Below are 115,343 nucleotides of genomic sequence, written 5' to 3'. Positions count from 1 at the left end.
GTAGATGATCTTGGCGGCGCCGCCGACCATGATCGTGATTTTCTCCGCATGAGCGGCGGTCGAAGCAGCGGCGAGGGCAAACGCAACACTGGACACGGCGGCAATCTGGCGCAAGGTACGCATGAGGCAGTCTCCTGGGTTTAGTCGCCGCCCGATGTTGCGCGCGGCGCTTTTTGGATGAATGACGGCGATTATAGAAATTGAAAACCTTCTGCGAGCTTTCGGCGCTGTAGGGAAACCATGAGTGTTAACCCCGAAGTGCCGCGAGGCGTGCGTCGCGCGCTGCGCGGCACATCGGCTCGCAATACGCGCAAAGCCCTTTTTTTGCGGCACAATCGACGCCCTGACTTTTGCCGTTCCCGCCATGAAGCTGCTGCTCATCGAAGACAATCCCACGCTCGCGCACTGGCTCGCGAAGATGCTCGAGCAGGAGGCATTCGCGCTCGACGCCGTGCAGGACGGCGACGCAGCGGACCGTTTGCTGCAGTCGAATCACTACGACGTCATTCTGCTCGACCTGAATCTGCCGAAGCTGTCGGGCAAGAACGTGCTGCGCCGGCTGCGTCAACGAGGAGATGCCACGCCGGTTCTGATTCTGACGGCGAGCGGTTCCATCGACGAAAAAGTGGAATTGCTCGGCGCCGGTGCGGACGACTACCTCGTGAAGCCATTCGAAGTGCGCGAGCTGATCGCGCGAATCAAGGTGGCGATCCGGCGGCAGTCGCCCTCAAAGGCAAGCGAAGTGGTGTGCGGCGATCTCGCGTTCGACATCGACACACGCCAGTTCACGCTGAAGGGTGCGCCGCTTAATGTGACGCCGCGCGAGCGCTCGGTGCTCGAAACGCTCATCTTGAGGCTCGGCAAAACGGTGACCAAGCCCGCGCTTGTCGACGCAATTTTCACGCTCGCCGATGAGCCGAGCGAAGACGCGGTGGAGATCTACATCTCGCGATTGCGCAAGAAGCTCGACGGCAGTTCGGCGGCTATCGTCACGCTGCGCGGACTCGGTTATCTGCTGCGCAAGAAAGAAGATGACCAATAGTTTGCGGGTCCGCTTGTTATGGTGGTTGCTGGTGCCGCTTGCACTGTACGTGTTCGTGACCGGCAAGGCGGCCTACGACAATGCGCGGCAAACCGCCGATCTCGTGCAGGACAATCAGCTCATTTCTTCCGCGCGAATGATCGCGGGCGAAGTGGAATGGGTAGACGGCTTTTTGCGCGTGGATGTACCGCCCGCGGCGCTCGAAATTTTTGCGTCGCCCTATCGCGATCAGGTGTTCTACAGCGTCAATGTCGACGGCCGGCATTTGCTTGCGGGCACGCCGGACTTTCCGCTGCGCCCCACGCAAGCGGCCGATACGCCCGACCACTACGACACCACGCTCTACGGCCAGGACGTGCGTGCTGTGGGAATCGTGCGGCTCATGTACGACAACGGCGCGACACGCCGCGTACGCGTCACCGTCGGCAAGACCGTGCGTTCGCGCGACGCGATGGCCGAGCAGTTATGGCAACCGCAACTCGTGCGGCAGATCGAAATGATCGCGCTGGCCGTTGCGCTCGTGTGCATCGGCTTGACGTTCGAATTGCGTCCGCTGATGAAGGTGAAAGAAGAGGTTGCCGATCGCGACCCGATGCAACTCGAACCGATTCGCGTAGACCGTTTGCACACTGAATTGCGGCCCATTGTCGAGGCGATCAACCAATGCATTGCGCGCCTCGGCGTGCAGGTTGCCGCGCAACGCCGTTTTATCGCCGACGCCGCACATCAGTTGCGCACGCCGCTTACGTTGCTCGGCACGCAATTGCAGTTTGCGCGGCAACAGGGCGGCGTCAATCCCGCGCTCGACGAAGCGCTCGCCGCCATGCATCGCAGTAACCGGTCGATGGTCGGGCTCACCAACAAGTTGCTGTTGCTTGCGCAAGCAGAGGCGGCGGACAACAGCCAGGTCGTTGTCGAGACAGTCGACCTCGTGCCGTTAGCCCTTGAAGTAGTCGAAGATCTCGCGCTGCTCGCGCAAGGCCGCGAGATCGACCTGGGCGCCGAGCTTTGCGATAGCGCGCCAGTTGCAGGACATCGCGGCCTGTTGCAAGCGCTGATTGCGAACCTCGTGGAGAACGCGATTCGCTATACGGGCAGCGGCGGGCATGTCACGGTGTCAGTGAAAGCCGATGCCGATAGCGTCACCGTTAGCGTGCTCGACGACGGTCCGGGCATTCCCGCCGAGTCCCGTAGCCGCATATTCGAACCGTTCTTTCGCGCGTCGACGGATACGGAGGGCACCGGTCTCGGACTCGCCATCGTGCGCGAAATAGCGGACGCACATGCGGGCAATATCACGCTCGACACGGGCGAGGGCGGCAAGGGTGTGCATATGCGCGTGTCTTTTCCGCGTGCGGCGGCGGCAGTGCATTCACGCGCCGCCTGATAATGCGTTACGTATCGCAGCCGTCAGCGTATTCGGCATTGCACTCAGGCAAGCGCTCATTCACCTGATCGAGCACGCCCGACTTCTTCCACGCCATATACCGGAGGTAACACGTTTGCTGTGGCGGAAACGTTGCGGGCAGCCGGTGCCATTTTTCATTTCTCTGCTGCAACCAGAGTATTGCATTGAGAATCTCGCGGTCGCTTCGGCGCGGGCGCCCGCGAGTGGCAACCGGCTCCGGAAATAGACTCTGGACTCGCGCCCAGTTGGCGTCGGAGAGGGGAATTTCTAGCATCGGCCAGCTTGATTGACTGTGTGCAGGACGCAGTCGTTGAGTTGCGTGGCTGACGATGCTAGTAAAAGTTCTGTGTCCGGTCAAATTGCCTCCTGCGTCTTCTATCGGAACGCGCGCGTTATCTTTGCAAAGAGGCCGTTTCTCGCGATCCATTCGGCGTATGCACGATAGTCGGGGTCGTTCATCAGATGCTTTTCTTCTGTTTTCGCCCGCACGAAATAGAGAAGATTGACTGCAACGAGTGCTGCGCAATGCATGAGTGCGACTTGCCAACCCAAAGGCTCGATGAACGGCACGCTCACCATCCAGTACGACAGGTTCTTGGCAATATAGGCAGGATGCTTCGTCAAGCGATAAGGTCCGGAGGTGATGATTCCCCGGTTGGTCAGATTGGAGAAGCGCAAGCCAAAAGACATCGTGGCACAGGCATAGCACAGCAATAGCGCAACTATCACGGAACCCCAGACTATCCGTAATACCGGCATCGAAATAAGCCAGTTGTCCCAGAACATCGAGCCTTCGTAGCGAATGTACTGACTGGAAATGAGCGACCAGAACGGCTGATAGCAGATGAGCGCAACGAGCCAGCCGAGCGTGGTCGGCTCCGCGCTGCGCACATGACTGTCCAGAATGCGAAGCGTGCACAGATAGCCGACGGTGCCGAACATCAGATCCATTGCAAACGAGAGGTCGTACATGAAGCGAAACGTTGCAAGAGAGAACGGCGCGTTCAATGCGGCGGAAAGCGAAGCGTTGAGTTGGGCTGCGTTGGTCGAGAGATAGACGGTCATCAGCGGCAGGAAGAACGCTTTCACCAACCAGCCGGCCAGCATTTCGCGTAGGGGCCGCCAGTTCGACGGACGTTCGCCGCGTAACAGCAGACGCGCGAGCAGCAGATAGGCGTCGTCGGTTTCGCGCTGGTGCGTGTCCATCCACGCAAAGTAAAACGGCGCGGCGACTGCCACATAAGGTGCGAGCGTTCCGACCAGTGACCAGAACGGGTGATAGAACGAACCGTGGTATTCGGGCAATAGCCAGTAAAGCGCGCCGATGCCTGCATAGATACAGGCCAGGGATGCAAGACGCATTGCGACACGCGCGATGCTGAGCGACCGTAGCGCGCGACGCGCAAGCCCCGCGCTCGGACGCAAATAGACTCGCGCGACAAGCAGCTCGTAGGCGCCCACGGTAGCGATGATCGCGAGGCAGGCCACGGTGCTGCGCGTGGCGCCGTCCAGCGCGGTGCTATCGCGCACGAGCCACAGCGTCAGCACGCCCGCGAGCATGCCCAATAAGCCGACGGAAAACGGCGTTGCCGAACGCGGAGCCGGATCGTCGGCACGCGCAAAGGTCTCGATGCTGGAGGTCATGTCATCCTCGTCGTCATGACATAAGCGGCGGCCGGGCGTTATTTTGTTTTGGGTCCCGGCCGCTTCGGGCTACTGGTTATTTCTTCGCAGGGGCGACGCCGCCGAGCAATCCGCCGACGAGGTTTGTCACCGGCGCAAGCGGGTTGGTGTTTGACGACGTGCCGCTCGAACCGCCTGTCAATCCGGTGATGAGGCCGGTGACCGGATTCGCGGCCGTGCCGGCTTGCGAACCGCCGGCCGCACCCGTCGCGCCTGCTGCACCGGTTGCGCCGGTCGCGCCGGCCGCGCCGACTGCCGATGTCAGCGATCCCAGAAGCGTCGTGACGGGGGCAAGCGGGCCGCTTGCGCTGCTGCCCGTGCTACCCGTCCCACCACCCGCGCCGCCGAGCGAGCCCGCAGTGCCGAGAAGCGCGGTCACGGGCGCGAGCAGACCCGCAGCGCTGCCCGGCGTGTTCGCGCCTGCATTGCCGCCGAGCGAGCCGAGGTTGCCGATCAGGCCAGTCAACGGCGGGATGGATACGCTGCCGCTTGCGGTCGCGCCGCCTAGCGGGCCGAGCACGCCGGTCAGTGGCGCAAGCGGATTTGTCGTCGCTCCCGTGAGCAGTCCGCCCGTGGTCGTGACTGTCTTGCCCAATTGACTCACGACTCCGCCAATGTCTTTGCCCACCTGATCGCCGGTCGCGGCCGACACGCTGAGTCCCGCGGAGTTGAGTCCATTGCCGACCGTGTTCAGCAGCGCGTTGAGCGGCGAGCCGAGGCCGGTTGCATTGCCGACGGTCTGCGTCGTGTTCGACACGGCGACCGTTATCGGATTGATGACCGAGCTGAGTTGAGTCTCGACCTGTTGCACGGGCGCGCCGGCCAGCGTGGTGCCGAGCCCCGAGCCGACTGCATTCAGGCCGCTTCCGACGCCGCCGACGACGCTGCCGAGCGTCGACGTCAGCGGCGAAGCCGGCGCGAGCGGTCCGCTGCCGAGGCTCGTGACCGCGTTGCCAAGCGACGTCACCGCGGCGGCCGCGTTGGACACGACGCCTGACGTCGAACCGAGTGTCGGGTTGAGCGGATTGGCCGAGCTGCCCAACGTGCCGAGGCCGGCGGCGCTGCCGTCCCCGAGAGCTTTGACGGCATTGCCAAGATCGGTCACGGCGTTGCCGAGGCCCGCGGTGGTCGCGTTGTTGACGCCGGGCACGGATGTGCCGGTGACTTTGCCGCCGGTATCGGCGACGGTTGTGCCGACAGCGGTAATGAGGTTGCTGGCGTTGATGACGACCTGGCCTATCGGCGTCGAGGAGGTGCCGGAAGTTCCTGAAGTGCCGGAAGTGCCTGAAGTGCCAGTGCCTGAGGTTGTGCCGGACGAAGTGCCGGAAGTGCCCGAAGTACCGGAAGTACCCGAAGTACCTGAGGTGCCAGACGTGCCCGAAGTACCCGAAGTACCCGAAGTACCCGAAGTACCCGAAGTACCCGAAGTACCTGAAGTACCCGAAGTACCCGAAGTACCCGAAGTACCCGAAGTACCCGAAGTGCCGGAAGTCCCCGAAGTACCGGAAGTCCCCGAAGTGCCGGAAGTACCCGAACTACCCGAAGTACCCGAAGTGCCCGAAGTACCCGAAGTGCCCGAAGTGCCCGAACTCCCTGAAGTACCCGAACTACCCGAACTACCCGAACTACCCGAACTACCCGAACTACCCGACGTGCCCGAACTTCCAGATGTCCCCGACCCGCCCGAACTCCCCGAAGTCCCACCCAGTCCTCCGCCGCCGAGTCCACTGGTGTTGGGCGTAAGCGGACTCTTGGTCGGCGTATTAAGCGTCGAACCGCAGCCGTAGAGCGCGAGTAATGTCGATGCCGCGACGGCGATAGCAGTGCGGCTGGCAAATTTGATCATGATGTCCCCGTTGAACGACTATTGACGGGGACATATCTGCAAGCTCCGCGCCATAGGCTGAGCCTGGCGCGAAACCGCACAAACGAGGCATCAAAACAATGTTTCGGCGCCACGCATAGAATTAAATGCCAAAAACGGTCTAAAAACCAAAGACGCACGCGCCGATGTTCCCGCGCACGCTACGTAACGCCCAGCTCCGTCGTAACGGCGCGCGCACCCACTTACAGCGCTAAGCGCGCGAGCCCACAGCCGAACCGCGAAGCCCAACGCTACCTCAAAACGCAGCCGTATAAATCGCCAGCGCATCTTCTTCAGCGACCGGCCGCGGATTATTCACGAGCAGGCGCGTTTGCAACATGGCGTCGCTGGCCATCCGCGGAAGGCCTTCGCGCTCGATGCCGACATCGCGCAATCGGGCCGGAATCGCCGTGGCGGCGATCATCTGCTCGAGCTTTCCGATCAGCGCATTCGTCTTGCTTTCAGCGCTGCCCGTTACGCCCGGCACAACGACATCCGCGAGTTCCGCATAAAGCGTCGCCGCCGATTCAGCGTTGAAGCGCAAAACGTGCGGCAACACCAACGCGTTGGAAAGTCCGTGCGGCACGTGATAAATGCCGCCGATCGGATACGCGAGCGCATGCACGGCGGCCACCGGCGAGTTCGCAAACGCCTGTCCGGCGAAGGTCGCGCCGAGCAGCATCGCCTCGCGCGCGCCGCGATTGCTGCCGTCTTCGCAGGCGGGCAGCAGGTTGCGCGACAGCAGGTCCAGCGCTTTGATCGCGAGCATGTCCGAGATGGGGTTCTTCAAATGCGCGGACGTGTAGGCTTCGATCGCGTGAACCATCGCGTCGATGCCCGTCGCGGCCGTTGCCGCCACCGGAAGCCCGAGCGTGAGTTCGGCGTCGAGAATGGCGAGGTCCGCGATCAACTGCGGGGCAACCACGCCCATCTTCTTCGCCTCGCCGATGGTCACGATCGACACAGCCGTGACTTCCGAGCCGGTCCCCGCGGTCGTCGGCATCTGCACGAGCGGCAAGCGCGACACCGTGACCTTGTTCACGCCATACATGTCGCTGAGCGGCTGCTCCTGCTGTGGCGCGAGCACGGCGATGAGCTTGGCGACGTCCATCGACGAGCCGCCGCCCAGCCCCAGCACGATCTCGGCACCGGCGCTGCGCGCCCGCGCTGTCGCTTCGAGCACGATATGTTCGGGCGGATCGGCGATGACGTCGTCGATCACGGTCGCATTCCAGCCATGCGCCGCGAGGTCCGCGAGTGCGGGCTTCAGCAGGCCGCTCTTGTGCAGAAAGCCGTCGGTCACCACGCACACAGTGTGAAGCGTGGGAAATTGCGCGCGCAACAAAGCGCCCAGCCGTCGCGCCGCGCCGAATTCGACGACGAGCGTCGGCACCGTTTGAAAACGGAATGCGTTCGTCATGCTGCGTCTCCCGGCACCATGTGGCTGGACACCTCGCGCCGCTCGAGCAACGGAATGATCGTGCCGAAGCCAAGACGCTGAAAATGTTCAGTCTCGCGATGCTCGGCGAGTCCGTTCGCGTCGCTGTACTGTTCGAGGATCACAAAATGATCGGGCTCGAGCGGCGAGCGGAAAAATTCGTAGTAGAGATTCTTCGGCTCGGCGCGGGTCGCCTCGGCGAGTTCGGCGAGATGCTTGACGATCGCGTCGCCGTGGCCGGGCTTGGCGAAGAAATGCGCGATTACCTGCAGGTAGGCATTAGCCATGACTTACTCCAGCAAGAACGTAGTGGGTCTTTTTGTGGGCAGCGCGCGGCATCCGCTCGCCACGGTAGTTTGGGCAGGCGGCGAAAGCGCCGCGCAGTTCTCAGTTGTACCAGATTCGAATCCGCCGCTAGGCAGCTCGGCCGCGAAGTCGACGCTGTTCGGCATTCTCTTCAGCCGAGGGTGTTGGAGTTTAAGTTTATTTCACATGTTTATTGAGAATGATTCGCGTTTGCGTTAGATTGTCATCGTATCGTCGGCACGGTTGCTCGTATGCGGCTCTGGATGCAGCCGGCGCGCCGCTTCTGCAAGAGGATCTCGTATGACCACGCTTTCGATGCCGCGGCCCTCGCTCGCGGATCTCTCCATCGAGCCGGGGCTGCCGGCCGTCGTTTCGCCGCGCGCGGGCGCCGCCACTATGTCGCTGCACGAGGCGGCGCCGCTGCTGCATGCAATCGTCGATGAGCAGCTCGAGCGCGCGGGCGGCGTTCTCTTCACCGGCTTCCGGGTCGAATCGATCGACGCGTTTCAGGCTTTCGCGGCGTCGTTCGGGCATCCGCTGATCGGCTATGAATTTGCGTCGACGCCGCGCAGCCAGGTTGAGGGGGCGGTGTACACGTCGACGGAATATCCGCCGCATCGTTCGATTCCTTTGCATAACGAACAATCGTACACGTGCGAATGGCCGTTGCGCATCTGGTTTCACTGCGCGCTTGCCGCCCGTTCCGGCGGCGCGACGCCGATCGCGGATAGCCGCGCGATCTACCGCGCACTCGATCCGGCGCTCGTCGCGCGCTTTGCGAGCCGCGAACTGCTTTACGTGCGCAACTTCGGACAAGGACTCGACTTGCCGTGGCAGCAAGCGTTCGGCTCGGACGATCCGCGCGTGGTGGAGCGCGTGTGCCGCGTTCGCGGCATCGAATGCGAATGGCGCAACAGCGAAGACGGCGAACTGCTTCTGCGCACGCGCGAGCGCTGCCAGGCGGTCGCGCGGCATCCGCGCACGGGCGAGCGCGTCTGGTTCAATCAGGCAAACCTGTTCCACCTTTCGTCGCTCGATGAAGACATGCAGGAGGTGCTGATCGATTCCGTCGGCATCGAAAACGTGCCGCGCAATGTCTATTACGGCGACGGCGCGCCGCTCGAAGCGGACGCCCTCGCGCAGATTCGCGGCGTGCTGGACGAACAGCGCATCGTGTTTCCGTGGCGGACCGGCGACGTGCTGATGCTCGACAACATGCTGACGGCGCACGCGCGCGATCCGTTCGAAGGACCGCGCAAGGTGGTGGTCGCGATGGCGCAGAGCTACCGCGAGCGCGATGCGGTCGAAGGTGCGATTGAAGGTGCGGTCGGACATTCCGCCGACTGTTAAGCGGCCGATTACATCATCGAGGCGCGGTGGGCGGCGATAGTTGAGAGCGATTCTCATTGATCGCGAGCTTGTGGGTGCTGAGTCATCTATAAGACATATGTCTTTCGGCCTAGGGCAAATCGTTGAAACCCTTATCTGGCGGGCATCCGGCTAGTTTGACCCGGTTCTTCGGCCTGTTTGTTTAGCAGCGGACGGACGAAAACACGCATATACTCACGGTCGGGCCGTAAAAAGTAGTGCCGCGGGTCGCGCTGCGTTTTGCTGCTTCGTCGCAACTCGCTGGCTCAGCGCTTCCCACGCTCTGTCTCTCACTTCACCTAGCAAAGCATCAAACATGTCCACACCGCCGAAGATCATCTACACCCTCACCGACGAAGCGCCTGCTCTGGCGACTTATTCGCTGCTGCCGATCGTCAAGGCGTTCACGCGCTCGTCCGACGTGATCGTTGAAACGCGCGATATTTCGCTTGCTGGCCGGATCATCGCTGCATTTCCGGACTACCTGACCGCGGAACAAAAGGGTTCCGACGATCTGGCGGAGCTGGGTGGACTCACCACGCGTCCTGAAGCGAACATCGTCAAGCTGCCGAACATCAGCGCTTCGGTGCCGCAACTGAAGGCCGCGATCACCGAATTGCGCGATCAGGGCTACAAGCTGCCGCCGTATCCGGACGTCGCCACGACGGACACTGAAAAAGACGTCAAGGCGCGCTACGACAAGATCAAGGGCAGCGCGGTGAACCCGGTGCTGCGCGAGGGCAACTCGGACCGCCGCGCGCCGCTGTCGGTCAAGAACTACGCACGCAAGCATCCGCACAAGATGGGCGTGTGGTCCGCGGACTCCAAGTCGCATGTGGCGCACATGAGCGGCGGCGACTTCTACGGCAGCGAAAAGTCGGCGCTGATCGCAGCGGCCGGCACGGTGAAGATCGAACTGACGGCCGCCGACGGCACGAAGACGGTCCTGAAGGAAAAAACGCCGGTGCAGGCGGGCGAGATCATCGACGCTTCGGTGCTCAGCAAGAACGCGCTGCGCAGCTTCATCGAGGCGGAAATCAACGACGCCAAGGCGAAGGGCGTGCTGTTCTCCGTCCACCTGAAGGCCACCATGATGAAGGTGTCCGATCCGATCATCTTCGGTCAGGTCGTGTCGGTGTTCTATAAAGACGTGCTGGCCAAGCATGCCGACGCGCTGGCGCAAGCCGGCTTCAACCCGAACAACGGTATCGGCGACCTGTACGCGCGCCTGAAGGATCTGCCGGCTGAAACCGCCGCGCAGATCGAAGCCGACATCAAGGCTCAGTACGAACAGCGTCCGCAACTGGCCATGGTCAATTCGGACAAGGGCATCACGAGCCTGCACGTGCCGAGCGACGTGATCGTCGACGCATCCATGCCCGCCATGATTCGCGAGTCGGGCAAGATGTGGGGCGCCGACGGCGCGCTGCACGACGCCAAGGCGGTGATTCCGGACCGCTGCTATGCGGGCGTGTATCAGGCAGTGATCGAAGACTGCAAGAAGAACGGCGCATTCGATCCGGTCACGATGGGCACAGTGCCGAACGTCGGCCTGATGGCGCAAGCCGCCGAAGAATACGGCTCGCACGACAAGACGTTCCAGATTCCGGCGAACGGCGTGGTCCGCGTGACCGACGCCAGCGGCGCGGTGCTGATCGAGCAGGCGGTGGAAGCCGGCGACATCTGGCGTATGTGCCAGACCAAGGACGCCCCGGTGCAGGACTGGGTCAAGCTCGCCGTGAACCGCGCGCGCGCTACCAGCACGCCGGCTGTGTTCTGGCTCGACGCGGCTCGTGCTCACGACGCGCAGATCATCAAGAAGGTCGAGCAGTATCTGAAAGACCACGACACGAACGGTCTCGACATTCGCATCATGACGCCGGTCGACGCGACGAAGTTCTCGCTGGAACGCATCCGCGCGGGCAAGGACACGATCTCGGTCACCGGCAACGTGCTGCGCGACTACCTGACCGACCTGTTCCCGATCATGGAACTGGGCACGAGCGCGAAGATGCTGTCCATCGTCCCGCTGATGGCTGGCGGCGGCATGTTCGAAACGGGCGCGGGCGGTTCGGCGCCAAAGCACGTTCAGCAACTGGTCGAAGAAGGCTTCCTGCGTTGGGACTCGCTGGGTGAATTCCTGGCGCTGGCCGCGTCGCTCGAACATCTGAGCAACGCGTATCACAACCCGAAGGCGCAGGTTCTGGCCAAGACGCTGGATCAGGCAACCGGCAAGTTCCTCGATAACGACAAGTCGCCAGCGCGCAAGGTTGGCGGTCTCGACAATCGCGGCAGCCACTTCTACCTCGCGATGTACTGGGCCGAAGCATTGGCCGCGCAAACCGAAGACGCCGCGTTGCAGGCTCAGTTCGCCGGCGTGGCGAAGGCAATGGCCGACAACGAAGCGAAGATTCTCGACGAACTGCGTGCAGCGCAAGGCAAGCCGGTAGACATTGGCGGTTACTACCGTCCGAACGTCGAACTGACGAGCAAGGCCATGCGCCCGAGCGCGACGCTGAACCAGATCGTCGACTCGATCGCGTGATGTGTTGGGCGATGTGCTGACGGGTGTGCGGAATGACGCGCGCGCCAAAGCACGGGTGCACGCACCTACGCACGCCCAAAAGTAAGCGGTAAGCAAGACGATGGCGCTCTCGAGCGCCATCGTCGTTTCTGGCTCCACCAAGCGGACGCGCGTCATGCGGTCCCTCAAACGTGAACGATTTCCCAGTCGCTCAGTTTCTCGGGAATTTCCAGCGTCGACGTATCGACTTCCGACAGATGCGGGCAGGTCAAGCCGCGCGCGAGATCGTCGGCCGCCTGTTGCGGGCTCGAGAACTCGCCGAGCTTGTCGTTGCCGTAGGTTGCTTCCCAACCGTCGTGGCCGGGCAGAATATAGAACGCTCCCTGAGCCGATCCAAAGCGAAAGCCTTTCATTTTTCGTCTCCCAATTGCCAATAAAAAACCGTGGTGCGTTGGCGGCTTCATGGGTGGGAGTGCGAGGGGTCGTCAGACAGCGTTTCGTCCCATCCAACTCACTGCACCGCATGAACCGCGTGCTCTTGTAAAAGAGTCTACGTCAGCAGTCGGGGCCGCAAGCCGGAGTTAGATGGTTGGTTCGAAGTAAAAAGTCGCCTTAGAAACAGTGACTTACGCGCTTCGTTTTGCAATGTGCAACGCGGGGCGGCATTGCGAAATGACGGATTTGTGCCACGCACCACGGTTTTTTACGAAGCAAGGGCGCGTGTCACATCGTGAAATTTGGGGCCTGCGCGGTACGGACAGGTATGTGTCGTGAACGCGACCTCCGTCAAAACCTCACAAGAACACGCGCGCAACGAACCCGAGCATCACTTCATTAAACAGCGCGGGCCGTTGCAGCGGCGCGAAGTGACTCACGCCTCGCAGCACGCGCAATTGCGCGCCGGGAATGCTGCGCGCGAGATATTGGGCGTGCTCCGGCTTGATGAACTCGTCGTGTTCGCTCTGCACGATAAGCACCGGCACGCGGATACGAGCGAGATCAGGCGCGGCGTAGTTCGGCTCGGTCCTCATCATTTCGCTGACGGCCGCGACGAACGCATCGAAGTTGTCGGGCGTAGCGGATAGCCGCGCATAGTCCTGGCGATGACGGCTAAAACACCGATCGATCACCGGCGTCGCCACAAATTCCTTCGTGCCGCTCGGGTCCATATTGCAGCCGAAGAAGAACACGCCCGCGACGCGCTCGGGCGCCGCCATGCCCAGCACCATCGCCACGCAAGCGCCGTCGCTCCAGCCGGCGATTGCCGCTCGCTCGACCGACAGCGCGTCCATGACCGCGAGCACGTCGGAAGCCATCAGCTCATATTTGTAGGGCCGCGCATCGCGCGTGCTGCGTCCGTGACCGCGGCTGTCGATCACGATCACACGGTGGCCTGCATCGAGCAGGGCCGGCACCTGATAACCCCAGTTGCCGCTATGGCCCAGGCCGCCATGCAGCAGAATCGCCGGCGCGCCTTTGCCATGAGCCGCATACCAGATGCGCGCGCCCTCGTGCTCGATCCAGCCCGAGTCGTTCGACGCCGGCAGCGGCGGCGCGCCGTGCGCTTCGAAATGTTCGAGGGCGTCGTCGTGTGGATCGGCAGAAGAGGTCATCGCGGCTGTCTCCGGTTTTTTGCACTGGGTTGGCGGCTGGATACGCCAGCGTGCCAGCATCGCGGCACGCAAAGCAACAAGCCTACGAGATTTAGCTAGCCGGATCGCGCTTCACTCCGCATCAAGCTTCGCAATCAGCATCGCAACGAAGGCTTCCGTCACAGGCGGCAACGTTCGGCCACGCTTCTTGATGAGCGCAATGGGCCGCGTGAACGCGGGATCGTCGACGGGACGCGCCACCAGCTCCGGCTCGGCTCGCACTTCACGCGCCGACGCCGGCAGTATCGTCACGCCGAGCCCCGCGCGAACCATCGCGACCGCGCTCATCATGTAAGTCGGCTCGCAGGCAATGTCCGGCACGCAACGCGCATTGGCAAACGCGCTATCGACAACCGCGCGCACGCTCGTGCCTTGCGCGGTCAGCACGAGCGGCGTCGCGGCAAGGTCGGCGAGCGTGATCTTGCGCCGCTGTTTAGCGAGCGCGTGCCGCTTCGGGCAAACAACCACGAGCCTGTCGATGCCCGCATGCAGCACTTCGAGATTCGCGTCGTCGAGTTCGCCGCCCGTCAGCCCAATGTCAGCCTCCTCATTGCGCACCAGCGTATTGACCATGCTCGCGACGACATCGCGCACCTGAAACCTCACGCGCGGCACGGCTTCCTTCAGCGCCTGCACCAGCTCGGGCAGCGAGCTCGCCGCGAACGTCGGCAGGCACGCGATACGCACGGTGCCGCTCGCGCCATCGCCGAGCGCTCGTGCGTCGATCAGCACATGCTCCATGTCGTGCAGCGACTTCTGCAGAAGCGGCAGCACGTCCCGGCCGGTCGGCGTCAGCGCCACCTTGCGGCTGTTGCGGTCGAAAAGCCGCAAGCCCAGCGTTTCCTCGAGCCGCCGGATTTGCACCGTCAGCGCCGGCTGCGAAAGATGCAGGCGCGTGGCCGCCTGCGTGAAGCTGCCCGTTTGCGCGACGGCGATAAAAGCGCGAATGTCCCGGAGGTTCAGATCCATATCAACCCGTAATTGCTGCGATCAATTCATTTCAATTGATTTATCGATGCGTGGAAATTACGCTGGATCGCAGTAAAAAACAACATCGGAGACAAGCACATGCTGCCATTCCTGGGACTGGCCACCATCGTCGTGCTGCTCGGCGCCATTCTGTCGAAACGCATGTCGCCGCTGGTGGCGCTCATCATCGTGCCGATCGCCGCGTCGCTGATCGGCGGATTCGGTTTTCAAACGAGCAAGTTCGTGATCGACGGACTGAAGGGCCTTGCGCCCGTCGTCGGCATGTTCGTGTTCGCGATTCTCTATTTCGGCACCATCACCGACGCGGGCACGCTCGACCCGATCATCGACCGCATTCTGCGCGCGGTCGGCACGCGGCCGACGCGCATTGTGATGGGCACGACGCTGCTCGCGCTGCTGATTCATCTCGACGGCTCCGGCGCGGTCTGTTTTCTCGTCACCATTCCGGCGATGCTCCCGCTTTACGATCGTCTGAAAATGGACCGGCGCGTGCTGGCCGCGGCGGTGTCGATGGCCGCGGGCATCAACTTTCTGCCGTGGACCGGCCCGATGATCCGCGCGTCCGCTTCATTGCATCTGCCCATCTCATCGCTGTTCAATCCGCTGATTCCGGTGCAGGCGATCGGCCTCGTGTTCGTATTCGGCGTCGCATTCTGGCTCGGACGCCGCGAGGAAAAGCGGCTTGGTCTTACCGCCGCAAGCGGTTCAGTGCCGATGCCAAAGCGCGAATTGACAGCCGACGAGCAGGCCTTGCGTCGTCCGAAAAACTTTTGGTTCAACATTGTGTTGACGCTCATCGTGTTGGGCACGATGGTCGTGATGGGCGAAAAAATTCCGCCCGCGATCATGTTCATGGTCGGCCTGTGCGTCGCGTTGATGGTCAACTACCCGAACGTCGACATGCAGCGCAAACGGATCGACGCGCACGCGCGCGCCGCGTTGATGATGGCCGGCATTCTGCTCGCGGCCGGTGTCTTCACCGGCGTCATGCAGGGCAGCGGCATGTTGAAGGCAATGGCGCAAGCCGCGGTCGGCTTCGTTCCGCCCGCGATGGCAAGCCACATCCCGGTCGCGCTCGGCATTCTGTCGATGCCGCTGAGCATGCTGTTCGATCCCGACTCGTTTTACTTCGGGGTCCTGCCGGTCATCGCCGAGGTGGCGGGGCAGCTCGGCGTGCCCGCCGTTCAGGTCGGCCAGGCCGCGCTGCTCGGACAGATGACGACGGGCTTTCCGGTGAGCCCGTTGACGCCCGCGACGTTTCTGGTCGTCGGCTTGTGCGGCATCGATCTCGCCGACCATCAGCGGTTCACGTTCCCCTTGTTGTTCGGCGCGAGCATCGTGATGACGATTGCGTGCGTTGCGCTGGGGATATTCTCATTGTGAGCTTGACGCAAACAGGTGTGAGCAGCATGACAGTCACTCAGCATGAACGCGTTGTCCGGATCGGCGCGGGCGCCGGTTATTCGGGCGATCGCATCGAGCCCGCAGTCGAACTCGCGGAGCATGGCGCGCTCGATTACCTCGTGTTCGAATGTCTCGCCGAACGGACCATCGCTATCGCGCAACAGGCGCGCAGCAAAGATCCCGAACTCGGCTACGACCCATTGCTCGAAACGCGCATGCACGCGGTGTTGCCCGCGGCGTCGCGCAATGGCGTGCGCATCGTCTCGAACATGGGCGCGGCCAATCCGCTCGCGGCGGCGCGCAAGACGGCCGAAATCGCGCGCTCGCTCGGCCTCGGCGGCATCCGTATTGCAGCGATCACGGGCGACGATGTGCTCGACGCCGTGCGCAGCGGCGACTACCGCTTCGAGGAATCCGGCGAGCGCGTCGCGGACTACGACACGCGGCTTGTCTCGGCGAACGCCTATCTCGGCGCCGGCGCGATCGTCGACGCGCTGGCGGCGGGCGCGCAGATCGTTCTGACCGGACGCGTGGCCGATCCATCGCTATTCGTCGCGCCGCTGATCCACGAATTCGGCTGGCGCATGGACGACTGGCCGACGCTCGGGCAGGCGACGGTGATCGGCCATCTGCTCGAATGCGCGGGCCAGGTCACCGGCGGCTACTTCGCTGACCCAGGTTTCAAGGACGTGCCCGCGCTCGCGAGACTCGGCTTTCCCATCGCCGAAGTCGGGCCGGACGGCGCCGTGGTCATCACGAAGCTCGCGCAAGCGGGCGGACGCGTGACCGAGGCGACTTGCAAGGAGCAGTTGCTATACGAGATTCACGATCCGCGGCGTTATCTGCAACCGGACGTGGTCGCGGACTTTTCGGCCGTGCATATCGAACAGGAAGGCCCAGACCGCGTGCGCGTGAGCGGCGGCAACGGCGCGCCGCGCACCGATACGTTGAAAGTGTCGGTGGCTTATTTCGACGGTTTCATCGGCGAGGGGCAGATTTCGTATGCGGGTCCGGGTGCGCTCGCGCGTGCTCGCCTCGCGCTCGACATCGTGCGCGAGCGGCTTGCGTTGACCGGCGTTCAGACGCATGAATTGCGCTTCGATCTGATCGGCGTGAATGCGTTGCACGGTGAAACGCTCGCGGCCGGTTCCGGCGAGCCGTACGAAGTGCGGGCGCGCGTGACCGGACGCACTGCATCGCTCGCGCAGGCCGTGCGAATCGGCAATGAAGTCGAAACGCTGTACACGAATGGTCCGGCCGGCGGCGGCGGCGTGACGAAGTCGGCGCGCGAAGTGGTTGCGGTTCAGTCGGTGCTGTTGCCCCGCGAGCAGGTGAAGCCGGCGTTCACGATGGTGGAGGCGTGAGATGAAACTACGTGAGCTTGCTCATTCCCGAACCGGCGATAAGGGCAACACGCTGAACATTTCGGTCATCTGTTACGACGCACGGCACTACGAGCATTTGCGCGCCGTGCTGACGCCGGAGCGCGTGAAAGCTCATCTCGGCGACGTCGTGCGTGGCAATGTGATGCGCTATGAACTGCCCGCCATTGCCGCATTCAATTTTGTGCTCGGCGATGCGCTCGGCGGCGGCGTGACGCGTTCGCTGGCGCTCGACGCGCACGGCAAATCGCTGAGTTCCGCGTTGATGGGGCTGGAGGTGGAGGCGCCGGTTGGGGGGTGAAATCACGGCAAGTTTGTGCAGCAGCTTGCTGCACAAACTTAACTTGCCGTAAGTCGAAACGGTCGGCCCTCGCCGCGTCACCGCCCCCTACTCTCTGCCTCACTCGACTCATGCGCGCGGCGCAGCCGTTCGCGGCTGTTGCTCAGATGCATGCGCATGGCGGCGCGCGCGTCGTCGGGGTCCTGACGTTCGATCGCGCGATAAATCAGTTGATGCTCGTTGAGCACGTTGCGCAGCGTTTCGATCTGATCGAGCTTCGCGATCTCCGCTGACCCGAGGCGCGTGCGCGGACTGACTCCGCTTCCTAACTGGCTCAACACGTCGAAAAAATAACGATTGCCGCTTGCGCGCGCAATCTGCAAATGAAACTCGACGTCATGCGCGAGCGTATCGGTGCTGCCGCGCTCGAGTTCCGACTCGAAGCGCAGAAGCGCCGCGCGCATCTGCTTCAGGCTCTGCTCCGTGCGCCGCGCTGCGGCGAGCGCGGCCGACGCCGCTTCCACATCGATACGGAATTCGATGATCGCCATCACGTCGAGCATGCTCGACAGATCGGCGGCGGGCAGTTCCATGGTTTTCTCGGCGGCGGGCGCGAGCACAAACGTGCCGATGCCGTGGCGCGTTTCGACCACCCGTGCCGCCTGCAGGCGCGAGATCGCTTCGCGGACGACGGAGCGGCTCACCGACAACTGCTTCATCATCGCGACTTCTGTGGGTATGCGGTCGCCGGGTCTCAGGACGCCGCGACGGATTTCATCGGAAAGGGTGGCCACCACTTTCTCAGTCAGGCTGCTCATTTCTGTGTTGTGGCTGGTTGATCATCGGCTGAAAACGCGCGCCTCGCGTGCGCGCGCGACGTCTGGTGACGTCTGGACATTAGCCATCATAGCGTCTGTCGCGAAAATCCATGACGCGTTGGATGAAGCGCGCGAATTGACCGGGCAATTCTCGACGGGCTGGTAGTCAACGAGACATCAGACGTCTTATTTTGCCAAAGGGCCGCCATTTCCGCTGGGACAAGGCCCCAGCCGACGCTGCAACCAAGCGCACTCACGGCGAAACGCAGGGTAAACACCACATTGGAAACCCACTCGGAACGGCTGTAGACTGTCATCAGACAACATATCTCGTGCGGCCTGACTGGGCCTCGGCAGACCCGTCAAACCGCACGCGACGTCAGACCACGGCCGCCCGACGGCCGACACCGGAGACCCCCTTGAACTCTGCTCTCACCACGGCACTCGATCCTCTCGCGTCCGCCGTCTCGAAGGTCAAGCGGCACGTGTTGCCGCTTTTCCTGATCATGTTCATCGCGAACTATATCGACCGCGTGAACATCGGCTTCGTCAACGCTCACATGAAGACCGACCTCGGCATCGGCGCGGCGGCATACGGCCTCGGCAGCGGCCTTTTCTTCATCGGCTATGCGCTGTTCGAAGTGCCGTCAAACGTGTTGATGCAGAAGTACGGCGCGCGCGCGTGGCTCACTCGCATCATGGGCACGTGGGGCGTCGTCGCGGCGTGCATGGCCTTCGTCTCCAACGAAACCTCGTTCTATGTCTTGCGCTTCCTGCTCGGCGTGGCCGAGGCAGGTTTCTTCCCCGGCGTGGTGTTCTATTTCACGCAGTGGCTGCCGCAGAAAGAGCGCGGCAAGGCCGTGGCGATTTTCCTGTCCGGCTCGGCGATCGCGTCGGTGGTGTCCGGTCCGATCACCGGCAGCCTTCTGTCGATTCGCGGACTCGGCCTGCACGGCTGGCAGTGGATGTTCCTGATCGAAGGCGGCTTCTCGATCGCGCTGTGCGCGGTGAGCTGGATCTTCCTGAAGTCGCGCATTCGCGACGCGTCGTGGCTCACGGCCGACGAGCAACGCGTGCTCGAAGGCGCGATCGCCGCTGAACAGGCCGAGCGCGTCGCGCACGGCGGCGCGCATCTGCCGGCCGTCAAGCTGTTGAAGGACCCGCAGATCGTTCTGTTCTGCCTGCTGTACTTCGCGATCCAGTTGACGATTTACGCGGCCACGTTCTGGCTGCCGACCATCATCCGCAAGATCGGCGGTCTGTCCGATTTCGAAGTCGGCATGCTCAACGCGATTCCCTGGCTCATCGCGATGGTCGCGATGTACTGCTTCGCGTTGCTCTCGGCGAAGTGGCGTTTCCAGCAGGCGTGGCTGGCCGTCGCGCTCGTGATCGCTGCGTGCGGCCTGTTCGCGTCGACGTCGGGCAATCCGGTTCTGTCGTTCGTCGCAATCTGCTTTTCGGCGATCGGCTTCAAGGCGGCCGCCTCGCTGTTCTGGCCGATTCCGCAAGGCTATCTGGATGCACGCGTCGCCGCGGCGGTGATCGCGTTGATCAATTCCATCGGCAATCTGGGCGGCTTCTTCGCGCCCGCCACCTTCGGCTATTTGCAGCAGCACACCGGTTCGATTACCGGCGGTCTTTATGGCCTCGGCGTGGCGTCGCTGATCGCAGCCGCGGCGGCGTTCCTCGCGCGCAACCGGCGCGGCGACGGCAACGCCCTGCGCGATCCGCTGCAAGGCAACGCACACTGACCGCTCGTCACCGTCAGGCCCATTCACTTACCAGGTCCAGTTGATATGTCCACGAAACCTTCGAATTCAAACGATACGCCCACCGTCACCGAACTTCGCGTCGTGCCCGTTGCGGGCCGCGACAGCATGCTGATGAATCTGAGCGGCGCGCACGGTCCGTTCTTCACGCGCAACGTCGTGATTCTGCGCGACAGCGCCGGTCGTGTCGGCGTGGGTGAAGTGCCGGGCGGCGAGAATATCCGCAAGACGATCGACGATGCGCGTCCGTTCGTCGTCGGCCAGTCGATCGGTAATTTGCAAGCTATCCTGAACAAAGTGCGCACGCAGTTCGCCGACCGCGATGCCGGCGGCCGCGGCTTGCAGACGTTCGATCTGCGCACGACGATTCACGCCGTGACCGCGCTCGAAGCAGCGTTGCTCGATCTGCTCGGTCAGCATCTCGGCGTGCCGGTCGCGGCGCTGCTCGGCGAAGGCCAGCAACGCGACGAAGTGGAAATGCTCGGCTATCTGTTCTATATCGGCGATCGCAAGAAGACGGACCTGCCGTACGCAAGCGGCGCCGACGGCCGCGACGACTGGGAGCGCCTGCGCACTGAAGAAGCGCTGACGCCGGAAGCGGTGGTGCGCCTCGCCGAAGCCGCGCAAGCGCGCTATGGCTTTAACGACTTTAAGTTGAAAGGCGGCGTGTTGTCGGGCGACGCCGAAATCGAAGCGGTGACCGCGCTCGCCGAACGCTTCCCGAACGCGCGCGTCACGTTGGACCCGAACGGCGCGTGGTCGCTCGCCGAAGCCGTGCGCCTGTGCCGCGACAAACACGACGTGCTCGCGTATGCAGAAGACCCATGCGGCGCGGAGAACGGCTATTCCGGCCGCGAAGTGATGGCCGAATTCCGCCGCGCGACGGGCTTGCCGACGGCGACCAACATGATCGCAACCGACTGGCGCCAGATGGGTCACGCGATCCAGTTGCAGTCCGTGGACATTCCGCTTGCCGATCCGCACTTCTGGACCATGCAAGGCTCGGTGCGCGTCGCGCAGATGTGCAACGACTGGGGCCTCACGTGGGGCTCGCATTCGAACAACCACTTCGACATCTCGCTTGCGATGTTCACGCAGGTCGCGGCCGCCGCGCCCGGCAAGATCACCGCGATCGACACGCACTGGATCTGGCAAGACGGCCAGCGTTTGACGCGCGAGCCGTTGCAGATTGTCGGCGGCAAGGTGAAGGTGCCGCAGAAGCCGGGCCTCGGCGTCGAAGTGGATATGGACGAGCTCGAGAAAGCGCACGCGCTTTATCAGCAGCACGGCCTGGGCGCGCGTGATGACGGCGTTGCGATGCAGTACCTGATTCCTAATTGGACATTCGACAACAAGCGTCCGTGCCTCGTGCGCTGATGCGTGCTTGCGCGCCACGCGAACCACGTGAACTACGCGAACGAGCGGCGCGCTCATTCCACTATTGACGATCTTCACGCAACCCAATCATGACTTCACCGCAAGAACTCAAAGCGATCGTATCCGAAGGCCTGTTGTCTTTTCCGGTCACTGACTTCGACGCGCAAGGCGACTTCCGCGCCGACACGTACGCCGAGCGGCTCGAATGGCTCGCGCCGTATGGCGCGACCGCGCTGTTTGCGGCGGGCGGCACGGGCGAATTCTTTTCGCTCACCAAGACCGACTACACGAACGTGATCCGCACGGCGACCGAGACCTGCAAAGGCAAGGTGCCGATTCTCGCGGGCGCAGGCGGCCCGACGCGCGTGGCGATCGAATATGCGAAGGAAGCGGAACGCCTCGGCGCGAGCGGCGTGCTGCTGATGCCGCACTATCTGACCGAGGCTTCGCAGGAAGGCATTGCCGCGCACGTCGAGCAGGTGTGCAACGCGGTGAAGAACATGGGCGTGATCGTGTACAACCGCGCGAATTCGAAGCTGAACGCGGACATGCTTGAACGGCTCGCGGATCGCTGCCCGAACCTGATCGGCTTCAAGGACGGCGTCGGCGAGATCGAAGCGATGGTGACGATTCGCCGTCGCCTTGGCGACCGTTTCTCGTATCTCGGCGGCCTGCCGACCGCGGAAGTTTATGCCGCTGCGTATAAGGCGCTCGGCGTGCCGGTGTATTCGTCGGCGGTGTTCAACTTCATTCCGAAGACCGCGATGCAGTTCTATCGCGCGATTGCCGCGGACGATCACGCGACCACGTCACGTCTGATCGACGAATTCTTCCTGCCGTATCTGGCGATTCGCAATCGTCGCGCGGGTTATGCGGTGAGTATCGTGAAGGCGGGCGCGAAACTCGTCGGGCGCGACGCCGGTCCGGTGCGCGCTCCGCTGACCGATCTCACCGAAGAAGAACTCGCGCAGCTCGACGCGCTGATCAGGAAGCTCGGCCCACAGTAACAAGGCCGACCACGTGTTCCGCTAGCTCGAGGCACAAAGCTCGAGGCACAAAGCGCGATGCTTATGCTTCGAGCTAACGTTCAACCGCGGCGGAACACGACATGCGAAATCCGCTGCACGAGCAACGCGGCGGCAAGCGCCGCGACGGCCGTCAGCCATACGCCGATGTGAATCGACTGCACGAGCGCATCGCGCGCCGTGTCGATCAATGCGAGCGTGTTGAGTCCCGACGGCTTCATGTCCGCGATCAGCTTCAGGCGCGAAGCGTCGTCGATCAAAATACGCAGATCGACGAAACGCGGCCGCCATTGCGAAGCCGCCGGCTCGCCGAGCACGCTCATCGTGCGCGTGACCACATCGCGATAGTGATGCTGCACGACAGTCGCCACGATGCTCGTGCCCAACATGCCGCCGACCATTCGCGTGGACTGCAACAGCGCAGTCGTGATGCCGAAGCGCTCGCGGCCCGCAATCTCCTGGCCGAACACATTCAGATTGTTGAGGATGAAGCCGAGGCCGACGCCGACCGCGGCCATCGGCAATTCAAGCCATAGATGCGGCGTATCCGCGTTCGCGAACGCAATGCCGACGGACGCGAACAACAGCAGCCCGAAGCCAATGGAAAGGATGCGCGTCGGCTTCTTCATGTGAATGACGATGCGTGTATTCAGCACGCTGCCAAGCGCGATACACGCGGCAATCGGCGTGGCGAGCAACCCGGCCTGTTGCGGCGAAAGACCAAACCCGCCCTGCAGCAGCAGCGGCGCAAAAAAGATCAGCGAGAACATCACGAAGCCCGACAGCATGCCGAGCGTGAACAGCGTGACGAGCTGCGAGTCCTTGAAGAGATCGAGCGGAATGATGGGATGCGTGGCGCGCTTCTCGCACACGAACAACGCGATCGCGCCGACGACCACGCAGACGGCGAGCGTCACGTTGCCGGCGGTCAGGCCGTCTTTCGGCACGGCTTCGATAAACGCCTGAAGGCCGCCCAACACAGCCGCCACCAGTCCGGCGCCGAGCCAGTCGATCTTGACTTCGCCTTCATGCGGACGCTGAAAGCTCGGCAGATGCGCCCAGATGAAGTACAGCGCCGCGGCGCCCACGGGCAGATTGATCAGGAACGTGGAGCGCCAGCCGAGATGCTCGCTCATCCAGCCGCCAAGCGACGGCCCGGCGGCGGTGCCGATGCCGTAGGCCGCGGCCATCACCACTTGCCAGCGCACGCGGGCGCGCGGATCGGGGAACAGATCGGGTATCGACGCGAACGCCGTGCCGACCATCATCCCGCCGCCCACGCCTTGCAGGCCGCGCGCGATCACGAGAAACAGCATGTCGTTCGCGACGCCGCACAGCACCGACGCCACCGTGAACGTGATGACCGCGGCGATCACGAAGCGCTTGCGGCCGAAGTAATCGCCGAGACGCCCGAACACGGGCACCGTCACGACCGACGCCAGCAGATACGCGCTCGCAATCCACGCGTAGTACTCGAAGCCGTGCAGTTCCGCGACGATCGACGGCAGCGCGGTACTGACGACCGTTTGATCGAGCGCGACCAGCATGTTGACGAGACCGATGCCGAGCATCGCGAAGAGGGCGTTCCGGAAGGGCAGCGCGGCAGCAGCGGCAGTGGTAGTCACGGATCTGGGCAGGAGAACGATTGACGATGGAGCGCGGGACGGCGCGAGATCGAGACAACCGTGAGCCGAGTTGTCTGACCACTTCGTCATTATACGGGTTAGCCCTTAATTGAAACTATTGGTGGTGGGTTTTTGTGCGGATGAAAGCGTGCGAGCGCATCAAACCAGCAGCGCGCTCGCACCCGGTTCATCGATCAGGCAAAGGCTTTAGTGATTGGCCCACCATTCGGTCGCTTTCTGCTTGTCCCACGCGGGGAGAACTTCGCGCTCGATCGAAGCGTTCGTCAGCGCCGGGAAATCCTTTTTGAATTCCGCCACGTCCTGATCGAACTCGTCGCTGACGCGAATATCCCAGGTGCCGCCGCTAAAGCCGGTTGCTGCCTGATCGATTAGCGGAATAACCGGTCCCGCGCGCAACTCACCGTCCTTGCGTTCGACCACGGTGGCATCGACGTGGCCAAGGTACACGATCGAATTCGGTTTGATTTCCACGGTTTCGTGAAGCGGCGTAAAGAACATGCCGTGAAATGGGAATATGCCGCTTTGTCCGGTGATGCCGCGCATCACATATTTTCCGGGCGCGAGCGGAATTCGGACGAAATAGTGATTACCGTTGTCGCTCGTCGTGGTCGCCTGATCGTCGAACTTGAAATTGAGGCGGTCGGCGCGGCTATCCGCGGCGCCGCGCTCCATGTGCACGACGATGGGACTCGGCTGATAGCTCGTGTGATAAGCGTTTTTAAGCGTCACCGTCATCAACGCGTAGGAGTTTTTGCTCGTATCGACGGAGTTCGTGGCCGTGGTCGGCGACATTGGCGCAACAGTTGCACAACCCGTAGTCAGCAAAGTGCCGGCAATAGCGAAACTGGCGAAGAGTTTTTTCATTTCGAGTAGGGACTATTTTTTAATGTTCTTATCCGGTAAAGAAACTGCCGGATGAGCGAACTGTTGACGTTTCCATATGCGACGCGAATATCGAATAACCGCCGCATGCCATGTAAACGACAGCGCTTGATGGAACTTAAGGGTTTGCTTCATGCGAAAACGTCGAGCGGCTTGCGTCGCGTCCGCAGCAATGCGCGCTTTCAACTGAGGGCGCGCACCGAAAGGGTTTGTCTCTACACATGCCGCCCTTATCGCTGCCGATAAACAGGTCGAGTGGTCGTGTGATGCGGCATGGCGGCCGGAATCATCGGCGGTTCGTGCAGCCGGTCATCGACCTTCCTGAACCGGACGAAACAGGGACGTGAGCATGCACCGATTGAATTTCAAGCAGAAGCTCTGGTTGCCGCTCGTCGTCAGCCTGCTCGCGCTGCTCGCCGTGTCGGTGTCGGCGGCGTGGTTGTCGCGCGAGACGCGCATCGAAGAGCGCAAGCACGACCTCGTGAACGTGGGCCACGTCGGGCTCAGCATCGTGAAGGAGTACGCGTCGCTCGCGCAAAGCGGGGCGCTGAGCGAGGCCGACGCGCGCAAGCAGGCGCTCGAGCGTCTGCGCAACGTGCGTTACGGCGAGGACGGCTACTTCCTCGTGCTCGATTCGAAGCCGCGCATGATCATGCACGCGATGAAACCCGCGACGAACGGCAAGGACCTTGCAGGCGTCGAGGATGCCGACGGCCGTCATCACTACGTGACCTTCGCCTCGGTGGCGCAGGCGCCGGAGGGCGGCTTCGTCGATTATGTGTTTCCGCATCCGGGCAATCCGCCGTCCGCCGCGGTCGGCAAGATCGGTTACGTCGTGCGTTACGCGCCGTGGGACTGGATCATCGCGACCGGCGCTTATGTCGACGATATCGACGCCGCGTTCATGCAGTCGCTCTATGTGCTTGGCGGCATGTTCGCCTCGGTGGCGCTGCTGCTGTCCGCGCTCGTCGCGTTCACGAATCGCAGCATTCAACGCACGATTGGCGGCGACCCGGCCTACGTCGCGCATGTCGCCGGTGAGATCGCCCAAGGCAATCTCGTCATTCCGATCGACATTCGCACCGGCGACGATTCGAGCCTTTTGCACACCATGCGGCAGATGCGCGATGCGCTTGCCAACACCATCGTGCAGATCAGCGGCGCGGCCGACAAGGTCGCGACGGGCGCGCGCGAAATTGCCGCCGGTAATACGGATCTGTCCGCGCGGACGGAGAGCCAGGCCGCTTCGCTCGAAGAGACCGCGGCCAGCATGGAGCAGATGACCGCGATGGTCCGGCAGACGTCGGAGAACGCGCAGACGGCGAGCGAACTGACGGCGAGCGCCGAGCAGATCGTCACGCATGGCGGACAGATGGCGGCCGAAGCGGTGTCGACGATGCAGGAAATATCGACGGAATCGCACAAGATGGTGGAGATCATCTCGGTGATCGAAGGCATTGCCTTTCAGACCAATATTCTCGCGCTGAACGCAGCCGTCGAAGCGGCTCGCGCGGGCGACGAAGGGCGCGGCTTCGCGGTGGTGGCGGGCGAGGTGCGCACGCTGGCGCAGCGCAGCGCAGCCGCCGCGAAGGAAATCCGCACGCTGATCAGCCGCGCGGTGGGGCGCGTGGAGAACGGCGTCGAACTGGTCGACAAAACCGGCACCACGATTCAGGCGGCGAGCGAGGCGATTGGAAGGCTCTCGGGCGTGATGCGCGACATCGCCGCGGCTGCGTCGGAGCAGAGCGCAGGCATCGATCAGGTCGGCGACGCGGTCTCGCAGATGGACAGCGTGACGCAACAGAACGCCGCGCTCGTCGAGCAGGCCGCTGCGGTCGCGCAGACGTTGACCGAGCAGGCGAGGCTGCTGGAAGCGTCGATTCATACGTTCCAGGTTCAGTCTGATGGGCGTGGGGAGGCGGCGGGTTTGGCGGCGGGGCGGGCGGGGAAAAGCAAGTGGGCGGGTGCGCGACTTCGGGCTTTGTGATTGGGGAAGGTGGTGTTGCGAATTGGGTTAGGGCGATCGGACGAAGCGAGCGGTATTGTCCCATCTACAGCAACCGGGCATATTGACGCGTGTGAAGCCAATCCTTCCCGGAGCAACCCCGCATGCCACAACCCACCCGCATCGCAGCCCTCGCACTGCTCTCATGTATTGCGTTGACCGCGGGCAGCCGAGCGCAAGCCGACTCGTCGTGCGATAAAGCATGCCGCGCGCGCGGCCAACTGCTCGATCATCGGGTCACCTCGCGGTTGAATGCTGCAGCGTTGTCGAAGCTGCTTTCGTCAAGTCCCTCCGGACAGCAACTCATGCAAATGGCGGGCGCGCCTGCTTGCGGCGTGCAGATCGTCTATTACCGTTATCGCACCATCGGTGCCGCCGGCGAACCGGCCACAGCGAGCGGCGCACTGATGATCCCGCACGGCGAGTCCGCGACGTGCAGCGGGCCGCGTCCCATGATGTTGTATGCGCACGGCACCACCGCGTATCGCAAGTACAACCTCGCCGACGTGACGCAAAGCGACCCGGAGAACGGCGGCGCGGGCGAAGGCCTCAGCGTCGCCGCGATGTACGCGGCTCACGGCTACATCGTCGCGGCGAGCAACTATGCGGGCTATGCCGGTTCCGATCTTCCGTACCATCCTTATCTGAACGCCGACCAGCAGTCCGCCGATATGATCGACTCGCTGCGGGCGGCGCGCGTCGTGCTCAACGACGAAGGCAAACGGGCAGCAATTCGCGAGAACGGCAAGCTGTTCATCACCGGCTATTCGCAAGGCGGTTTCGTTGCGCTCGCAACGCATCGCGCGCTGCAGGCAGCGGGCGTCAGCGTGACAGCCTCCGCGCCAGGTTCGGGCCCGTATGCGCTTGCCGCTACTGCCGACGCCATCAGCGCGGGCCAGGTCAGTCTCGGCTCGACGCTCTTCACGACATTGGTCGTGACCGGTTATCAGCATGCCTATAAGAACCTGTACCGCAAGCCGGACGACTTCTTCGAAGCCGCCTACGCACCCGACATCGAACAACTGCTGCCGAGCGCGCAATCGCTCGATACCATTTTCTCGCAGCGAAAGTTGCCGCCGTCGCATCTTTTCAGCAGCACGCCACCTGCCGCGCAGTTTCAGTCGATGACGCCGCCCGCATCGTCGGCACTCACGCCACCTCCGTTGACACGGCTATTCGCAGCCGGTTTCGGCGACGCCAATCTCGTGCGCAACAGCTATCGCCGCGCGCTTCTCGAAGACGCCGAGGCGAATCCTGATGGCGCGTTCCCCAACGCAACGCCGAACCTTGAGCCCGCGGCAAATCCGCTGCATCCGCTGCGACAGGCGTTCAAGCGTAATGATTTGCGCAACTGGGTGCCAAAGGCGCCAGTGCTACTGTGCGGAGGCGGCGCCGATCCGATGGTGTACTTCTTCAACGCACGCATCGAGCAGGCGTATTGGCTCAACGCGAAAGTGCCGGCGGGACTCACTTCGGTGCTGGATGTCGACTCGCCCGTCACCGGAGCCGACGATTCGTTCGCGGCGCTCAAGCGCGGTTTTGCGAACGCGAAGGCCGACGTTTCGAAACAAGCGGTGGCCGCAGGCGCAACGGACGGCGGCGCGTCAGCGGTATTGCGTTCTTATCATGGAGAACTGGTTGCGGGCTCTTGCATGCTCGCGGCACGGGCGTTCTTCTCGAACTTCTGAACGTGCCTGTTTCTAGCTTCTGCCACGCATTCCGCCGATGCCGTCAATTGCCGAACAACGAACTCTGCATGCCGCGAGGCGCCGCAGCGCGTGAGCATTTTGCGGCGGCTTTGGTAGTCGCTGCAGTGACTTGCGTTTGCACATCGGCGCCGGCTTCAAGCGACGTTTGCCCTGCTTCCAGCGCGAGTAACAGCATCTTGTTCGCCAACCCACCCGCAAAGCCCGTGAGGTCGCCGGATGCGCCTATCACGCGGTGGCACGGCGCCACAATCGAAACAGGATTCCGACCGTTGGCGGCACCCACTGCACGCACGGCGTTGACATTGCCGATCTGCGCGGCGATCTGCGCATAAGTACGTGTCTGGCCAAATGGGATCGTCAACAACGCGGCCCACACTTTCTTCTGAAACTCGGTGCCCTGAAAGTCGAGTGCGAGATCGAACGCGTCTCTGTTGCCCGCGAAGTACTCGTGCAACTGACGCTCGGTTTCGAGCAGGATCGGTCGATCGTCGGCGAGCACCAACTCACCGAGCCGCACGCGGTTCGGCTTGTCGTTCTCCCACAGAATGGCGGTCAACCGATCGCCGCGGGCGACGAGCTTCAATTGGCCGACCGGAGAATCCATCAGCTTGTAGGCGTAAGTCACTTGTCTGCTCCTGCGTATTTTCGTCGTCAAGTATGAAGGATTTGTGCAGCAGAGGGTGAGCGATCGCCATCACGCAGCAAGCCGCGCCGCACGTCACCCAGTAAAATCGACCCTACCAGCACGACGGACCGCAGCCACCGGATATTTCTACCACTGTGACCACGACACTTGAACAACTGAGAGCGGGCCAACTCGCGGGCACACGCCGCTTGAAACTCGCGTGCGGGCTCAGCGAATTTCCACGCGAGATTCTCGATCTCGCCGACACCCTCGAAGTTCTCGATCTTTCCGGCAACGCGCTCACCACCTTGCCCGACGATTTCGCGCGGCTACGCGAACTGCGCATTCTGTTTGCATCGAATAACCCGTTCACCGAGTTGCCGCCGGTGCTCGGACAATGCCCGCAATTGAGCATGATCGGCTTCAAGGCGAATCGCATTCGCACCGTCGCGGGGACTGCGTTGCCGCCGCGTCTGCGCTGGCTGATTCTCACCGACAACGAGGTCGACGCGCTGCCGCCAGAAATCGGTCACTGCACGCATTTGCAGAAATTGATGCTGGCAGGTAATCGTCTGCGCTTTCTTCCCGAACAACTGGCCGCGTGTTCGCGGCTCGAGTTGCTGCGGCTTGCCGCCAATCGACTCGATGAATTGCCGGCATGGTTATTTCATATGCCGCGGCTCGCATGGCTCGCTTATGCGGGCAACCCATTTGGCGAAGCGCTCGAAGCGGCGGCGATGGACGATACGCCCATCGCCGAAATTGGCTGGAACGATCTGCGTTTGCATGAGCAATTGGGCGAGGGCGCTTCGGGCGTGATCTATCGCGCGGAACTGCGCACGCACGAGAACACCGCGCGGCGCGTCGCGGTCAAGCTGTTCAAGGGCGCCGTTACGAGCGATGGTTTGCCCGACTGCGAAATGGCCGCTTGCATTCGATCCGGCGATCATCCCAACCTGATCGCAGTAGCCGGAAAAGTGAAGGACCATCCGGACAACGCGCACGGACTCGTGATGGAACTGATCGACCCGCAATACCGCAATCTGGCGGGGCCGCCGAGCTTCGAATCGTGCACGCGCGACATCTACGCGGCCGACGTGCGTTTCAACGCAGCCGACGTGGTCGACATGGCGCACGGCATTGCATCGGCGGCCAGTCATTTGCACCGGCGAGGCGTCATGCACGGCGACCTGTACGCGCATAACATTCTACATGACGGCCAGGCACGTGTATTGTTAGGAGACTTCGGCGCGGCTTCTTTCTATTCGACGGAGAACCGCGAAGCAGGCGTGGCGCTGGAGCGTCTCGAAGTGAGAGCATATGGTTGCCTGCTCGAGGAATTGATGACCCGTTGCGACTGGAGCGATTCGCGTGTGCAAGCAGATGTCGCCGTCAAGCTCGCGAGCTTGCGCGACAGTTGCCTGAGCGAAGACGTCGACAAGCGGCCACCATTCGAGCAGATCGCATCCGAGCTGCTCGTGCTGAAAGCTCGTTGATGTCGAACAGGCAAGCCGCTTGCGGTCCTATCGGTCCGCGTTCATCCGTTGGCGTTCATGCAATTGACGGGCGCCGCCACGAAGGAGAGAAACGATGACGCAGAGAATGCGCCGCCGCGTGCTGATCGCCGGTGCGCTGGCTGCGGCCGGTCTCACGCGTGCGGCCGGCGCGGCAACCGTGGAAGGCGGCATGCCGAAGATCGCGCTCGTGCTGAAGTCGCTCAGCGATCCCTTCACCGCCGCGATGGCGAACGCGGCCAAAAATTATCAACAGCACTACGCGTCGCAATTCGCGTTGACGGTGCGCGGAACAGCGACGGAGCCCGATACGGCGGGGCAGATCCGCATTGTCGAAGACCTGATCCGCGCGAAGATGAACGCGATCGTGATTGCGCCGTCGGGCTCGAAAGGATTGACGTCGGTGGTCGCGCGCGCGATCAAGGCGGGCATCATCGTGGTCAGCATCGACAATCCGCTCGACGACGCCTTGCAGGACGCAGCGAAAATCTCCGTGCCGTTTGTCGGCCCCGATAATCGCAAGGGCGCGATGCTGGTGGCCAACTATCTCGTCGAGCGGCTGAAGCCCGGCGATCAGGTCGCGATCATCGAAGGCATCGCAGCGGATCGCAACGCGCAGCAACGCACGGCCGGCTACAAGGAAGCGATGAACGCGGCGGGCATGCAGCTCGTCGCGACCGAGGCCGGCGACTGGGAATATGGCAAAGGCCGCGACATTGCGTCGAAAATACTCGGCCAGCATCCGCAGATTCGCGGCTTGCTATGTGCGAACGACAACATGGCAATGGGCGCGGCGGACGCCGTTCGCGACGCGGGCCGAACGGGCGGCGTGTACATCACCGGCTATAACGCGATTGAAGCGATCAAGCCGTTGATCGCGGACGGCCACGTACTCGCCACCGTCAATCAGTTCGCCGACCGGCAAGCGGTGTTCGGCATGGACGTCGCGCTAAAGGCGGTGACGGAGCAGAGAAAGCAGGGCGAATTATCGCGAACGATAGAGACGCCACTGCAACTCGTCACCGCCGCGAAGCGGTAGTTCGGCAGCCGCCTTTATACGCCTTCGAGACGGAAGAACGACACCGACTGATTCAATTGCCGGCCCTGATCTTCGAGCGATTTTGATGCAGCCGCGGCTTCTTCCACCAGCGCGGCGTTCTGTTGCGTGACCTCGTCCATCTGCGTGATCGCCTGATTGACCTGTTCGATACCGCGGCTCTGTTCCGCAGAGGCCGCCGCGATTTCGCCCATGATGTCGGTCACGCGAGCGACTGCCTGAGTGACTTCGGCCATCGTCATGCCGGCCTTGTCCGCGAGCGACGAACCGTCGCGGATCTTCTGCACGGATGTGCTGATCAGATCTTTGATCTCCTTTGCCGCGCTCGACGAACGCTGCGCAAGATTGCGCACTTCGCTTGCCACCACGGCGAAGCCGCGGCCCTGCTCGCCGGCACGCGCCGCTTCGACAGCGGCATTGAGCGCGAGAATATTCGTCTGAAACGCAATGCCTTCGATCATGCCGGTGATCTCCGCGATGCGCGTTGAGTTTTCGCTGATCTCGCCCATCGTGCCGACCATTTCACCGACGACGCCATTGCCCTTCGACGCCACGTCGGACGCATTGGCCGACAAGGTACTCGCCTGCTGCGCGTTTTCCGCGTTCTGCTTCACCGTGGTCGTCAGTTCTTCCATGCTCGATGCGGTCTCCTGGAGGGACGACGCCTGCTGTTCCGTGCGCGACGACAGATCGACGTTGCCCGACGCGATCTGGCTGGAACCGGTCGCGATGCTGTCAGCGGCATGGCGAACGTTGCCGATCAGACGAACGAGGCTCGACTGCATTTCGCCCATCGATGCAAGCACGCTCCCTGCCGGCGCATTGCTGGCGCCAGGCACCGCGCGCAGATCGCCTTCCGCGACGCGCCGCGTGACTTCGGCGAGCGCGACCGGTTCGGCGCCAAGCGCACGCATCAAACCGCGCGTGATGACGATGCCGGCGCCGATTGCAAGCGCCATCGCGGCAACGCAGAAGGCAATCAGCAGATTGCGCTCATGCGCCAGGCGCTCGGCCGACTCCTTCGCCATTTCTACGGCGCGTTCATGCGTGGCGTCCAGGTACGCGTTCGCCGCTTTCGTCAATGCGGTCAACAGCGGACGGCATTTGCTGGCGATGTCGGCGATGGCGGCATCGCGCTGTCCGCTCGCCGCGAGCCGGTCGATCTCGAGCGCGACGGGCCGATAAAGCTGTTCGATACGCGATATTTCCGCGGCGAGCGTGCGCGCGTTTTCGCTGATGTCTTTCGCGCTGGCCACCATCGCGTTGAATTTGTCGAGGCGGCTCTCGACGCGCTTCTCCGCGTCGAGCACCGCGGCCTTCTCGACCTCGATATCCGCCGGCGATGAAACAAGCACGAGATTACGCACTGCAATCGCGCGGTCGCTGACCGCGTTTCGCACCGACTCGGCCATCTGCGCACGCGCATTGATGCCGCTGATGAACCCGGCGAAGCGCTCGTTCGCGTCGTTAAGCGCGATCAGCGATATGCCGGAGACGATCATCACGACGACCGCAAGCGAACCGAACGCGGCAGTCAGCTTCGCCTTTTCCGACAGATTATGAAAGTTCATGATTCGGGACTCCAGTCGCCCACATGTTTGGCCGAAAACTATTTGAAGACTTCGGATGCCCGGACAATCCGGGGTCAGCAGCAGACGGTTGGAAATCGGTTTTCGCTGGCGCCACACGCAATAACGGCGCGCTTCTTCTTGACCGTAGGGCGGTTACTCCCAGGTAAGAGGCCGCAAAGGTTTGCGGATGATTGATATTCACTATGAAGCAATCGCTCAATGTTGCGAGCGTCGTGGCGACGCTCGAGTTGAGGCAATATGACGGCCATTGCGGCTTCATGTTGGACTGGTAAATTGCGAGTGTCATCACAAACCGCAAGCGGAAAGCAAGGTCTGAAAGACTTATGAAATCTGAACTTCTGCTGCAAACTTATGGCTCGGATTCGTCCGGCATTGTGTGCGGCTTCGTCTTTTCGCCCACGCAACCGGGCCGGCCCATTTCCGCCGACGAAGCGCTCGAATGGCTGCGCGCGCAGCAAAACGGCGCTTCGCATGCGGACGAATTTCTGTGGCTGCATTTCAATCTCGCGCACAGCGCGGCCGAGCGTTGGATGCACGCGCAACTCGATCTGCCCGAGACGTTTTTCGACGCGTTGCGTGAAGGCTCGCATTCCACGCGTATCGAGCAGGCCGACGGCGCATTGCGCGCCGTGGTTAACGACGTGATGTTCAACCTCGAGTTCACGCCGTCCGAGATTGCGACACTGTGGATCTACGCACATCAGCGGATCATCGTGACGGCGCGGCTCAAGCCGCTGCGTTCGGTGGACCGCTTGCGCGCGTCGGTGAAAGAGGGCGAAATTTTCCGCTCGCCGGTCGAACTGCTGGTTCATCTGATGCGCGATCAGGCGGATCTGCTCGTGCAGATCGTTCGACGCACGAGCGCCGATATCGACCGTATCGAAGACCGTTTTCTCTCGCAGCGGCCCACGCAAAACCGGCTCGATCTGGGCGCCATGCGACGCATGCTGACGCGCTTGCAACGGATGCTCGCGCCGGAGCCGGGCGCGATCTTCCGCCTGCTCGCGAGACCGCCGCGCTGGCTTCATCCGGAAGACGTACAGGATTTGCGCGAGTCGACGGAAGAGTTCTCCGTGGTGCTCTCCGACATGGCCGGGCTGATCGAACGCGTCAGGCTATTGCAGGAAGAGATTATTTCGCGGCTCGAAGAACAGAATAACCGCACGCTGTTTACGCTAACGCTGGTCACGGTTCTCGCGATGCCGATCAATATCGTCGCGGGCTTCTTCGGTATGAACGTGGGCGGCATTCCGTTTGCCGAGAACCATCACGGCTTCTGGGTGTTGGTCGTGCTCGTCGCCTGCTTCACGGGACTGGCGGCATGGTGGGCGTTTCGTCGAAGGAAGGAACGATAGCCGCATAGACAGACCCGCGCCGTTCAATGCGGTTGCTCGATCATCAGATAGCGGATCACCAGCGCGGGATCGGCGATGTCGAGTATGAGGCGGCGCATGATGCGCTTGCGCATGTGATTTTCGTCGAGCATCCACGGCCCGCCGGCATCGCTCAGATAGCGCGAGAGCGCCGCGCGCGTGTCGGTGTTCGAGGGCAGGTTCAGGCGAGCGGCAAGCAGGCCCGCCACCACGTCGTCCAGTTCGAGCGCCAGTGGACGCGAGTCGATAGTGAGCGTCAGTTCCATACGTATTCGATCGTTTCGAATCCCACGCAAACCGGCTGCGGCTCATGCAAAAAGCGGCTCCGCCAGCCGCGAACGGACAGCGGAGCCGAACTGGAGCCGTGCCGGACGTGAGCCCGGCAATGGCAGCCGAACCTTCTCCTTTGTACTCTGCTCAGTACTTTGCTTGGTACTCTGCCTAGTACTCGAGTTCGGGCGCGTTCGCCGCGGCGGGCTTCTCTTCCTTCGGTGCTTCGGCGACGGTTGCATCCGTCGTGAGAATGAGGCCGGCGACCGACGCCGCGTTTTGCAGCGCCGTGCGCGTCACCTTCGTCGGATCGACGACACCTGCTTCCACGAGGTCGCCGTACTGACCCGTGGCCGCGTCGTAACCGAAATTGCCCTTGCCTTCGAGCACCTTCGCGATGACCACCGACGGCTCGTCGCCCGCGTTCGAAGCGATTACGCGCAGCGGCGCTTCGAGCGCGCGCAGCACGATGCGAATACCGGCATCCTGATCGGCGTTGGCGCCCTTCAGGTCCGCGATGGCCGCACGCGCACGCAACAGCGCCACGCCGCCGCCCGGCACGATGCCTTCTTCCACGGCCGCGCGCGTCGCGTGCAACGCATCGTCGACGCGGTCTTTCTTTTCCTTCATCTCGACTTCGGTCGCCGCGCCCACCTTGATGACCGCGACGCCGCCCGCGAGCTTCGCCACGCGTTCCTGCAGTTTCTCGCGGTCGTAGTCGCTGGTGGTCCCGGCGATCTGCGCGCGAATCGCCTTCACGCGCGCCTCGATTTGCTGCTGGTCACCGGCGCCGTCGATGATGATCGTGTCGTCCTTGCGCACTTCCACACGCTTTGCGCTGCCGAGATCTTCGAGCGTCGCTTTCTCGAGCTGCTTGCCGGTTTCTTCGGAGATGACGGTGGCGCCCGTGAGCACCGCGATGTCCTCGAGCATCGCCTTGCGGCGGTCGCCGAATCCCGGCGCCTTGACGGCCGCGACCTTCAGCACGCCGCGCATCGAATTGACGACGAGCGTGGCGAGCGCCTCGCCTTCGACGTCTTCCGCGATGATGAAAAGCGGCTTGCTTGCCTTCGCGGAGGCTTCGAGTATCGGCAGCAAATCGCGGATCGCCGAGATCTTCTTGTCGTACACGAGGATCAGCGGATCGTCGAGATACGCGGCCTGCCTGTCCGGATTGTTGATGAAGTACGGACTCAGATAGCCGCGATCGAACTGCATGCCCTCGACCACGTCGAGTTCATTGTCGAGCGACTTGCCGTCTTCGACCGTGATCACGCCTTCCTTGCCGACCTTGTCCATTGCATCGGCGATGATCTTGCCGATCGCTTCGTCGGCGTTCGCGGAGATCGACGCCACCTGCGCGATTTCCTTGCTCGTCGAAATACGCTTGGACGTCTTCAGCAATTCGTCCAGCACGGCCGCGACCGCCTTGTCGATGCCGCGCTTCAGGTCCATTGGATTCATGCCCGCGGCGACGTGCTTCATGCCTTCCTGCACGATGGATTGCGCGAGCACGGTCGCGGTCGTGGTGCCGTCGCCGGCCACGTCGGCGGTTTTAGACGCGACCTGCTTCACGACTTGCGCGCCCATGTTCTCGAAGCGGTCCTTCAGTTCGATTTCTTTCGCCACCGACACGCCGTCTTTCGTGATGACCGGCGCGCCGAAGCTGCGCTCGATCACGACGTTGCGGCCTTTGGGGCCGAGCGTCACTTTCACCGCATCGGCCAGCACGTTCACGCCCTTGACGATCCGGTTACGGGCGCTGTCGTGAAACCTGACATCTTTCGCACTCATCTTGTTGCTCCGGGAAAAGTCTTTGAACGTTTATCACGCGGCTTTGCGCTGCGCGGCCGCGTCGGCTTCGAATACGCCAATCACGTCTTCTTCGCGCATCACGAGCAGTTCCTCGCCGTCGATCTTGACGGTCTGGCCTGCATATTTGCCGAAGAGTATGTGGTCGCCGACCTTGAGTTCGAGAGGACGCCGGGTGCCGTCCTTCAGCAGACGCCCGTCACCGACCGCGATCACCTCGCCCTGTTCGGGCTTTTCGGCGGCGGAGTCCGGGATGACGATGCCGGATGCCGTCGTGCGTTGCCGCTCGATTCGCTTGACGACAACCCGGTCGTAGAGGGGACGAATTTTCATTTCCATCTCCTGTGCGATAACAGATCACCAAAAAGGAATCCGGCTGCGCGCGAACAGCGAGATGGATGACGCCCGCGTTGGGGCGCAGCCGTTGCCAGTGTCCTGGCGGAAAGCGAAATAGGGGTTCGTTGCGGGACTTCAAGAGCGTGTCGAGCAGGCTCTTTGTAACAAAATTTTTCAGCGCGACTCACGCGTTTTCGCGCCGGGTCTTTCTTAGGCGACTCTGCAAAAACCGTACTTGAAATTCGTTCGGCGCCGACCTATTTTATTGTCGGCTCAGCAGTCGCGTTGCACGCGCTGCGTGTTTCGATTTGTTTGTCAGTGGATGAATGTCCTTGGCGGGCGAACTGGAGCGCGTGGTCCGGTTCGCCCCAGGGCGAAGGAGCAACACCATGAGCGATCTCTTCTCAAGCGCCGGATTGACCGGCGATATCGAACGCCTGCAACGGCAGGTCGCGAGTCTCTTCGACGGCTTTCCCACGAGCATTCGCGCCGCGGGTTCAGGCACGTTTCCGGGGATCAATATCGGCAGCACGGACGAGTCCATCGAGATCGTCGCGTTCGCGCCGGGCATCGACCCGGCGAAACTCGATGTATCGATCGACAAGCGTCTGCTGACGATCAGCGGCGAGCGCGAATTCCCGCAGAGGGAAGCCGCCGGCGACGACATGCGCACTTATGCGCAGGAGCGTTTTGCCGGCCGGTTCCGGCGCGCGATCGAATTGCCGCAGCATGCGGACCCGGACAAGGCCAGCGCACGTTATGTCGACGGCTGTCTGGTCGTGAGCGTGGCGAAGCGCGAGTCGTCGAAGCCGCGCGCCATTGCCGTTCAATGATGTTTTGGGTGAGAACCGAATCGTGAAGATTGTGAAGTAAGGAGGCAATCATGAGCGACACAACCGAACTTGCGAGAAAAGATGAAGCCACGAGCGAAACGGCGAGCGAAACCGCGGTGACGCGCCGCGACGACGAGCGCGCGCAAAGCCGCGTCACGCTGACGCCGCCCGTCGACGTGTCCGAGGACAGTCAGGGCATTACGCTGTGGGCCGATTTGCCGGGTGTGACGAAGGAGCGGTTGAGTGTGAAAGTCCACGATGGCAATCTGTATATCGAGGCCGAGGCGATGGTGCCGACGCCGGCCGGGCTGCGTCTGCAGCACGCGGAAATTCGCGAACCGCGTTTTGCGCGGGCGTTTTCGCTCGGCGCCGACTTCGACACGTCGAAGATCGATGCGAATCTGAAGGACGGCGTGTTGAAGTTGACGATTCCGCGTCACGACGAAGCGCGTCCGCGCCGCATCGAAGTGCGGACGAACTGACCCGGCGCATTCGCAACGACGACAGGAGAAACGGGTGGCGGCGTTATGTCGCCACTTCCGCCACTTCCGCCATGTTTGCGATGGCATGGCGTCGGCGCTATGGTGAATATGCGGTTCTCGTACCAGACGTAAAGGAGGATGCGATGAACACCGATCCGAAAAAGTGGAACCCTTTCAAGTTTCTTCGCGGCTCGGCGCGCAAGCAGCAAGCGGACAGTGCGCCGGATACGCCGGCGAGCGAGCAGTGGCGTGCCGCGTGGCCCGATATTTCGCGGCTTTTTCCGCGCGATCCGTGGCGTGCGGTCGAGGAGTTTTTCCACGATCCGTTCGCGGGCCGCGGCGCGCTCGAACGATGGTTCGGCGACTTTAGTTCGTCGCGTTTCCAGCCGCGCATCGACGTGGTCGACGAAGGCAAGGTGTTGCGCGTGACCGCCGAGTTGCCGGGCATGGCGCGCGAGGATCTGACCGTGAGTGTCGAAGATGGCGCGCTCGTGTTGCGCGGCGAGAAAAAGCAGGACGTACACAGCGAGGAAGACGGTTGTTACCGGCTCGAGCGTGCATACGGCGCTTTCGTGCGCACGATCCCGATGCCGGAGGAGGCGGATCCGGACCGCGCGCTGGCCAAATTCGACAAAGGCGTGCTAACTTTAACTGTGCCGAAGCAGGAGCGGCCGCGAACCGCTAGCCGGACAATCGAGATTGGCTAGCGCGGGCGGCATCGGCTATCGGCTATCGGCTATCGGCTGTCTGTTCGCCTTGGCCTGAAAAACGCTCGCGGCGAACGGGCGTGTTGAGAGTGGGTCGTTAGCTCAGCTGGTAGAGCAGCGGACTTTTAATCCGTTGGTCGGCGGTTCGAATCCGCCACGGCCTACCAATCTTTTTGCATGGCGTCCAAAGAAGCCGCACCCCGCACCTTACTCCGAGCAACTAGCAACACGATTACGTCCGGTCGCCTTCGCGTTATAGAGCGCCTCATCGGCGGCCTTGATGACCGTTGTCACATCGGCGTCGTGGTCGGGCGACCAGCTTGCGGACCCGATACTCGCGGTCACGCGTCCATATTCGCTGCCTGCATGCTCGATCGCGAGTTCGTTGATCGCGGACCGGATTTTCTCCGCGATAACGGACGCCCCTTGCGGCGGAGTATCCGGCAGAACGACAATGAACTCCTCACCGCCATAGCGGGCCGCAGTGTCGGCCGGTCGCCGGATGTTATCGCCGATGCAGCGCGCGACCGCGGCCAGCGCATCGTCGCCGGCCTGATGGCCGTACGTGTCGTTGTAGGCCTTGAAGCGGTCGATGTCCACAAAGAGCAGCGAGAACACGCTGTGCGTGCGCCTCGCGCGGCGCCACTCCTGTTCGAGAATCTCCCCAAGCGTGCGCCGGTTATGCAAACCGGTGAGACTGTCCGTTCGCGCGAGCAATTGCAGTTCCGATTCGGCGCGCAGCCGACGCTGCAGTTGCGTGCCCAACACGAACGACAGCGCGACGAATCCCACAGCGAATGCGCTCATCAGCGAGCCGATTGTGAGCGCCCGCCGATGCCAGGCCGCGTAGATGTCCGGCTCCGCTTCGGCCACCATGATGATCAACGGCAGGTGCGGGAAGTTGCGGAAGTAGTAGAGCCGACGCACGCCGTCAATCGACGACGTGTCGGAAAAGCTGCCCTCCTCGGCGGTCATGAACTGCCTGAAAGTGCTGGCCTTGCTGATGTCGCGTCCGATCACCTTCGGATCGTAAGGGTGCCGCATGATCATCAGGCCATTGCGGGCGATCAGCGAAATGGCGCCGTGCTGTCCGAGCGACAATCCGCCGAACAGGTCGTGGAAATATTGGAGGTTGATCGCCATCAGCGCGATGCCGGCGAACGAACCATCCGGGTTCGATATGCGGCGGCTCAACGCGATGCTGGGCGCACCATTGCGCAGACGCGAATGAAACGGTGCGCTGACATACAGGCCGGCGTTGGGGTTGTCGCGCTGCACGACGAAGTAATCGCGGTCGGCAAAGTTGCCGGTGCGCGGCGCGTCGTTCCCCGCGTCGATGATGATCTTGCCCGACGCATCGAACACGAGCATCGAGCCGAGATTTTTTGCGGCGGTGGCGCCGTCGAACAGGATCTGGTTTCGCAGACGGGGCGGCAAGGCCATCACGTCCCGGTTGCCGAGTCCGTCAACCACCGACTGAAGCGAAAGCCCGTACAACTCGAAATTGCGCTCGATGTCACGCTCCGCGATCAGTGCGACGTTGCGCGATGTCTCGCGCGCCCGATCGAGCGCGTCCTGCCGGCTCTGGTACAGCGAAGCGGCGCATAGCGACACCATCACGATGGCGATGAAGAAGCCGCCATAAAAAACGGCACGCGGTCCCAGGTGCCATGCAGCGATGTTTTTGTTGTTGCGCAGCGACAGCATGTTCACCTCGTTATTGTGGGGCTCTGGCGCTGACCCGGGAGACGAAAAAAGAGTGGACCGGTGAATGCCGAACATCGATGCGATTTCCTTGATGCCGGGTTTGCCCTGGTCGGTGAGCCGATCGATCGGCTCGGGCCGCGCAGGGAGAGCGCCGGTTTTTACATGTGGGTTCCCCCGCATTCTAGCGGAGCGGTGTGCGACACCCATGCAATGCCGATATCGCCGAAAAAACGCGCCCGGCTAGTTAGCCGTTAAAGTCGGCCGTTGGAATGTCGTTAATGCGGGCATGGATTCCGAACTCCCCTTCATAACCGATGACCTGCTGCACGAACTGTGCGTAGCGATGGCCGCTTTCGACGCGATCGGAAGAGCGAACCCCGCTGACGACGCGGTGCGGCAGTGTGCGGAGCTTCGCGAGGAGGCCGCGATGCTTCTCGCGGCGTTCGGTGACAGGAGTCTTTAGCCGTGGCCCGCGTTGGGTCAACGGTGTGGTGTAGGCAGGAACCCTTGCCATGTGGAATACCGCAGCCGCGCCTCGGTCATTGAAGCGCGGTTGCGTTGTCGAAACATTGAGCGACTTGGAACGTAACGAACCGCTATCGGGAGAACTCGTCCTTAAGCGCCGCATAGATCCTGCGATACCGCGCAAGCCGCTCTTCGATTAAGCCTCGTTGCGCCGCGTCAGGCGCGCATACCTCGATCGTCGCCGGCGACGTACACACCTGCGCGACGCTCTCCTTCGTCACGGCCAGACGCGCAAGCCGCGCGGCGCCCAACGCTCCGCCGACATCGCCGCCCTGGTGACGGCGCATGGCAACGCCCGTAGCGGTTGCACAAAGCTGGGCCCAGAAGCGGCTACGCGAGCCGCCGCCGATGAACGACGCGGTGTCCAGCGTGGTCCCCGCGCCCTGTAGCGCCGCATAACCGTCGGCCATCGCGAAGGCCACGCCTTCCATCACGCTGTACGCGAGGTCGGCGTTCGTGTGAGCGCCGGTGAGTCCCCAGAACACGCCCTTCGCGTTCGCGTCGTTGTGAGGCGTGCGCTCGCCGCTCAGATACGGCAGGAACAGCGGTGCGCTGCGTACATCGGCGGTTTCGGCCGAGGCCGCAAGCTCGGCGACGTCGGTCTTCAGCACGCCGGACAACCATGAGAGACTCGAAGCCGCCGACAAGATCACGCTCATCTGATGCCAGCGGTCCGGCAAGCAATGGCAGAACGCGTGTACCGCCTGCGTGGGATTCGGCGCAAAGCGGTCGGTGCCTGCAAACAGCACGCCCGATGTACCCAACGACAAAAACGCGCTACCGGCTTCGGCGACGCCCATGCCGATTGCACTCGCCGCGTTGTCGCCCGCACCGCCGCACAGCAGCACCGGGTTCGCAATGCCCCATTCGCGCCGCAACGTATCGTTCAACTGTGCCGCTGCGTCGCTGCCCTCGACGAGCCTCGGCATGTGCTCGCGCGAAAGCCCGGTGGCGTGAAGCATTCTGTCCGACCAGTCGCGCTTCGCCACGTCGAGCCATAGCGTGCCCGACGCATCCGACATGTCCGAGACGAATTCTCCCGTGAGCCGCCACGCGAGATAGTCTTTCGGCAACAGCACCTTGTGCGCTGCGCGGAACACGGCCGGCTCGTACTTGGACAGCCACAGAAGCTTCGGCGCGGTGAAGCCCGGCATGGCGAGGTTGCCGGTGATCGAACGCGATTCGGGCACCAGCGCTTCGAGTTCGACGCATTCGGCAGCCGCGCGCGTGTCGTTCCAGAGAATCGCTGGACGCAGCACCTGGCCCGCGCGATCGAGCAGCGTCGCGCCATGCATCTGGCCCGACAAGCCAATGCCGCGCAGCGCCGCAAAGCCTGCCGGATTCGACGCACGCACTTGCGCGATGGCATCGAGCGTGGCATGCCACCACGACTGCGGGCTCTGTTCGGACCAGTGAGGATGGAGTTTTTCGACTTCGAGCCGTGCGCTGCCGGTGGCAAGCGTTTGCGATTCGTCGTCGGTGAGCAGTACCTTGACCTCGGATGTCCCAAGGTCGATTCCAAGGAAAGTCAAGAGTGTCGTCCCGGTTGTGGCGGCCGTCGTGTGTTGCCGAGGCAAGACGTCAGGCCGCGATCATGTGTTCGTTGATGTGTTCGTTTACGTGTTCGTTCAGTTGATGCAGCGCGCGAAACTTCGACGGCGGCATCCCCTTCGTCGAAAGAAACTGGCGATTGAAATTCGACAGGTTGTTAAAGCCGACGCGATAGCAGATGTCCGTCACGCTAAGCGTCGAACACATCAGCAGTTCGCACGCCTCGTTGATGCGCAAACGGTTCAGGTACTGCACGAACGTACATCCCGTATGACGGCGGAAAAAGCGAGTGAATGTGCTCACGCTCATGCCGGCGAGTTCCGCAACATCGGCCTCGCGCAAAGTGCCCGGAAGATTCTGCTGAATGTACGACAGCACCTGGTTGATCGTGGACTGCATGTAGCGATGCGCGTTGACGTCGTAGGCGGGCCCTGCGAGCAGGGCCCGCTCGTTGCACGACGACAACCTGTCGAAGATCGACATCAATAGTTCGACGCGGCGGCAGCCGTGCGACGCGGCGAGTTCCATCATCATCGGCGCGATGGCGAGACCCACGGCATCGGGAAACTGGATGCCGCGCGCGGCGTCGTCGACGAGACTGACAATGGAGTGCAATTCATTGAACGCGGCCGCCATGCGTTCGATCGCATCGCGCGAAAACTGCAGCACCACGTCACGCGAGGGCACCGTTTCGCGTTCGCCGATTTCGCTAATCCAGTTGTGCGGCAGATTCGGCCCGGTGATCACAAGATTGCCTGGCGCAAAGTCGCCGATAAAGTCGCCAACAAAGAACTTGCCCGACGACGCGCGTATGACGTGAATCTCGTACTCCGGATGAAAGTGCCACTTCGCCACCGTGTGCGGATAGTCATGCACCCAGGCGCGGAACGACTCGTCGCGCCGCGTGTGCACCAGTTCGAGGTCCGGATTCATCGCGCTTCTCCTTGGCGGCTGTCTCGGGGCCGCGTCTTATTGCGTCAATGTACAGCCGCTCCTTGCACGCCCGTGGTCCGACGCAGCGGATCAACCGGCGATGTCGCTCTCATGTGAGCAACGGGCAAGGACACATTCTGCTCCGTCTGCGCGTCGAAAACGTGCAGGTCGGCTAGTTTGAACTGGAACGTTACCACGCTATCCAGCGCCGGCAATTCACTTGCGGGCACAAGAGCCGCGAGGCGTTCGCCGGCGAATTCGAGCGTGACGAGCGCCTCCGCGCCCAGCAGTTCGATCAGTTCCACTTTGCCGCGCAGCTTGAGCATCGCGATGTCGTCGTTCGCGGAGGCGACCTTCAGGTAGTTCGGCCTGATCGCGAGCTTGACCGCCTGGCCCGACTGCAACTTCGCAAAGCGCGGCCCGGCGAGCGCCCAGCGCTGACCTTGCACCTGAACGAAACAGGTGTCGCCGGTGCGTTCAATGGTCCCGGACATGAAGTTCATCGCGGGTGTGCCGATGAAGCCCGCGGCGAACAGCGTATGCGGAAAGTGGTAGAGATCGGACGGTGTGCCGGCCTGCTCGATACGTCCGCCTCGCATCAGGATCACGCGGTCGGCGAGCGTCATGGCTTCGAGCTGGTCGTGCGTCACATACACCGTTGTGGTCTTCAGCCGCTGATGCAAGCGCTTGATGTCGCCACGCAACTGCGCACGCAGTTTCGCGTCGAGATTGGACAGCGGCTCGTCGAATAAAAACACTTCAGGCGTCTTGATCATGGCCCGCGCGATGGCGGCGCGCTGCTGCTGACCACCCGACATCGCGCGTGGCTTGCGATCGAGCAAGGCGTCGAGATTCAGCATCGCGGCGACTTCGCGCACGCGGCGGTCGATCTCCGCAGCCGGAACTTTCAACCGCCGCAAGCCGAACGCGACGTTCTCGTACACGGTCATGTGCGGATACAGCGCGTAGTTCTGGAACACCATTGCGACGTTGCGCTCGCGCGCCGGCAGATCGTTCACGACCTTGTCGCCGATCGCCAGGTCGCCGCCGCTGATGCCTTCGAGACCCGCGATCATGCGCAGCATCGTGGACTTGCCGCAACCGGATGGCCCGAGCAGCACGACGAACTCGCCGTCGTCGATTTCCATGTCGAGCGGATGCAGCACCGGCGGTCCGCCGTCATAACGCTTGGTAAGGCCCTTGCAAACGATCTTCGCCATGACTCAGTCCATCTCTATCTGGATCTTCACATCGTGCGGGCGCGCTGCCGCCGCTTCCTCGAATGCCTTCAGGCCGTCGGCGAAAGCGAACTTGCGCGAGATGAACGGCTTCACGTCGATCATGCCCGAGCTGATCAATGCGAGAGCGCGCGGAAACACATTCGCATAACGGAACACCGATTCGAGGCGCGCTTCTTTCGCCTGCATCGCGACGACATCCAGCGGCACGCGATCCACCGGCATGCCGACGAGCACCGCACAGCCGCCAGGGCACAGCAGATCGAACAGGTCGTCGTAGACGCGCGCGTTGCCGCTCGCTTCGAATACCACGTCGGCGCCCCAGTTTGTGGTGACTTCGCGAACCACATCGGAGAGCCGCTGCTCGCGTACATCGACGGTCGTCACTGCGGGATTGCCGGCGAACAGCGCGAGCTTTTCCTTGATGACGTCGGCGAGAATCACGCGCGACGCGCCGCCTGCGAGCGCGGCGAGCGCGGTCATCGCGCCGATCGTCCCCGCGCCGATGACCACGGCGACATCGCCCGGTTTCATCGAAGCCTTCTTCGCGGCCTGTAAGCCGATCGAGAGCGGCTCGACAATCGCGCCTTCCGCGAACGACACATTGTCTGGAAGCCGGAACGTAAAAGCGGCGGGATGCACGACATACGGCGTCAGGCAGCCATGAATGGGCGGCGTGGCCCAGAAGCGCACGGCGGGGTCCAGGTTGTACAGGCCGCGCATGGTGGCGGGCGAATCGAATTGCGGAACGCCCGGTTCCATGCAGACGCGGTCGCCGACATGCAGATGCGTCACCTCGCTTCCGGTTTCGACTACCGTGCCGGATGCTTCGTGGCCGAGCACCATCGGCGCTTCGACCTTGAACGGACCGATACGTCCGTGCGTGTAGTAATGCACGTCGCTTCCGCACACGCCCACCGTATGAATCTTGATCTGGACATCGCGCGGACCGACTTCGAGCGGCAGGTCGATATCGCGCAGCGCGAGTTGCCGTGCTTCTTCGAGTACGAGGGCTTTCAAAAGAGTCTCCTTACTTGCCTTTGAGCATTGAGTTCAACAGCCGGCCGAGTACGCCGACAAAAATAATCGGAGGCAGCGCGAGCAGCACCGTCGACGCGTTGATCACGCCCCACGGCACTTCCTGTCCGAGCGATGTGAACGCGGATGCGACGACCGGCAGCGTCGCGCTTCTCGATGACGTGAGGGCAAGCGCGATCATCAGTTCGTTCCACACCAGCACGAAGCTGAACACGATGCCGCCCATCAACGTGGTCGCGCTGATCGGCAAGGCGATCCGCCAGAACACCGCGTAGGGGCCGTAGCCGTCGAGCGTGGCGGCCTCTTCCACTTCGCGCGGCAGACGCTGGAAGACGGGAATGGACAGCCATGTGATGGTCGATAGCGTGACGAGCAGATACGTGACCACCATCGACAACTTCGTGTCGTACAGACCGAGGTCGACCCAGATAGCGATCAGCGGAATTGCGACGGCCACAGGCGGCAGGAATCGCAGCGACAGCAGAAAGAACTGGATGTCGCGCTTTCCCGGTACGTGATAGCGAGCGATGACATACGCAGCCGGTACGCCGAGCAGCGCGCCGAGCATGACCGCAAAGCCGACGATAGACAGGCTATTGCCGAGCCCGATCAGCACCTCGGGACTCGACACGACTTGCCGGTAGTTCTCGAGCGTCGGCGAGAAGATAAAGCGCGGCGTCGGCGTGACGATATCGAGCAGGCTCTTCAACGAATTGAGGAAAGCCCACAACACCGGAAAGACGGCAACGAGCGCGAGCGCCACGCCGAACGACCACGCCGCGCTGCGCGAAATCAGTCTTCCCATTTGTTCACCCGCTTCCAGATGAAAGTGAAGATGAGCGTGGTCGCGACCATCATCAGGACGGCCATACTCGATGCATACGAGACCTTGCCCGACAAGCCGATGCCTTGCGAATACGCATACATGTCCAGCGTTTCCGTGGTGATGCCGGGGCCGCCCTTGGTCATCACATAGACGAGATCGAACGAGCGCAGCGATTCGACCATCTTGATGAACACGAGGCTCATGATCGGCACCTTCAGCATCGGCAACGCGATGTACGCATAGACCTGCCAGGTGCGCGCATAGTCGAGCCGCGCAGCTTCTAGCGGCTCGGGCGGCAGCGTCTCAAGCAGTTTCAATACGACCACCGCGAAGAACAGTCCCCATTGCCAGATATCGACTAGCGCCACCGCATACAACGCAAGATGCGGATCGGACAGAAACGCGGTGTTCTCGACGCCCAGCAAGCCGAGAAACCAGCTAAGAATGCCGGTCAGCGGCGAATACATGAACTTCCAGATGAAGGCCGCCGACACGCGCGGCAGCAGCACCGGCACGATCAGCAATAACGAAATCACGGCGCGCATGCGGCCATGCACCTGCTCGAACAGATAGATGGCGATCACCACGCCCACCACGACCGCGCCGAGCACGGTGACGATTTCCCAGATCGCCGACACTTCGATGGCGTTGACAAAGCGCCTGTCCGAAAACAGGCGCGCGAAATTGCGCAGCCACACATAGTCGCTATCGGCGTAGCGCAGCACGCGGTTCTTCAACGCGAGATTGATGGCCGCGATGGTAGGAACGAGACCGAGGACCGCCATCACGGCAAGAGGCGGTCCAAGGAACACGAACGGAAGGCTGGTTTTGCCCCGATTGAACATTCACGTCTCCAACAGCGTGGCGTCGGCGTTACTTCTTCGCGCCGTGTTGCATCGCGTCCTCGGCATACTGAACGGCGTCGTTGAGGCTTGCCTGAGCGTCCGGTTGCGTGCCCGTGAATACTTCTTCGAGCGCGATGCCCAGGTTGTCGCCGATGTCCGGCCATTGCGGACTCGACCAGATGGTGACCTTCGTCACCGGATTCGTGTCGTTCAGTCCGGCGAGGATCTGCGGCTTCACATGCTTCTGGAAGTAATCGCTTTTGATCGTGCTCGTGCGGTTGTAGTCGCTAAAGACGTTCTCGCGCAGGCGCGCCTGCTCCTGGTCCTTGCCCGTCGCCCACGCAATGAACTTGCCGGCCGCCTGGCGCGTGCATTCGTCTTTTGCGCCGACAGAAGAAATCGCGAGACCGTGGCCATAGGCAGCGGAGGGCAACGGTGCGGGCGGCCTGACGTAGCCGACTTTATCCGCGACACTGGATTTCGTGGGGTCTTCCATCCAGTCGGCGAACGGCGTCGATTCGATCATGAAGGCGACCTTGCCGGAACGGAACGCTTCGAGCGCATTGCTCCAGTCGTAGGTCGCCGCGCCCGGAGGCGCATATTTGAAGAGGTCGCGATAGAGCAGCGTGGCTTTCACCGCGGCCGGCGAATTGAAGTCCGGCGCCTGGTTCTTGCCGGTCCATGTGCCGCCCTCGGCGAGCATGAAGGGCGCCCAGCGCCACACGTTCATGCCCGAGCCGCGTTGCCCGCGCGCGACCCAGCCGTACATGTTAGGCGGTGCATTGAGCTTCTTGATGGCCGCGACGAGTTCGTCGAGCGTCTTCGGCACGGGTATATGCGCTTTCTCGAGAATGTCGCGCCGGTAAAACAGAAAGTCGCCGCCGCCGATGAGCGGGGCGAAATACGCGACGTTCTTATAGCTTGCCACCGCGCGGCGGCCGGGCAGAAAGTCGTCGTAGTCGGCGTCTTTCGGGTAGTACTTGAGAAGCGGCACGACCCAGCCCGCCGATGCGAACTCGGCGACGTTCGCTTCATCAATGTAGTAGATCTGATAGGAACCGGCACCCGTCGACGCGTCGAGCCGCGATTTCGAACGACGGTCGTTCTCGCCAAAGTAATTGATCTCAATCCGGGTGCCGCTGCGCTTCTGATAATCGGGCAGCGACTTTTCCATGACCGTGAGGCCCAGGCTCTTTTGCGCGAGCACCTTGAGCACGGGAACGTTGCAGGTCTGGGCCGCCGCCAGCAGGGGAAAGCCTGCGCCCAGCACGGTGCAGGCCGTCAACAATCGAATCGGTTTCATGCTCGTCTCCGCATTTTGGAATGTTCTTGTCATCGCCATACGGGCGCTGCGGTTGGCAGCAGAGCAGACGTACGGTGACGAGAACTGTAGTAGTCGCGGTCGAGTGCGGGCCACTGCAAAAGGTCGAAGGCGCTGATACTTTTTGCTCGCGCGTTGGATGCGGCGCACAAAATGTGTCAGTGATGGCGGCGCGCGCGTGCCAGTATCTGGGCGATACGTTCCGATACGTCGCCGACACACGCCAGATACATTCCGCGCTTCTAATGTCTATACGGCGCAAGCGTAGCCAGTTGCAGTGATCGTTCTAAAAAACCAAAACGTTGTTCTCTCCAACCTCAAAAGGATCAATCATGAAACTTCGACATCTCGTTGTGAGCAGCGGCCTCGCGTTAGCTGCAGCAGCATTCGCATACACGCCGGCATTCGCCGCGGACGCCGTAGCAGCGGCATCGGGCAGCAGCGTGTCCGCCAGCAGCGTGTCACCCAGCAACCCGGCGCCGAGCAAGAAATCAGTTCGGGCAGCTAATCGTACATTTTCGAAGACGGTCCAGAAAGCCCTGTTCCGGACCAAGGGTCTTGAAGACACAACCATCGCCGTGTTCGGCAATGCAAAGACGGGTCACGTGACGCTGGCCGGACAGATCGAGAGCGACGATCAGGAAGGTCTGGCAGTGGACGCCGCGAAGAAAGTACAAGGCGTGACCTCGGTCAGCAGCAAACTGACGCTGCGCGAGCAAGGCGGAGGCTGAACGAACACAGCCTTTGGATTCAGCGTATGGCTTTCCGGCGCGCCGGCCGTTTCACCGGCGCGAACATCGGCATGCGTTCCTCGATCCATTTCAATAGTTCCAGCGGCCCGGCGGCAAGCGGCCGGTCCGCTTTGACCAGCACTCTCGCTTGCGCGCTCTCGAACAGCGGATGAGCGATCGCAACCGTGGTGAGTTCCTCACTTCCGAGTTCGCGGTACGCGGCAAATTCTCCGACCAGCGTCATGAAGTTTTCCGCGGTGACGAAGCGCTTTAGCGCGCTCAACGAGTTCGTGACGAGCGTGGGGCGGATCGACACGTTCGCGGCCACCTGCGCCATCGAAACGACATGGCCGATGCCGAACGTGGACGGCATCAGCGCAAGCGGATACGCCTGCAGGTCATCGAGACTCGCTGGGCCGCCCCGTTTCGCTAGTGGATGATCCTTTCTCAGCAACAGCACGACCGGCTGCGCCGAACTCGCGCGATACGCGATGCGCGCGTGCGGCGGCGGGTTATAGGCGAGCCCGATATGAGCGCGATTCTCCGCGACCTCGTCGAGCAGCGCGTCCACCGCCAGCATCGTCATGCTGACTTCGAGACCGGGATAGCGCGTGCAGAACGGCGCCAGCACATCGTCCACAAAGATATCGACAAAGCCTTCGCTGACGGCCAGTTGAATTTGCCCGGTGCGCAGACCTTTTAGCGCGTGCAACTGGTCTTCGAGCTTCTCCTGTTGCGAGCGATAGCCGCGCCAGAATTCGAGCAGATGCATCGCGGCTTCGGTCGGCTTGACGCCGCGCGCCTGTCGCTCGAACAGCACGGCGCCAAGTTCGTCTTCGAGCAATTTGATCTGCCGCGTAATGACCGACGGCGACGTGTTGATGTGCTCGGCCGCGCCGCGAACGGTGCCATGAGTCAGCACTTCATGGAAATAGCGCAGACGCTGCTGGTTGATTTCTCGCATTTCACCGCTCCTAACGCCGCATTGGCGTTTTCATGGCGATCGCCGTTGCGTTGCTTAAAAGGCAACGATACGTGAACTTAGTTGCTCTTGCTAGCCGACTTTTGCGCTGCCACCATCGACTCAACCCCTGCGACGGGTCCAGTGAGACATTCGGAGACAACCATGTCAGCAATTCATCCATCGGCCGCCGGCGATCCCGCCGCCGCGCTGTACAGCAAGCTCAACTGGCGGCTTCTGCCGTTTCTGGTGACCTGCTACATGTTTGCGTATCTGGATCGCGTGAACGTCGGCTTCGCGAAATTGCAGATGCAGACCGACCTCGGTTTCTCCGACGCCGCGTACGGCGTGGGCGCGGGCATCTTCTTCATCGGCTACGTGCTGTTCGAATTGCCGAGCAACCTGATGCTGCCGAAGGTCGGCGCGCGCAAGACCTTCAGCCGCATTCTGGTGCTGTGGGGCATCACATCCGCGTGCATGCTGTTCGTGCGCAGCGTGCCGGCGTTTTACGCGATGCGCTTTCTGCTCGGCGTATTCGAAGCGGGCTTTGCGCCGGGCATGATCTATTACCTGTCGTGCTGGTATGGACCGGCGCGCATGGCGCGAGCCATTGCGCTCGTGTTCGTCGCGGGACCGCTGGGCGGCATTGTCGGCGGCCCGGTGTCGGCGTGGCTGATGACGAATCTCGCCGGCGTCGGCGGCCTCGCGGGCTGGCAGTGGATGTTTCTCGTCGAAGGCTTGCCGTGCATCGTGCTCGGCCTGCTGACGCTGCGCGTGATCTCCGATCGGCCCGCCGAAGCACGCTGGCTCAACGACCGTGAAAGAGCCTTGCTCGACGGCGAAACCGCGCCGACCCAGCATCGCGCGGATTCGTTCAAGGCGGTGCTGAAAAGCCCGCGCGTGTATGTGCTTGCGCTGGCTTACTTCAGCGTCATTTTTCCGATCTACGCGATCAGCTTCTGGCTGCCGACACTGCTCAAGGAACAGGGCGTGAAAGACACGCTGAGGCTAGGCTGGTACACGGCAATTCCTTATGTGGCCGCGGCCGTCTGCATGTATCTCGCCGGCCGCAGTTCCGACCGGCTCGGCGAGCGACGCTATCACTTCGCGATTCCAGCACTGGGCGCCGCGGTCTTCCTGATCGCAGCGATCCTTGCCGACGGCAATCTGTCGCTTACGCTTGTCGCGCTGACGCTCGGCACCGCTTGCCTGTGGATGGCCTACACGGTGTTCTGGGCGATCCCGTCGCAACTCGTCGAAGGAACGGCCGCGGCGGGCGGGATCGCGCTCATCAATACGGTCGGATTGTCGGGCGGTTTCTGGGGCCCGGCAGTTGTCGGCTGGACGAAGGCGGGGACCGGCAGCATGCATGCGGGACTCTTCGTCATGGCTTGCGCGGCCGCGCTGGCCGCCGTTCTCATCCTCAAGGGCAAGCTGACGCTCAAGCAGGAATAGCGGCTTCGAAGCTGCGTTCGCTCAGATCGCTCACGGCATGACAAATAGGCATCCGAAATAACTCGTGGATGCGCCCGAGTGCGTTCGCGCACGAGTCAAACATAGCAAGGTGACTTCAATGAAAATCCTGATCGCCGGTTTCCAGCACGAAACCAATACCTTTGCGCCGACCAAGGCGTCGTACGAGAGTTTCGTTCAAGGCGAGGGATTCCCGCCGATGGTGCGCGGCGCCAGCGTGCTCAATCTGCGCGACGTCAACGTGCCGATCGGCGGTTTCATCAAGGTCATGGAAGCGAATGGCCGCGAGTTGAAGCCGGTGATCTGGGCCGGCGCGAGCGCGTCGGCGCATGTCACCACCGACGCCTTCGAGCGCATCGGCGGCGAGATTATCGCGGCGGTCGAACAAGGCGGCTTCGATGCGATCTATCTCGACCTGCACGGCGCGATGGTGACCGAGCAACACGACGATGGCGAGGGCGAGTTGCTCGAGCGCGTGCGGCGGATCGTCGGCGAGCGGATGCCGGTGGTCGTGTCGCTCGATCTGCATGCGAACGTCACCGCGCGCATGTTCGCGCACGCGAGCGCGCTCGTCGCGTATCGCACGTATCCGCACGTCGACATGGCGGAAACCGGCGAGCGCGCCGCGCGCATTCTCGAAGACCTGATGCGCGAGCGGCGGCCGTTGCATCGCGCGGTGCGCCGCGTTCCTTTCCTGATTCCGGTGAACGGCATGTGCACGCTCGTCGAGCCCGCGAACGACATGTATCGCATGCTCGCCGACCTGGAAAAACGGCCGGTAGTCTCGGTGTCGTTCGCGCCGGGTTTCCCGGCGGCGGATTTTCCCGAGTGCGGCCCGACGATCTGGGCCTATTCGTTCGACGAAGAAGCAGCCGCGCAAGCCGCCGATGCCTTGTTCGCGAAGATCGTCGGCGAGGAAGCGCGCTGGGACGTGCCCTTTCTCTCGCCCGACGAAGCCGCGCTCGAGGCGATCCGCCTGAGCGCGTCCGCAACGCGCCCGGTCATCATCGCGGATACACAGGACAACCCCGGCGTGGGCGGCGATTCGAACACCATGGGCATGGTGCGCGCGCTGTTGCGCCACGGTGCGACCGAGGCGGCCGTGGGCGTGATCTGGGACGCGCAGGCCGCAGAGGCGGCGCATCGTGCGGGCGTCGGGGCGAGGATCGCGTTGCGGCTCGGCGGCGGTTCCGGTGTGGAAGGCGACTCGCCGCTCGAAGCCGAATTCGAAGTCGAGCACTTGTCGGACGGGCGCTTCCGCTTCGACGGCCCGATGCTGAACGGCATGGAAGGGGAATTGGGACCGGTTGCCTGCTTGCGGATAGAAGGCGTGCGCATTGCCGTGAGCTCGGTGAAGATGCAGATCTTCGATCGCAATCTGTTCCGCGTGGCGGGCATCGAGCCGGAGCGAATGAAGATTCTCGTCAACAAGAGTTCGGTGCATTTTCGCGCGGATTTCGAAGCGATCGCCGAGGCGATTCTCGTCGCCAAAGCGCCTGGCCCGATGGCCGCCGATCCGGCCGATCTGCCGTGGGAACATCTCGCCCCGGACATGCGCGTGCGGCCGCTCGGACCGTCGTTTAGCGAATTGAATACGGTAGCCGGCTGATTCGATTCGCAGAGGTTTTTGTATCGCAGTGTATCCACGCCGTGTCGAGATAAACGCCGTTGCATTAAACGGCTTTGCGAAAACATTGCAGATACGTCGGCGGGGTTAAATGTCTACACGCAAGGTTGATTCGCAACACTGCGCCGGATTCGGGTGACACGCTAGTTCGTAGCTTCCTGCTGCCGCGTGTTTCAACCGAACCTCGACCTTTATATGCCGTCTTTATCTGGAGAAAGCTCATGAAACTCGTTCAATCCCTTCTCGTTGCAGCACTCGTTGCCGTTCCTGCCGTCTCGTTCGCTCAATCGACTCACGCATTGACGCGTGCCGATGTGCGCGCGGAACTCGTCCAGTTGCAGAAGGCCGGCTACAACCCGGCCAGCGACAACACGCAATATCCGAGCAACATCGAAGCGGCCGAAGCCCGCATTGCCGCCCAGAACGGCTCGGCATCCGCTGCATATGGCGGCGTCGAGCAAAGCCGTTCGGCGGCGGGTTCGCACTCGTCGGTGAACCACGTGTCGACTTCGCAGCAAGACGTGGTCGGTCTCGGCCCGATCTACGCGCATTCGTGATTCACGCGACGGCGCGCTTAACCGGGCGTAAAGCGCGCGTCGTCAACTCTCTCGTCGGAAGAAAAACAAATGACAAGACTTCTCAAGAAATTCGCCGGTGCCGCGCTGTTGCTCGGCGGCCTGTTTGCGCTGCAGGCTTCGCACGCCGCGCCGCCGCAGGATCTGAAGGGCAAGAACGTCGTGCTCGTGCACGGTGCGTTCGCCGACGGTTCCAGTTGGGACAAAGTGATTCCGCTACTCGAAGCGCGAGGGGCGCACGTGGTCGCCGTGCAAAATCCGCTGAGCTCGCTGGCCGACGACGTCGCTGCGACCAAACGCGTGATCGAGCAGCAGGACGGACCTGTGGTGCTGGTCGGCCATTCGTGGGCAGGCGTGGTAATCAGTGAAGCAGGCAACGAAGAGAAGGTCAAAAACCTCGTCTATGTCGCCGCGTTTGCGCCGGACAGCGGTCAGTCCATCGACGACATCACCAAAGGAAAGCCGGCGCCCGTGTGGGCCGGCGAGTTGCAGAAAGACTCGGCCGGCTATCTGACTCTGTCGACGAAAGCCGTACTCGAGGATTTCGCGCAGGACGTGCCTTTGCCGCAACGCCGTGTGATCGCGGCGACGCAAGGTCCGTGGGCCTCGGCCTGTATCGGCGAGAAGGTCACGAAAGCGGCGTGGCACGACAAGCCGTCGTATTTCGTCGTGACCGGGCAGGACCGCATGATTGACCCGCATCTGCAACAGGCGATGGCGAAGAACATCGGCGCGCACGTCACGATGGCTAATGCAAGCCACGTCGTAATGGTCAGTCAGCCGAAGTTGGTCGCCGACACGATCATCGCGGCAGCGAAAGCGGCGCAATAGCAGCAGGCGGGCTTGCAGGCCGTGCACATACAAACGTCAGCTTAATGAGTTGTTCGGGCGCCCGCGTGTCGGGGCGCCCGAACAACTCGTTGTCGTTACCGACGATGACCCCTTCCGTGCGGGCCGCCGCCAGCGGCCTCGCGCGCTCGGACACGGCTAACCGAAAGTACACCACCGCATGACGAGGGCAAACCTTAGTAGGGGGTAGACGACCCCATGTCTGATGGTGCGAACCCCGCCCCGCATGATCTTATTCTGCCAAGCCGTCCGACGTGGCGGTGCCAGGAGAACGAAGATGACCTTCATCCATTGGACCGTGTCGCGTGAAGTCTCGCCCAACTCCCTGCTGAAAATCCGAACTCGCGCGGCAAGACGTTTATTGCTCTGGACGGCTCGCGTGCTCGCCGTATTCATAGCGATAAGCATGCCCGCGGCCCATGCAGCGATGCTCTACGCACAGCCGTACCGCGCCGGCGGCTATCTGCTGCCGCTTCTCTGGCTGCTCGCAACGGGCTTCGCGCTGCTCGCGGCGGCTTTGGCGGTGCATGCTTACGAGCAACGTTCGAGCATCGCGCGGCTTGCCGCCGCGATCGAGCAACGCAGCAGCACGGGCACCTTGCCACAAAGTTTGCCGGAGTTCGGGCCGTCCACGGTCGCGCGGCTCGCGCGTGCGATCAACGGTGCGCAGCGCTGCGAGGCCGAGCGCGTCGCCGAACTGCTCGACGTGCTGGCGGCCTATGCACACGATCTGCGCACGCCGCTGACCCGCATGGCCCTGCGCTGCGAGCGAGTCGACGAAGGAGAATTGCGCAGCGCAATGGAGCGCGACATCGCGGAGATGAACGAGCTGGTCGAAGCGAGTCTCGCCTGCGCGCGGATGCAATGCTGCGCCGGCGCGCCGCTGCGGCGCTTCGATGCGGACGGACTGCTCGGCGCGCTCGTCGATAACTACAAGGACATGGGCCGCTCGGTCGAACTCGAAGGCGAGGTCGGCCACCCGGTCGTGACGTGTCCGCACGCGCTGCGCCGGGTGCTCGTCAATCTGATCGACAACGGATTGCGCTATGGCAACGACGTGCGCCTGTGCGTGCGCGTCGATGCTCGTCGCGTGGTGGTCGCGGTCGTCGATTCGGGGCCGGGCATTGTGCCGGCCGAAATGGAAGCGGTATTCGCGCCCTGGTATCGTGCGCCGCAGACGGCAGCGCGTGCGCCGGGATCGGGCCTGGGACTCGCAATCGCTCGGCGCCTGACACTCGCGATGCAGGGCGAACTGCAACTGGAAAATCGCCATAGCGGCGGACTCGAAGCGAGATTGACGCTGCCTCTCGCGGCGTGAACTCGCACCGTTCCTTGGTGGCATGCAAACGTCACGGCGACCGCGCAATGTGCGCGCAATGCAGTCGCCGTGACTCACGCGCCGCCTAACGCAGACTGCGGAACGCCGCGCGAACTTCGGTCGCGAAGAGTTGCGGCTGTTCCCACGCGGCGAAGTGGCCTCCTTTATCGACTTCGTTGAAATAGATCAGATTGTGATAGGCGCGCTCGGTCCAGCTACGCGGCGCCTGATAGATCTCTCCAGGAAAGACCGTCACTGCCGCAGGCAACGAGATATCGACCGCGTTGAAGTTGTTCGAATGATCTTCCCAGTAGATTTGTGCAGCGGACGTGGCGCTGTCCGTCAGCCAGTAGAGCGAGATGTCGTCGAGAATTTCGTCGCGTGTGAGCGAGCGTTCCGGCACGCCGCCGCTATACGTCCATTGCGAAATCTTGTCGTACATCCATGCGGCCTGGCCGACAGGCGAATCCGCGAGTGCGTAGCCGACGGTCTGCGGCCGCGTCACCATCATCTGCGCATAGCCGCAATTGTCGCGATAGAAAACATTCAGCGAGTCATACGCCGCTTTCTCTTTCGGCGACAGATTGGCCGGCGCGGGTTCGCCCAGCGTGAGCAGCGTCGCGATGTCCGGCGGCACGGTCGCCGGCATGTTGACGTGAATACCGATCAGCCCTTTGACCTTCTGCATCGCCATGCGGTGCGAGATCACCGATCCGCAATCGCCGCCTTGCGAAACGAAGCGCGTGTAGCCGAGCCGCGCCATCAGTTCACCCCATGCACGCGCAATGTGATCCGATCCCCAGCCGGTCTTCTTCGGTTGTTCGGAGAAGCCAAAACCGGGCAGCGAAGGAACGACGACGTGAAACGCGTCGTCAGCGCTGCCGCCATACGCGGTCGGATCGGTGAGCGGCCCGATGGCCTTGATCAGCTCGAAGATCGAGCCAGGCCAGCCGTGCGTCATGATGAGCGGCAACGCATTTTTGTGGCGCGAACGTACGTGGACGAACTGGATATCGAGCCCGTCGATTTCAGTCATGAACATCGGCAGCGCGTTCAGTTTCGCTTCGCCTTTGCGCCAGTCGTAATCGGTGCCCCAGTACTTCGCGAGCGTCTGCATTCTGGCGAGCCGCACGCCTTGCGATTCATCGGCGACGGTTTCTTTGCCAGGCCAGCGCGTGGCCGCGATGCGCCGGCGCAGATCGACGAGGTCGGCTTCCGGCACGTTGACTTTGAACGGACGGATCTTGCTGTCGCCCGCGGCGGCGAACACCGAGCCGGGAATCAGCCCCATCGCGCCGACTGCAACGGAGGCGGCCAGCACGTGACGTCGAGCGGGAGAAAACGGTGTTGAAGACATATTTTTATTTCCTGACGCTATGAGAAACCGGCGCGCTCATCGCGGCGAGCCGGCAAGTTATCGATCAGTCGACTCGCATTCAATGATGTGCATACGGCGCGATGGAGATGTCCGATGCGTCCGATGCGTGCGTCAGCGAACGCGAGCCGGCCTGCGAAGTGGTGTCGTGCATGCCGCCGTACGATTGCGCGTCGATGTCCGTGCTCGCCATCAGAGCGGTTTGTTCGGCGCGCACGGTCTCGGCGCTCTGGCCGCGTTGCGACGACGGTGCGCCGATCAGCGGGTCGTAGTGGGGCGCGGGGCCGTAGCCGCTGCTGGCGAAAACGGGCGCGGCGATCGCGGCGCTGGTGGAAAGAACTGCGGCGATGACGAGACGCTTGATCATGATGAAACCTCCAAGATTGAATGGAAAAACTTAGCTACCCTGATAGATCTTGCTGAGTGCCGCGAGCTGGCCGTCCTTCTGGGCGCGCACCAGTTCCTGACGAACTTCGGCGCGCGTCTTCGCTGTCGTTGCGGGCCGAACCGGCGCCCACTGAGTTGCTTGCTGCGCGTCGTAGCTGTCGGCGTTTGTGGTGGCGGAATTGACCGCCGGATTCGCTGCATAAGCGGAAACAGTCATTGCCGAAGCGGCAAGAGCAGTAAAAGCGGTAAAGGCCAAAGCGATGATCGAGACTTTCATGTCGTTCTCCTGGAACAGTTCAAATGGAAAGCATCCGTACGGGCATCTGCGAGCCGCTATCGGCAGTGAGGCTTGCCGTGCTGCGTCGATCAGAGTCCGTCGTTGGAATGCATTAGAACCGGGAGAGGTATCTGGCTTGTGTCGTGGGAAGGGGCTATTGCAAGGCTGTGTATCGCTTTGGACTTCATACACATTGGGAAACAAATTTCTGCTTTCGCTTCTATTCAGCTTTTGCCGGATCGAATGCCATGTCCGTTTTGTATCCCAATGTATCTACACAACCGGGCGACACATAACGTTGCACTCGCGTGCGTCGTGGACATACGGCGGATACTTTGAAGGCGTCTAATACTTCCACGCCGGCCGGACTGGCAACGCGCAGGCTCTCGCAAGTTTTCATTCAAAAAAGGAAATAGCCATGACTGAACAGATTAATAACCGGCGTCGTCGTCTGCTCGGTACGACCGTCGCGGGCATCAGCCTGATGGAACTTGGTTTGAGCGGACTCGCGCATGCGCAGTCCACTGGCGCGAAGGCGGGCGCGGGCGCGACCTCCTTCGAGAACCTTCGGCAGATCAACGCGGGCACGCTGAACATCGGTTATGCAGAAGCGGGTCCGCAAAACGGCCCCGTCGTGATCCTGTTGCACGGCTGGCCATACGACATTTATAGCTACGTCGAAGTCGCGCCGCTGCTGGCCGCCGCCGGCTATCGGGTGATCGTGCCGTATCTGCGCGGCTACGGCTCGACGCGCATTCTCTCGGCAGATACGCCGCGTAACGGGCAGCAGGCCGTCATCGCTCTCGACATCATCAATCTGATGGACGCGCTGAAGATCGACAAGGCCATTTTCGGCGGCTTCGATTGGGGCGCGCGCACGGTGAACATCATTGCGGCGCTGTGGCCGGAACGCTGCAAGGCGATGGTGTCGGTGAGCGGTTATCTGATCGGCAGCCAGGAAGCCAACAAGGCGCCGTTGCCGCCGAAAGCGGAACTCGCGTGGTGGTATCAGTTCTACTTCGCGACCGAGCGCGGCGCGGCGGGCTACGACGCAAACCGTCACGACTTCAACAAGCTGATCTGGCATACCGCGTCGCCCAAATGGAATTTCGACGATGCGACGTTCGAGCGCTCGGCGGCTTCGTTCGTCAATCCGGATCACGTCGCGATCGTGATTCACAACTACCGCTGGCGTCTCGGACTCGCGCAGGGCGAACCGCAATACGACGATCTGGAGAAACGTCTCGCGAAGGGGCCGACTATCTCCGTGCCGACCATCACGATGGAAGGCGACGCCAACGGCGCACCGCATCCCGAGCCGTCGGCCTACGCAAAGAAGTTCACCGGCAAGTACGCGCATCGCAATGTCGGCGGCGGCACTGGGCATAACCTGCCGCAGGAAGCGCCGAAAGCCTTCGCCGACGCCGTCATCGACGTCGCCCGTTTTTAAGCGGACGAAGCGGACGAAGCGGAGACAGGCACATGACGATGCAGATGCGAAAAGTACGGACCGCATACGTTGCGCTGAGCGCGGCGCTCTTGCTCGGCGCAGTCGCGGAACACGCGCTGGCGGGGCCCGCGAAGTCGGCGCCGTCGCCGATCTACGGGGTGACGATTCCCGACGGCTACCGCAAGTGGCAGATGATCGCGCCGGCCGAAGAGGCCGCGCCGCTCGACGAGCTGCGCGTCGTGCTCGGCAACCCCGCGGCGATCAAGGCGATCGAGAACTCGACGTTGCCTTATCCGGACGGCACGATCCTCGTCAAGCTCGCATACAAGCGCAAGCAGTCGCCCGAGTTCGCGACCGCGACGATTCCCGGACCGCCCACCACGGTCCAGGTGATGGTGAAGGACTCGCGCCGTTATGCATCGACGGGCGGTTGGGGTTTCGGGCGCTTCGTCAACGGCCAGCCGGTCGATGCCGCACAACACCAGACCTGCTTCGCGTGTCACGCGGCGAAGGTCAAGGATCGCGACTACGTGTTCACGCGATTCGCGCCGTAAGCGCGGCGGCTCTCCCCACACTTCCGACCCAACGCCCGCTGTCTTTTTTAGCAACACATCGGCGATGGATTGCTTCAACGTGCAACAGCCCTTATCACGTTGACCCAGCGCGCGGATCGGTCCTGCTTTCCTCCTCTCCTTAGCCCCGCGCGTGTTGCGCCGGAACCATGCCGCAATGGCATGCGACTTGCCTCGAACGGTTCGCAGCCAGACTGCGTTCCCCAGACGATGGCGTCGCCGTCCGGCTTCCCGTCGATAACTCAACAGCAAGCATGTGATGTGTGACCGGAGCAGCGCTTTACTCAAGCTCGGGTCGACACCAGGAGACAAGGATGAAAGCACGTTCGATTCGGACGATGCGGCGAGGAGCGCTTGCGATAAGCGTCGCCGCGGCCGTCGGTTTGTCATGCGCAACGGCGGCGGTGGCCGACGATTATCCCGCCGTCACCTACGAACGGCTGACCGCCGCGCAAAGCGATCCCGGCTGGCTCACGTACTACCGCACCTACAACGGCCAGGCGCACTCGCCGCTCAAGCAGATCGACACGTCGAATGTGAAGCAGTTGAAGCAGGTCTGGAGCTACAAGTTTCCGGCCGAACTGCAACAGGGTTTCGAAGCGACGCCGATCGTCAACGGCCGTTATCTCTTCGTGACCACGCCGAAAGACAACGTCTATGCGTTCGACGCGGCAAGCGGCAAGCAACTGTGGAAGTTCGAGCCGAAGCTCAGCGCCGAATCGTTCAAGACCGCCTGCTGCGACGTGATCAATCGCGGCGTCGCGCTTTACGGCAAGAACGTGTATGTGGCGATGCTCAACGGCGAGGTCGTCGCGCTCGATGCGCAAACGGGATCGCCGACGTGGCGCAAGGCGATGTTCGAGCCCGGAGTCGGCTACGCGTTTTCGCTTGCGCCACTCGCGCTCGACGGCGCGCTGGTGGTCGGCAGCGCGGGCGGCGAATATGGCGCGCGCGGCTTTATCGCGGCGTTGAATCCCGACAACGGCAACGTGCTGTGGAAGCGCTTCACGGTGCCCGCAGCCGGCGAGAAGGGTGGGAACACATGGCCCGACGGCATGCAGGAGCATGGCGGCGCGCCGGCCTGGCTGACGGGCACGTATGACGCGGCATCGAAAACGCTGTACTGGGGCGTCGGCAATCCCGGACCTTGGCTCGCGGATCTGCGGCCGGGCGACAACCTGTATTCGGATTCGCTGCTCGCGCTCGATCCGAAGACCGGCGATCTCAAATGGCATTACCAGTACACGAAACACGATACCTGGGACTATGACGGCGTCAACACGCCGGTGCTTGCCAATATCAAGTATCAGGACAAGGACTACGACGCGATCATCCATGCCGACCGCAATGGCTACTTTCACGCAATCGACCGGTCGACGGGCAAGCTGATCTACGCGAAGCCCTTCGTCAAGGCCACCTCCGTGACCGGCTATACAGCGGACGGCGCGCCGATTCAGGACCCGGCGAAATATCCGAAGACCGGCACGACGATCGAAACGTGCCCGAGCTTTCTCGGCGGCAAGAACTGGTGGTCGGTTTCGTACGATCCGGACAAGCACATCGCGATCGTTCCCGCGCTGCATGCGTGCATGTCGCTGTCCGGCAAGTCGGTCACGTACATGGAAGGACTGCCGTACCTCGGCGAAGGCTTCGAGATCAAGCCGGAGCCTGGCAGCAAGGGCTACGGCGAACTGCAGGCTATCGACGTCGGCACCGGCAAGAAGCTGTGGAGTTTCTGGAGCAAGCTGCCGTGGAACGGCGGCGTCGCGACGACCGCGGGTGGTCTCGCGTTTAGCGGTTCGCTCGACGGCCATCTGTACGCATTCGACACGGCGACCGGAAAAGTGCTCTGGAAAAGCCCGAAACTGGCGAGCGGCATCGTGGCGCAGCCGTCGGTATTCGAAGTCGACGGCAAGGAGTACGTGGCGATTCTCGCCGGCTACGGCGGGGCCAATCCGATCTGGGGCGGACCGATGGCGAAGGCCGCGGAGAAGGTCCCGCGCGGCGGCACGCTCTACGTGTTCGCACTCAATCGCGGCTGATGCCCACGCGGCGCCGGCGCCGGTCCTGCCCGATGCACATTCGCTCGAGCAACCAGGCTGCGGCGGCGCCGCTTCTTTCCGGAAGCAAGACCATGAAGACTCGACTCAACTCTTTTGCTCTCGCCGGCGCATTGCTCGCGAGCGGCGCGCTGATGCCCGGCCACGCGAGCGCGGGCGTGCGCGTCTGCACGTTTCCAGGCAGTCCGTCGACGGCACTCGACGAGGCCGTGACGCGCGAAGCGTTTCGTACCGCGGGCATCGCCTTTACGCTCACGCCAGGCGGCTTCGCGAGCAGCGACGACGACGGCGTGTCGCTGAAGGAACTCGACAAGGCGCTCGCGCGCAAGTGCGATGCGATCGCCGGCTTTCCGCGCTCGAATATCGCGGACGGCTCCGGCAGCAAGCTCGTTTTCTCGCGTGCCTATCTGCGCTCGGGCTACGTGAGCGTGACGATGCAGGAATCCGCGGCGCATGCGGGCGGCGCGGAAATCGTCGCGGCCACTTATGCGAGCCCCGCGCAGTTGATCGCCGTGCAACAGCCCAATGTGAAGCTCGATCTGCAGAACACGGCCGAGCTTACCGTCGATGCCGTCGCAAGCGGACATGCGCAGCGCGCGATCGTCTGGTATCCGGCTGTCGTCGCTTATACGAACACGCATCCTGGGCGGAGCTTTCATATCGCGCAAGCCGCTTCGGCGTATGCGGACTGGCACCTGGTATTTGCGTTCGGCAAAAACGGTGCGGCGTTGCAGCCGCGTATCGACGCCGCGTTGCGCAAGATGGAGTCCGACGGCAGGCTCGCCGCGCTGACGCGCGGCTGGACGTTGCCGCGCATGACGCAGGCGAGTGCGCCCGACGCAGCGGCGTTTCTCTATCGCGACGGTCCTCGGCGTGCCGACGTTAAATCGCCGATCATGCGAGCCGGCGGCCGTGAGATCGAGCGCGGCCATTTCATCAAGGTCGATGCAGCCGTGCCCGCGGACGCGCCGGCTTTCGATCGCGCGCAGGTCGCGCATGGCAAGACGCTGTACTCGAGCGCGTGCGCGAAGTGCCACGGTCCCGAGCTGCAAGGGTTGAACGCGCCGGCGTTGCGCGGCCCGTCGTTCGCGCCGACCTCGAATGCGAAGCTGACCATCGGCGGTGTGTATGGATACATGGCGAACAACATGCCGGCGGACCGTCCGGGCAAGATGAAGCCGCAGGATTACGCGGACATCATGGCGTTTCTGCTGTATTCGAACGGCTACAGCGCTGGAAAGACGAAGTTGACGGATGAGAGCGCGAGGGCTTCGTCGAAACCGTTGAACGCGGGTAGCTCGCTCAGTGCGGGCACTTCGCAATAGCGTCGTGAAGCGCTGAAAAGCCAACGCGCAAGCGCAAACTTCGGCAACGAAAGAAAGCGCCCGGCGGTTCTTCCGAGCAACGGAGAAACGCCGGGCGCTTCATGCGTGTGCGTCAATAACGCCATTCGGCACGCAACCGCAAATCACTCCACCCAGCCGCGCTGCCGCGCATGTTCGATGAAACGGTAAACGTCCGTGGCGAGATCCGACGCGTTGAACATAGCCTCGAGCTCGCCGATGATGTCATCGAGTTCGCGCTTGCCGTCGCAGCGGCTCAAAATTTCGCCTGCGCTCGGATTCAATCTGATGACGCCTTGCGGCGAGAGCAGCACATAGCCGTCTTCGGCGACTTCCCGTTGCAGGCGAAAGTGCGGGCGCAAATTCGGCCTCGGACCGATGCAGCGTTCAGTATCCGGAGCGGTCATACGAGGCACGCCTTTTTGTCCGTTGTGACAGGCCGCCGCGCGCGACACGTTCGGTGACGCGCGCGGCGGCGCTTCATGCTTGCTTCAGCGTGTGGCGATATACATCGTGACTTCGAAACCGAAACGCAGATCGGTGTAGGCGGGGGTAGTCCACTGCATGGCTGTCTCCTTGGATAGGACGTTTGATTAAAAACCGCATCGGTGAAGCGGTCCCGTGCTCAAACGCAAGGTCCATGCCGAACTTATCCATGTGTGCTTGCAGCCCACGTAAAGCGCGAGCAAGCCGCCGATGCCCGAGCGCTGTTCAATTCCGGCACACTCGTGTTGCACAACAGAGCAGTGCAATGCGCGCGATTCACGCGGCGTCTTCGCTATTGTTCGCGCCGTGCGCCGGCAGCTTGCGATAGATCGTATTGCGCGAGATGCCGAGCGTGCGAGCCGCCGCCGACACGTTGCCGCCATGCTGCGCGAGCGCATTCGCGATCACGCTCGCGGCGACGTCATGCAGCCGCCCGCTGGGCAGCGGCAACGCATCCGCTGCATGCGTGGACGATGGCCGCGCGGCGCGCAGATCGTCGAAGAAGTCGTCAGGCAGATGCTCGCGGCGAATCTCGCCGTCGGCATCCACCATCACGGCCGCGGTGCGCAGCAGATTGCCAAGCTGGCGAAAGTTGCCGGGCCACGCGCATTGCTCGAAGAGCGTCATCACGTCGCCGGCGATGCTGAGCGGCTGGTCGCCGGCGTTCTCGGCCGACGCGCAATCGAGCATCTTCTTGATCACCGCCGACAAATCGGTGCGTTCGCGCAGCGGCGGCAATTTGACGACCAGTCCATTGAGCCGGTAGTACAGATCCTCGCGAAAGCGGCTCTGCGCGATCATTTCGCGCAGATCGCGATGGGTCGCGCAAATGATCGCGACATCGACGGGAATCGACTTGGCGGAGCCGAGCGGGTTCACGAGACGCTCCTGCAGCACGCGCAACAGGCGCACTTGCAACGGGTACGGCATGTCGCCGATTTCATCGAGAAAAAGCGTGCCGCCGTTGGCTTGCAGCAGTTTGCCGACGGCGCCTTTGCGGCGCGCGCCGGTGAACGCGCCTTCTTCATAGCCGAACAGTTCCGACTCGATCAACGTTTCGGGGATCGACGCGCAGTTCACCGCGACGAAAGGCGCCGCGCGCCGGGGCGAATCGTTGTGGATGGCCTGCGCGAGCAGTTCCTTGCCGGTGCCCGTCTCGCCGGTGATCAGGATCGGGATGTTCTTGCCGATCACCTTGCGCACCTTCGTGATGACCGCCGCGATCCGCGGATCGCCGGTGTCGAGCTGGCTCAGCGTCGATAGCGGATTCGCGGGCGGCGCGCATGGCTCGTTGCGCTTGCCCGCCGCCGCTTCGCTCGACGTATGAAAGCGAGCGGGCTCGTCGGCGAGCGTCGTGCGGCGGAATTGAACGTTGGCGCAGACCACCGCGCCGTTGCTCAGGTTCAGCGACAGATGCCGGTCGCGATGCATGCGCAGACGGTCGATCAACTGCGCGCTCGTGAGCCCGAACAGCGACGACAGCGTATGCGCGCGCAACCCTGCAAGCGGCAGCCCGAGCTGGAATTGCGCGCTGCGATTCGCGGACAGAAAGCGGCCGTCGCAGGTGAACGCGGCGATGCCTTCCATCAACGTACCGAGGAACTCGGGGCGGCCATGAAAGGCGATCTGCAAGGTCTCACGGAACGTGTTGGCGAACAGATGATTCTCGATCATCTGCACGGACATTTTCGCGAGCGCCATGGTGTGCTGGTGATAGCTGCGATGATCGCCCGTGACGTCGAGCACGCCGATGAGATCGCCATACGGATCGAGAATCGGCACGCTCGAACAGGTCAGAAACCGGTTCGCCGCGAGATAGTGCTGCTCGCCGTGCACGACAGTCGCGCTGCGTTCAGCCAGCGCCGTGCCGATTGCATTCGTGCCTTGCCGGCTCTCCGCCCAGTTCGCGCCCGGCCGCAGCGCGACTTTCTCGGCGCGCCGCAAAAAGTCGTCGTCGCCGATGGAATGAAGGATCAGACCTTCGGCGTCGGTCAGCACGATCATGCTCTGGGTGTTCACAATCTGCTCATGCAGCGTTTCCATCACCGGCGTGGCGTGCGCGCAGAGGATGCGGTTCTGCTCGAGCTTCATTGCGAGTTCGCCGGCGGGCAGCACGTCGTAATCGGGGCGCATGGACTCGCTTAGACCGAATACCTCCGAGCGTTCATGGGACTTCTGAATCGACGGCGTAAGCCAGCAAGCCTCGCGCGTGGCGATTGGGGTTGCGGCGTGATACATGTCATCGCGCATTGTCTCCTCCTGGTCGGGCCCCGGTCGTTCTGCCGGGGTCGTGCAGGTGCGACAGAATGCAAATACTGCGCCAGGCGCTTGCGATATGCGGATTCGCTTGCTCTACAGACTTGCTTCTCCAACCTCGTTTCGCGACGAACGCGCACGCCACTTCGCTGGCGTCATGCCGACCTGCCGTTTGAAAACGCGCTGAAATGCGGCTTCCGATTGATACCCCACCGCCTCACCGATCTCGGCGACAGACATGCCCGTTTGCGCCAGCTTGCGTCCGGCGATCGCCATGCGGATGTCCGTGAGCACGTCGCTCGCCGAGCGGCCGATCGCTTCGTCGAAATGACGGGCGAACGTAGCGCGCGACATGTGACAGAGTTCGGCGAGCGTCGGCAGCGTCCACGGCTTCCCCGGTTCGTCGAACATGGCCGCAAGAGCCGGTTGCAGGCGCTGACGCTGCGCAAGCGCAAGCAGGCCGCGCGGCGCTTCGTCGGTAGTGGACGCGCAGCGCAGGGTCAGCGCAAACAAAGCGCCCGAAAGCTGATTCACGACCGTCGCGCTGCCCGGCTGCTGCTCGAACGCTTCCTCACGCATTAATTCGATGACGCGCGCAAGCCGGCTTGCTGCGAACGCGGCGTCGCGCGCCGCTCCGTCGCCCGTGTCCGCGTTCACGCTGCTCACCAGCAAACGGCCCGGCAGATGATCGCGCATCAGTTGCTGCGGCACGGCCGGCAGCACGAAGCGCCCGCACAGCACATCGGCGCCTTCGCGTACTTTGCCGTTCGTGACGATGGTCAATCCGTCCTTCTGCTGCTCGCGCGCCGGTCGCGGCGGACTGCCGCTGCCGTCGTGCAACGTATGAGCGCTGCCCGACGGAAACAGCACGATGTCGCCGGCTTTCATGCGCAGCGCCGGTTCGCCTTTCGTTCCCGCAGCGCTTTCGATCACAGCCTCGCCGCGCAACAGCACGTGATACGGAAACTCCCACTCGTTCGATTCGGGATGATCGAGGCGCCACGGCGAGCCGAAGTGGCACCGTACGTCGAGCCGTCCGGTCACCGGCATCAGCGAGAGCAATCGGTCGAGCAGTTCCATATGAGACGTTTGAGCATGAAGTTGCGAAAGTATGGCATTAAAGAACTCGCCGCGCATCCCTACACTGACTCCCATGCCATACGACATGGCTAAGCAGTTTCAACCGCCAACCTGAAGGAAGGAGTCAATCATGTCCCGTCTGACCACCATTCGCCCCGAAGAAGCAACTGGCGCAGCCGCCGAAGTGTTCGCGAAGATCAAGAAGGCTGTCGGCAAGGTGCCCAACGCGTACGCGACCATCGGCACGCACAGCCCCGAAGCGCTCAGCGCGGCGCTCGCATTCGATGCAGCCGTGGATGCCGGCACGCTCGGCAAGGCGGACATCGAAGTCATCAAGCTGGCCGTCAGCGAGCACGTGGGCTGTGACTACTGTGTGGCCGCGCATACGTTGAAGGGCAAGCTGGCCGGTCTGTCGAGCGACGACATGAAGCAGGTACGTGCCGGCGTTGCAACCGGCGACGCGAAGCGCGACGCGCTGGTGACGTTTGTGCAAACGCTGGTCGGTACGCGCGGCACGGTGCCCGAGGCGGCTCTCGATGCAGTGCGCGCGGCCGGTTACACGGACCGCCAGATCATCGAAATCAACCTGGCCATCGCGTCGATCACGTTCACGAATCTCGTGAATCGCGTGAACGACACGACGATCGACTTCCCCGCAGTCAAGTAACCCGCAACTGCGGCACTCAAATTTCGACAGGAGAGACTGTCATGCGCACCATTCATACAGACGTCGCCGTAATCGGCGCAGGCACGGCCGGGCTGTCGGCTTACCGCAGCGCGAAAGCCGAAGGCCGCAAGGCCGTGATCATCGAAGGCGGTGAATACGGCACGACGTGTGCGCGAGTGGGGTGCATGCCGTCGAAGCTGCTGATCGCGGCGGCGGAAGCCGCGCACGCCGCGAGCCACGCGGAACCGTTTGGCGTTCGTGTCGATGGAGTGCGGATAGACGGCGAGGCGGTCATGCAGCGCGTGCGCAGCGAGCGTGACCGCTTTGTCGGCTTCGTCGTGGACGGCGTGCACGCGTTGCCGGAAGCGGACCGGCTGATCGGCCACGTGCGCTTCATCGACGACCGGCTGTTGCAGGTCGGCAGCGATACGCTCGTGCATGCGGCGAGCGTGGTGATCGCGACGGGTTCGACGCCTGTCGTCCCCGAGATTCTTCGTGGCGTCGGCGAGCGCGTTATCGTGAACGACGATGTGTTTGCATGGCAGACGCTGCCGCGCAGCGTGGCCGTGGTGGGCCCGGGCGTGATCGGTCTGGAACTCGGTCAGGCGCTGGCTCGCCTCGGTGTGAAGGTGAGCGTGTTTGGCGCGCGCGGCGGCGTGGGTCCGCTGACGGACCCCGTGATCGGGGCGGAAGCGCGCGCGACGTTTGCCGCAGCGTTCCACTTCGAGCCGCAGGGTACGCTCGAAGCCGCGACGGCAGTCGAAGGCGGCGTGCGGATTCGCTATGCGCGCGCCGACGGAAGCTATGTCGAGGACACGTATGAGTACGTGCTCGCAGCGACCGGCCGACGCCCGAACGTTGCGCAACTCGGCCTCGAAAACACATCGCTCGAACTGGATGCGCACGGCGTGCCGCGCTTCGACCGCGACACGCTGCAAGTGGGCGCCCATCCGGTCTTCATTGCGGGCGACGCGAACGGGATTCTGCCGCTCCTGCACGAAGCCGCCGACGAAGGCCGCGCCGCCGGACGCAATGCCGCGCTTTATCCCGATGTCGTGCCGCTGGTGAGGCGCGCGCCGCTCGCCATCGTTTTCTCCGATCCGCAGATCGCGATGGTCGGGGCACGGCATCGCGATCTCGCGCCGGATAGTTTCGTGGCGGGCGAAGTCAGCTTCGAAGACCAGGGGCGCAGCCGCGTCATGCTGAAGAATCACGGACGGGCGAGGGTGTACATCGATCGCGCGACGCGGCGCTTTGTCGGCGCGGAATGGTTCGGCCCGGCCGCGGAACACATCGGTCATCTGCTCGCGTGGAGCTTGCAGATGAAGGTCACGGTCGACGATATGCTCAGGATGCCTTTCTATCATCCGGTCGTCGAGGAAGGGTTGAGGACGGCGTTGCGGGATGCGGCGGCGCGGTTGTAGGAGACTGCCCTCAGTCGATATGTGTGGCCGACATCCATCCGTTGGCCGTGCTTACCGCCGCTATCTGCTTCGCGATCGAATCGCCGAGCTTTTTCGCGTCGCCGCTCATGCCGCCCTGTTTCGCCTCGGACGCGCCATGCAGCGCCGTGCCTGTCGCCGCTGCGGTTGCAACATGCGCAGCAGCGGCGCCGACGCCAGCGGTTTCCGCGATGCCGGGCATGTGACCGCTATCGGCGTTGGCGGAAAAGCTTTGCAGTTCGATCGGCGTGCCGGCGGCCGGCTTGTACAGGATCTGGATCGACGCGCTCACTTCGCTCTTGCCGGCGCCAAGCCCGATCAGCACGCGACGGCGGCGCTTGCCTTCGTCGATTGTCTGGAAGCTGCCTTCAACGACGAGCGCGTTTTCGTTCATCGGTGCAGGACCGTCGACGCGGACCGCGCGCAGTCCGAGCGTTTGCAGTTCGCGCACGATTTCGTCGGCGACCTGTTCACGAGTATCGCTCGCGGTCTGAAGCTGCTTTTGCTCCGACGATTCGCCCGTCATCGCCGCTCCGAGTTTCTGCGCGATGCCGCCGCTGTCCGATTTCACCTGGTCGGGCGTGGCGCCGAACGAATACACGTAGATGACGTCGGCGCGAACATGCGGGACGGCGCTGGTCTGCGTCGTGGCGGCGATGCCCGAAGCGCAGCCGGTCAGAAGCAGCGCCCCTGCGACGAGTGCGGAGCCTGCTACACGTTTAGCGTTGCCAACGAATGATTTGAGTGAGGTATGCATATCGATCCTGTCGTGGCACCGTGGCGCCGGTAATGTCGGGAGGTGTGCCGCAGCACGTAGACGTGAGTATGGGAGGAAGCGGCTCCGCACACCATTCAGCAATTGTGTCGCGCGATGTCGCCAGGACCGTTCGCCAGGATCGTTCGCGCGGGGCCGGAGTAGGCCCGCCTTGCTTATGAAGAATGCCGGTTCAGCGGCAACGTGACGAGCGCCTCGAGACCGCCGCCTTCACGCGCACGAAACTGCAGCGAGCCGCCATGCAGACGCGCGATGCGCTCGACGATCGCAAGCCCGAGACCTGTGCCGCCCGAATGCGTCCGTGCGTTCGTACCGCGGCTGAACGGCGTCTTGAGTTTTTCCATTTCTGCGGCGTCGATTCCGCTGCCGCGATCGCAGACGGCGACACACGCAGCATCGCCTTCGGTCCATGTGCGCACGGCGAGGCCCGTACGTCCATACGCAATCGCGTTGTGCATCAGATTCATCAAAAGCCGCATGAGGCTCACGGGCCGGTACGCGAACCCGGGGACTTCGCCGAGCAACAGTTCGAACTCGTGTCCGAGCCCCGCAAAATCCGCGGCGAGCTGACCGATGAGCGCGTTGAGATCGCCCTGCCGCGGCGGCTCGCGCTCGCCGCTGCCGGCGTAGTCCATGAACTGCTGGAGAATCGTGTCGATGTGGTCGAGATAGCTTTCCGCCGATGCGACGAAGGTGTCGTCTGTGCCGCGCGGAATCGCCATCGCCATCGCGAGACGCAGCTTGGTGAGCGGCGTGCGGATGTCGTGCGATACGCCCGCGAGCATCAGCGCGCGCGTTGCTTCGGCCTGCTGCAATGCCTCGGTCATCTGGTTGAACGCGCCGCTGACCTGGGCGATTTCCGTCGGACCGTCGGTTGGCAGCACGACGGGCGCTTCGCCCGCGCTCACGTGCCGCGCGGCGCGAGCGAGATCTTTGAGCGGCCGGTTGATGTGCAACTGGATCAGATAACCCGTCAGCGCGGCCAGCAACGCGAGGCCCACGGAAAGTATCAGCGTCGTGGTGATGCCGCTCGCCTGCGCGTCTTCTGTCATCGGCAGCGCGATCCAGCTTGGCGCGCCGGCGACGTGCACGCGAATCCAGAGCCGCTCGCCGCCGTCGCCGTTGCCAGTTTGCCAGCGCACCGGCATGTCCGGCGGTAGATGATGCTGCAGCGCGCGAAGGAAGACATCGAGTTGCCATGTGCCGAACAGGCGCGGCAGGCTGCGCTGCGCTTTGACGCCATCGGGTTCGGGCGCCGCTGTCTGCGCATCGAGGCGCGCGGCCGCGGCGCGGCCCTGGTCGGGCGGCATCGCGGCGAGCACGCCATCGAGCGTCTTGACGTAATCGGCGAAGATGATCGCGGCGCGGTCGATGCGCGGACGCTGCACGAAATGCAGCAGCACCGCGAACGAGCATGCCTGCGTCAGTGCAACGAGTGCTACCAGCAGAACGATATTGCGCGTCAGCAGCGAACGCGGCAGCCATCTGCCGCGCCGCTTTGAACGCGTTGCGATGCTCACGAGTCGATGCCTGCAACGAGCATGTAGCCGACACCCCACACGGTCTTGATGAAGCGCGGTTTCGACGGATCGTCTTCGACGATCTGACGCAGCCGCAAAATCTGCACGTCGATGCTGCGATCGAGCGCGTCGTGGTCGCGGCCGCGCGCCCGCGCAAGCAGATTCTCGCGGCTCACCGGCCGGTTCGGCGACGACCCGAGCGCGTGCAGCAGCAACATCTGCGCGGAGTGCACGTCGACCGGCTCGCCACGATGCAGCAGCGTTTGCTTGCCGACATCGAACTCGTATTCGCCGAAGCGCAGCGTTTGTGAAGTCACGGTCGGTACGCCCGCGGCCATTTTCTGGCGACGCAGCAGAGCGCGGATTCGCGCGACCAGTTCATCGGGGAGAAACGGTTTCGCGAGGTAGTCGTCGGCGCCGGTTTCGAGGCCGACCACGCGGTCGACGGGATCGCCTTTCGCGGTCAGCATGAGGATGGGCAGCGTCTGTCCTTCGGCGCGCAGCCGCCGGCATATCGTCAGCCCGTCTTCCGGTTCCATCATCAGGTCGAGCACGAGCAGGTCGTACGGTTCGCGCTGCAGGTAGCGGTCGAGCTGCTTGCCGTCGGCGACGACGCGCACATGGAACCCGTGCCCGGTCAGAAACCGTTGCAGCATGTTGCGCAACTCGGCTTCGTCGTCCAGCACGATGATCCTGTTCGCCTGATCCATGACGCGTCTCCCAGCCTCGTTGCCTTTCAGCGTGCCATTGCTTTCTGCTGCATGAGCGCCTCGATTTGCGGCAGCGTGACATAACCGGCGTGCTGCGTGTCGATTTCGTCGAAGTGTTTCGCGACCATCGGCATGCCGGCTGTCGCCTGCTCGCGCGTCAGCTTGCCGTCGCCCGTCGTGTTCGCTCGGGCAAAGCGGGCCTGCAATTGCTGCATCGCACGTTCGCCGCGCGGGGCATCGGCGGGTGGCAGTGCGCTTTGAGCCGAAGCCACTGCAGAAACAATACACAAGAGAAGCACTGCGATCATCTTTTTCATCATCTACTCCGTGGTTTCGCCGACGCTCGTGGCCGGCGGGGTTGATTCATTGATCTCACGTTTGCTGTTATGCCCAGTGCGCCGGCACCCAGAAGCGCCCGACCCAGTGGCCCGGCACCAGCACCGCGGGATGCGGCGCGGGCGCGACATACACAGGACGCGGCGCGACATACAGCGTGTGGGCCTGCGGCGCGATGAATACGACGTGCGGCGGGGGCGGCGCGACATAGACGACTTTGGGCGGCGGGGGCGCAACGTAGACAACCTTCGGTGCGGGCGGCGCGACGTAGACAGTCTTCGGTGCAGGCGGCGGCACGTAGGCGACCGGCGGCGGGGGCACATAAGCGGGCGCAGGCGCGACGACAACAGGCGCAGGCGCAGCAACCACCGGTACCGGCGCGACGACAACCGGAGCCGGCGCCACCACGACCGGCGGAGGCGCGACGACAACCGGTACGCTGCCCACGGCAACCGTCGCGCCGACAGTCGTAACCGTGCCGCCCGTAGTCACCGTGCCGCCGTGCACGACCGTCGTGCCGCCGCCCGTCGTCACCACGCCGGGCGCCACGCGTGTCGCGCTGCCTGAATGGTTGACGGTTCCACCATCGGAGCCCGTCACCGTCCCCGAACGATTGCAGGTTGAACCGGCGCAGTCCGTCGATGCCGTGTGACTGGTCGTATTGCCGTTCGCGCCGGTAACCGTGCCCGACGACGAATACTGACCCGGCGCGTTGCGTGTCACGCTGCCCGAAGTCGTGGCGCTGTGGCCGTCCGAGCCGTTCAGCGCGCCGGTGTGGTCGCATGTGCCGCCTGCGCAGCTCGTGTCGCCCGAGTGCTGCACCTGACGTCCGTTGGGGCCCGTCGCCGTTCCCGAATTCGAGAACTGGCCGGGTGCGGTGCGGTTGACCGTGCCGGTGTTGGTGGCGATGCCGCCATAAGGATTCTCGACGCCGCCGGCGTGCGTGCAACTGCCGCCTGTGCAGGAGCCGTAGTGTGCGCCGTTGTAAGTGCCGTGCGGCGTGTAGGCGGTGCCATGACCCGACCATCCGGCGAAGGCGGGCGTGCTGATGGTGCTGACCGCGATGAGCATGGCAGCGCTGGCTGCGGCGATGTAACGGAGTTTCATGAGGTGTCCTTCCCGGTTCGGTTAGTCACGCACTGCGGCGTGGCAGCGGAACGAACTATAAGAGGACCTCGCGAAATAATCGCCCGGTAAAAGATGTCGCGGTGTTACACCCCTGCGGCGGGCCGCCGGCAGCCGGGCCGCACGGCCCGATTCGCCGTCGCGGCCGCGATTTCGTGACATCTGGCGACATGGTTTACGCGTGGTCTTTGGCCGGGCAGCCCACTACATTAGCTTCACCCGACGCGATAGCGGCTTTGCCCGCAGACGACGCGTCCCACCTCAACCGTTATCTGCCCATCATGTCGACTACTGGAAAAATCGCGCTTTTCGTTACCGTGTTCATCATTGGCGTCTCGCTGATCGAGGCATGCGTGCTCACCCGCGCACAGAGAAACAGCGCCTCGCCCTTCGACTGGTATGAAGTATGGATTTCGCTCGCCGATGTGGCCGGCCGCAAGCTGCTCGCGCTGCTGCCGCTTTCGCTCGCGACGCCGATATTCGCCCTTGCCTGGGATCACCGCCTCTTTACGGTCACGCTCAACAGCGCGCTGATGCTGTTCGTGCTCTTTATCGGACAGGAGTTCTGCTACTACTGGTATCACCGCGCGTCGCACCGCATCCGCTTTTTCTGGGCGACGCACGCGGTTCACCACTCGCCGAACCAGTTGACGCTTTCGTCCGCCTATCGCCTCGGCTTGACCGGCAAACTGACCGGCTCGGCGATCTTCTTCACGCCGCTCGTCTGGCTCGGCGTACGCCCCGAAATCGTGCTCGCGACGCTGAGCTTCAATCTGCTCTACCAGTTCTGGCTGCATAACACGTGGACGCCGAAACTCGGCTGGCTCGAACACGTGTTCAATACGCCGTCGGCGCATCGCGTGCATCACGCATCGAACGTCGATTATCTCGATGCAAACTTTGGCGGCGTGCTCGTCATATTCGATCGGCTGTTCGGCACCTATGTCGAAGAACGCGCCGATGAACCGTGCCGCTACGGTCTCACGACACCGACGCGCTCGCGCAATCCGCTCGTCGTCGAATTCGAGCACTGGGTGAGTCTTGCACGCGATGTTGCGTCGGCGGGCAGCGTCTGGGCCGCGATTTGCTACGTGATTCTGCCGCCCGGCTGGCGCGCTGACGGCGCCGGCGAAACGACAGAAGCACTGCGTCGGCAGAGTCTGGCCGCAGCGCGTACCGTTCCGGCGAGTACGACACAGGGACGATGAGCAATGGTGTCCGGCGCGCCGATGTGCCGTTTCCCCACGTGGCCATTTATACCGACGGCCAATTCCGTTACCGGTAACGGAAATCGAATTGCACGCGCCGAAGGCAGTCGTTATACTGCCTCGGCGATCCGGTGGCCTGGCCACCGTGATTGGCCTGACCGCAGAACGGGTTCGAAGCAGACTGTCCGAAATGTATAGCGGCCGCGCACAAGCGGCCGTGTTCGCAAGAGGCGTGCTGTAGACAAAGTCGAGTCGCGCCTCCGACAAGCAGAATGAAAGGAGACGACAAGATGTTCCGTAAAGGAATGCAGGTCAAGATCGCCGCGGCCGTGGTTGCGTGCGTGTTGGGAGGCGCCGCGCAGGCGCAGGTCGCAACCGGCGATACGTCGCAGAAAAAAATCGCGCTGTCGAACAGCTTCGCGGGCAACGCGTGGCGGCAGTCGATGCTCAAAAGCTGGAACGCCGTCTCGCAGCAGGCGGTCGCCGACAAGAAAGTCGCCGCCGCGCCGGCCTTCACCACCGCCGAAAACCAGGTGACAGAGCAGGCGCAGCAAATCCAGAACCTCATCTTGCAGGGCTATAACGCGATCGTGATCGACGCCGTGTCGCCCACTGCGCTCAACGGCACGATCAAGAAGGCGTGCGCGGCAGGCGTCGTCGTCGTTTCGTTCGACGGCGTCGTCGACGAGCCTTGCGCGTATCGCGTGAACTTCGATTTCAAGGGCTGGGCCGAGCAGGGCGTCGACTATCTGGCGACGCGGCTCAACGGCAAGGGCAACATTCTCGAAGTGCGCGGCGTGGCCGGTATTTCGGTCGATAACCTCATGCACGAAGGCGTGCTCGAAGGGCTCAAGAAGCATCCGGGCATGAAGCTCGTCGGATCGGTCAACGGCGACTGGACGCAGTCCGTCGCGCAGAAAGCCGTCGCGGGCATTCTTCCGACGCTGCCGCAAGTGGACGGCGTCGCGACCGAGGGCGAGATGTCGTTCGGCATCGCGCAGGCGTTCAAGGCGGCCAACCGGCCCGCGCCTCCGATGATTATCGGCAGCACGTATCCCGAGCTTCAATGGTGGAGCGAACAGGCGAAGGCCGGCTATCAGTCGCGCTCGCTGTCCAATCCGCCGGGCGCGGTGAGCTTTGCATTCTGGGTCGCGCAGCAAGTGCTCGCTGGCAAGAAGATCCCGAAGGAAGTGACGATCAACGTGCCGCTGCTCGCCATCTCGCAACAGGAGTTGCCCGCGAAGCTCGCCGCGATTCCGCCTGGCGGCATCGCCGATGTGACCTATACGTTGCCGCAAACCGTGGCCTTGCTCGACAAGAAGTAAGCGCAGAAGACGCCACCCACGGAGACAGGTGAATGGGCGCAACATCCAGCCAGGAGGACAGCCGCGCGCTGATCCGCTTCGAAGGCATCGGCAAGACGTTCGGGCGGGTCCGCGCTCTCACGGACATCGACTTCGCGTTCCTGCCCGGTGAATGTGTCGGCATTGCCGGCCACAACGGCGCGGGCAAATCGACGCTGATGTCGGTGCTCGCGGGCGTGTACGCGCCGACGCAAGGCCGCATCGAAGTGGACGGCCACGACGCGCCGCATTACGACGCGAATGCCGCCAGAAATGCGGGCGTGCGCTGCGTGTTTCAGGAACTCTCGTTGTGCGCGAATCTGACCGTGGCCGAGAACATGACCGTCGTGCATCCGCATTTGCATGGACGCGGCTGGCGACGCAAGGCCACCGCGCTGATGCGCGAGAGGCTCGATGAAATCTTTCCTGACCACGGCCTGAAGGGCGGCGAACTCGTCTCCGATCTCACGCTCACGCAGCAGCAGATGGTGGAGATCGCGCGCGCTTTCACGGTCACTGATACGCCCGTGCGTCTCGTGATTCTCGACGAGCCGACTTCCTCGCTCGACGCTCATACCGCCGAGCAGTTGCTCGCCTTCGTGCGGCGCGCGGCTGCCGAGCGCGGCATTACGTGTCTGCTCATCACGCACATGCTCGGCGAAATAGAGCGCGTGGCGGACCGCGTGATGGTGATGCGCGACGGCGGCATCGTCGGCGTGCTGCCGCGCGCGCAGTCGAGCCGCGCGTCGATCATTCAGGCGATGGGCCAGCATCTCGAAGCCGACAAGTCGCCGGCCGCGGCGCGCGCGCGTAATGCGCGCAGCGATCAAGCGCATTTTCGCTGGAATGTCGGCGTGAAGAAGCACACCGCAATCGAAGCGTCGCGCGGCGAGATCGTCGGCTTCGCGGGACTCGCGGGCCAAGGTCAGACCGAAGCGCTGCTATCCATCTACGATGCCGCGACACGTCACGGCGCGGCCCGCACGAAGGTCGCATTCGTCGCGGGCGATCGCGGACGTGACGGCGTATTTCCCGTCTGGTCGATCGCGCAGAATCTCGATCTGCGCTGGCTGCTCGGCGGCGCAAAACGCAAGCGCGGTCTCGTCGATTTCGCCGCGGCGCGCGAACTCGTCGAAGCGTGGCGCGCGAAGATCGGCATACGCGGCGCGTCGATGAACGCGGGCATTCTTTCGCTCTCGGGCGGCAATCAGCAAAAGGTTCTGTTCGCGCGCGCGCTTGCGTGCGACGCCGAACTCATTCTGATGGACGATCCCACGCGCGGCGTCGATGTCGGCACCAAGCGCGACATCTATCAACTCGTACACGAAGAAGCCGCGAAGGGCCGCACCTTCATCTGGTACACGACGGAAAACGAAGAACTCTCGCACTGCGATCGCACTTACGTGTTCCGCTCCGCCGCCGTTACGCGCGTGCTTCACGCCGACGAATGCACGGAAGAGGCGCTGCTCGCGGCGAGCTTCGAGGATCAGGCAGCATGACATTCGCTAATACGCAGGCGCGTTTGCGCGCGATGCTTCCCGCCATTTCGCTGGTCGCGGTGCTGGTGCCGATCGCCATCATGCAGCCGACCGTGATGAGCTACTTCGGCTCCAGCCTGCTGCTGAATCTCGCCGTGCCGATCGTGCTCGCGACGCTCGCGCAGCTCGCGATCATCACCGTCAACGATCTGGATCTGTCGATTGGCCCGTTCGTGAGTCTTGTCGCGTGCATCGGCGCGACGCTGCTGGTGAAGCAACCGTGGCTCGGCGCGCTGGCTTTAGCCGGTTGCGTGCTCGCGTATGCGGCCGTCGGCGCGCTGATCGAGTTGCGGCAGATTCCGTCCATCGTCGTAACGCTTGGTCTTTCGTTCGTATGGAGCGGGCTCGCCATCGTGCTGCTGCCGTCGCCTGGCGGCACGAGTCCCGAGTGGCTCGGCACGGCAATGGGCTACCAGACGCCGCTGATCGCCGCGCCGATCGTGTGGTCGGTGCTGATCGCGATCGTCGGACACCTGCTGCTGATGCGCTCGTCGGCGGGCGTGCGGGTTCGCGGCGCGGGCGGCAATCCGCGCGCGATGCGCCGCTTCGGCTGGTCGCTCGTGCGCAGTAAGGCGACGCTCTACGGCGTGGCGGGCGTGTTCGGGGTGCTGTCGGGGCTCTCGCTGCTCGGCCTGACGACTTCCGCCGACGCCAATCTCGCGCTGCGCTATACGTTGCTGTCGATTGCGGCGGTGATACTCGGCGGCGGTGAATTCATCGGCGGCCGTGTGTCGGTAGTCGGCGCGGTGCTCGGTGCGATCACGCTGACGCTTGCCGCGTCGTTCCTCGCTTTCCTCAACATCTCGGCGGATTGGCAGGTCGGCATGCAGGGAGCGATTCTGATCGTCGTGTTGTCGTTGCGCGTGCTGCTGCAACGCGGAGAACGCCGGTGAAAACGCAAATTTCCAGCGAGCCGATCGCTTCTCAGGACAGCGCCTGGGCGCGGCTCAAAAGTATTCAGGCGCCGTGGGCCTGGTCGTTCGTCGGCACGGTGCTGGTGTGGTTCGGCATTGTCGGCGTGTTCGGCTTCGGCATCGCAAGTAATGTCGCGCAGACGGCGCTGACCTACGGCGTCTTCATGGTGCTCGTCGGTCTCGGGCAGATGCTCGTCATCACATCGGGCGTCGGCAACATCGACCTGTCGGTGCCGTCGACCATCGCGCTTGCCGGCGTGATCGGCATGCATGTGATGCGCAGCTCGAACGGATACATCGCGTTGGGCGTGGCCGCGGTGCTGGGCGTGGGCGTCGTTGTCGGCGTCGCCAACTACATGCTGATTCGCCTTTTGCGCATCCCGCCGATCATCGCGACGCTGTCGTCGAGCTTCATCATTCAGTCGATTGCGATCACGCAAGGCCGCCAGTTGCCGCCGCCACCGCCCGCGCTCGGCGCTTTCGCGACGGGCCGCGTTTTGCAGATTCCGTATATCGCGCTGCTCGCGCTCGCGTTGTCGATTGCGCTCGCGGTGCTGCTGCATCGCGCCGTGTATGGCCGCAGGCTTTCCGCTATCGGCCAGAACGCGCGGGCCGCATGGCTCGCGGGCGTCAACGTGCATCGCACGCGGTGCTTCGCTTATGTGCTGTCGTCGATGATCGCGTCGCTCACCGCGTTGCTGCTCGCGGCCATATCCGGCGGCGCGTCGCTCGACATGGGCGTGGAGTACATGCTGATTTCGATTGCCGTGGTCGTGATCGGCGGCACGCTGGTGACGGGCGGCAAGGCGACCATCGTCGGCGTATGGGGCGCGTCCATGTTCCTCTTTCTCACGAACGCGGCGCTCAATGCGGTGGGCGCGGATGCGGGCGTGCGCTCCATCGTGTATGGCGTGTTGATCATTTCGGTGACCGTGGCGGCGGGCGGAAAAGTGCTGCGATAGGCTTTGCAATAAGCGTTGCAATTGAAGCCCGCAGTAATAGCAAATAGAGAAGGGCAAGGAGACATGAAAAGCACTGACTTCGAAGTACACGATCCGCGTTTCAGGCTGCTGCTTCAGCCCAACGCCTTTCTGACGCGTCTCACGAACGAATGCCTGTGGGCCGAAGGTCCGGTCTATTTCCCGGCGACAGACCTGCTTATCTGGAGCGACATACCGAACAACCGCATGATGCGTTGGGCGCCGGGGATGGGCGTAGGCGTTTATCGCGCGCCGTCCAACTACAGCAATGGCAACACGCGTGACCGCGAGGGACGGCTCGTGACCTGCGAGCACGGCACGCGACGCGTGACGCGCACCGAACACGACGGCAGCGTGACCGTGCTGGCGTCGCACTTCGAAGGCAAGCGCCTCAATTCTCCGAACGATGTAGTCGTGGATTCCAAAGGTGACATCTGGTTCACCGATCCTGACTACGGCATTCTGAGCGACTACGAAGGTTATCGCGCCGACAGCGAGATCGGCCGCTGCAACGTCTATCGCATCGGCGCCGGCAGCGCGCAGGTGGAACTGGTCTGCGACGACTTCGCGAAGCCGAACGGCCTCGCGTTCTCGCCGGACGAGAGCAAACTTTATATCGCCGATTCCGCTGCTTCGCACGACGACAACGCGCCGCGCCATATCCGCGTATTCGACGTGACGAGCGAAGGCGGTCTGCGCAACGGGCGTGTTTTTGCGGAGATGCAAAGTGGCGTTCCAGACGGTATGCGCATCGACGAGCACGGCAACGTCTGGACCAGCGCCGAAGACGGCGTGCATTGCTACGCGCCCAATGGCGCGCTGCTCGGCAAGATCCTGATACCCGAAGTCGTAGCCAATCTGACCTTCGGCGGATTGAATCGCAATTGCCTGTTCATCGCCGCGACGGCTTCCATCTATTCGCTTCATGTGGGCGTGCGCGGCGCGGGCCGCTGAAGCGCCCGAATACTTCAAATACATCGAATACTCGATAGGAGACAAGACGTGCAGATAAAAAAACTGGCTCTCTCGCTGTGCATGGCCGCGATATGCGTGGCTGCATCCGCGGGCGCATCGGCGCAGGTCGCGACGGGCGATACCTCTTCGATGAAAATTGCGCTGTCGAATAACTACGCGGGCAATAGCTGGCGTCAGCAGATGCTCAAGAGCTGGTCCAACATCGCGGACCCGGCAGTCAAGCAAAAGATCGTCGCGGCCGCGCCGAGCTTCACCACGGCGGAAAGCCAGGCGACCGAGCAGGTCCAGCAGATCCAGAACCTGATACTCCAGGGCTTCAAGGCGATCGCGGTCGATTCCGTGTCGCCCACGGCGCTCAACGGCGTCATCAAGCAGGCGTGCGGCGCGGGCGTGACGGTCGTCTCGTTCGACGGCATCGCGACCGAGCCGTGCGCTTATCGCATCGCCGTCGATTTTCAGGGCATGGGCCGCATGCAGGTCGACTATCTGGCGAAGCGTCTGAACGGCAAGGGCAACCTGCTCGAGATTCGCGGGCTCGCGGGTGTCTCCGTCGACGACGAGATTCATCAGGGCATGGTCGACGAACTGAAGAAGTATCCGGGCCTGAAGGTGGTCGGTTCGGTGCATGGCGACTGGACGCAGACGGTCGCGCAAAAGCAGGTTGCGGGTGTGTTGCCGACGTTGCCCAAGATCGACGGCGTGCTCACACAAGGCGGCGACGGTTTCGGCGCGGCGCAGGCGATCAAGGCGGCCGGACGGCCGACGCCGATCATCATTCTTGGCAACCGCCAGGAAGAACTTGCGTGGTGGGCCGATCAGAAAAAGAGCGGCTACGAAACGATGTCGGTGACCATTCCGCCCGGCGCGTCGTCGTTCGCATTCTGGGTGACGCAGCAGATTCTCGCGGGCAAGAAAGTGCCGCATGACATTCGCATGCCGGTGCTCGAAGTGAAGCCCGACGAACTCGACGCGGTGCTGGCGAAGACGCCGCCTGGCGCGCTCGCGAACAAGGAGTACACGCGCGAGGAAGTGGTGGCGGTCATCGACGGAAAGAAATAGAGTGGCCGCTACTTGCGTCGACCGATCTATCCCTCGCCGAAGCGCGCCACGACGAAGTCGATGAAGCTGCGCAGCTTCGGCGTGGGCCGGCGGTCGGGCGCAAACAGTAGATGGATCGGCAGCGGCGGCGGTTCGTAGTCCGGCAGCACGCGCACGAGGCGCCCCGCAGCGAGATCGTCGCGCAGCATGTCGCACGGTTGCAGGATGATGCCCGCGCCTTCGACCGCGGCATTGCGCAGCGCCTGGCCGTTGTTGATCGAGAAGCGGCTGCTGACCGGCACCACATGCCGGCCGTCGGGCCCGACCAGGTGCCATTCACGTAACGGCCCGCGGCCCCAGTAAGAGAATCCGGGGCACTCATGCTGCGTCAGATCTTCAGGGCGTAGAGGCGTGCCGCGCTCAGCCAGATACGCGGGCGACGCGCAGATCGTCAGTCGATAAGGACCGATCGGCCGCGCAATCAGCCTCGAATCGGCGATCGGCGCGATGCGCACGACCGCGTCATAGCCTTCGTCGATTACGTCGATCAGCCGGTCGCTCAGCGTCAGGTCAACACTGACTTCGGGATGTTGCCGCATGTATTGCGCGAGCGTCGGCACGAGGCTGTGCGCGCCGAAGCTCACCGGTGCATTGATGCGCAGCTTGCCGCGCGGCGCGGCCTGCAGGTTCGCGGCCAGCGCCTCCGCCGCTTCCATCTCGGCGAGCACGGACTTGCTGCGCTCGTAAAACGCGCGCCCGGCTTCGGTGAGGCTTTGGCGGCGCGTCGTACGATTGATGAGCTGCATGCGATAGCGCTCCTCGAGCAGCCGCACATGCTTGCCGACGGCCTGCGATGTCATGCCGAGCGCCGCGCCGGCCGCGGCGAACGAGCCCGTTTCCGCCGCTTTGACGAAGACCGCCATGCTGGTGAGACGATCCATGATTAGAAACAGTTAGGTTCGATAGTCAGAGCGAACGCGCCATTTATCGTGCGGCCGGCTCAAATTATAGTGAGTTCGTCACTTACTCGTTGGAGAGCGAACATGCCGCGTGTCGTACGTTTTCATCAGAATGGCGGTCCCGAAGTGCTGCGGATCGATAACGTCGAAGTGCCGCCGCCCGCCGCGGACGAGATCCAGTTGCAGATTCGTGCGCTGGGCGTGAACAGAGCGGAATCCATGTTCCGCTCCGGCTTCTATGTGGAGTCGCCCGTGTTTCCCGCGCGGCTCGGTTATGAAGCGTCCGGCGTCGTCAGCGCCGTCGGTTCGTCCGTGACCAACGTCGCCGTCGGCGACGCGGTCGCCATCATTCCGCCCATGTCGATCACGCGATGGGGCGCGTATGGCGATACCGGCAATTTTCCGGCGGCGCATGCGGTGAAGAATCCGCCGTCGCTAGGATTCACCGAGGCCGCGGCGGTGTGGATGCAGTATGTAACGGCGTGGGGCGCACTGGTCGACATCGCGCAATTGCGTGCAGGCGAGGCGGTCATCATCACGGCGTCGTCGAGCAGCGTAGGGCTTGCGGCGATTCAGGTGGCAAAGAGCGTGGGCGCCATTGCGATTGCGACGACCCGCACCGACGCGAAGAAAAACGCGCTGCTGGAAGCGGGCGCCGACCACGTGATCGTCACGCAGCAGGAAGATCTGGTCGCGCGCGTCAACGAAATCACCGGCGGCGCGGGCGCGCGCGTCGCGTTCGATCCGGTGCTCGGGCCGGAGTTCGAGAAAGTGGCCGATGCGCTGTGCGAGCGCGGCATCGTGTTCGCTTATGGCGCGCTGAGTCCAGAACCGACGCCGTTCCCGCTGTTCGCGATCCTCGGCAAGATGCTGACCGTGTATGGCTACCAGTACAAGCTGATCGTGAGCGATCCGGCGCGTCTGGAAAGGGCAAAGCGCTTCGTTCTCGATGGCCTTTCGTCGGGCGTGCTGAAGCCGGTGATCGACAAGGTCTTCCCGCTCGAGCAGATCGTCGACGCTCATCGTTATCTCGAGTCGAACCGGCAGTTCGGGAAGATTGTTGTCACGGTTTGAGGACGTTTGCAGGCATAGCGTTCGGAGCCTGCAATGGCTCACATCGCCATCACCAGTTGTATTTCGCACTGGCCAGCACGGTCCGCTCGTTGCCGAACACGCACACTGCATACGACTGGCAACCGCTCACATAGCGGCGGTCGAATACGTTCGCCACATTCAATGCGAGCCGCCAGTCGCGAGTGTCGTAGTGCAATGCGGCGTCGTAAAGCGTATAGCTTGCAATCGTCAGCGAGTTGTCCGGTGCGCCCGCCAGCGCGCTTTGATAACGGACTCCGGCGCCGATGCCGAAACCCGCGAGCGCGCCCGTATGCCATGTCCAGTCCGTCCATAGCGACGCCATTTGCCGTGGACGTGGAACGTCCACGGGCCACTTGTTTAGCGACGCATCGTTGGCCTTGATGTTCTTCACGTCCTGATAGACATACGACGCAATCACCGACAGTTCCCGCGTTATCTGTCCGACGGCGTTCAACTCGATGCCACGCGAACGGACCTCGCCGGTCTGCACGAACGAAGTGCCGGTCGGATCGAGATTGATCGGCGCCGGCGTGACGACATTGCTTTGATTGATCTGATAGACGGCTGCGCTTAACGTCACGTTTTTGCCTGCGGGTCGCCAGCGCAGACCCGCCTCGATCTGCCGGCCGCGCGTCGGCTTGGGCAAGCCACCGCCGTTCATCCTCACGCCAATGACCGGATTAAACGATGTCGAATAACTTGCGTAGGGCGACAGTCCATAGTCGCCCTCGTAGGTGAGACCGACCCGACCCGAAAAGGCGCTGACATTCTGTTTGATCTGCGAGTTGTTCGCGCGGTCGTCCTGGCGCATATCGACCCAGTCTTCGCGGCCGCCGAGCGTCAGTGTCCATCGGCCCGCCTTGATCTGGTCCTGCGCATAGGTGGCCAATGTACTCATCGTTGTGTGCGCATCGGTATGGCTGAACGAAGTCGGACCCGAAAAGATCGCGGTCGTGACCGGCGTATAGGCCGGCTTGTAGAGATTGAGATAGGGTGCGAGTGCGAGCCACACGCTTTCGGTCGTCGTCTGCCTGTTGTACTGGAAGCCGAGTAGCAGCGTGTGCTCGAGCGGTCCTGTCGCGAAGCGCGCTTGCGCATTGTTGTCGACGTCCAGGCGGCTGTAGTTCATCTGGAACAAGCCTGCATAACGTGTCATGGTGGTCGTGCTGTGAGGCGCGAGACCGTTGCCGAAGACAGATCCATCGTCACCCGACAAGTGCATCCAGCGCACGTTCTGGCGCAACGTCCAGATCGGATCGAGCTCGTGCGAGAACTGATAGCCGAGCGATTCCTGCTTCTTCTGATAGTGGTTGAATGCCGGATCGCCCATATAAATGTCCTGAGACAACGGGCCGTTAGGGTTCGGCAGTACCGTGCCTTGCGCGGGCAGGAAGTTATATGAAATATCGCCGCGATCTTGCAGGTAGGTCGCAGTGACTGTGAGCGATGTCTTCGAGTCTGGCCGCCAGCGAAACGACGGTGCGAGCGCGACGCGCTGGTCCGCGTTCGGGCCGGTCAGCGCATTGCCGTCGCGTGCAACGCCGAGAAAGCGATACGCGTACTTGCCGTCGGCGTCGAGCGTATCGCCGACGTCGATCATCGTCTGCTTGCGTGCGTAATTACCGATCTGCACGCCGATCTCGCGGATGCGCTCGCCGTCAGCCTGCCGCGTCTGTGCATCGACGATCGCGCCGGGGTCGCCGGCTCCATATACCACCGACGTCGGCCCGCGTAGCACGGTGAGGCTCTCGATCATATAAGGATCGACACGCCAGTTCGCGAGTGTTGCGGTATTAGGCGTTTGCAACCCATCGACGAACAGCGTCGGCGTAAAGCCGCGCAATGCCGCATACCAGTCGGTGCGGCCGTCCGACCCGAACGATGAAAAACCAGGTACGTAGCGCAGCGCCTGATTGATGTCGGTCGCGCCGGTCATCTCCATCTGCTGTGCGGTGACGATGTTGACGGTTTGAGGAATCTCTGTGATCGGCGTATCGGTTTTTGTGCCAGTGATTGTGCGCTTGCCGACGAGTCCGACCGACGATCCCTCTCGTACATCCTTCACGGTGATCGCCGGCAACGCGCTGAGAGGCATGGCGTCCGTCACGTTCGCGTCGTCTACGGGTTGTGTCGGCTGTGCGTGCGCGTGGCCGACAGTCGCTGCGAGAACGATACCCTTCACCGCGACCATGATCGTGCGTCGTCCGGTGCGCATAGCCCACATCATTCGGTACTGCTCCTGTTTATTGTTGGCGGCCTGCGGGGCCTGGCCATTTGCGCACTTTCACGAGATGTTCTCTGTTTCGTGTGGCGCGAGTGCAAGCGCTTCGGCGCCCGGAAAGTCCAATGCCTCGACGCAACGGCGAACTTCGGTCAGAAACGCGGTACACGAGGGATGAATCGCGAGCATGGTTTCAATCCATTGCTCGATGTCGGTGAGGCGCCCGTCTTTTGCAAGTACTGCCAGATCGCGGCGATCGCTGCGCGGGGGAATAGCCGAGGCAAGCCACCGCTTAGGCTGCGGACGAGCAGGCGCTGAGCCGATGGAGGTGTACGGTACGACGCTCAACTGCGAAGCATCGAGATCTTTTGCAAAAGGAACAATGAGCTCGAATGAAAACGAAGTGCCTTGCTGCAGCGCGCTTGAAACGCGCAGTTCGCCGCCCATTGTGTTGACAATGCGCTGGGCGATGAAAAGGCCGAGTCCGGTACTGCCGTTCACCGACTGTATCTGTCTAAAGGCGGTAAACAGTTTCGACTGTTCTTCGATGGCGATGCCAATGCCCGTATCCGCGACTTCAAAGCCCATGTGCCAATGCTGTTCATGGCGGCGTGCCCGCACTGTCATCATGACGGTGCCGTCGTGTGTGAACTTCGACGCATTGGACAATAGATTCAGCAGTACCTGCTGTAATCGGCGACCGTCTATCGTCAATTGACGCGGTAGCGATGTCAACGCCTGATAGTGGAACTGGTTATTCAGTTGCGCACAGAGTGCGACCGCGTATTCGGCGATGTCATCGAGAAGTGCGGGCAGGTCGGTCGCGGTCGGTGCGATATCCAGTGGTTGCAACTCTGCTTTCGCGTATCCAATTAGCTCGTCGATCAAGGCCAGTTGATAGTTCACACTGCGCTCGATAGCCTGTATCAGCGTGGCTTGCTTCGAATCGGCTCTATTCAGAAGAAGGCTGGCGTAACTGGAAATGGTCGCCAATGGCGCGCGGAGATCGTGACTGACATAGCCGAGCGTTTCGATCTTTTGCCGGTTCTTCTCTTCGGCGTAACGCAGTGCTTCATTTAATTCCAATGTGCGCCGCGCGACTTGCTCGCGTAGGCGGTCGTGTTCGGTTCTCTGCCAGTCCGCGAGTTCGGTTCTCGCCGCCCTTCGTTGTTTGCCGACGTGATTGACCCATGCCGCAAGCACGATTAGATGCGTCGCTAATCCAATGATCGCGACCGCCGGGTTCGGATGAATATCCGACTTTAACCATGCGAGAGCCGGCGGCAACGATCCCAATGTTTCGAGTACGCGCAACGCAGAGTTGAGCAGCGAGAAGATGACAGTGAGCAGCATGATCCGCGCGGTCGGAGTCGATTGACGGGCGAGACTTGCAGCCATCCCCACTGTGACGAAACCGAATACTGCGTTGACGTACAGGCCGACTTGCGCGAAGACGAACAGATTGCCGAATGCGGCGCCCGCCGCCCCAATGCATTCGAGCGACGCGAATACATACAGCACGTAGCGCCAGGGCAGACGCGCTTTCTCGTCGCGTGCAATGCGCAAGATGAAAGCGATGAACAGCAGCACCGCAGTGCATCCGAATACCGTGACGCTTCTCGAACTCCACTCGGTCGCCTGCGGCCATAGATAGACTCTCGTGTACCCGCGCTCCGCAGCTTCGAATAGCGCTGTCATCAAGCAGAGAGCCGCCAACACGAGAAACGGGCCGCTGCGCGAAAAATAGGCGATAAGCAGCGCACACCATGCGAGTGCGAGAGTTCCGCCGATCAATCCGCCATTCCAGAGCGCGGCGCGCTTTTCCAATGCATCGAATGCCGCCGACGAATACAGCGCCGGTTCGAGCGTAAGCGCGGTATCGCTTGCTACGCGGATGAAAACCGGCAAGCGTTCGCCGGGCGCGAGCGTGAATTCCATCAGCGGGTAGCGTGATGAAACAGGCTGGGACACCGCATCGGTACGGCTCGCATAGAAGTCGACATGCTCTAGACGCGCGTCGAGAAGCGCGAGAACTAGTGCGAGGTTTGTTGCGGCATGATTGCTCAACTCGACGCGCAGCCACCAGGCCGAGTGTGTGAAACCCGGCTTTAATCTCTTCTGCTGTGCAGTGGCGAAGCTGAGTGGACTTTCTGCGTAAAGGGCATTGATATCGGCGAGCGTCATCGTGCCCGAGACATCTTCAAAGACCTGTATCTGGCCAAGAGCGGGCAGTGGCGACTCGTTAGCGCTGGTAGTGTTGGACGTCGAAGCGAATAAATGAGTGCTCCAGCAGATAAAACACAAGAACACGATGCGCTGCCAGATGGCTCCCGGCATGATGAAATTAATCCGCATCGACGGCAGGCTCGTTCTGGCTAGCCTCTGCGTTGCTGCGGCGCTCGTCGCGATACGTCGATGGAGTCACATGGAATCGCTCGCGAAACGCCGTGGCGAAATTGGCTGCACTGGAAAAACCAATTTCCTCGGCGATGCTCGCCATACTCAACGGTGTACTGCTCAATAGCGCTTGCGCAATCCGCAAGCGTTCTTCGCGAAGGTACTCGAATACCGTTTGCCCAAGGTTCTCCCGAAACGCGCGCGACAGTCGCTTTTCATTTGTTCCCACGAGGCGCGCGAGCTGCTCGACCGTTGGCGGGTCGTTCAATCTTTGGGACAAGTGCTGAATGGCGGCGCGAACGAGTACGCCATTGCCCGTCGTGTCTGCTGCGGACACATCCTGTTCATCACGCTGAGTACTTTTTGCACGGACGAGGTGCACGCGAATGCGTGCAAGCACTTCCGCCGCATCGAATGGCTTGAGTACATAGTCGACGCCACCAATCTCCAGGCCATTGATACGTTCGTTGAGATCGCTCGCCGCAGTAAGAAAGATGACGGGAATCCCACACGTGCGGGGGTCCGCGGCGAGAAGCCGGCAAGCAGCGAATCCGTCCATGCGCGGCATCCGCACATCCATCAGGATCAGATCGGGCGAAATGGCGAGTGCCCGCTGATAGGCCTGCGATCCGTCAAATCCAACGCTGATCCGGCATCCGGCATTGCGCAGAAGATCAATTAACAATCGCAACTGGTCGGGCTGATCGTCGACAACGAGAAGATGAGCGCCTGCCAGGGCGGTGTTGAGAAGCGGCATCGTGTAAGCGGACACACCTTGCGGGTGACGTTCTCGGAGGTTTATCGGCGACGGGATACGCCGGTCGGCGTTGATGGCTCTCCATCAATAGGCCGAGCGAGCGGCGAAGAATATCAGATACATGTTTCAGTGCAAATTAAGTTGCGTTGGAGGCTTCGTTGCCGGCGACGCCCATTCGCTTCGGCAACAAATCGCGCGACCTGGCGACAGTCGACAAGAGGCCTGGCGGATAAAGAAAGAATTTTCTCTCCAGCAAAGCAATTCGCCGCTCGGGCAAACAGATGCGCCGATAGCGCTACCCATAATTCCGCGAGTCCTTACACGGTGTTTCTAGTGCTTACTCGCGCAACTGTCGGTGAGAAACGGCTTTGATTCCTGCGATATGCGGCGCGGAGAGCAAGAGAAACCCTTTCGTCTACTAGAGAAGTCAGAACGGGAAACGCAATGAACAAGAGCCGATATGAAGTGGCGGGTACTCCGCTGAAGTCGAAGCTGTCACTCGCAGTACTCACGGCGCTAATGCTGCTGCCGGCGACGCAGGCGTATGCAGATAACCTAGCTGTCGGCGGTGAAAACGCTGGTCAGACTGCAACCGTCGGTGGCGCCACGGCGCCTGTCGCGAGCACGGGCGGCGTATTTCCCGCGGTCGCCGGTGCGGACGGTACGAGCCAGAATACGGCTGTCGGCATCAATGTGTCGGCACAAGGCGGTGCGGCAACGGCCTTGGGCGATACGGTCACGGCGAATGGCTTCAACGCAACCGCTGTGGGCGCGAACTCTGTGGCAAGCGGCATAGATGCTGTCGCATTCGGCGCTTCTGCCAACGCTATCGGTAACGGCAATGCTGCAATTGGTGCTCAGGCAACGGCCAGTGGAACAAACAACATCGCGTTAGGTACTGGGAGCGTTGCGACTGGCGCTGGTGCGATCGCACAAGGTCTTGCCGCAGTCGCTAATGGCGGAGCGGGCAGTGTTGCAATCGCAATCGGCTCCAATGCTGTGGCGACCTCGACGACGCCCGCGTCGCCGATCGCAATTGGCCCTGCCGCATCTGCAACGAACGGAGAGGCTGTCGCGATTGGTAACGGCGCAGCAGCGGTTGGAGACGGTTCCTTCGCAGGCGGCAACGGCGCCAACGCGTCCGTCGCCGGTGGCGTAGCGATTGGTCTTCGCGCGAACGCCGCATCGGCCAACGCGGTTGCGCTGGGTACGCTCACGCAAGCGACGGGCAACAATTCCATCGCGATCGGTAACGCAGCCGTCGCTTCGACCAACGAATCGACGGCGCTCGGTTCCGGGGCTGTCACGCGCGCGGCTACGAACGTGAGCAGCGTCACGCTGAACGGAGTCACGTTCGGTGGCTTCGCGGGCGCGACGCCGACGGGTGTCGTGAGTATCGGCGCGGTCGGTCAGGAACATCAGTTGCAAAACGTCGCCGCCGGTCAGATCAGCGCAACCAGCACCGACGCCGTCAACGGCTCGCAGCTTTTCTCGATCGCATCGCAGGTTTCCGCGCTCTCGACTAACCTGACGTCGCTCACGACCACGGTCAACACCATCTCGACTACCGGTTCGAATGGCACCGCTATCGACAGTTCCGCCACCGCAGTAGGCAGGAACTCGCTGGTATCGGCAGAGAACGGAACGGCGGTGGGCAACGGTTCGACTGTCTCGGGTCAGGACGGCACGGCAATCGGCACTAACTCGACTGTCACGGCTGCGCGTGCCACCGCCATCGGCACGAACTCGAAAGTCACGGGCACCGACTCCACTGCAATCGGCACCAACAGCCAGGCTACCGCTAACAATTCGGTTGCCTTGGGTGCAAATTCAGTTGCAACCCGGGACAACACGGTTTCGGTCGGTGCGCCGGGTGCTGAACGTCAGATCACCAACGTTGCAGACGGTACGGCTCCGACCGACGCTGTGAATGTGCGTCAATTGAATGGCGCCATCAACAGCGTTCGCGATGACATGCAGAGGTATCGTCGCGACGCAAACGCGGGCTCGGCATCGGCAATCGCGATGGCGAACTTGCCGCAAGCCGTATTGCCTGGCGAGAAAGTCGTCTCGCTCGCAGCCGGCAATTACAGCGGCCAGTCGGCGATGGCACTCGGCGTGTCGGTCGCGACGCAAAAGTGGATGGTCAAAGGTTCGGTGAGTACCGGCGTTTCGGGCCACGGCGCAGTGGGTGCAGGCGCGGGCGTCGGCTATCGCTGGTAATCATGCTCTCATGAGCCTGTTCTGAAACCGCTGCGATGCCCGGCAATACGCGGGCATCGCAGTGGGTTTTGGTGGACCGCAAAGCGATGTCGGAATTTGCACAGAATCCGAGCAAAAAAGTATTGGCCGGCCGGATCGATTTAACGAGAAATACATAAAAAATGCGTATGCGCGAGAAACGATTCTGTAAGGAATATTCGCTCAGTCGTTTGAATGACATTCGAGAGGAACACGGCGTCGCCGCTACCGCTCATTCCCCGCTGATGGCCGTATCACGGCGTGCTGCTCAGTTTCCGGGCAACTGCCAGGCAACCTCGGGCTCAGCCTTAATAGGGGCGGCTTCTTTCAATTGTTAAATCTTGCAATACCTAAAAATAGTTAAAGACTTTACGTGGACAAATGAAAAGTCTTATGAGAAAGTTCCCTTGAGCACAGAACTTTCCTTTTGTTACACGATACCCCGGGCGAGACGCCGCATCCAAAGCGAATAGGTCGGTCATCGTTTCAGATAGTGCTCAATCATTTGAATAAACGGCGCTTGTGCATGGCATGAGGCGACTCGCCATTCAGGCGCCGGCGAAACGAAGTGACGCATATCCAGGGGGCTGGCAGCTATGAGTATTCCAGGCGCAAAAAAGTCGGGCGCACGCCCGGCGAAAGAACAATATCAAGGCCGGCAATTGGCGTTCCGCCGCTCAATCGCTGCTCGCGTCTCAGTGCCGTGTCCGTTCGGACCTTCATAACGCGGCAATTCATCAATCGTCTCAGTGGTTAGTCGTCGGAAACCGGGAATGTCCGGTTGACGCGCGCGTTTTCCTTTAGCTATGCGAATTGATAGTGTGGCGATGTTTTGCGCCTGCACCGAAGATTCGTCGTGGAAAGATCAACGCTAAAGCTGTTCGCCACTGAGCGATGTTTTAAACGCAGTAAATAGTCATCCTAAGTAAGCGGGAGGCGAGCGCACGCTCGTGCTTAAGAAGTCCGCATTTCAATTATTCGGCGAGACAACGACATGAACAAGGCATATCGGACAATCTGGAACAAGGCGCTGGGCGCTTTCGTCGCGGCGTCGGAACTGGACGCGTCGCGCGGCAAGGGCAAGTCAGGGGCGGCGGCCTCGGTATGCGATGCGCGCAACGGTGAACCCGGCGAAGGCCGCGTCGCTCCGCAGCGCAACGCCAATCCACGCGTGCTGACCGTGCTGGTGGCAATGGGCGTGGGCGGATGGGGCGCGCAAGCGCAGGCCCAGGTGAACTGCGCCGCACCGCCGTACAACTCTTTCAGCGGCAGCGCGTCGTGCATGGGCGTTCAGTCCTCGGCCACTGCGGGCGGGGCGACGGCGGTAGGTTATGCCTCCAGCAGTACGGGACTCAATGGCCTGGCAGTCGGCTATCAAGCCATTGCCGCGGCTACTAATGCCATTTACCTCGGCGCTCGCACTGCGGCAGGTACGGGCGCAACTGCGCAGTCGGCGATTGGCATTGGTACGGACGTCACCGCGAGTGGCTCAGCCGGTATCGGTATTGGCGTCCAGGCCCTCGCTAGCGGCAATGTGTCGACTGCCGTCGGCGCCTTGGCGAAAGCCGCCGGAGACAACGGCGTTGCAGTCGGCGCGAACGCAAGCGCCGCGGCGTCGGGCGTGGTTGCGGTGGGCAGCGGAGCCGTCGGTTCAACAACCAATGGTGTAGCGGTCGGTTCCGGAGCTTCCGCGACCGGTGTCAACGCGGTCTATCTGGGATCGCGAACCGCTGCCGGCACCGGATCGAGCGGACTATCGTCCAACGCGATCGGCACTGACGTTGTTGCCACCGGCGACTACGCGAACGCCTTCGGCTTCCATGCGGTGGGCAGCGGAGCCGCATCGGTCGCGATTGGGTACGTCGCCAACGGTTCGGGCACGCATGGCGTAGCCGTCGGCTTTCAGTCCATTGCCAGCGGCTTGAACGCCGTCTATCTGGGCGCGCGTACCGTCGCGGGCACCGGCGCAACGGCGGACGGCGCCGTTGCTCTCGGTACGGATGTCGTCGCATCGGGCCTCTCTTCGCTGGCCGCGGGCACCGTGTCCAGAGCCACCGCACAGAACGCAGTCGCCCTGGGCGCGGGAGCCGCCGCCTCGGGGCTCAACTCGCTCGCCATGATGAACGGCTCGCAGGCCACCGGAGCTAATTCGATAGCGCTGGGCTCATCGGACTCTGTCGCGGAAGGCGGTTCATCTTCGCCGGCCGCAGTCGGAGGCGCCGCGGCATCCGGCATTCGCGCGGTTGCTCTCGGTTCCGGCGCGAGCGCTGCGGGTTTGTCGTCGATTGCGCTAGGCGACTCGGCAGTGACGGGCACGAATGCGAATGCCATTGCGTTGGGCACGAATGCAACGGCGTCGGGAACCGGCGCCGTCGCGTTGGGCAAGCAGACGGTCGCAAGCAGCGGCAATGCGACGGCCATCGGCGTTACATCGCAAGCACTGGCCGCGTCGACGGTGGCCATCGGCGACAGCAACATCGTCGCGGCGGCGGCCGGCGCCGGTTCGATCGCCGGCGGCCAGAACTCGCGCGTGCTGGGCGGAACGGGCGCGGTCGCGCTGGGTCAGGCGCAGACCGTCAGCGGCAACGGCGCCGTTGCGATCGGCGATCCGAATACGGCGAACGGCAACGGCGCAATCGCAGTGGGCGCGAACAACACGGCCACCGGCAACGGCGCGGTAGCGCAAGGCAACGGCAACACGGCAAGCGGCCAGGGCGCCGTCGCGCTCGGCAACGCGAGCAACGCGACGGGCGCGAGCGCGCTCGCATTCGGCGACTCCGCCGTGGCGAACCTGGGCGGCGCGATTGCGTTGGGCGCCAACGCGACGGCGGCCAATGCAAACGCCGTGGCGCTCGGCGCCGGCAGCGTCACGGGCGCGGCCGTCAACACCGCCACTGTCACGGTGGGCGGCGTCACGCATGGCGTGCAAGGCACGACGCCAGGCAGCACCGTGAGCATCGGTTCGGTGGGCAACGAGCGGACGCTCACGAATCTCGCCGCGGGCCGCGTGACTGCAACCAGCACCGACGCCGTGAACGGCAGCGAACTGTATGCGACCAACCAGGCAGTCGACAGTCTGACGAGCGGCACGGTCGGCCCGTTCTTGTCCAACAACTCGGTCACGTCGACGCAGCCGGTATCGTCCGGCGCGAATGCGGCGGCCGGCGGCTTCGGCGCGACGGCGAGCGGCGCGGCGTCGCTCGTGGTCGGCAATCAGTCCACCGACAACGGCGTCGCGAACTCCACCGTGTTGGGCCAGGGCGCGAGCATCGCGAGCGGCGTGACCGGTTCGAACGTGGCGCTCGGGCAGGGCTCGTCGGTGACGTCGGCGGCGGTGCCGACCGGCAGCGGCGTCATCAACGGCTCGACGGTTATTTATGCGGGCGGCGCACCGGCCGGCGTGGTCAGCGTCGGGACCGCGGCGGCGCCGCGTCAGCTCACCAACGTCGCGGCCGGACGCGTGAACGCGTCGAGCACGGACGCGGTGAACGGCTCGCAGCTTTTCGCCGCCGATGCCGCCATCGACACAATCGGCGGCCAGGTGACGAACCTGGGTAACACCGTGGCGTCGAGCCTCGGCGGCGGCACCACGTACAACAGCACGACCGGCGCGCTGACCACCAACCTCAGCTACGGCGGCAACACTTATTCGTCGGTGCAGAACCTCATCACCGCGATCACGGGCGGCGGCAGCGCGCCGGGCATCAAGTACTTCCACGCGAACTCGACGGCGCCGGACAGCCAGGCGCTCGGCACCGACAGCATCGCGATCGGCCCGAACGCGGTCGCGACGAATGCAAATGACGTGGCGCTCGGCTCCGGTTCGCAGACCGGCACCGCGACGCCGACCGCCAGCACGACCATCAACGGCACGGTGTACAGCTTTGCCGGCACGAACCCGACGAGCGTCGTGAGCGTGGGCGCATTGGGCGCCGAGCGGCAGATCCAGAACGTGGCGGCGGGCACGCTGAGCGCGAGCAGCACGGATGCGGTGAACGGCTCGCAGCTCTACCAGACCAACCAGGCGGTCGACAGTCTCGCGACGACCGTGGCCGCCGACAAGACGCATTACTACAGCGTCAACGACGGCGGCACGCAAGGCGCCAACTACAACAACAACGGCGCGACCGGGCTGAACTCGCTGGCGGCGGGCGTCGCGGCAGCGGCAAGCGGCGCGAGCAGCTTCGCGGGCGGCAACGGCGCTTCCGCGCTCGCGGACAATGCTGTTGCGTTGGGCGCTTTGTCGAGTGCGTCGGTGGTGGGCGGCGTCGCGATTGGTTCGGGTTCGGTCTCCGATCGCGCGGTGCTGTCGGGCGTCGGCTCGATTGCCAACGGCAGCCACTCGATTCCGTTCAACACGGCGGACCAGACATTGCTCGGCGCGGTGTCGTTCGGCAGCGCAAGCGCCAACACATATCGTCAGTTGACGAATGTCGCGGACGGCACGCAGGCGCACGACGCCGTCACGATCCGGCAGTTGGCGGGTGCGCTGTCATCGTTTGCCGTGACGGGGCAGTTGTACTTTCACGCGAATTCGGCGGCAGCGGATTCGCTCGCGGTCGGTGCGGAGTCGATTGCTGTCGGACCGACGACCGTGGTCAACGGCGACAACGGCGTCGGTGTGGGCAACGGCGCAATCGTCGATGCCACTGCGCCAGGCGGCGTCGCAATCGGCCAGGCCGCTAACTCGGCACAGGCTGATGCGATTGCGGTCGGCAGCGGCTCGGTTGCAAGCGGCGCGCAGTCGATTGCTCAAGGCGCGAACGCAAGCGCCGCCAACGCCGGATCGATCGCAATCGGTTCCGGCGCGCAAAGCACTGCAATCGATGCCCTCGCGCTCGGCGCCGGCGCGAACGCGGCATCGGCGAACAGCGTCGCGCTCGGCTCCGGCTCACAAACCGGCACGCCAACGCCGACGCCGAGCACGACCATCAACGGCACGGTCTATGGCTTCGCGGGCACGAATCCGACGAGCGTCGTGAGCGTCGGTGCGGCGGGCGCCGAGCGGCAGATCCAGAACGTCGCAGCGGGACGTCTGGACGGGACGAGCACGGACGCGGTCAACGGCTCGCAGTTGTATCAGAGCAATCAGGCGATCGACGCGCTCGCCACCACCGTCGCCGCCGACAAGACGCATTACTTCGACGTCAACGACGGCGGCACCCAGGGCGGCAACTACAACAACGACGGCGCGACGGGCGTCAACGCGTTGGCGGCGGGCGTCGGAACGGTCGCGGCGGGCGCGGGCAGCACCGCGCTCGGCCAGGGCGCGACGGCGAGCAACGCGAACGACGTGGCGCTCGGTTCGGGTTCGCGGACCGGCACCGCGACGCCGACCGCGAGCGCGACCATCGGCGGCACGGTGTACAGCTTTGCCGGCACGAATCCGACGAGCGTGGTGAGCGTAGGCGCGCCAGGTGCCGAGCGGCAGATCCAGAACGTGGCGGCGGGCACGCTCAGTTCGGGCAGCACGGATGCAGTGAACGGCTCGCAGCTCTACGCAACCGATCAGGCAGTCGACAACCTCGCCAGCGTCGTGACGGCCAACGCGAAGCACTACTACAGCGTCAACGACGGCGGCACGCAAGGCGCCAACTACAACAACGACGGCGCGACCGGTCTCAACGCATTGGCGGCGGGCGTAGCGGCAGCGGCGAGCGGCGCGAGCAGCTTCGCGGGCGGCAATGGCGCTTCGGCGCTCGCGGATAACGCGGTCGCGTTGGGCACTTTGTCGAGTGCGTCGGTGGTTGGCGGTGTCGCGATTGGCTCGGGTTCGGTGTCCGATCGCGCGGTGCTGTCGGGCGTCGGCTCGATTGCAAACGGCACGCACGCGATTCCGTTCAACACGGCCGACCAGACCTTGCTCGGCGCGGTGTCGTTCGGTAGCGCGAGCGGCAACACGTATCGTCAATTGACGAACGTCGCGGACGGCACGCAGGCACACGACGCCGTCACGATCCGGCAGTTGGCCGGCGCGTTGTCGTCGTTTGCCGTGACGGGCCAGTTGTACTTCCACGCGAATTCCACGGCGGCGGATTCGCTTGCGGTCGGTGCGGAGTCGATCGCTGTCGGGCCGACCACTGTGGTCAACGGCGACAACGGCGTGGGCGTCGGCAATGGCGCAATCGTCGACGCGACGGCGCCTGGCGGCGTCGCAATCGGCCAGGCCGCGAACTCGGCGCAGGCGGATGCGATTGCGGTCGGCAGCGGCTCGGTTGCAAGCGGCGCACAGTCGATTGCTCAAGGCGCGAACGCTAGCGCGGCCAACGCCGGATCGATTGCAATCGGCTCAGGCGCGCACAGCACCGCAATCGACGCGCTCGCGCTCGGCTCAGGCTCCAGCGCATCGTTTGCGAACAGCGTGGCGCTCGGAGCCGGATCGGTGACGACGGTCGGCGCGGTCAGCAATTACATCGCGTATGGCTTGAGCACGCCGCAGTCGTCGGCGGGTGAAGTGAACATCGGCAACCGGCAGATCACCGGCCTCGCGGCCGGCAAGGCCGGCACCGACGCCGTGAACGTCTCGCAACTCGATGCAGTGGCAAGCCGCTTGACCACACTCATCAGTCAGCAGACGACCAACAACGGCGGCAGCTTCTCGTCGTCGCCCGGCACGCCCACGCCTCCGACGCCCTCGGGCACGAACTCGTCGGCGGGCGGGCAGGGCGCGGTGGCGTCCGGCACGAACAGCTCGGCAGTGGGTAACGGTTCGACCGCATCGGCCAGCGGTTCGACCGCGGTGGGCGCCGGGGCGACATCGACGGGAGCAGGTTCGACGGCGCTCGGCTCCGACAGTAACGACGGCGGCCGCTCGAATGTCGTGGCAGTGGGCTCGAGCGGGACAAACCGGCAGGTCATCAACGTGGCAGCCGGCACCGCGCCGACGGATGCCGTCAACGTCCAGCAGTTGAACGCCACGCTTTCGCAGGCGAACGCCTACACCGATGCTCGCATGAACGAACTGCAGAACGGCATCAATTCGACGGCGCGCAATGCGTATTCGGGCATCGCGGCGGCGACCGCGCTCACGATGATTCCGGAAGTGGACAAGGACAAGACGTTGTCGCTCGGCATCGGCACGGCGGGGTTCCGCGGTTATCAGGCGGTGGCGATCGGCGGCACGGCGCGTCTCACCGAGAACGTGAAGATGAAAGCCGGCGTCGGCATGAGCCCCGGCGGCACGACGGTCGGCGTCGGCGCGGCCATGCAATGGTAAGTCGTGAACGCGGGGCCGCAGCCGCGCGCCACGCATTCTTCGCCACACACAGTTTATGGAGTACCAGATGAACCGACTCTTTTTTGCAAGCCTTTTCAATAGCGCCGTGCTCGTCATAACCGGATGCACGGCGGCGAGCGGCCCGACCTTCAACGCCTATTCCGTCGACTCGAACAACGGCGTGCGCACCTACCGCGCCGAGTGCCACGGATTGTTCGAAAGCGCGTCGACCTGCATGGACGTTGCGAAACGCATTTGCGGCGACAAGGGCGTGCAGCCGATCGACAAAATAGACCGCGTGCGCGCCGCCGACGACAACCGCAGCGACCCGCGCATTCTGCTGTTCAAATGCGGCCAGGAAGCGGGCAACAATGCGGCGGCCGACACGGGCGCCGTCGCTGCGCAAGCGCCCACGCTCGAGAGTTTCGCACTGGAAAGCGATGCGTTGTTCCCGTTCGGCAAGTCAGCGGCGGACACCATGTTGCCATCCGCGAAAGCGCAACTCGACGACGTCGCCGCGCGCATCCGCAAGCACGAGCAGGTGAGCGCGATCGAGGTCGTCGGCCACACCGACAGGCTCGGTCCCGAATCGCTCAACGGACCGTTGTCGCTCGCGCGGGCCAACACCGTGCGCGACTATCTGATCGCTCACGGACTGGACGGCAGCATCATTCAGGCGAAGGGCGTCGGCGCGAGCCAGCCGCGAACGAACTGCGCGGACCGCGAGGGCCGCGCGCTGATCGCGTGCCTGCAACCGGACCGGTATGTGTCGATCACGGTTCAGGGACGCAAGTGATGTGAGCGTGGGGGCGGCGCGGGTAGGCTCGATGCACCGCTCCCGGCTTAATGCTGCGTTCGATGCCTCACTCCGCATGCGGCGACGCCGCGGCGGGCGACAGTTCCGCGAGCAGCGACATCAGGTACTCGATGTCGACAGGCTTGACGAGGTGATGGTCGAAGCCGGCCGCCTGCACACGCAGATGATCGTCGGCCTGGCCGTAACCCGTCACCGCGATCAGCACGGGCCGCGTCTCGCCCTTCTGGCGAATCAGCCTCGCGAGTTCGTAGCCGTCCGTGTCCGGCAGACCGATGTCGAGCAGCGCGGCATCCACCGGCTCGGCCTCGGCTTTCGCGAGCGCATCCTGCGCGCCATACGCGACATCGACGTGATAGCCCTCACTCTCGCAGAGCAGGGCGAGCGAGTCGGCGGCGTCCTTGTTGTCGTCGACGATCAGCACATGCAGCGAAGCGCGCTCGGCATGCGAGGCACCGCTCGCCGACGGTTCGTCGTGCGACGGCGCAGCCGTTTCCGGCGCATGCGAAAGCGGCAGCCTGATCGACACCGTCGCGCCGCGGCCAGGACCGGGGCTAGCGATCTCGATTGTGCCGCCGTGCAGTTCGACCAGCTTCTTCACCAGCGACAAGCCGATGCCGAGACCTCCATGCGCGCGGTCGAGCGTGCGCTCGCCTTGCGCGAAAAGATCGAAGATGTGCGGCAGCAGATCGGGCGAAATGCCGCTGCCGTTGTCCTCGATCGTGACGGTCGCGAAGCGCTCGTCGGCGAGCGCGGTCACGCACACGCTACCGCCGTGGTCGGTGTACTTGCACGCGTTGTTCAATACGTTGACGAGAATCTGCGACAGACGCAGCGGGTCTGCATGCAGCCAGACGGGCGTAGGCGGCAAGCGCACGGTGAGGTGCTGGCCGCGCGAGGCCGCCATCGACGAGACCGTTTCCAGCGCGCCGTAAACCGCGGTGCCGAGCAGGAGCGGCTCGCGTCGAAGCACGATGCGCCCATGCGTGATGCGCGACACTTCGAGCAGATCGTCGACGAGTTGCGCCATGTGATCGACCTGCCGGCCGAGCATGCCGACCAGTTCGCCGGGCTTCATGCCGGCGTCTTTCTGCCGGCGCAGCAATGCAATCGCGTTGCGCATCGGCGCGAGCGGATTGCGCAGTTCGTGTGCGAGCATCGCGAGGAATTCGTCCTTGCGGCGGTCCGTTTCGCGCAGCGCAAGTTCGAGCGTCTTGCGCTGCGTGATGTCCACCGCGCTCGCAATGACGCGCCACGGCCGGCCGTCGGCGTCGCGTTGCAACACGGCCTGGCTTTGCAGCCAGCATTCCTGGCCGTTCATCGCGATGCGGAACTCGAGCGGCTCGTCGAATTCGCCGGTGAGCGCGACGCGGCGCATCGCGGCGTCCACCGCGGCGCGGTCTTCAGCGTGCACGCGATGCAGCGCCGCGTCATACGACAGCGCAATCGGCCCGGCCAGCACGCGGGGCATTGCGTCGACGGTGTCCCAGCAGACCGTCCACGAATCCAGCGACAGATACCCGATAATCATCTTCGCGGCGCGCATCGCGACCTGAAGACGCAGGTTGCGCTCTTCGAGTGCGGCCGCGGCCGCGCGCTCGTCGGTCACGTCGGTTGCCATGCAAAACCATTCGCGCAGCGTGCCGTCGTCGTCGCGTAACGGCGCGGCACGCGCGGACATGATCCGCCAACTGCCGTCGCGCCGACGCAAGCGGAACGTCATCGAGCCTGGCCGCTCGGCCTTGACGATGCCCAACCACTTGTCGCGCGCGCTGTCCTGGTCGTCGGGATGAACGAGATCGAGCCATTCGCAGCCTGTGCTTAAGCCCTCTTGCGGAGCGAACGAGTGCCAGTTGCCGAGCTGATGATTACGGCCCGCCGCGTCCGCAATCCACGTCAGTTCCGAACTCGCTTCGACGAGCGCGCGATAGCGCTGCTCGCTGCGTTCGCGTTCGGTTTGCGCGTCGTGCTGCTCGGTGATGTCGAAGGTCACGCCGAATACGCGCTCGATTTCCGAGCCGCTGCCGCAGTCCGTTTCGCCGCGCGTGCGCAGCCACAAACGGCGCCCGTCCTCGAGTTCGATCGGAAAATCGAGTTCGAACGGCACGCATTCGTGCAAACGCCCCGTCAACTCGCGCGCGAACCACGCGCGGTGACTCTCGGGGATTCTGTCGAAGAGCCATTGCAACGGCACTTCCGCCTGCTGCTGCTCGAGCCCGTAGATGTGCGCGAGCTGGGCGCTGATGCGCGCCGTGCGGCTGCCCATGTCCCATTCCCACGCGCCGACGCGCGCCGCGTCGAGCGCGAAGCGCAGACGCCGTTCGCCGATTTCGTAAGCCTCGCCGGCCTTCACGAAGTCGTCGATGTCCATCGCGATGCCGCATGCGCCGGTGACGACGCGCGTGTCGTCGAAAATCGGCTGAAGGCGCAGCTTGTGCCAACGGTACTTGCCGTCGAAGCGCTGCAGGCGCGCGTTGACCTTCGCGCTTTCGCCGGCCGTGAGCGCGCTGCGCCAGGCGTCGAGCACTTTTTTCACGTCGCATTCGAGAACGAACTGGTCCCAATGCAGCGTGGTGTTCGGCGCGAAGGGATTGCCGAGGTAGTTGCGGCAAGCGATGTTGGTATAGGTGACAATTCCGCGCGCGTCCGCGGTCCAGACAAGAGCCGGAACCTGATCGGCAATATCGTTGTTGCTCATTGCGTTATCAATCGCACCGTTTTACTGCTTCGAGAGAACGTCTGCTTACACCGCAAGTGGATTGAAGCACTGCGCTGCGTGAGCGAAGTGACAGTCCATCGTCCTGTGCGCGGCGCCTCGCTGCTATTGGGGAAAGCCTGGGTTCGCGCCCCATTGCAGCGCGCCGCTGCTTATGCCCTGGCCAATTCCGCAGACCTTTAGGCGCAATAGGTCGAGATCGCGCGATCCGTGCCCCATTGTGCGCCTGAAAGCCGCTGCAATAATACGGGCGTGCGCACAATCGGGCCGCCGCGCGCGAGCCCAATCCACTTATTAGCATGCGGCGCGCCTTGCGCGGGACAGGAGACGTGATGAACAGTATTTCGCCGACATCGTATGCAAGCCGTGCCGACGGCATGCGCCCGATGCCGTTCAGTGCGCCGCATTCCGTGTTGCGCTCGCAGCTTGCGCGTTAAGCGGCGTATTTCATCGACGGATGCGCTGGCGCGCGTCGGCAGCATGCGCTGCTCGCTGCTGGCGTGTTGCATTGCGTGTTGCGTAACAGCGGCGCTTCACTCTTCCGCCGTGCTCGCGCAGGCATGGCGAGACCTTGCGCCGCAGCCGACGCCGCCCACTCCGCGTAGTGCGCCGTCGCAACCTTCCGCGCCATCGGAAGAGAATGCCGCGCAGATCGCAGTGCCCCGACTCGAGGGACTGGTGTTCCAACCGGCCGGCGCGAGCGCTCCTGCCGCCACAACGCAGCCCCGCATTGCCGCCGAAGATTTGCCCCTGCTCGACGCGGCATTTCTTCATTCGTTCGACGGCGATCTCGACAAGCCCCTCACGTTCGGACGCCTTGCCGACATGCGCCGTGCCGTGGTGGAGCGTTATCGCGCCGCCGGCAAACCGCTCGTGGATGTGTACGTGCCCGAGCAGGACGTGAGTTCCGGCGTCGTGCATATTGCAGTCGCCGAGTTTCGCCTGGGACAGGTGCGCACGAATGGCAATCGCTATTTCTCCGACGATCTGCTCAAACGCGAAATGCCGCTCGAAGCGGGCGCACCGATTCTGCAGTCGGACGTTTCGCTCGGTCTCGCGGTACTCAACGCCAATCCTTATCGACGCGTGGATGCGGTCTTTGCGCCCGGCGAAGCGGCGAATTCAACCGACGTCATCCTGCAGACCGACGACCGTCTGCCGCTTCGCGTGAGCGCCGGCTACGACAACGCGGGCGTGCGCGATCTCGGCCGCGACCGCTTTTTTGCCGGCATCGACTACGGCAATCTGTTTGGGCTCGATCAGCATGTCGCGTATCAATTCACGGCGAGCAACGATTTCTTCAGCGGCAACCCGGACATTGAAGGACGCCCGAACCGCGCGCGCTTCATGGCTCACGCGCTGAACTACATTGCGCCGCTGCCGTGGCACGACAGCATCGAACTGTTCGGCGTCTATGCGCAGAGCACGCCGCGTCTGCCGGACAGTTACGGGCAAACGGGCATTTCCGCGCAGATGAGCGTCCGCTACGACTGGCGTCTGCCGACCACGACGAATACCGCGCAACTCGTTCAGTTCGGCTATGACTTCAAGCGCAGCAACAACAATCTGGAATTCGGCGGCTTTCAGGTGTTCAACTCGAACACACACATCCACCAGTTTCTGCTTACCTACGATGTCAGTCAGCCGGGCGACGCGGGCGTCGGGCACCTATCGGCGACACTCGTGGGAAGTCCTGGCGGACTGGACGGCTCGAACAACGACGCCGCGTTCGCCGCCGCGCGGCAAGGCGCGACCGCCCGCTATGCGTATCTGCAACTCGCGGCACAACGCGCGATCGTGCTGGGCGGCTTTACGTTGACCGGGCGCGGCGCGTTCCAGTGGACGCCGAATACGCTGTTGCCGAGCGAGGAAATGGGCCTCGGCGGCGAGACCAGTGTGCGAGGCTACGAGCCGTACGTCGTGCTAGGCGATCGCGGCTGGAACGTGCAGACGGAATTGCGTGCGCCCGCGTTGCAGTTCGGCGGGAGCGGTGCGGCCGCGCAACCGTTTGTGTTCGTCGACGCAGGCCATGTGTGGAACCGCGACGATCAACTCGCGGAACCCGCTCATGGGTCGCTCGTTAGCGTCGGCGCGGGCGTGCGTTTTCAATGGTCGCGTTTCGTCGATTTTCGCTGCACGTATGGCGTGCCGCTGCGTGCGCCGGCGCCGGGCGCATCGAAGGCGCCGATGGTGCTTCTGTACGTTTCTATCGGCAGTTAAAGCCTGCGTCGCACGCGTTATACATGTTTCAGCACGCTGCTCGCGAGCTTGCGCAGTTCGTCGAACTGGGTGACGAGTTCGAGACAGAGCACGAAGGCCAGCATCGCGGAAGGGCCTGGGTAGCGTTCGCTCAATCGCAGTAGCGGGCCCGCGTAACGCGCGCGAACGGCTTCGCGTGTCATGACCCACGTGATCGCGATTCCGATTGCCGCGCCGACCAGCAGATCCGTCGGATAGTGAAAGCCGAGATAGGCACGCGGGACGCAGATAAAGAACACGGTGTAGATCAGCGCCAGTACGCCGATGCGCTTGCAGATCAGAAAGATGCCGGTGGCGATGGCCATCCATAGCATCGCGTGGTCGCTGGGGAATGAACTCCACGAAGACAGCAACGCGTCTTTGGACACGCCGGCCGCAAAGTGCAGATTCAGTTCGGAACTGTAGACGGGGCGCACTCTGAACGGCAGCCAGTGCGTGAGCGTTCTTCCTACAAAAAGCGCGACGAGACCGCTGAGTATCGTTGCAATGACCATTTCGCGCCGCCATGCACTGCGCTCGCCGGATTGAAACCACATCCACCACAACACCGGTATCAGCAGAAGACCCTTGAAGGTGTAGAGATCGGCGAGTGCCTGTATTGCATGCGTTGTGTGCAAGCCGAAGTGAATGTTTGAAAGATATGTCTCAATGGTTATATCGAAGCTATTCATCTTTTTGTGGGGTTCCCAATCAAACGGCTAATGGTCAGTGTAACTGATGATCAGCCGTCGCCAATTTTCACCGGATGCTGCGCTGTCACGCGGTTTGCTGCAGGCGTTTATTCATGGACTCTCGCGCGCTCGCGACGCGTGCACCGCATAAAAGGAGAGGCAAATGCTTACGCAGAAAACGAAGGACGTTGTAAAAGCTACGGCCCCTGTGCTGGCGCAGCATGGGCTGCCGATCATCAAGCGCTTTTACGAACGGTTGTTCAACGCGCACCCGGAACTGAAGAACGTATTCAACATGGCCCACCAGGATCAGGGCCAGCAACAGCAGGCTCTCGCTCGCGCCGTCTACGCTTACGCAGAGAACATCGAGAATCCCGGCAGTCTCGCGGCGGTGCTGAAAAATATCGCCAACAAACATGCGAGCCTGAATGTCCGGCCGGAGCATTACCCGATTGTCGGAGAACATTTGCTCGGCGCGATCAAGGACGTACTCGGCGACGCCGCCACGGACGAGATCATCTCCGCGTGGGCGCAGGCCTATGGCAATCTCGCGGACCTGTTGATGGGAATGGAAAGCGAGTTGCGCGAGAAGTCGACGCAACAACTCGGCGGCTGGACGGGCTGGCGCAAGTTCGTGGTCAAGGAAAAGCGGCCTGAGAGCAGCGTCATTACATCGTTCGTGCTTGAACCGTCGGACGGGCAGCCGGTCGTCAACTTCGAGCCGGGCCAGTACATCAGCATTGCAGTAGATGTGCCTTCGTTGCAGTTGCAACAGATTCGCCAGTACAGTCTGTCCGACATGCCGAATGGGCGCAGCTATCGCATCTCCGTCAAACGCGAGGAGGGCGACGCTTCACGACCGCCGGGCTATGTGTCGTCGCTGCTTCACGAGCATGTGAACGTGGGCGACGAGGTCAAACTCGCCGCGCCGTACGGCACGTTTTATATTGACGTACACGCGAAAACGCCAATCGTGCTGATCAGCGGCGGCGTCGGTTTGACGCCGATGGTTAGCATGCTCAAGCGCGCGATTCAGGACCTGCAGCGGCAAGTGGTATTCGTGCACGGCGCGCGAAACGGTGCAGTGCATGCGATGCGCGACAGGCTTCGGCAAACCGCCGCGACGTATGCGAACTTCAAGGCGGTGGTCTATTACGAGAACCCGCTACCCGGCGATATAGCCGGTCAGGACTATGACCGTGCGGGCTTTATCAATCTCGATGAGTTGCGTGATCTGATTCTGCTTCCCGGCGCGGACTACTACATTTGCGGCCCTATTCCGTTCATGCGCTTGCAGCACGATGCATTACGCGCGATGGATATTCCCGAGACGCGGATTCATTACGAGGTGTTCGGCCCGGACCTGTTCGAGGAGTAAAAGCCACGGCTTATTGAATGGCTTTACGGCGTTTGCGCAACGAGTTGCTTGTGAAAGAAAGTAGTGCCGCAGAACGTGCCGTCGGGCATCAACGCATAGTTTGGCACTTCTCCGACACGTTGCCAGCCTGCGCGCTCATAGAGCCGCTCGGCATCTCCGCCGGTCACAGTGTCCAGCACGAGTACGGACTTGCCGGCGCGGCGCGCTTCGTCGTCGACGGCGGTCATGAGACGCGCCGCAATGCCGCGACGCCTCGCGTCTCGGTGCACGAGCATCTTCGCGACATCCGCGCGATGAGGCTGGTTTTCGGGCTGCGCCGTGATCAGTTGCACGGTGCCGACGATCTTGCCGTCAGCGCGTTCGGCAACCAGCAGGATTCGCTCGTCGCGGGCCACGCCATTCGCGACCTGTTGCCAGAAGCGAAGCGCGGTTTGCCGCGAGATAGGCAACATGAAGCTGACCGACGCGCCGCCTTCCACGCAGTCGATCAGCAGATCGGCGAGCGAATCGACACAGGCCATTGCTTCGTCGGCATGGATGCGTCGAATGGCTATCGTTTCAGTCATCGTTGGCTCCGTGAGTTGAAAGGCAAGTATGTTTAGTGCTGCCGGTTAGCAAGGCGTTTTGAAAGATCATTAGTCGCTCAATGTCTTGCGATGATTCTCAGGCGCCTTCGCCGAAGCAAAATATGTCTGCAACGCGGGCGCCGAGCGGTCGCTCAACGAGCAGATTCGCGCGAGCCAGTCTGCCTCAGCAGGCCATTCGCCTTCCAGCACGCGCGGATAAATCTGGCGCACGAACTGATGCAGCGCTTTTGCGCCGATATTGCCACTGACGCCGAGCAGCACATGCAAGGCGTCACGTGTCGCGTCGAAGTCGCGCGCGCTAACGCTCGCGGCGAGTTGCGCCACCGTCGAGCGAATCTGTTCGATGCCGTTGAGGAATGTCTGGTCAAGCAAGTCCAGCGCGACCAGTTCCTGAAGATGTTTCTCGTCGAGCAACGGACCTTCATGCAACGCGGCGAGCTTGCCCGCAGACAACGTGTTCTCGGGCGACGACACCGTGTCTGCCGTCACATGATTCACTCGATGGCGTGCAAACTGCCGCGCCAGCGCTGCATATAGCGCGCCGATTTGCGCGGGCTTGGTCATCACTTCGTTCATGCCCGCGGCGAGACAGCTTTCTACCGCCTCGCGATCCGATTGACTGGTCAACGCGATGATCGGCACGCTCGCGTAGGCATCGGAGCGCGCGCGGATCAGCGCGGTGGTCTCCACGCCGCCCATGCCGGGCATGTTCATATCCATCACGATGGCGTCGATAACGACGCCTTGCTGCAAGCGCGCCAGCACGGCCGGTCCATGCTCGGCTTCGACGACCGTCGCGCCGAATCGCTCCAGATAGCCTTTCGCGACCAGTCTGCTGTAGGTGTCGTCGTCCGCGAGCAGAATCGTTCTGCCGACGAAGCCATCGAAGCGCTGCATACGGCCATGCCGATGACCGTTCTCGAAGAGCTTATGCAAAACACCGATCAACTCGACCATGCTCGCCGACTTGCTGACGAATTCGTCCATGCCTGCGCGGCGCGCGAGAGATCGCGCCACGTTGCCCGGCTCCGCCGTATAAGCGACGACGATCACATTGCAGTTCGGGTTGCGATGATCGGCGCGAATTCGTTCGGTCACCGTGTAGCCGTCAAGCGTCGGCATGTTGATGTCCATCAGCACCAGGTCCCACGGCTGGGACTCGCTGAGCGCGGCGAGCGCGGCCTCGCCGTCCGCTGCGTCGCCAGGCTTTGCGCCCACCTTCGACAGTGCCCGTTGAACGCGCGTGCGATGGTCTGCATCGTTATCGACAACGAGAATACGTTTGCCGTCGAAAAACGGGGCGGCACGATTAAAGATTTGCTGCTCGTGCTCGGCGACCTCGCTTTCGGAAACGCGCGGAAATTCGAGTGTGAACTGCGTGAACTGACCGACCTCGGAGCGGCAGCGTATCGTGCCGCCGAACGCGCGCATTGCGCGCTGACAGTAAGCGAGTCCGAGGCCCGTGCCTGCGGAATTGCCCGCTGTGCGAAACGGCTCGAAAAGATGCGGCAGGATTTCGGGCGCAATGCCGGGACCGGTGTCGTGCACGATTACTGTCTGCCGATCCACCGTCAGCGTGAGCGTGGCCAAAGGATGCGCCGCAATGTGATGCAGCGCATTCTTGATCAGGTTGAAAAGCGTAAACAGATAAACCGTTTCGTCGACCTTGAAGGTGAAATCTTCGAGCACCGCGAGTCTGACTCGCGCGCGTTCGTTCTGGTCGCCGAAGCCGTATTCGTCCAGCGCCTTGCGCGTTGCGGCCGCTGCGCTCAGATACGTGAACTGTTCCGGGCGGATGGCTTTCGCGCTGACTTCGTCAAGTGTCATCGCGATGATGCGCAAACCGCGCTCGATCGACAACTGGCCGTGTGCCAGGTGCCGATACAGCAGTGCAATCCGGCGCTGTGATGCGGCCGGCGGCGAGTCATGATCTATCGCAGCGGGCAAGACTTCTTCTACTCTATCGAGAACATGCTTGAGCTGGCTGAGAGGATTGCGCATTTCATGAGCGATCGACCCGGCAAGCGCCCGAAGCGCGCCGGTTCTCGCCTGTGCGACGATCCCCTTCAGATTGCTGTATGAGAACGTGATGCCGGCGAAAATGCCAAACGTGAAAACCGGCAGATAGGTGTAGAGAAAGAGATGCGCGTCGACGTGGACGGCTTCCGGAATAACGATTCGCGCGCACAGAATAGCAGCGCCTATGCCGAGCGCCAGATTCAGTGACAACGCAACGAAAGACGGAAAGATGGCGATCAGAAAGAACACCATGCCCAGTTCGGCCATCGACCACAGCATCGAGTAATGACCGGACAGCAGGTAGTAAGTGAAGAAAAACGGTAGCGTGTACGCTACCGTTACGAAGTAAAACCACGGCAGGAGGCGCGCTGTCCTTGCGGGCCAGAAACGGCGCAGAAGCAGCAATGCGCAGCTCACGGTGCCGACAACCCGCATCAGCAGGTTCTCGTTCGGTTGCGGATCGATGAACGTCCACCACAACCAGTACACCGGATGTCCAACGGTGCCGATCAGGCCCACAGCCAACACGCTGTAATCGGAGACCTTCGCGGCATCGGACACGACCCGGTTGAGATAGCGGATGCCCCCTGAAATGGCTTTCATGTCGCTCTTTAACTTTTATTGAACCGGCCTCAGAACTTGAAGCTGCTGACGTTAAATGACATGCCGGCACTGCCAACCCAGCACAACACTCTGTCGCCGCGCTTCAGTTCTCCGCTGTCTTTTGCCATCGCTATCGCGGCGGGAATAGAGGCCGAAACGAGGTTCCCCGTTTCCGGATAGATGTGATACATCTTGTCCTCTATTCCGGCCTTTTCTCCGTAGCCGTGCCACGCTGCCTTCGAAGAAGCATGGGTAAAGACAATGTCGATGTCTTTCCTCGGAATCGGCAGTTTAGCGAGTACCGCGGACAGTTCGTCGGAATTCTTGTGAAGCTCGTGGCCGAACGATGTAAAACGCATGTCGCCGTTCTTGCCAATTTTTTCCGACGGATGGCAGAAGCCTTCGTAGCCGGGAATCGGAATGGTGCACAGGTCCGATACCTGGGGCTTGCCCCGAAAGGCAAAATTGAAGTTGTCCGGCTCGTTGGCGACCAGCAACGTGGCGGTGGCGGCCTCGCCGATCGTAAACGACGGCAGCGTGTATTCGATTTGCGCCTGGTTCTTCAACGCAAAATTCCCCGGGTAGAGTGGACCGCCTGCGAGCATATTGAATTCGGCATTCACGATCATAGCGTTTCTGTACTGACCGCACTTGAACAAACTGTCGATAATCGACATCGCTCGTGTCCAGCTCATGCAGGCGTCCACCACGTCGAAGCATTCCGCATTGATGAAGCCGAGCGTGCTCGCCATCATGTGGCTATTGCCCGGCTCGAGAAACCCTCTGCCGATGCCGACATAAATAAACAGCTCGATATGCTCCGGCCGCAAATAGGTTTCCGACAAAGCCTTGCGAGTGGCCATCGCGACGTGATCGATGGGTGATTCGTGGCTGTCGCACCAGCGCCGGTTGACGAGCCCGCTTCTGTCGAGCAGTGTCTTGATGGTGCGTATGCCTCTGTCGATGTCCCCGTCGTAGCCGGTGGAATGAAACCGGATCATGTCGGCGACTTCGTCATTGGTGACGATTCGGGAAGGCAGGCTGACCGCAACGTTCTTGATAAGCATAAACAATCCGTGAAAGAGGGTTTTTGGTGGATGGAGTCCCGTTCGCGCGTGGCGGCGGGCGCGGGTACTTCGGCGTCCGCCTCACGGCGCTCGTACATTAACGCGTCCACCGCGACTGGCGAAAATACCGTCGCCCTCGCTGGATCATTTAATCGGCCTCGCGGCCGATATCTGGCTAGAACCGCTCGATCATTCCCAATTGCACGCCGCGAACCGGTGCACCCGGATAGGCCGCGGGAAGGCCGGTGACGTTGACGCCGCGCAGGGTGAAGGTAGCGTCGTGGTGGTTGCGCAGCATCGCGCCGCTCGCGTAGAGCGTGAGTTTCGGCGAGAGATCGTATTCGCACGCCACGCTGAACTGGTCCGCGTCGTTGTCGCCGCCCGAGCGATCGCGTGCGTACGCATAGCCTAACGAAGCGCGCAGGCGCGGCGAGAACGCATAGCGCATCGAAAGCGAAAGACCGTCGTCGTGATACCGCGGCGAACCGCCGTCGCCGTTGAAGAACGACGCATAGGCGGTCGCTGCGCCGAACTGGTAGGAGACACCACCGAGGTTCGCGCGCAAGGTCGTACCGCCATGCGTTTGCTGATGCGCGTAGGAAACGCGAAGCGGTCCGTTGCAGTACGCAAACGTTTCGTAGTCGCCGGATAGCCCGTTGCCGTTGCCGTTGCCATCGCCGCTGTCGCGCAGTGCGACCATGACTGTCGTCGTGAAGCCGTGAAAGTCGGGCGACAGATAGGCGATGCCGTTGTCGGTATAAGGCGTGATTTTGGACAGGTTATTCAACCCCGAGGCGATCGTCCCTGCGCCGAAGGCGTCGAGTTGTCCTTTGAACGGAATGTAGATCGGCGAGTACTGACGGCCCACACGCACTTCGCCCCACGGCGCGCCGATGCCGATCCACGCCTGGCGGTTGAAGATCGTGCCCGCGGTGGCCAACGTGCCGTCGGCCGAGCTGAAGCCGTTTTCCAGTTCGAACAGAAGGCGTGTGTCCGAGTCCAGTTGCTCCGCGCCGCGCAAGCCGATTCGCGAGCCGCGGTAAGCGCCCGAGTCGAGGCGCGGCGTCCATGATGAGCCGGGATTCGTGACTTCGATACTGGTGTCGATCGTGCCGTATAGCGTGATCGTGTTTTGCGCGAGAACATCCGGCGCTACGGAAAAGCATGAACTCGCGATGGAGAGAAAGAGCACCAGCCGCGCCGTGCGGTTGTTGCATGAATGAAAGGGCTCGGTAAAGTGCATCGAATGTTTTTGATGGAATAGCGGATATACCGCGAAAATAAAGCGGAGGCTCTGCCGACGGAATCTTTGCATACGTCGCGTTTAACTGCATGCCGCCATCAGACCATCAATCGGATACTAATGACAATGCTGCCAACCGACGACGACTCTATTTCACTTTCATTGATATGGGCCATGATCCGAGATGACCCGGCAATAGATCAAAACCGCTGCATGGTGGAAATAACAGGCTGGATGATTCCACTAGACCCGACCGCAATCACCGTCGACTATTTCCTCCTCGCCGCGCGAGAACCTTGTTGCGGCGGCTGCGTGCCACGCGATCCTTTCACTTGCATTGAAGTCATTCCGCTCGAGCCGGTCGCGCTCGACGCAGGCCTGGTCACCATGCGTGGCCGTCTGGTGCGATTCGTCGACGATCCTGCGGGCTGGCGTTATCGGCTCGAACTGGCCGAGCGCGTTGATGAAGCGGCGAGCGTCAAGCAGCCGCCGGTTTCGCGGATGAGTCGCCGTGCGTTTCTCGCGTCAACCACCGCGCTGGGGCTCGCGGCTTGCGCGCATGGCCGCTTTGCCGGATACACCGAGTCGCGCTCAGAGCAGCAGCAATGGCAAGCATCGCCTGGCGCATTGACCATCGACATGCACAGTCATGCGGGCCATGTCATCGTCTCACGCGATCCGGCCATAGGCGACCATCGGCCATTGACGCCCGTCAGCGCCTCGATGCGCGCGGGCGGGATGAATGTGATCTGCCTCGCCATCGTCACCGATACCGTCGTCACGCACGTGTCCGCCGATCGCAAGCGTTTCGAGGCGTGGCGCGAGCCGCAGCCAGGCGAGCTATATCGACTCGGCCAAACGGAATTCGCCCGCGCGAAAGAACTGGTCGATCGCGAGCAACTCGTCATCGTGACGAATGCAAGCATGCTAGCGTCGACGGAAAAAGAAAGACCGCGCGTGATAATCGCCGCCGAGGGCGCGGACTTTCTGGAGGGGCAACTGGAGCGTATCGACGAGGCGTACTCGCGCCATCATCTACGTCACCTTCAATTGACGCATTACCGTGTGAACGAACTCGGCGACATTCAAACGGAGGCGCCTGTTCACGGCGGCTTGAGCGATTTCGGCGCGGATGTCGTGCGCCGCTGCAATGCGCTGGGTATTGTGGTGGACGTTGCGCACGGCACGTTCGATCTCGTGAAGCGCGCAGCTTCAGTCACGACGAAGCCGTTGGTGCTCTCGCACACGGCGCTCGCAGGACATCCAGGCGCGCGCAGCCGCCTGATCACAGCCGACCATGCGCGCGCTGTCGCGGACACGGGCGGCGTGATCGGCGTGTGGCCGAGTTCCGGCACATTCCACGACCTCGATGCGATGGCGCACGGCTTCAAGCGCATGGCGGATGTGGTGGGCGTCGAACACGTCGGCCTCGGCACCGACATGCTCGGCTTCATTGCGCCGCCGGTTTTCACGCGCTATGAACAACTACCGGCGTTGGGCGCAGCATTGCTCGCCACCGGCTTCTCCCAAACAGAAACCGAACAGCTACTAGGCGGCAACTATCGGCGCGTGTTCGAGGCGTCGTTGAGCTGAGTTTGTATAAGAGCGCTTGAGCCCATTGGCCCAGCTTTTTGCCAACGCTGGCCGCAGTCGATAGCGTATTAGTGCCGATGAAGCAAGGCGGCGAAGCGAGCGCTATCTTCCGCGAGCGGCAGCGACTGAGGACGCCCGCACATCGAACGTGACGCCGCTCACTGATTCTGATGCATGACCGCAGAGATCCTTCTGGAGCAGTCTGGCACGGACTTCTGTCAAGATTTGTTGCTCCCTGCCTATCCCAAATTAAATTCGTTGACCTTAATGAACTTAAATGGTCAGTTAACGGATTTGGCAGCGAACGCTGCGTCGCTGGTCTTTTCAGGGAGCGGGGAGTGGCAGAATTTGATCCATCACGGCAGGGCGTCACGGGACGTCAGGCGTACTTTCTCGACGTGCCCGGCACGGAGAGCGCACCGGCGCTCTCGGTCGTCTCGTTCACGGCAACCGAAAAGATGGGCGCACCCACCGAGGTGCGCATCGAGTTGACCCACCCGCAGCAGCTTGCACGCGCCGACTATCTGAACGTCGACGCCACGTTTTCCATCGTGCCCGACGATGGCGCTACACGTAAGTTCTCGGGATTCATCGCGCGCTTCTCCACGATCCAGACTACCCGTGACTACGTGAAGTACCAGGTCGTGCTCAGATCGCACTTCGCGCGACTCGAGGCAGTGACCCGCAGAAAAATCTTCCAGCACGCGAGCACGCCCGACATTATCGCGGCGGTTCTGTGCGGTCATGGGCTGAGGGAGCACCAGTTTTCATTCAGGTTGCGCGGGCAATACCGCAAGCATCTGTTTCGCATGCAGCACCAGATGAGCGACCTTGCCTATGTCCACATGCTCGCAGAGAAGGCCGGAATTTACTGCTTCATTGTGGAGACGCAATACGGCGACGAGATCGTATTCGCGGATGACGTCGATCACTATATCTACGACCCGCGGCTGATCGTG

95 protein-coding genes and 1 tRNA gene (1 of these 96 running past the window's edge) are annotated in these 115,343 nt (G+C 62.7%); 47 read left to right on the top strand and 49 right to left on the bottom strand.

Going from position 1 to position 115,343, the window contains the following annotated elements:
- Positions 1-123 carry the 5' end (the start) of an ABC transporter substrate-binding protein gene (locus tag P0D87_RS21125; RefSeq protein ID WP_006047218.1) on the bottom strand. Its footprint begins 897 nt before the window's first position, so 123 of the gene's 1,020 nt are visible here — the first part of the coding sequence; the start codon lies at positions 121-123; its stop codon lies beyond the left edge, outside the window.
- 241 nt (positions 124-364) lie between these two features.
- Between P0D87_RS21125 and P0D87_RS21120 the strand changes: the two genes are divergently transcribed.
- Positions 365-1,042, top strand: a complete 678-nt coding sequence (locus tag P0D87_RS21120) for a response regulator (RefSeq protein WP_053859881.1) — start codon at positions 365-367, stop codon at positions 1,040-1,042.
- The gene (locus tag P0D87_RS21115) at positions 1,032-2,429 is read left to right on the top strand and encodes a sensor histidine kinase (protein ID WP_053859882.1); all 1,398 of its coding nucleotides are present in this window, start codon (positions 1,032-1,034) and stop codon (positions 2,427-2,429) included. The genes P0D87_RS21120 and P0D87_RS21115 overlap by 11 nt, the downstream gene beginning before the upstream one ends.
- A gap of 7 nt (positions 2,430-2,436) precedes the next feature.
- On the opposite strand, the gene P0D87_RS21110 is transcribed toward P0D87_RS21115, so the two are convergent.
- From P0D87_RS21110 to P0D87_RS21090, 5 genes are all read right to left on the bottom strand, one after another.
- Positions 2,437-2,724 (bottom strand): transposase, encoded by a 288-nt coding sequence (locus P0D87_RS21110; RefSeq protein ID WP_149029266.1) that lies wholly within the window; start codon positions 2,722-2,724, stop codon positions 2,437-2,439.
- A gap of 101 nt (positions 2,725-2,825) precedes the next feature.
- Positions 2,826-4,094: an isoprenylcysteine carboxylmethyltransferase family protein gene (locus P0D87_RS21105; RefSeq protein WP_053859884.1), complete on the bottom strand. Its 1,269-nt coding sequence runs from the start codon at positions 4,092-4,094 to the stop codon at positions 2,826-2,828.
- 76 nt (positions 4,095-4,170) lie between these two features.
- The gene (locus tag P0D87_RS21100) at positions 4,171-5,979 is read right to left on the bottom strand and encodes a collagen-like triple helix repeat-containing protein (protein ID WP_408637018.1); all 1,809 of its coding nucleotides are present in this window, start codon (positions 5,977-5,979) and stop codon (positions 4,171-4,173) included.
- Between the two features lie 274 nt (positions 5,980-6,253).
- On the bottom strand, positions 6,254-7,417 hold the full coding sequence (locus tag P0D87_RS21095) for an iron-containing alcohol dehydrogenase (protein WP_006047210.1): 1,164 nt from the start codon (positions 7,415-7,417) through the stop codon (positions 6,254-6,256).
- Entirely contained in the window at positions 7,414-7,722 is a 309-nt protein-coding gene (locus tag P0D87_RS21090) for a putative quinol monooxygenase (protein WP_006047209.1), read from the bottom strand. Before P0D87_RS21090 ends, P0D87_RS21095 begins: the two co-directional genes overlap by 4 nt.
- Between P0D87_RS21090 and P0D87_RS21085 the strand changes: the two genes are divergently transcribed.
- From P0D87_RS21085 to P0D87_RS21075, 3 genes are all read left to right on the top strand, one after another.
- Positions 7,721-7,960 (top strand): hypothetical protein, encoded by a 240-nt coding sequence (locus P0D87_RS21085; RefSeq protein WP_132384543.1) that lies wholly within the window; start codon positions 7,721-7,723, stop codon positions 7,958-7,960. The genes P0D87_RS21090 and P0D87_RS21085 overlap by 2 nt on opposite strands.
- Positions 7,961-8,041: 81 nt before the next feature.
- Entirely contained in the window at positions 8,042-9,091 is a 1,050-nt protein-coding gene (locus tag P0D87_RS21080) for a TauD/TfdA family dioxygenase (protein ID WP_053859888.1), read from the top strand.
- A 334-nt stretch (positions 9,092-9,425) separates the two neighbouring features.
- Positions 9,426-11,654, top strand: coding sequence for an NADP-dependent isocitrate dehydrogenase (locus P0D87_RS21075; protein ID WP_053859889.1), 2,229 nt, complete (start codon positions 9,426-9,428; stop codon positions 11,652-11,654).
- A 164-nt stretch (positions 11,655-11,818) separates the two neighbouring features.
- Here P0D87_RS21075 and P0D87_RS21070 read toward each other — a convergent pair whose 3' ends face one another.
- The 3 genes from P0D87_RS21070 to P0D87_RS21060 all read right to left on the bottom strand — a co-directional run bounded on the left by P0D87_RS21070 (position 11,819) and on the right by P0D87_RS21060 (position 14,254).
- On the bottom strand, positions 11,819-12,046 hold the full coding sequence (locus P0D87_RS21070) for a hypothetical protein (RefSeq protein WP_006047206.1): 228 nt from the start codon (positions 12,044-12,046) through the stop codon (positions 11,819-11,821).
- Positions 12,047-12,427: 381 nt separating this feature from the next.
- The gene (locus P0D87_RS21065) at positions 12,428-13,246 is read right to left on the bottom strand and encodes an alpha/beta fold hydrolase (RefSeq protein ID WP_053859890.1); all 819 of its coding nucleotides are present in this window, start codon (positions 13,244-13,246) and stop codon (positions 12,428-12,430) included.
- Between the two features lie 111 nt (positions 13,247-13,357).
- Positions 13,358-14,254 (bottom strand): LysR family transcriptional regulator, encoded by an 897-nt coding sequence (locus P0D87_RS21060; protein ID WP_053859891.1) that lies wholly within the window; start codon positions 14,252-14,254, stop codon positions 13,358-13,360.
- A 99-nt stretch (positions 14,255-14,353) separates the two neighbouring features.
- On the opposite strand from P0D87_RS21060, the gene P0D87_RS21055 reads away from it, so the two are divergent.
- The 3 genes from P0D87_RS21055 to P0D87_RS21045 are packed head-to-tail and all read left to right on the top strand — an operon-like array spanning position 14,354 to position 17,362.
- Entirely contained in the window at positions 14,354-15,658 is a 1,305-nt protein-coding gene (locus tag P0D87_RS21055) for a CitMHS family transporter (protein WP_053859892.1), read from the top strand.
- Between the two features lie 26 nt (positions 15,659-15,684).
- Positions 15,685-17,043 carry an acyclic terpene utilization AtuA family protein gene (locus tag P0D87_RS21050; RefSeq protein ID WP_053860796.1) on the top strand — a complete coding sequence of 453 codons (1,359 nt, stop codon included), beginning with the start codon at positions 15,685-15,687 and terminating at the stop codon, positions 17,041-17,043.
- A gap of 1 nt (position 17,044) precedes the next feature.
- Positions 17,045-17,362 (top strand): AtuA-related protein, encoded by a 318-nt coding sequence (locus P0D87_RS21045; protein WP_053859893.1) that lies wholly within the window; start codon positions 17,045-17,047, stop codon positions 17,360-17,362.
- A 77-nt stretch (positions 17,363-17,439) separates the two neighbouring features.
- Here P0D87_RS21045 and P0D87_RS21040 read toward each other — a convergent pair whose 3' ends face one another.
- Positions 17,440-18,159, bottom strand: coding sequence for a FadR/GntR family transcriptional regulator (locus tag P0D87_RS21040; RefSeq protein WP_006047199.1), 720 nt, complete (start codon positions 18,157-18,159; stop codon positions 17,440-17,442).
- Between the two features lie 419 nt (positions 18,160-18,578).
- Here P0D87_RS21040 and P0D87_RS21035 point away from each other — a divergent pair, with 419 nt between their 5' ends.
- The 3 genes from P0D87_RS21035 (at position 18,579) to kdgD (ending at position 22,312) form a co-directional block, all read left to right on the top strand.
- Positions 18,579-19,910: an MFS transporter gene (locus P0D87_RS21035; protein WP_006047198.1), complete on the top strand. Its 1,332-nt coding sequence runs from the start codon at positions 18,579-18,581 to the stop codon at positions 19,908-19,910.
- A 45-nt stretch (positions 19,911-19,955) separates the two neighbouring features.
- Positions 19,956-21,305 (top strand): glucarate dehydratase, encoded by a 1,350-nt coding sequence (gudD, locus tag P0D87_RS21030; RefSeq protein WP_053859894.1) that lies wholly within the window; start codon positions 19,956-19,958, stop codon positions 21,303-21,305.
- Positions 21,306-21,394: 89 nt separating this feature from the next.
- Entirely contained in the window at positions 21,395-22,312 is a 918-nt protein-coding gene (kdgD, locus tag P0D87_RS21025; RefSeq protein ID WP_006047196.1) for a 5-dehydro-4-deoxyglucarate dehydratase, read from the top strand.
- Between the two features lie 80 nt (positions 22,313-22,392).
- Here kdgD and P0D87_RS21020 read toward each other — a convergent pair whose 3' ends face one another.
- Positions 22,393-23,901 carry an MFS transporter gene (locus P0D87_RS21020; protein WP_006047195.1) on the bottom strand — a complete coding sequence of 503 codons (1,509 nt, stop codon included), beginning with the start codon at positions 23,899-23,901 and terminating at the stop codon, positions 22,393-22,395.
- A 261-nt stretch (positions 23,902-24,162) separates the two neighbouring features.
- The gene (locus P0D87_RS21015; protein WP_321175817.1) at positions 24,163-24,768 is read right to left on the bottom strand and encodes a hypothetical protein; all 606 of its coding nucleotides are present in this window, start codon (positions 24,766-24,768) and stop codon (positions 24,163-24,165) included.
- 439 nt (positions 24,769-25,207) lie between these two features.
- On the opposite strand from P0D87_RS21015, the gene P0D87_RS21010 reads away from it, so the two are divergent.
- Positions 25,208-26,845, top strand: coding sequence for a methyl-accepting chemotaxis protein (locus P0D87_RS21010; protein ID WP_053859896.1), 1,638 nt, complete (start codon positions 25,208-25,210; stop codon positions 26,843-26,845).
- Positions 26,846-26,967: 122 nt separating this feature from the next.
- On the top strand, positions 26,968-28,551 hold the full coding sequence (locus P0D87_RS21005; RefSeq protein WP_053859897.1) for an alpha/beta hydrolase family protein: 1,584 nt from the start codon (positions 26,968-26,970) through the stop codon (positions 28,549-28,551).
- A 43-nt stretch (positions 28,552-28,594) separates the two neighbouring features.
- On the opposite strand, the gene P0D87_RS21000 is transcribed toward P0D87_RS21005, so the two are convergent.
- Positions 28,595-29,197 carry a methylated-DNA--[protein]-cysteine S-methyltransferase gene (locus tag P0D87_RS21000; protein ID WP_053859898.1) on the bottom strand — a complete coding sequence of 201 codons (603 nt, stop codon included), beginning with the start codon at positions 29,195-29,197 and terminating at the stop codon, positions 28,595-28,597.
- 155 nt (positions 29,198-29,352) lie between these two features.
- Between P0D87_RS21000 and P0D87_RS20995 the strand changes: the two genes are divergently transcribed.
- A complete protein-coding gene (locus tag P0D87_RS20995) occupies positions 29,353-30,693 on the top strand; it encodes a leucine-rich repeat-containing protein kinase family protein (protein ID WP_053859899.1) in 1,341 nt (446 codons plus the stop codon).
- A gap of 94 nt (positions 30,694-30,787) precedes the next feature.
- A complete protein-coding gene (locus P0D87_RS20990; protein WP_006047189.1) occupies positions 30,788-31,750 on the top strand; it encodes a substrate-binding domain-containing protein in 963 nt (320 codons plus the stop codon).
- A gap of 14 nt (positions 31,751-31,764) precedes the next feature.
- Here the strand turns inward: P0D87_RS20990 and P0D87_RS20985 are convergent, their stop codons facing one another.
- Entirely contained in the window at positions 31,765-33,339 is a 1,575-nt protein-coding gene (locus P0D87_RS20985; RefSeq protein WP_053859900.1) for a methyl-accepting chemotaxis protein, read from the bottom strand.
- Positions 33,340-33,683: 344 nt separating this feature from the next.
- On the opposite strand from P0D87_RS20985, the gene P0D87_RS20980 reads away from it, so the two are divergent.
- Complete coding sequence (locus tag P0D87_RS20980; RefSeq protein WP_053859901.1) at positions 33,684-34,715, top strand: transporter; 1,032 nt, start codon at positions 33,684-33,686, stop codon at positions 34,713-34,715.
- Positions 34,716-34,738: 23 nt separating this feature from the next.
- Here P0D87_RS20980 and P0D87_RS20975 read toward each other — a convergent pair whose 3' ends face one another.
- The 3 genes from P0D87_RS20975 to P0D87_RS20965 form a co-directional block, all read right to left on the bottom strand.
- Complete coding sequence (locus P0D87_RS20975; RefSeq protein ID WP_029966963.1) at positions 34,739-34,999, bottom strand: hypothetical protein; 261 nt, start codon at positions 34,997-34,999, stop codon at positions 34,739-34,741.
- A 175-nt stretch (positions 35,000-35,174) separates the two neighbouring features.
- Positions 35,175-36,797 carry a chaperonin GroEL gene (groL, locus tag P0D87_RS20970; protein ID WP_029966961.1) on the bottom strand — a complete coding sequence of 541 codons (1,623 nt, stop codon included), beginning with the start codon at positions 36,795-36,797 and terminating at the stop codon, positions 35,175-35,177.
- A gap of 33 nt (positions 36,798-36,830) precedes the next feature.
- Entirely contained in the window at positions 36,831-37,148 is a 318-nt protein-coding gene (locus P0D87_RS20965; protein WP_053860797.1) for a co-chaperone GroES, read from the bottom strand.
- Positions 37,149-37,540: 392 nt separating this feature from the next.
- Between P0D87_RS20965 and P0D87_RS20960 the strand changes: the two genes are divergently transcribed.
- The 4 genes from P0D87_RS20960 to P0D87_RS20945 all read left to right on the top strand — a co-directional run bounded on the left by P0D87_RS20960 (position 37,541) and on the right by P0D87_RS20945 (position 39,340).
- The gene (locus tag P0D87_RS20960; protein ID WP_053859902.1) at positions 37,541-37,984 is read left to right on the top strand and encodes an Hsp20/alpha crystallin family protein; all 444 of its coding nucleotides are present in this window, start codon (positions 37,541-37,543) and stop codon (positions 37,982-37,984) included.
- Between the two features lie 50 nt (positions 37,985-38,034).
- Positions 38,035-38,466, top strand: coding sequence for an Hsp20/alpha crystallin family protein (locus P0D87_RS20955; protein WP_029966956.1), 432 nt, complete (start codon positions 38,035-38,037; stop codon positions 38,464-38,466).
- A 143-nt stretch (positions 38,467-38,609) separates the two neighbouring features.
- Entirely contained in the window at positions 38,610-39,173 is a 564-nt protein-coding gene (locus P0D87_RS20950; RefSeq protein WP_006047180.1) for an Hsp20/alpha crystallin family protein, read from the top strand.
- A 91-nt stretch (positions 39,174-39,264) separates the two neighbouring features.
- Positions 39,265-39,340 (top strand) — tRNA-Lys (locus tag P0D87_RS20945).
- 40 nt (positions 39,341-39,380) lie between these two features.
- On the opposite strand, the gene P0D87_RS20940 is transcribed toward P0D87_RS20945, so the two are convergent.
- The 9 genes from P0D87_RS20940 to P0D87_RS20900 form a co-directional block, all read right to left on the bottom strand.
- Positions 39,381-40,880 carry a sensor domain-containing diguanylate cyclase gene (locus tag P0D87_RS20940; protein WP_029966954.1) on the bottom strand — a complete coding sequence of 500 codons (1,500 nt, stop codon included), beginning with the start codon at positions 40,878-40,880 and terminating at the stop codon, positions 39,381-39,383.
- Between the two features lie 244 nt (positions 40,881-41,124).
- Positions 41,125-41,394 carry a hypothetical protein gene (locus P0D87_RS20935; protein WP_132384542.1) on the bottom strand — a complete coding sequence of 90 codons (270 nt, stop codon included), beginning with the start codon at positions 41,392-41,394 and terminating at the stop codon, positions 41,125-41,127.
- 82 nt (positions 41,395-41,476) lie between these two features.
- Positions 41,477-42,937, bottom strand: coding sequence for a xylulokinase (xylB, locus tag P0D87_RS20930; protein WP_053859903.1), 1,461 nt, complete (start codon positions 42,935-42,937; stop codon positions 41,477-41,479).
- 49 nt (positions 42,938-42,986) lie between these two features.
- The gene (locus P0D87_RS20925; protein ID WP_053859904.1) at positions 42,987-43,889 is read right to left on the bottom strand and encodes an AraC family transcriptional regulator; all 903 of its coding nucleotides are present in this window, start codon (positions 43,887-43,889) and stop codon (positions 42,987-42,989) included.
- A gap of 44 nt (positions 43,890-43,933) precedes the next feature.
- The gene (locus P0D87_RS20920) at positions 43,934-45,109 is read right to left on the bottom strand and encodes an ABC transporter ATP-binding protein (protein WP_053859905.1); all 1,176 of its coding nucleotides are present in this window, start codon (positions 45,107-45,109) and stop codon (positions 43,934-43,936) included.
- Positions 45,110-45,112: 3 nt separating this feature from the next.
- On the bottom strand, positions 45,113-46,147 hold the full coding sequence (locus tag P0D87_RS20915) for an NAD(P)-dependent alcohol dehydrogenase (RefSeq protein ID WP_053859906.1): 1,035 nt from the start codon (positions 46,145-46,147) through the stop codon (positions 45,113-45,115).
- A 10-nt stretch (positions 46,148-46,157) separates the two neighbouring features.
- Positions 46,158-46,970 (bottom strand): carbohydrate ABC transporter permease, encoded by an 813-nt coding sequence (locus tag P0D87_RS20910; RefSeq protein WP_053859907.1) that lies wholly within the window; start codon positions 46,968-46,970, stop codon positions 46,158-46,160.
- Positions 46,958-47,836: a carbohydrate ABC transporter permease gene (locus P0D87_RS20905; RefSeq protein WP_006047172.1), complete on the bottom strand. Its 879-nt coding sequence runs from the start codon at positions 47,834-47,836 to the stop codon at positions 46,958-46,960. Before P0D87_RS20905 ends, P0D87_RS20910 begins: the two co-directional genes overlap by 13 nt.
- Positions 47,837-47,864: 28 nt before the next feature.
- Entirely contained in the window at positions 47,865-49,139 is a 1,275-nt protein-coding gene (locus P0D87_RS20900; protein ID WP_053859908.1) for an ABC transporter substrate-binding protein, read from the bottom strand.
- A 350-nt stretch (positions 49,140-49,489) separates the two neighbouring features.
- Between P0D87_RS20900 and P0D87_RS20895 the strand changes: the two genes are divergently transcribed.
- Positions 49,490-49,888, top strand: coding sequence for a BON domain-containing protein (locus P0D87_RS20895; RefSeq protein WP_006047170.1), 399 nt, complete (start codon positions 49,490-49,492; stop codon positions 49,886-49,888).
- A gap of 19 nt (positions 49,889-49,907) precedes the next feature.
- On the opposite strand, the gene P0D87_RS20890 is transcribed toward P0D87_RS20895, so the two are convergent.
- Positions 49,908-50,852, bottom strand: a complete 945-nt coding sequence (locus P0D87_RS20890; protein WP_053859909.1) for a LysR family transcriptional regulator — start codon at positions 50,850-50,852, stop codon at positions 49,908-49,910.
- Positions 50,853-51,014: 162 nt separating this feature from the next.
- Here P0D87_RS20890 and P0D87_RS20885 point away from each other — a divergent pair, with 162 nt between their 5' ends.
- The 5 genes from P0D87_RS20885 to P0D87_RS20865 all read left to right on the top strand — a co-directional run bounded on the left by P0D87_RS20885 (position 51,015) and on the right by P0D87_RS20865 (position 56,691).
- A complete protein-coding gene (locus P0D87_RS20885) occupies positions 51,015-52,304 on the top strand; it encodes an MFS transporter (protein WP_053859910.1) in 1,290 nt (429 codons plus the stop codon).
- A gap of 118 nt (positions 52,305-52,422) precedes the next feature.
- Positions 52,423-53,931, top strand: coding sequence for a M81 family metallopeptidase (locus P0D87_RS20880; protein WP_053859911.1), 1,509 nt, complete (start codon positions 52,423-52,425; stop codon positions 53,929-53,931).
- 239 nt (positions 53,932-54,170) lie between these two features.
- Positions 54,171-54,506, top strand: a complete 336-nt coding sequence (locus P0D87_RS20875; protein WP_006047166.1) for a DUF4148 domain-containing protein — start codon at positions 54,171-54,173, stop codon at positions 54,504-54,506.
- Positions 54,507-54,575: 69 nt separating this feature from the next.
- Positions 54,576-55,355: an alpha/beta fold hydrolase gene (locus tag P0D87_RS20870; RefSeq protein WP_053859912.1), complete on the top strand. Its 780-nt coding sequence runs from the start codon at positions 54,576-54,578 to the stop codon at positions 55,353-55,355.
- A gap of 295 nt (positions 55,356-55,650) precedes the next feature.
- Positions 55,651-56,691 carry an ATP-binding protein gene (locus P0D87_RS20865; RefSeq protein ID WP_082367143.1) on the top strand — a complete coding sequence of 347 codons (1,041 nt, stop codon included), beginning with the start codon at positions 55,651-55,653 and terminating at the stop codon, positions 56,689-56,691.
- Between the two features lie 85 nt (positions 56,692-56,776).
- Here P0D87_RS20865 and P0D87_RS20860 read toward each other — a convergent pair whose 3' ends face one another.
- The 3 genes from P0D87_RS20860 to P0D87_RS20850 all read right to left on the bottom strand — a co-directional run bounded on the left by P0D87_RS20860 (position 56,777) and on the right by P0D87_RS20850 (position 58,730).
- On the bottom strand, positions 56,777-58,048 hold the full coding sequence (locus P0D87_RS20860; RefSeq protein ID WP_053859913.1) for an epoxide hydrolase family protein: 1,272 nt from the start codon (positions 58,046-58,048) through the stop codon (positions 56,777-56,779).
- Positions 58,049-58,127: 79 nt separating this feature from the next.
- Positions 58,128-58,433, bottom strand: a complete 306-nt coding sequence (locus P0D87_RS20855; RefSeq protein ID WP_053859914.1) for a hypothetical protein — start codon at positions 58,431-58,433, stop codon at positions 58,128-58,130.
- 30 nt (positions 58,434-58,463) lie between these two features.
- Entirely contained in the window at positions 58,464-58,730 is a 267-nt protein-coding gene (locus P0D87_RS20850) for a DUF4148 domain-containing protein (protein ID WP_053859915.1), read from the bottom strand.
- A gap of 418 nt (positions 58,731-59,148) precedes the next feature.
- Between P0D87_RS20850 and P0D87_RS20845 the strand changes: the two genes are divergently transcribed.
- The 4 genes from P0D87_RS20845 to P0D87_RS20830 all read left to right on the top strand — a co-directional run bounded on the left by P0D87_RS20845 (position 59,149) and on the right by P0D87_RS20830 (position 64,137).
- Positions 59,149-60,180, top strand: a complete 1,032-nt coding sequence (locus tag P0D87_RS20845) for an alpha/beta fold hydrolase (protein ID WP_053859916.1) — start codon at positions 59,149-59,151, stop codon at positions 60,178-60,180.
- A gap of 44 nt (positions 60,181-60,224) precedes the next feature.
- The gene (locus tag P0D87_RS20840) at positions 60,225-60,734 is read left to right on the top strand and encodes a cytochrome P460 family protein (protein ID WP_053860799.1); all 510 of its coding nucleotides are present in this window, start codon (positions 60,225-60,227) and stop codon (positions 60,732-60,734) included.
- 332 nt (positions 60,735-61,066) lie between these two features.
- Positions 61,067-62,794, top strand: coding sequence for a methanol/ethanol family PQQ-dependent dehydrogenase (locus tag P0D87_RS20835; RefSeq protein WP_006049713.1), 1,728 nt, complete (start codon positions 61,067-61,069; stop codon positions 62,792-62,794).
- 92 nt (positions 62,795-62,886) lie between these two features.
- Complete coding sequence (locus tag P0D87_RS20830) at positions 62,887-64,137, top strand: c-type cytochrome (protein ID WP_171800045.1); 1,251 nt, start codon at positions 62,887-62,889, stop codon at positions 64,135-64,137.
- 143 nt (positions 64,138-64,280) lie between these two features.
- Here the strand turns inward: P0D87_RS20830 and pqqD are convergent, their stop codons facing one another.
- The 4 genes from pqqD to P0D87_RS20810 all read right to left on the bottom strand — a co-directional run bounded on the left by pqqD (position 64,281) and on the right by P0D87_RS20810 (position 67,977).
- Positions 64,281-64,562, bottom strand: coding sequence for a pyrroloquinoline quinone biosynthesis peptide chaperone PqqD (gene pqqD / locus P0D87_RS20825; protein ID WP_053859917.1), 282 nt, complete (start codon positions 64,560-64,562; stop codon positions 64,281-64,283).
- Between the two features lie 84 nt (positions 64,563-64,646).
- Positions 64,647-64,721, bottom strand: a complete 75-nt coding sequence (gene pqqA / locus P0D87_RS20820; RefSeq protein WP_013341955.1) for a pyrroloquinoline quinone precursor peptide PqqA — start codon at positions 64,719-64,721, stop codon at positions 64,647-64,649.
- A gap of 196 nt (positions 64,722-64,917) precedes the next feature.
- Positions 64,918-66,891, bottom strand: coding sequence for a sigma-54-dependent Fis family transcriptional regulator (locus tag P0D87_RS20815; protein WP_171800044.1), 1,974 nt, complete (start codon positions 66,889-66,891; stop codon positions 64,918-64,920).
- 102 nt (positions 66,892-66,993) lie between these two features.
- Positions 66,994-67,977, bottom strand: a complete 984-nt coding sequence (locus P0D87_RS20810) for a cupin domain-containing protein (RefSeq protein WP_244231041.1) — start codon at positions 67,975-67,977, stop codon at positions 66,994-66,996.
- 130 nt (positions 67,978-68,107) lie between these two features.
- On the opposite strand from P0D87_RS20810, the gene P0D87_RS20805 reads away from it, so the two are divergent.
- A complete protein-coding gene (locus tag P0D87_RS20805) occupies positions 68,108-68,644 on the top strand; it encodes a carboxymuconolactone decarboxylase family protein (protein ID WP_006049707.1) in 537 nt (178 codons plus the stop codon).
- A 41-nt stretch (positions 68,645-68,685) separates the two neighbouring features.
- Positions 68,686-70,068 carry a dihydrolipoyl dehydrogenase gene (locus tag P0D87_RS20800; protein WP_171800043.1) on the top strand — a complete coding sequence of 461 codons (1,383 nt, stop codon included), beginning with the start codon at positions 68,686-68,688 and terminating at the stop codon, positions 70,066-70,068.
- A 10-nt stretch (positions 70,069-70,078) separates the two neighbouring features.
- Here P0D87_RS20800 and P0D87_RS20795 read toward each other — a convergent pair whose 3' ends face one another.
- From P0D87_RS20795 to P0D87_RS20775, 5 genes are all read right to left on the bottom strand, one after another.
- Positions 70,079-70,843: a DUF4410 domain-containing protein gene (locus P0D87_RS20795; RefSeq protein WP_053859921.1), complete on the bottom strand. Its 765-nt coding sequence runs from the start codon at positions 70,841-70,843 to the stop codon at positions 70,079-70,081.
- A 173-nt stretch (positions 70,844-71,016) separates the two neighbouring features.
- Positions 71,017-72,381, bottom strand: a complete 1,365-nt coding sequence (locus P0D87_RS20790) for an ATP-binding protein (RefSeq protein ID WP_053859922.1) — start codon at positions 72,379-72,381, stop codon at positions 71,017-71,019.
- Positions 72,378-73,091 carry a response regulator gene (locus tag P0D87_RS20785; protein WP_053859923.1) on the bottom strand — a complete coding sequence of 238 codons (714 nt, stop codon included), beginning with the start codon at positions 73,089-73,091 and terminating at the stop codon, positions 72,378-72,380. Before P0D87_RS20785 ends, P0D87_RS20790 begins: the two co-directional genes overlap by 4 nt.
- A 26-nt stretch (positions 73,092-73,117) precedes the next feature.
- On the bottom strand, positions 73,118-73,408 hold the full coding sequence (locus P0D87_RS20780; protein WP_029966918.1) for an EF-hand domain-containing protein: 291 nt from the start codon (positions 73,406-73,408) through the stop codon (positions 73,118-73,120).
- Positions 73,409-73,475: 67 nt separating this feature from the next.
- Positions 73,476-74,534 carry a hypothetical protein gene (locus P0D87_RS20775; protein WP_053859924.1) on the bottom strand — a complete coding sequence of 353 codons (1,059 nt, stop codon included), beginning with the start codon at positions 74,532-74,534 and terminating at the stop codon, positions 73,476-73,478.
- Between the two features lie 299 nt (positions 74,535-74,833).
- On the opposite strand from P0D87_RS20775, the gene P0D87_RS20770 reads away from it, so the two are divergent.
- The 7 genes from P0D87_RS20770 (at position 74,834) to P0D87_RS20740 (ending at position 82,569) form a co-directional block, all read left to right on the top strand.
- Complete coding sequence (locus tag P0D87_RS20770) at positions 74,834-75,760, top strand: sterol desaturase family protein (protein WP_053860801.1); 927 nt, start codon at positions 74,834-74,836, stop codon at positions 75,758-75,760.
- 290 nt (positions 75,761-76,050) lie between these two features.
- The gene (locus P0D87_RS20765) at positions 76,051-77,085 is read left to right on the top strand and encodes a substrate-binding domain-containing protein (protein WP_053859925.1); all 1,035 of its coding nucleotides are present in this window, start codon (positions 76,051-76,053) and stop codon (positions 77,083-77,085) included.
- A 32-nt stretch (positions 77,086-77,117) separates the two neighbouring features.
- A complete protein-coding gene (locus tag P0D87_RS20760; RefSeq protein ID WP_053859926.1) occupies positions 77,118-78,602 on the top strand; it encodes a sugar ABC transporter ATP-binding protein in 1,485 nt (494 codons plus the stop codon).
- Positions 78,599-79,534 carry an ABC transporter permease gene (locus P0D87_RS20755; RefSeq protein WP_006049697.1) on the top strand — a complete coding sequence of 312 codons (936 nt, stop codon included), beginning with the start codon at positions 78,599-78,601 and terminating at the stop codon, positions 79,532-79,534. Before P0D87_RS20760 ends, P0D87_RS20755 begins: the two co-directional genes overlap by 4 nt.
- Complete coding sequence (locus P0D87_RS20750) at positions 79,531-80,517, top strand: ABC transporter permease (RefSeq protein ID WP_053859927.1); 987 nt, start codon at positions 79,531-79,533, stop codon at positions 80,515-80,517. The genes P0D87_RS20755 and P0D87_RS20750 overlap by 4 nt, the downstream gene beginning before the upstream one ends.
- A 63-nt stretch (positions 80,518-80,580) precedes the next feature.
- On the top strand, positions 80,581-81,489 hold the full coding sequence (locus P0D87_RS20745) for an SMP-30/gluconolactonase/LRE family protein (RefSeq protein WP_053859928.1): 909 nt from the start codon (positions 80,581-80,583) through the stop codon (positions 81,487-81,489).
- A gap of 81 nt (positions 81,490-81,570) precedes the next feature.
- Positions 81,571-82,569: an ABC transporter substrate-binding protein gene (locus P0D87_RS20740; protein WP_216649191.1), complete on the top strand. Its 999-nt coding sequence runs from the start codon at positions 81,571-81,573 to the stop codon at positions 82,567-82,569.
- 26 nt (positions 82,570-82,595) lie between these two features.
- Here the strand turns inward: P0D87_RS20740 and P0D87_RS20735 are convergent, their stop codons facing one another.
- Entirely contained in the window at positions 82,596-83,489 is an 894-nt protein-coding gene (locus P0D87_RS20735) for a LysR family transcriptional regulator (protein ID WP_053859929.1), read from the bottom strand.
- A gap of 102 nt (positions 83,490-83,591) precedes the next feature.
- On the opposite strand from P0D87_RS20735, the gene P0D87_RS20730 reads away from it, so the two are divergent.
- Complete coding sequence (locus tag P0D87_RS20730) at positions 83,592-84,581, top strand: zinc-dependent alcohol dehydrogenase family protein (RefSeq protein ID WP_053859930.1); 990 nt, start codon at positions 83,592-83,594, stop codon at positions 84,579-84,581.
- 49 nt (positions 84,582-84,630) lie between these two features.
- Here P0D87_RS20730 and P0D87_RS20725 read toward each other — a convergent pair whose 3' ends face one another.
- The 3 genes from P0D87_RS20725 to P0D87_RS20715 are packed head-to-tail and all read right to left on the bottom strand — an operon-like array spanning position 84,631 to position 89,977.
- The gene (locus P0D87_RS20725) at positions 84,631-86,829 is read right to left on the bottom strand and encodes a TonB-dependent siderophore receptor (RefSeq protein WP_053859931.1); all 2,199 of its coding nucleotides are present in this window, start codon (positions 86,827-86,829) and stop codon (positions 84,631-84,633) included.
- Between the two features lie 57 nt (positions 86,830-86,886).
- Entirely contained in the window at positions 86,887-89,178 is a 2,292-nt protein-coding gene (locus tag P0D87_RS20720) for a sensor histidine kinase (RefSeq protein ID WP_053859932.1), read from the bottom strand.
- Complete coding sequence (locus P0D87_RS20715) at positions 89,168-89,977, bottom strand: response regulator transcription factor (protein ID WP_053859933.1); 810 nt, start codon at positions 89,975-89,977, stop codon at positions 89,168-89,170. The genes P0D87_RS20720 and P0D87_RS20715 overlap by 11 nt, the downstream gene beginning before the upstream one ends.
- 444 nt (positions 89,978-90,421) lie before the next feature.
- Here P0D87_RS20715 and P0D87_RS20710 point away from each other — a divergent pair, with 444 nt between their 5' ends.
- From P0D87_RS20710 to P0D87_RS20700, 3 genes are all read left to right on the top strand, one after another.
- A complete protein-coding gene (locus P0D87_RS20710; protein WP_053859934.1) occupies positions 90,422-92,200 on the top strand; it encodes a YadA family autotransporter adhesin in 1,779 nt (592 codons plus the stop codon).
- A 1,012-nt stretch (positions 92,201-93,212) separates the two neighbouring features.
- The gene (locus P0D87_RS20705; protein WP_053859935.1) at positions 93,213-99,434 is read left to right on the top strand and encodes an ESPR-type extended signal peptide-containing protein; all 6,222 of its coding nucleotides are present in this window, start codon (positions 93,213-93,215) and stop codon (positions 99,432-99,434) included.
- Between the two features lie 67 nt (positions 99,435-99,501).
- Positions 99,502-100,230 (top strand): OmpA family protein, encoded by a 729-nt coding sequence (locus P0D87_RS20700; RefSeq protein WP_053859936.1) that lies wholly within the window; start codon positions 99,502-99,504, stop codon positions 100,228-100,230.
- Between the two features lie 67 nt (positions 100,231-100,297).
- Here the strand turns inward: P0D87_RS20700 and P0D87_RS20695 are convergent, their stop codons facing one another.
- The gene (locus P0D87_RS20695; RefSeq protein WP_053859937.1) at positions 100,298-102,946 is read right to left on the bottom strand and encodes a hybrid sensor histidine kinase/response regulator; all 2,649 of its coding nucleotides are present in this window, start codon (positions 102,944-102,946) and stop codon (positions 100,298-100,300) included.
- A gap of 498 nt (positions 102,947-103,444) precedes the next feature.
- Here P0D87_RS20695 and P0D87_RS20690 point away from each other — a divergent pair, with 498 nt between their 5' ends.
- The gene (locus tag P0D87_RS20690) at positions 103,445-105,184 is read left to right on the top strand and encodes a ShlB/FhaC/HecB family hemolysin secretion/activation protein (protein ID WP_053860802.1); all 1,740 of its coding nucleotides are present in this window, start codon (positions 103,445-103,447) and stop codon (positions 105,182-105,184) included.
- 17 nt (positions 105,185-105,201) lie between these two features.
- On the opposite strand, the gene P0D87_RS20685 is transcribed toward P0D87_RS20690, so the two are convergent.
- Complete coding sequence (locus P0D87_RS20685; RefSeq protein ID WP_053859938.1) at positions 105,202-105,894, bottom strand: phosphatase PAP2 family protein; 693 nt, start codon at positions 105,892-105,894, stop codon at positions 105,202-105,204.
- A gap of 163 nt (positions 105,895-106,057) precedes the next feature.
- On the opposite strand from P0D87_RS20685, the gene hmpA reads away from it, so the two are divergent.
- A complete protein-coding gene (gene hmpA, locus P0D87_RS20680; RefSeq protein WP_053859939.1) occupies positions 106,058-107,272 on the top strand; it encodes an NO-inducible flavohemoprotein in 1,215 nt (404 codons plus the stop codon).
- A 23-nt stretch (positions 107,273-107,295) separates the two neighbouring features.
- Here the strand turns inward: hmpA and P0D87_RS20675 are convergent, their stop codons facing one another.
- From P0D87_RS20675 to P0D87_RS20660, 4 genes are all read right to left on the bottom strand, one after another.
- The gene (locus tag P0D87_RS20675; RefSeq protein WP_053859940.1) at positions 107,296-107,838 is read right to left on the bottom strand and encodes a GNAT family N-acetyltransferase; all 543 of its coding nucleotides are present in this window, start codon (positions 107,836-107,838) and stop codon (positions 107,296-107,298) included.
- 69 nt (positions 107,839-107,907) lie between these two features.
- Positions 107,908-110,481 (bottom strand): ATP-binding response regulator, encoded by a 2,574-nt coding sequence (locus P0D87_RS20670; RefSeq protein ID WP_171800042.1) that lies wholly within the window; start codon positions 110,479-110,481, stop codon positions 107,908-107,910.
- A 29-nt stretch (positions 110,482-110,510) separates the two neighbouring features.
- On the bottom strand, positions 110,511-111,548 hold the full coding sequence (locus tag P0D87_RS20665) for a 3-oxoacyl-[acyl-carrier-protein] synthase III C-terminal domain-containing protein (RefSeq protein WP_053859942.1): 1,038 nt from the start codon (positions 111,546-111,548) through the stop codon (positions 110,511-110,513).
- A gap of 175 nt (positions 111,549-111,723) precedes the next feature.
- The gene (locus P0D87_RS20660) at positions 111,724-112,791 is read right to left on the bottom strand and encodes a porin (protein WP_321175818.1); all 1,068 of its coding nucleotides are present in this window, start codon (positions 112,789-112,791) and stop codon (positions 111,724-111,726) included.
- A gap of 234 nt (positions 112,792-113,025) precedes the next feature.
- Between P0D87_RS20660 and P0D87_RS20655 the strand changes: the two genes are divergently transcribed.
- Both P0D87_RS20655 and P0D87_RS20650 read left to right on the top strand, forming a co-directional pair.
- Complete coding sequence (locus tag P0D87_RS20655; protein WP_321175819.1) at positions 113,026-114,384, top strand: dipeptidase; 1,359 nt, start codon at positions 113,026-113,028, stop codon at positions 114,382-114,384.
- Between the two features lie 338 nt (positions 114,385-114,722).
- Positions 114,723-115,343, top strand: a 621-nt coding sequence (locus tag P0D87_RS20650; protein ID WP_408637015.1) for a contractile injection system protein, VgrG/Pvc8 family, incomplete at its 3' end; no start/stop codon positions are given.

It is taken from the genome of Paraburkholderia sp. RL17-368-BIF-A (assembly GCF_046054045.1).
Lineage (GTDB): Bacteria > Pseudomonadota > Gammaproteobacteria > Burkholderiales > Burkholderiaceae > Paraburkholderia > Paraburkholderia graminis.
This window is presented reverse-complemented; position numbering and strand designations above follow the sequence as displayed.

What these genes read in the sequence shown, in the direction of transcription:
- P0D87_RS21075 (WP_053859889.1), top strand. Translation starts at nt 9,426, where the DNA reads ATGTCCACACCGCCGAAGATCATCTACACCCTCACCGACGAAGCGCCT.
- P0D87_RS20815 (WP_171800044.1), bottom strand. Translation starts at nt 66,891, where the DNA reads ATGCGCGATGACATGTATCACGCCGCAACCCCAATCGCCACGCGCGAG.
- P0D87_RS20805 (WP_006049707.1), top strand. Translation starts at nt 68,108, where the DNA reads ATGTCCCGTCTGACCACCATTCGCCCCGAAGAAGCAACTGGCGCAGCC.
- P0D87_RS21055 (WP_053859892.1), top strand. Translation starts at nt 14,354, where the DNA reads ATGCTGCCATTCCTGGGACTGGCCACCATCGTCGTGCTGCTCGGCGCC.
- hmpA (WP_053859939.1), top strand. Translation starts at nt 106,058, where the DNA reads ATGCTTACGCAGAAAACGAAGGACGTTGTAAAAGCTACGGCCCCTGTG.
- P0D87_RS20830 (WP_171800045.1), top strand. Translation starts at nt 62,887, where the DNA reads ATGAAGACTCGACTCAACTCTTTTGCTCTCGCCGGCGCATTGCTCGCG.
- P0D87_RS20850 (WP_053859915.1), bottom strand. Translation starts at nt 58,730, where the DNA reads ATGAAAGTCTCGATCATCGCTTTGGCCTTTACCGCTTTTACTGCTCTT.
- P0D87_RS20990 (WP_006047189.1), top strand. Translation starts at nt 30,788, where the DNA reads ATGACGCAGAGAATGCGCCGCCGCGTGCTGATCGCCGGTGCGCTGGCT.
- P0D87_RS20960 (WP_053859902.1), top strand. Translation starts at nt 37,541, where the DNA reads ATGAGCGATCTCTTCTCAAGCGCCGGATTGACCGGCGATATCGAACGC.
- P0D87_RS20780 (WP_029966918.1), bottom strand. Translation starts at nt 73,408, where the DNA reads ATGAAAAAGATGATCGCAGTGCTTCTCTTGTGTATTGTTTCTGCAGTG.
- P0D87_RS20975 (WP_029966963.1), bottom strand. Translation starts at nt 34,999, where the DNA reads ATGGAACTGACGCTCACTATCGACTCGCGTCCACTGGCGCTCGAACTG.
- P0D87_RS20935 (WP_132384542.1), bottom strand. Translation starts at nt 41,394, where the DNA reads ATGGCAAGGGTTCCTGCCTACACCACACCGTTGACCCAACGCGGGCCA.
- P0D87_RS21090 (WP_006047209.1), bottom strand. Translation starts at nt 7,722, where the DNA reads ATGGCTAATGCCTACCTGCAGGTAATCGCGCATTTCTTCGCCAAGCCC.
- P0D87_RS20720 (WP_053859932.1), bottom strand. Translation starts at nt 89,178, where the DNA reads ATGCGGATTAATTTCATCATGCCGGGAGCCATCTGGCAGCGCATCGTG.
- P0D87_RS20785 (WP_053859923.1), bottom strand. Translation starts at nt 73,091, where the DNA reads ATGGATCAGGCGAACAGGATCATCGTGCTGGACGACGAAGCCGAGTTG.
- P0D87_RS21040 (WP_006047199.1), bottom strand. Translation starts at nt 18,159, where the DNA reads ATGAGCAGCCTGACTGAGAAAGTGGTGGCCACCCTTTCCGATGAAATC.
- P0D87_RS20715 (WP_053859933.1), bottom strand. Translation starts at nt 89,977, where the DNA reads ATGCCGCTTCTCAACACCGCCCTGGCAGGCGCTCATCTTCTCGTTGTC.
- P0D87_RS20690 (WP_053860802.1), top strand. Translation starts at nt 103,445, where the DNA reads ATGCGCTGCTCGCTGCTGGCGTGTTGCATTGCGTGTTGCGTAACAGCG.
- P0D87_RS20840 (WP_053860799.1), top strand. Translation starts at nt 60,225, where the DNA reads ATGCGAAAAGTACGGACCGCATACGTTGCGCTGAGCGCGGCGCTCTTG.
- P0D87_RS21015 (WP_321175817.1), bottom strand. Translation starts at nt 24,768, where the DNA reads ATGTCGCCGACCACGGCCACGAACTCCGTCGATACGAGCAAAAACTCC.
- P0D87_RS20695 (WP_053859937.1), bottom strand. Translation starts at nt 102,946, where the DNA reads ATGAGCAACAACGATATTGCCGATCAGGTTCCGGCTCTTGTCTGGACC.
- P0D87_RS20685 (WP_053859938.1), bottom strand. Translation starts at nt 105,894, where the DNA reads ATGAATAGCTTCGATATAACCATTGAGACATATCTTTCAAACATTCAC.
- P0D87_RS20730 (WP_053859930.1), top strand. Translation starts at nt 83,592, where the DNA reads ATGCCGCGTGTCGTACGTTTTCATCAGAATGGCGGTCCCGAAGTGCTG.
- P0D87_RS20765 (WP_053859925.1), top strand. Translation starts at nt 76,051, where the DNA reads ATGTTCCGTAAAGGAATGCAGGTCAAGATCGCCGCGGCCGTGGTTGCG.
- P0D87_RS20670 (WP_171800042.1), bottom strand. Translation starts at nt 110,481, where the DNA reads ATGAAAGCCATTTCAGGGGGCATCCGCTATCTCAACCGGGTCGTGTCC.
- P0D87_RS20965 (WP_053860797.1), bottom strand. Translation starts at nt 37,148, where the DNA reads ATGAAAATTCGTCCCCTCTACGACCGGGTTGTCGTCAAGCGAATCGAG.
- P0D87_RS20875 (WP_006047166.1), top strand. Translation starts at nt 54,171, where the DNA reads ATGAAACTCGTTCAATCCCTTCTCGTTGCAGCACTCGTTGCCGTTCCT.
- groL (WP_029966961.1), bottom strand. Translation starts at nt 36,797, where the DNA reads ATGAGTGCGAAAGATGTCAGGTTTCACGACAGCGCCCGTAACCGGATC.
- P0D87_RS20800 (WP_171800043.1), top strand. Translation starts at nt 68,686, where the DNA reads ATGCGCACCATTCATACAGACGTCGCCGTAATCGGCGCAGGCACGGCC.
- P0D87_RS21105 (WP_053859884.1), bottom strand. Translation starts at nt 4,094, where the DNA reads ATGACCTCCAGCATCGAGACCTTTGCGCGTGCCGACGATCCGGCTCCG.
- P0D87_RS20895 (WP_006047170.1), top strand. Translation starts at nt 49,490, where the DNA reads ATGAAACTTCGACATCTCGTTGTGAGCAGCGGCCTCGCGTTAGCTGCA.
- pqqD (WP_053859917.1), bottom strand. Translation starts at nt 64,562, where the DNA reads ATGACCGCTCCGGATACTGAACGCTGCATCGGTCCGAGGCCGAATTTG.
- P0D87_RS20745 (WP_053859928.1), top strand. Translation starts at nt 80,581, where the DNA reads ATGAAAAGCACTGACTTCGAAGTACACGATCCGCGTTTCAGGCTGCTG.
- P0D87_RS21065 (WP_053859890.1), bottom strand. Translation starts at nt 13,246, where the DNA reads ATGACCTCTTCTGCCGATCCACACGACGACGCCCTCGAACATTTCGAA.
- P0D87_RS20865 (WP_082367143.1), top strand. Translation starts at nt 55,651, where the DNA reads ATGACCTTCATCCATTGGACCGTGTCGCGTGAAGTCTCGCCCAACTCC.
- P0D87_RS21060 (WP_053859891.1), bottom strand. Translation starts at nt 14,254, where the DNA reads ATGGATCTGAACCTCCGGGACATTCGCGCTTTTATCGCCGTCGCGCAA.
- P0D87_RS20900 (WP_053859908.1), bottom strand. Translation starts at nt 49,139, where the DNA reads ATGAAACCGATTCGATTGTTGACGGCCTGCACCGTGCTGGGCGCAGGC.
- P0D87_RS21010 (WP_053859896.1), top strand. Translation starts at nt 25,208, where the DNA reads ATGCACCGATTGAATTTCAAGCAGAAGCTCTGGTTGCCGCTCGTCGTC.
- P0D87_RS21020 (WP_006047195.1), bottom strand. Translation starts at nt 23,901, where the DNA reads ATGCTCGGCATCGGTCTCGTCAACATGCTGGTCGCGCTCGATCAAACG.
- P0D87_RS20725 (WP_053859931.1), bottom strand. Translation starts at nt 86,829, where the DNA reads ATGATGTGGGCTATGCGCACCGGACGACGCACGATCATGGTCGCGGTG.
- P0D87_RS21120 (WP_053859881.1), top strand. Translation starts at nt 365, where the DNA reads ATGAAGCTGCTGCTCATCGAAGACAATCCCACGCTCGCGCACTGGCTC.
- gudD (WP_053859894.1), top strand. Translation starts at nt 19,956, where the DNA reads ATGTCCACGAAACCTTCGAATTCAAACGATACGCCCACCGTCACCGAA.
- P0D87_RS20980 (WP_053859901.1), top strand. Translation starts at nt 33,684, where the DNA reads ATGAAATCTGAACTTCTGCTGCAAACTTATGGCTCGGATTCGTCCGGC.
- P0D87_RS20705 (WP_053859935.1), top strand. Translation starts at nt 93,213, where the DNA reads ATGAACAAGGCATATCGGACAATCTGGAACAAGGCGCTGGGCGCTTTC.
- P0D87_RS21050 (WP_053860796.1), top strand. Translation starts at nt 15,685, where the DNA reads ATGACAGTCACTCAGCATGAACGCGTTGTCCGGATCGGCGCGGGCGCC.
- P0D87_RS21115 (WP_053859882.1), top strand. Translation starts at nt 1,032, where the DNA reads ATGACCAATAGTTTGCGGGTCCGCTTGTTATGGTGGTTGCTGGTGCCG.
- P0D87_RS20665 (WP_053859942.1), bottom strand. Translation starts at nt 111,548, where the DNA reads ATGCTTATCAAGAACGTTGCGGTCAGCCTGCCTTCCCGAATCGTCACC.
- P0D87_RS20675 (WP_053859940.1), bottom strand. Translation starts at nt 107,838, where the DNA reads ATGACTGAAACGATAGCCATTCGACGCATCCATGCCGACGAAGCAATG.
- P0D87_RS20910 (WP_053859907.1), bottom strand. Translation starts at nt 46,970, where the DNA reads ATGGGAAGACTGATTTCGCGCAGCGCGGCGTGGTCGTTCGGCGTGGCG.
- P0D87_RS21005 (WP_053859897.1), top strand. Translation starts at nt 26,968, where the DNA reads ATGCCACAACCCACCCGCATCGCAGCCCTCGCACTGCTCTCATGTATT.
- kdgD (WP_006047196.1), top strand. Translation starts at nt 21,395, where the DNA reads ATGACTTCACCGCAAGAACTCAAAGCGATCGTATCCGAAGGCCTGTTG.
- P0D87_RS21095 (WP_006047210.1), bottom strand. Translation starts at nt 7,417, where the DNA reads ATGACGAACGCATTCCGTTTTCAAACGGTGCCGACGCTCGTCGTCGAA.
- P0D87_RS20860 (WP_053859913.1), bottom strand. Translation starts at nt 58,048, where the DNA reads ATGTCTTCAACACCGTTTTCTCCCGCTCGACGTCACGTGCTGGCCGCC.
- P0D87_RS20755 (WP_006049697.1), top strand. Translation starts at nt 78,599, where the DNA reads ATGACATTCGCTAATACGCAGGCGCGTTTGCGCGCGATGCTTCCCGCC.
- P0D87_RS20890 (WP_053859909.1), bottom strand. Translation starts at nt 50,852, where the DNA reads ATGCGAGAAATCAACCAGCAGCGTCTGCGCTATTTCCATGAAGTGCTG.
- P0D87_RS21110 (WP_149029266.1), bottom strand. Translation starts at nt 2,724, where the DNA reads ATGCTAGAAATTCCCCTCTCCGACGCCAACTGGGCGCGAGTCCAGAGT.
- P0D87_RS20660 (WP_321175818.1), bottom strand. Translation starts at nt 112,791, where the DNA reads ATGCACTTTACCGAGCCCTTTCATTCATGCAACAACCGCACGGCGCGG.
- P0D87_RS20885 (WP_053859910.1), top strand. Translation starts at nt 51,015, where the DNA reads ATGTCAGCAATTCATCCATCGGCCGCCGGCGATCCCGCCGCCGCGCTG.
- P0D87_RS20845 (WP_053859916.1), top strand. Translation starts at nt 59,149, where the DNA reads ATGACTGAACAGATTAATAACCGGCGTCGTCGTCTGCTCGGTACGACC.
- P0D87_RS20760 (WP_053859926.1), top strand. Translation starts at nt 77,118, where the DNA reads ATGGGCGCAACATCCAGCCAGGAGGACAGCCGCGCGCTGATCCGCTTC.
- P0D87_RS20940 (WP_029966954.1), bottom strand. Translation starts at nt 40,880, where the DNA reads ATGCTGTCGCTGCGCAACAACAAAAACATCGCTGCATGGCACCTGGGA.
- P0D87_RS20985 (WP_053859900.1), bottom strand. Translation starts at nt 33,339, where the DNA reads ATGAACTTTCATAATCTGTCGGAAAAGGCGAAGCTGACTGCCGCGTTC.
- P0D87_RS20955 (WP_029966956.1), top strand. Translation starts at nt 38,035, where the DNA reads ATGAGCGACACAACCGAACTTGCGAGAAAAGATGAAGCCACGAGCGAA.
- P0D87_RS20810 (WP_244231041.1), bottom strand. Translation starts at nt 67,977, where the DNA reads ATGGAACTGCTCGACCGATTGCTCTCGCTGATGCCGGTGACCGGACGG.
- P0D87_RS20740 (WP_216649191.1), top strand. Translation starts at nt 81,571, where the DNA reads ATGGCCGCGATATGCGTGGCTGCATCCGCGGGCGCATCGGCGCAGGTC.
- P0D87_RS20655 (WP_321175819.1), top strand. Translation starts at nt 113,026, where the DNA reads ATGATTCCACTAGACCCGACCGCAATCACCGTCGACTATTTCCTCCTC.
- P0D87_RS20880 (WP_053859911.1), top strand. Translation starts at nt 52,423, where the DNA reads ATGAAAATCCTGATCGCCGGTTTCCAGCACGAAACCAATACCTTTGCG.
- P0D87_RS20905 (WP_006047172.1), bottom strand. Translation starts at nt 47,836, where the DNA reads ATGTTCAATCGGGGCAAAACCAGCCTTCCGTTCGTGTTCCTTGGACCG.
- P0D87_RS20870 (WP_053859912.1), top strand. Translation starts at nt 54,576, where the DNA reads ATGACAAGACTTCTCAAGAAATTCGCCGGTGCCGCGCTGTTGCTCGGC.
- P0D87_RS21080 (WP_053859888.1), top strand. Translation starts at nt 8,042, where the DNA reads ATGACCACGCTTTCGATGCCGCGGCCCTCGCTCGCGGATCTCTCCATC.
- P0D87_RS20700 (WP_053859936.1), top strand. Translation starts at nt 99,502, where the DNA reads ATGAACCGACTCTTTTTTGCAAGCCTTTTCAATAGCGCCGTGCTCGTC.
- P0D87_RS20770 (WP_053860801.1), top strand. Translation starts at nt 74,834, where the DNA reads ATGTCGACTACTGGAAAAATCGCGCTTTTCGTTACCGTGTTCATCATT.
- P0D87_RS20855 (WP_053859914.1), bottom strand. Translation starts at nt 58,433, where the DNA reads ATGATCAAGCGTCTCGTCATCGCCGCAGTTCTTTCCACCAGCGCCGCG.
- P0D87_RS21045 (WP_053859893.1), top strand. Translation starts at nt 17,045, where the DNA reads ATGAAACTACGTGAGCTTGCTCATTCCCGAACCGGCGATAAGGGCAAC.
- P0D87_RS21100 (WP_408637018.1), bottom strand. Translation starts at nt 5,979, where the DNA reads ATGATCAAATTTGCCAGCCGCACTGCTATCGCCGTCGCGGCATCGACA.
- P0D87_RS20735 (WP_053859929.1), bottom strand. Translation starts at nt 83,489, where the DNA reads ATGGATCGTCTCACCAGCATGGCGGTCTTCGTCAAAGCGGCGGAAACG.
- P0D87_RS20710 (WP_053859934.1), top strand. Translation starts at nt 90,422, where the DNA reads ATGAACAAGAGCCGATATGAAGTGGCGGGTACTCCGCTGAAGTCGAAG.
- P0D87_RS20835 (WP_006049713.1), top strand. Translation starts at nt 61,067, where the DNA reads ATGAAAGCACGTTCGATTCGGACGATGCGGCGAGGAGCGCTTGCGATA.
- P0D87_RS20950 (WP_006047180.1), top strand. Translation starts at nt 38,610, where the DNA reads ATGAACACCGATCCGAAAAAGTGGAACCCTTTCAAGTTTCTTCGCGGC.
- P0D87_RS21070 (WP_006047206.1), bottom strand. Translation starts at nt 12,046, where the DNA reads ATGAAAGGCTTTCGCTTTGGATCGGCTCAGGGAGCGTTCTATATTCTG.
- P0D87_RS20920 (WP_053859905.1), bottom strand. Translation starts at nt 45,109, where the DNA reads ATGGCGAAGATCGTTTGCAAGGGCCTTACCAAGCGTTATGACGGCGGA.
- P0D87_RS20925 (WP_053859904.1), bottom strand. Translation starts at nt 43,889, where the DNA reads ATGAATCCGGACCTCGAACTGGTGCACACGCGGCGCGACGAGTCGTTC.
- P0D87_RS20795 (WP_053859921.1), bottom strand. Translation starts at nt 70,843, where the DNA reads ATGCATACCTCACTCAAATCATTCGTTGGCAACGCTAAACGTGTAGCA.
- P0D87_RS21085 (WP_132384543.1), top strand. Translation starts at nt 7,721, where the DNA reads ATGACTTACTCCAGCAAGAACGTAGTGGGTCTTTTTGTGGGCAGCGCG.
- P0D87_RS20775 (WP_053859924.1), bottom strand. Translation starts at nt 74,534, where the DNA reads ATGAAACTCCGTTACATCGCCGCAGCCAGCGCTGCCATGCTCATCGCG.